Origin of the sequence: Oceanobacillus halophilus (assembly GCF_003628505.1) — a bacterium.
Classification (GTDB): domain Bacteria; phylum Bacillota; class Bacilli; order Bacillales; family Amphibacillaceae; genus Oceanobacillus; species Oceanobacillus halophilus.
In genome coordinates, this window is the sequence record NZ_RBZP01000007.1 from 1 (window position 1) to 115343 (window position 115343).

Annotated in this window: 112 protein-coding genes, 1 tRNA gene, 1 pseudogene, 2 riboswitches and 2 other annotated features (1 of these 118 running past the window's edge); of the genes and pseudogenes, 56 read left to right on the forward strand and 58 right to left on the reverse strand. The window is 36.9% G+C overall.

Annotation, left to right across the window (positions count from 1 at the left end):
• Positions 1 to 270 precede the first annotated feature (270 nt).
• Genes D8M06_RS10245 through D8M06_RS10260 form a run of 4 tightly spaced genes read right to left on the reverse strand, consistent with a single transcriptional unit; the run spans position 271 to position 5155 of the window.
• Positions 271 to 1719: an ABC transporter ATP-binding protein gene (locus D8M06_RS10245; RefSeq protein WP_121204316.1), complete on the reverse strand. Its 1449-nt coding sequence runs from the start codon at positions 1717 to 1719 to the stop codon at positions 271 to 273.
• A gap of 14 nt (positions 1720 to 1733) precedes the next feature.
• Entirely contained in the window at positions 1734 to 2549 is an 816-nt protein-coding gene (locus D8M06_RS10250) for an ABC transporter permease (protein WP_121204317.1), read from the reverse strand.
• Positions 2549 to 3538, reverse strand: coding sequence for an ABC transporter permease (locus tag D8M06_RS10255; RefSeq protein ID WP_121204318.1), 990 nt, complete (start codon positions 3536 to 3538; stop codon positions 2549 to 2551). The genes D8M06_RS10250 and D8M06_RS10255 overlap by 1 nt, the downstream gene beginning before the upstream one ends.
• A gap of 15 nt (positions 3539 to 3553) precedes the next feature.
• Positions 3554 to 5155, reverse strand: a complete 1602-nt coding sequence (locus D8M06_RS10260; protein ID WP_121204319.1) for an ABC transporter substrate-binding protein — start codon at positions 5153 to 5155, stop codon at positions 3554 to 3556.
• Between the two features lie 204 nt (positions 5156 to 5359).
• On the opposite strand from D8M06_RS10260, the gene D8M06_RS10265 reads away from it, so the two are divergent.
• Genes D8M06_RS10265 through cydC form a run of 4 tightly spaced genes read left to right on the forward strand, consistent with a single transcriptional unit; the run spans position 5360 to position 11213 of the window.
• Positions 5360 to 6763, forward strand: coding sequence for a cytochrome ubiquinol oxidase subunit I (locus tag D8M06_RS10265; protein WP_121204320.1), 1404 nt, complete (start codon positions 5360 to 5362; stop codon positions 6761 to 6763).
• Complete coding sequence (gene cydB / locus D8M06_RS10270; RefSeq protein ID WP_121204321.1) at positions 6750 to 7763, forward strand: cytochrome d ubiquinol oxidase subunit II; 1014 nt, start codon at positions 6750 to 6752, stop codon at positions 7761 to 7763. The genes D8M06_RS10265 and cydB overlap by 14 nt, the downstream gene beginning before the upstream one ends.
• Positions 7763 to 9502, forward strand: a complete 1740-nt coding sequence (gene cydD / locus D8M06_RS10275) for a thiol reductant ABC exporter subunit CydD (protein ID WP_121204322.1) — start codon at positions 7763 to 7765, stop codon at positions 9500 to 9502. Before cydB ends, cydD begins: the two co-directional genes overlap by 1 nt.
• Positions 9477 to 11213 (forward strand): thiol reductant ABC exporter subunit CydC, encoded by a 1737-nt coding sequence (gene cydC / locus D8M06_RS10280; protein ID WP_121204323.1) that lies wholly within the window; start codon positions 9477 to 9479, stop codon positions 11211 to 11213. The genes cydD and cydC overlap by 26 nt, the downstream gene beginning before the upstream one ends.
• A 198-nt stretch (positions 11214 to 11411) precedes the next feature.
• Here cydC and D8M06_RS10285 read toward each other — a convergent pair whose 3' ends face one another.
• Complete coding sequence (locus D8M06_RS10285) at positions 11412 to 12368, reverse strand: Gfo/Idh/MocA family protein (protein ID WP_121204324.1); 957 nt, start codon at positions 12366 to 12368, stop codon at positions 11412 to 11414.
• Positions 12365 to 12523, reverse strand: a complete 159-nt coding sequence (gene ytzI / locus D8M06_RS10290; protein ID WP_241558929.1) for a YtzI protein — start codon at positions 12521 to 12523, stop codon at positions 12365 to 12367. Before ytzI ends, D8M06_RS10285 begins: the two co-directional genes overlap by 4 nt.
• A 383-nt stretch (positions 12524 to 12906) precedes the next feature.
• Here ytzI and ehuB point away from each other — a divergent pair, with 383 nt between their 5' ends.
• The 4 genes and pseudogenes from ehuB to ehuA all read left to right on the forward strand — a co-directional run bounded on the left by ehuB (position 12907) and on the right by ehuA (position 16242).
• Positions 12907 to 13848, forward strand: coding sequence for an ectoine/hydroxyectoine ABC transporter substrate-binding protein EhuB (ehuB, locus tag D8M06_RS10295; RefSeq protein ID WP_121204326.1), 942 nt, complete (start codon positions 12907 to 12909; stop codon positions 13846 to 13848).
• Positions 13849 to 14083: 235 nt separating this feature from the next.
• Positions 14084 to 14746: an amino acid ABC transporter permease gene (locus D8M06_RS10300; protein WP_121204451.1), complete on the forward strand. Its 663-nt coding sequence runs from the start codon at positions 14084 to 14086 to the stop codon at positions 14744 to 14746.
• Positions 14743 to 15423 (forward strand): annotated as a pseudogene (ehuD, locus tag D8M06_RS10305) (ectoine/hydroxyectoine ABC transporter permease subunit EhuD); the annotation flags it as partial. The gene D8M06_RS10300 and the pseudogene ehuD, both read left to right, overlap by 4 nt.
• Positions 15424 to 15468: 45 nt before the next feature.
• Positions 15469 to 16242 (forward strand): ectoine/hydroxyectoine ABC transporter ATP-binding protein EhuA, encoded by a 774-nt coding sequence (gene ehuA / locus D8M06_RS10310; RefSeq protein WP_121204452.1) that lies wholly within the window; start codon positions 15469 to 15471, stop codon positions 16240 to 16242.
• A 442-nt stretch (positions 16243 to 16684) separates the two neighbouring features.
• Here the strand turns inward: ehuA and murB are convergent, their stop codons facing one another.
• The 4 genes from murB to D8M06_RS10330 all read right to left on the reverse strand — a co-directional run bounded on the left by murB (position 16685) and on the right by D8M06_RS10330 (position 19861).
• Positions 16685 to 17605 carry a UDP-N-acetylmuramate dehydrogenase gene (gene murB, locus D8M06_RS10315; RefSeq protein WP_121204327.1) on the reverse strand — a complete coding sequence of 307 codons (921 nt, stop codon included), beginning with the start codon at positions 17603 to 17605 and terminating at the stop codon, positions 16685 to 16687.
• A gap of 130 nt (positions 17606 to 17735) precedes the next feature.
• The gene (locus D8M06_RS10320) at positions 17736 to 18551 is read right to left on the reverse strand and encodes an alpha/beta fold hydrolase (RefSeq protein ID WP_241558930.1); all 816 of its coding nucleotides are present in this window, start codon (positions 18549 to 18551) and stop codon (positions 17736 to 17738) included.
• Positions 18541 to 18951, reverse strand: a complete 411-nt coding sequence (locus D8M06_RS10325; protein ID WP_121204328.1) for a YbaN family protein — start codon at positions 18949 to 18951, stop codon at positions 18541 to 18543. The genes D8M06_RS10320 and D8M06_RS10325 overlap by 11 nt, the downstream gene beginning before the upstream one ends.
• A gap of 115 nt (positions 18952 to 19066) precedes the next feature.
• A complete protein-coding gene (locus D8M06_RS10330) occupies positions 19067 to 19861 on the reverse strand; it encodes a histidinol-phosphatase HisJ family protein (RefSeq protein WP_121204329.1) in 795 nt (264 codons plus the stop codon).
• A gap of 358 nt (positions 19862 to 20219) precedes the next feature.
• Here D8M06_RS10330 and hisZ point away from each other — a divergent pair, with 358 nt between their 5' ends.
• The 8 genes from hisZ (at position 20220) to hisIE (ending at position 27291) form a co-directional block, all read left to right on the forward strand.
• Positions 20220 to 21458, forward strand: coding sequence for an ATP phosphoribosyltransferase regulatory subunit (gene hisZ, locus D8M06_RS10335; protein WP_121204330.1), 1239 nt, complete (start codon positions 20220 to 20222; stop codon positions 21456 to 21458).
• The gene (hisG, locus tag D8M06_RS10340; RefSeq protein ID WP_121204331.1) at positions 21459 to 22085 is read left to right on the forward strand and encodes an ATP phosphoribosyltransferase; all 627 of its coding nucleotides are present in this window, start codon (positions 21459 to 21461) and stop codon (positions 22083 to 22085) included.
• Between the two features lie 6 nt (positions 22086 to 22091).
• Positions 22092 to 23378 (forward strand): histidinol dehydrogenase, encoded by a 1287-nt coding sequence (gene hisD, locus D8M06_RS10345; RefSeq protein WP_121204332.1) that lies wholly within the window; start codon positions 22092 to 22094, stop codon positions 23376 to 23378.
• A complete protein-coding gene (gene hisB, locus D8M06_RS10350) occupies positions 23371 to 23955 on the forward strand; it encodes an imidazoleglycerol-phosphate dehydratase HisB (RefSeq protein ID WP_121204333.1) in 585 nt (194 codons plus the stop codon). Before hisD ends, hisB begins: the two co-directional genes overlap by 8 nt.
• A gap of 616 nt (positions 23956 to 24571) precedes the next feature.
• On the forward strand, positions 24572 to 25180 hold the full coding sequence (gene hisH, locus D8M06_RS10355; protein ID WP_121204334.1) for an imidazole glycerol phosphate synthase subunit HisH: 609 nt from the start codon (positions 24572 to 24574) through the stop codon (positions 25178 to 25180).
• On the forward strand, positions 25177 to 25899 hold the full coding sequence (gene hisA, locus D8M06_RS10360) for a 1-(5-phosphoribosyl)-5-[(5-phosphoribosylamino)methylideneamino]imidazole-4-carboxamide isomerase (protein ID WP_121204335.1): 723 nt from the start codon (positions 25177 to 25179) through the stop codon (positions 25897 to 25899). Before hisH ends, hisA begins: the two co-directional genes overlap by 4 nt.
• Positions 25889 to 26647, forward strand: a complete 759-nt coding sequence (gene hisF, locus D8M06_RS10365) for an imidazole glycerol phosphate synthase subunit HisF (protein ID WP_121204336.1) — start codon at positions 25889 to 25891, stop codon at positions 26645 to 26647. The genes hisA and hisF overlap by 11 nt, the downstream gene beginning before the upstream one ends.
• A 5-nt stretch (positions 26648 to 26652) precedes the next feature.
• Entirely contained in the window at positions 26653 to 27291 is a 639-nt protein-coding gene (gene hisIE, locus D8M06_RS10370) for a bifunctional phosphoribosyl-AMP cyclohydrolase/phosphoribosyl-ATP diphosphatase HisIE (protein WP_121204337.1), read from the forward strand.
• A 71-nt stretch (positions 27292 to 27362) separates the two neighbouring features.
• On the opposite strand, the gene D8M06_RS10375 is transcribed toward hisIE, so the two are convergent.
• The 11 genes from D8M06_RS10375 to fni form a co-directional block, all read right to left on the reverse strand.
• Entirely contained in the window at positions 27363 to 28055 is a 693-nt protein-coding gene (locus tag D8M06_RS10375; protein ID WP_121204338.1) for a SurA N-terminal domain-containing protein, read from the reverse strand.
• A gap of 352 nt (positions 28056 to 28407) precedes the next feature.
• Entirely contained in the window at positions 28408 to 29022 is a 615-nt protein-coding gene (locus D8M06_RS10380; protein WP_121204339.1) for a PH domain-containing protein, read from the reverse strand.
• A gap of 70 nt (positions 29023 to 29092) precedes the next feature.
• Complete coding sequence (locus D8M06_RS10385) at positions 29093 to 30037, reverse strand: siderophore ABC transporter substrate-binding protein (protein ID WP_121204340.1); 945 nt, start codon at positions 30035 to 30037, stop codon at positions 29093 to 29095.
• 349 nt (positions 30038 to 30386) lie between these two features.
• Entirely contained in the window at positions 30387 to 31142 is a 756-nt protein-coding gene (locus D8M06_RS10390) for an iron ABC transporter ATP-binding protein (RefSeq protein WP_121204341.1), read from the reverse strand.
• Positions 31136 to 32086 carry an iron chelate uptake ABC transporter family permease subunit gene (locus D8M06_RS10395; RefSeq protein ID WP_121204342.1) on the reverse strand — a complete coding sequence of 317 codons (951 nt, stop codon included), beginning with the start codon at positions 32084 to 32086 and terminating at the stop codon, positions 31136 to 31138. Before D8M06_RS10395 ends, D8M06_RS10390 begins: the two co-directional genes overlap by 7 nt.
• Positions 32076 to 33029, reverse strand: coding sequence for an ABC transporter permease (locus D8M06_RS10400; protein WP_121204343.1), 954 nt, complete (start codon positions 33027 to 33029; stop codon positions 32076 to 32078). The genes D8M06_RS10395 and D8M06_RS10400 overlap by 11 nt, the downstream gene beginning before the upstream one ends.
• A 369-nt stretch (positions 33030 to 33398) precedes the next feature.
• Positions 33399 to 33956 (reverse strand): TetR/AcrR family transcriptional regulator, encoded by a 558-nt coding sequence (locus tag D8M06_RS10405; RefSeq protein ID WP_121204344.1) that lies wholly within the window; start codon positions 33954 to 33956, stop codon positions 33399 to 33401.
• Between the two features lie 22 nt (positions 33957 to 33978).
• A complete protein-coding gene (locus D8M06_RS10410) occupies positions 33979 to 35394 on the reverse strand; it encodes an efflux RND transporter permease subunit (RefSeq protein ID WP_121204345.1) in 1416 nt (471 codons plus the stop codon).
• Positions 35387 to 37129: an MMPL family transporter gene (locus tag D8M06_RS10415; RefSeq protein WP_121204346.1), complete on the reverse strand. Its 1743-nt coding sequence runs from the start codon at positions 37127 to 37129 to the stop codon at positions 35387 to 35389. The genes D8M06_RS10410 and D8M06_RS10415 overlap by 8 nt, the downstream gene beginning before the upstream one ends.
• Before the next feature lie 367 nt (positions 37130 to 37496).
• The gene (locus tag D8M06_RS10420; protein ID WP_121204454.1) at positions 37497 to 38219 is read right to left on the reverse strand and encodes a DsbA family oxidoreductase; all 723 of its coding nucleotides are present in this window, start codon (positions 38217 to 38219) and stop codon (positions 37497 to 37499) included.
• A gap of 269 nt (positions 38220 to 38488) precedes the next feature.
• Complete coding sequence (gene fni / locus D8M06_RS10425) at positions 38489 to 39538, reverse strand: type 2 isopentenyl-diphosphate Delta-isomerase (RefSeq protein WP_121204347.1); 1050 nt, start codon at positions 39536 to 39538, stop codon at positions 38489 to 38491.
• A 448-nt stretch (positions 39539 to 39986) separates the two neighbouring features.
• On the opposite strand from fni, the gene D8M06_RS10430 reads away from it, so the two are divergent.
• A complete protein-coding gene (locus D8M06_RS10430) occupies positions 39987 to 40526 on the forward strand; it encodes an HD domain-containing protein (protein ID WP_121204348.1) in 540 nt (179 codons plus the stop codon).
• Between the two features lie 154 nt (positions 40527 to 40680).
• On the opposite strand, the gene rsgA is transcribed toward D8M06_RS10430, so the two are convergent.
• From rsgA to D8M06_RS10445, 3 genes are all read right to left on the reverse strand, one after another.
• Positions 40681 to 41736, reverse strand: coding sequence for a ribosome small subunit-dependent GTPase A (gene rsgA / locus D8M06_RS10435; protein WP_241558931.1), 1056 nt, complete (start codon positions 41734 to 41736; stop codon positions 40681 to 40683).
• Between the two features lie 293 nt (positions 41737 to 42029).
• A complete protein-coding gene (locus tag D8M06_RS10440; RefSeq protein WP_121204349.1) occupies positions 42030 to 42854 on the reverse strand; it encodes an aldo/keto reductase in 825 nt (274 codons plus the stop codon).
• A 304-nt stretch (positions 42855 to 43158) separates the two neighbouring features.
• Positions 43159 to 43668, reverse strand: a complete 510-nt coding sequence (locus D8M06_RS10445; protein ID WP_241558932.1) for a hypothetical protein — start codon at positions 43666 to 43668, stop codon at positions 43159 to 43161.
• A 756-nt stretch (positions 43669 to 44424) separates the two neighbouring features.
• Between D8M06_RS10445 and D8M06_RS10455 the strand changes: the two genes are divergently transcribed.
• The 5 genes from D8M06_RS10455 (at position 44425) to ccmA (ending at position 49776) form a co-directional block, all read left to right on the forward strand.
• Positions 44425 to 46167: a methyl-accepting chemotaxis protein gene (locus D8M06_RS10455; protein ID WP_121204352.1), complete on the forward strand. Its 1743-nt coding sequence runs from the start codon at positions 44425 to 44427 to the stop codon at positions 46165 to 46167.
• Positions 46168 to 46617: 450 nt separating this feature from the next.
• Positions 46618 to 47715 (forward strand): right-handed parallel beta-helix repeat-containing protein, encoded by a 1098-nt coding sequence (locus D8M06_RS10460; protein WP_158591780.1) that lies wholly within the window; start codon positions 46618 to 46620, stop codon positions 47713 to 47715.
• Entirely contained in the window at positions 47712 to 48224 is a 513-nt protein-coding gene (locus D8M06_RS10465; protein WP_121204354.1) for a nitrous oxide reductase accessory protein NosL, read from the forward strand. The genes D8M06_RS10460 and D8M06_RS10465 overlap by 4 nt, the downstream gene beginning before the upstream one ends.
• An 18-nt stretch (positions 48225 to 48242) precedes the next feature.
• Positions 48243 to 49064, forward strand: coding sequence for an ABC transporter permease (locus D8M06_RS10470; protein ID WP_121204355.1), 822 nt, complete (start codon positions 48243 to 48245; stop codon positions 49062 to 49064).
• Positions 49057 to 49776: a heme ABC exporter ATP-binding protein CcmA gene (gene ccmA, locus D8M06_RS10475; RefSeq protein WP_121204356.1), complete on the forward strand. Its 720-nt coding sequence runs from the start codon at positions 49057 to 49059 to the stop codon at positions 49774 to 49776. Before D8M06_RS10470 ends, ccmA begins: the two co-directional genes overlap by 8 nt.
• 29 nt (positions 49777 to 49805) lie before the next feature.
• Here the strand turns inward: ccmA and D8M06_RS10480 are convergent, their stop codons facing one another.
• The 4 genes from D8M06_RS10480 to D8M06_RS10495 all read right to left on the reverse strand — a co-directional run bounded on the left by D8M06_RS10480 (position 49806) and on the right by D8M06_RS10495 (position 52775).
• Positions 49806 to 50465 (reverse strand): response regulator, encoded by a 660-nt coding sequence (locus D8M06_RS10480; protein WP_121204357.1) that lies wholly within the window; start codon positions 50463 to 50465, stop codon positions 49806 to 49808.
• Positions 50466 to 50508: 43 nt separating this feature from the next.
• Positions 50509 to 51333 carry a sensor histidine kinase gene (locus tag D8M06_RS10485; RefSeq protein WP_121204358.1) on the reverse strand — a complete coding sequence of 275 codons (825 nt, stop codon included), beginning with the start codon at positions 51331 to 51333 and terminating at the stop codon, positions 50509 to 50511.
• A 99-nt stretch (positions 51334 to 51432) separates the two neighbouring features.
• Entirely contained in the window at positions 51433 to 52275 is an 843-nt protein-coding gene (locus tag D8M06_RS10490) for a sulfurtransferase (RefSeq protein ID WP_121204359.1), read from the reverse strand.
• 2 nt (positions 52276 to 52277) lie between these two features.
• Positions 52278 to 52775, reverse strand: coding sequence for a GNAT family N-acetyltransferase (locus D8M06_RS10495; RefSeq protein WP_338322971.1), 498 nt, complete (start codon positions 52773 to 52775; stop codon positions 52278 to 52280).
• A gap of 134 nt (positions 52776 to 52909) precedes the next feature.
• Here D8M06_RS10495 and pepT point away from each other — a divergent pair, with 134 nt between their 5' ends.
• Positions 52910 to 54142: a peptidase T gene (gene pepT / locus D8M06_RS10500; protein ID WP_121204361.1), complete on the forward strand. Its 1233-nt coding sequence runs from the start codon at positions 52910 to 52912 to the stop codon at positions 54140 to 54142.
• A gap of 914 nt (positions 54143 to 55056) precedes the next feature.
• On the opposite strand, the gene D8M06_RS10505 is transcribed toward pepT, so the two are convergent.
• Both D8M06_RS10505 and D8M06_RS10510 read right to left on the reverse strand, forming a co-directional pair.
• Entirely contained in the window at positions 55057 to 56262 is a 1206-nt protein-coding gene (locus D8M06_RS10505) for an MFS transporter (protein ID WP_121204362.1), read from the reverse strand.
• A gap of 57 nt (positions 56263 to 56319) precedes the next feature.
• Positions 56320 to 57348, reverse strand: coding sequence for a serine hydrolase domain-containing protein (locus D8M06_RS10510; protein ID WP_121204363.1), 1029 nt, complete (start codon positions 57346 to 57348; stop codon positions 56320 to 56322).
• 195 nt (positions 57349 to 57543) lie between these two features.
• Here D8M06_RS10510 and D8M06_RS10515 point away from each other — a divergent pair, with 195 nt between their 5' ends.
• Positions 57544 to 58602, forward strand: coding sequence for a D-alanyl-D-alanine carboxypeptidase family protein (locus D8M06_RS10515; protein ID WP_121204364.1), 1059 nt, complete (start codon positions 57544 to 57546; stop codon positions 58600 to 58602).
• Positions 58603 to 58638: 36 nt separating this feature from the next.
• Here the strand turns inward: D8M06_RS10515 and D8M06_RS10520 are convergent, their stop codons facing one another.
• On the reverse strand, positions 58639 to 59097 hold the full coding sequence (locus D8M06_RS10520; protein WP_121204365.1) for a DUF2269 domain-containing protein: 459 nt from the start codon (positions 59095 to 59097) through the stop codon (positions 58639 to 58641).
• Positions 59098 to 59290: 193 nt separating this feature from the next.
• Between D8M06_RS10520 and D8M06_RS10525 the strand changes: the two genes are divergently transcribed.
• Complete coding sequence (locus tag D8M06_RS10525) at positions 59291 to 59842, forward strand: nitroreductase family protein (protein ID WP_121204366.1); 552 nt, start codon at positions 59291 to 59293, stop codon at positions 59840 to 59842.
• 443 nt (positions 59843 to 60285) lie between these two features.
• On the opposite strand, the gene D8M06_RS10530 is transcribed toward D8M06_RS10525, so the two are convergent.
• Both D8M06_RS10530 and D8M06_RS10535 read right to left on the reverse strand, forming a co-directional pair.
• Positions 60286 to 61080: a formate/nitrite transporter family protein gene (locus tag D8M06_RS10530; RefSeq protein ID WP_121204456.1), complete on the reverse strand. Its 795-nt coding sequence runs from the start codon at positions 61078 to 61080 to the stop codon at positions 60286 to 60288.
• Between the two features lie 173 nt (positions 61081 to 61253).
• Entirely contained in the window at positions 61254 to 62117 is an 864-nt protein-coding gene (locus tag D8M06_RS10535; protein WP_121204367.1) for an AraC family transcriptional regulator, read from the reverse strand.
• A 215-nt stretch (positions 62118 to 62332) separates the two neighbouring features.
• Positions 62333 to 62581, forward strand: a binding site (T-box leader).
• 37 nt (positions 62582 to 62618) lie between these two features.
• Positions 62619 to 62876 (forward strand) — a binding site (T-box leader).
• A gap of 56 nt (positions 62877 to 62932) precedes the next feature.
• Between D8M06_RS10535 and trpE the strand changes: the two genes are divergently transcribed.
• Genes trpE through trpA form a run of 7 tightly spaced genes read left to right on the forward strand, consistent with a single transcriptional unit; the run spans position 62933 to position 69315 of the window.
• Positions 62933 to 64324, forward strand: a complete 1392-nt coding sequence (gene trpE, locus D8M06_RS10540; protein WP_121204368.1) for an anthranilate synthase component I — start codon at positions 62933 to 62935, stop codon at positions 64322 to 64324.
• The gene (locus D8M06_RS10545) at positions 64308 to 64889 is read left to right on the forward strand and encodes an anthranilate synthase component II (protein WP_121204369.1); all 582 of its coding nucleotides are present in this window, start codon (positions 64308 to 64310) and stop codon (positions 64887 to 64889) included. The genes trpE and D8M06_RS10545 overlap by 17 nt, the downstream gene beginning before the upstream one ends.
• Positions 64886 to 65911, forward strand: coding sequence for an anthranilate phosphoribosyltransferase (gene trpD / locus D8M06_RS10550; RefSeq protein WP_121204370.1), 1026 nt, complete (start codon positions 64886 to 64888; stop codon positions 65909 to 65911). The genes D8M06_RS10545 and trpD overlap by 4 nt, the downstream gene beginning before the upstream one ends.
• Positions 65912 to 66697, forward strand: a complete 786-nt coding sequence (trpC, locus tag D8M06_RS10555; RefSeq protein ID WP_121204371.1) for an indole-3-glycerol phosphate synthase TrpC — start codon at positions 65912 to 65914, stop codon at positions 66695 to 66697. It begins immediately after the preceding gene.
• Between the two features lie 3 nt (positions 66698 to 66700).
• On the forward strand, positions 66701 to 67339 hold the full coding sequence (locus tag D8M06_RS10560; RefSeq protein ID WP_121204372.1) for a phosphoribosylanthranilate isomerase: 639 nt from the start codon (positions 66701 to 66703) through the stop codon (positions 67337 to 67339).
• A complete protein-coding gene (gene trpB, locus D8M06_RS10565; protein WP_121204373.1) occupies positions 67317 to 68513 on the forward strand; it encodes a tryptophan synthase subunit beta in 1197 nt (398 codons plus the stop codon). Before D8M06_RS10560 ends, trpB begins: the two co-directional genes overlap by 23 nt.
• 1 nt (position 68514) lies before the next feature.
• Positions 68515 to 69315 carry a tryptophan synthase subunit alpha gene (trpA, locus tag D8M06_RS10570; RefSeq protein ID WP_121204374.1) on the forward strand — a complete coding sequence of 267 codons (801 nt, stop codon included), beginning with the start codon at positions 68515 to 68517 and terminating at the stop codon, positions 69313 to 69315.
• Between the two features lie 300 nt (positions 69316 to 69615).
• On the opposite strand, the gene D8M06_RS10575 is transcribed toward trpA, so the two are convergent.
• Positions 69616 to 70308 (reverse strand): hypothetical protein, encoded by a 693-nt coding sequence (locus D8M06_RS10575; RefSeq protein WP_121204375.1) that lies wholly within the window; start codon positions 70306 to 70308, stop codon positions 69616 to 69618.
• Positions 70309 to 70791: 483 nt separating this feature from the next.
• Here D8M06_RS10575 and D8M06_RS10580 point away from each other — a divergent pair, with 483 nt between their 5' ends.
• Positions 70792 to 71130, forward strand: coding sequence for a thioredoxin family protein (locus D8M06_RS10580; RefSeq protein WP_121204376.1), 339 nt, complete (start codon positions 70792 to 70794; stop codon positions 71128 to 71130).
• 17 nt (positions 71131 to 71147) lie between these two features.
• Here D8M06_RS10580 and D8M06_RS10585 read toward each other — a convergent pair whose 3' ends face one another.
• Genes D8M06_RS10585 through D8M06_RS10610 form a run of 6 tightly spaced genes read right to left on the reverse strand, consistent with a single transcriptional unit; the run spans position 71148 to position 76287 of the window.
• A complete protein-coding gene (locus tag D8M06_RS10585) occupies positions 71148 to 72476 on the reverse strand; it encodes an ABC transporter permease (protein ID WP_121204377.1) in 1329 nt (442 codons plus the stop codon).
• A complete protein-coding gene (locus tag D8M06_RS10590) occupies positions 72473 to 73165 on the reverse strand; it encodes an ABC transporter ATP-binding protein (protein ID WP_121204457.1) in 693 nt (230 codons plus the stop codon). Before D8M06_RS10590 ends, D8M06_RS10585 begins: the two co-directional genes overlap by 4 nt.
• A gap of 7 nt (positions 73166 to 73172) precedes the next feature.
• Positions 73173 to 74363: a hypothetical protein gene (locus tag D8M06_RS10595; protein ID WP_121204378.1), complete on the reverse strand. Its 1191-nt coding sequence runs from the start codon at positions 74361 to 74363 to the stop codon at positions 73173 to 73175.
• Between the two features lie 13 nt (positions 74364 to 74376).
• Positions 74377 to 75216: a hypothetical protein gene (locus D8M06_RS10600; RefSeq protein ID WP_121204379.1), complete on the reverse strand. Its 840-nt coding sequence runs from the start codon at positions 75214 to 75216 to the stop codon at positions 74377 to 74379.
• Positions 75213 to 75902 carry an ABC transporter ATP-binding protein gene (locus D8M06_RS10605; RefSeq protein WP_121204380.1) on the reverse strand — a complete coding sequence of 230 codons (690 nt, stop codon included), beginning with the start codon at positions 75900 to 75902 and terminating at the stop codon, positions 75213 to 75215. Before D8M06_RS10605 ends, D8M06_RS10600 begins: the two co-directional genes overlap by 4 nt.
• Positions 75895 to 76287, reverse strand: coding sequence for a GntR family transcriptional regulator (locus D8M06_RS10610; protein WP_121204381.1), 393 nt, complete (start codon positions 76285 to 76287; stop codon positions 75895 to 75897). The genes D8M06_RS10605 and D8M06_RS10610 overlap by 8 nt, the downstream gene beginning before the upstream one ends.
• 398 nt (positions 76288 to 76685) lie before the next feature.
• Between D8M06_RS10610 and D8M06_RS10615 the strand changes: the two genes are divergently transcribed.
• Positions 76686 to 77456: an exodeoxyribonuclease III gene (locus tag D8M06_RS10615; RefSeq protein ID WP_121204382.1), complete on the forward strand. Its 771-nt coding sequence runs from the start codon at positions 76686 to 76688 to the stop codon at positions 77454 to 77456.
• A gap of 43 nt (positions 77457 to 77499) precedes the next feature.
• Positions 77500 to 77898, forward strand: a complete 399-nt coding sequence (locus D8M06_RS10620; RefSeq protein ID WP_121204383.1) for a VOC family protein — start codon at positions 77500 to 77502, stop codon at positions 77896 to 77898.
• Positions 77899 to 78016: 118 nt separating this feature from the next.
• Here D8M06_RS10620 and D8M06_RS10625 read toward each other — a convergent pair whose 3' ends face one another.
• From D8M06_RS10625 to D8M06_RS10635, 3 genes are all read right to left on the reverse strand, one after another.
• A complete protein-coding gene (locus D8M06_RS10625; RefSeq protein WP_121204458.1) occupies positions 78017 to 78964 on the reverse strand; it encodes an MBL fold metallo-hydrolase in 948 nt (315 codons plus the stop codon).
• A gap of 301 nt (positions 78965 to 79265) precedes the next feature.
• The gene (locus D8M06_RS10630) at positions 79266 to 80621 is read right to left on the reverse strand and encodes a tripartite tricarboxylate transporter permease (protein WP_121204384.1); all 1356 of its coding nucleotides are present in this window, start codon (positions 80619 to 80621) and stop codon (positions 79266 to 79268) included.
• Positions 80622 to 80627: 6 nt separating this feature from the next.
• On the reverse strand, positions 80628 to 80879 hold the full coding sequence (locus D8M06_RS10635; RefSeq protein ID WP_121204385.1) for a hypothetical protein: 252 nt from the start codon (positions 80877 to 80879) through the stop codon (positions 80628 to 80630).
• Positions 80880 to 81037: 158 nt separating this feature from the next.
• Here D8M06_RS10635 and D8M06_RS10640 point away from each other — a divergent pair, with 158 nt between their 5' ends.
• The 8 genes from D8M06_RS10640 (at position 81038) to D8M06_RS10675 (ending at position 88312) form a co-directional block, all read left to right on the forward strand.
• Positions 81038 to 81661, forward strand: coding sequence for a spore coat protein (locus tag D8M06_RS10640; protein ID WP_121204386.1), 624 nt, complete (start codon positions 81038 to 81040; stop codon positions 81659 to 81661).
• Positions 81662 to 81863: 202 nt separating this feature from the next.
• Positions 81864 to 82667, forward strand: coding sequence for a TIGR00266 family protein (locus D8M06_RS10645; RefSeq protein ID WP_121204387.1), 804 nt, complete (start codon positions 81864 to 81866; stop codon positions 82665 to 82667).
• A gap of 101 nt (positions 82668 to 82768) precedes the next feature.
• A complete protein-coding gene (locus D8M06_RS10650; protein ID WP_121204388.1) occupies positions 82769 to 82951 on the forward strand; it encodes a YfhD family protein in 183 nt (60 codons plus the stop codon).
• Between the two features lie 126 nt (positions 82952 to 83077).
• Positions 83078 to 83530 (forward strand): YueI family protein, encoded by a 453-nt coding sequence (locus tag D8M06_RS10655; RefSeq protein WP_121204389.1) that lies wholly within the window; start codon positions 83078 to 83080, stop codon positions 83528 to 83530.
• Positions 83531 to 83677: 147 nt separating this feature from the next.
• Positions 83678 to 83929, forward strand: a complete 252-nt coding sequence (locus D8M06_RS10660; RefSeq protein ID WP_121204390.1) for a DNA alkylation repair protein — start codon at positions 83678 to 83680, stop codon at positions 83927 to 83929.
• Positions 83930 to 84048: 119 nt separating this feature from the next.
• Positions 84049 to 84573: a type 1 glutamine amidotransferase domain-containing protein gene (locus tag D8M06_RS10665; RefSeq protein ID WP_121204391.1), complete on the forward strand. Its 525-nt coding sequence runs from the start codon at positions 84049 to 84051 to the stop codon at positions 84571 to 84573.
• 23 nt (positions 84574 to 84596) lie between these two features.
• Positions 84597 to 85736 (forward strand): conserved virulence factor C family protein, encoded by a 1140-nt coding sequence (locus D8M06_RS10670; protein ID WP_121204392.1) that lies wholly within the window; start codon positions 84597 to 84599, stop codon positions 85734 to 85736.
• A 593-nt stretch (positions 85737 to 86329) separates the two neighbouring features.
• Positions 86330 to 88312: an acetoacetate--CoA ligase gene (locus tag D8M06_RS10675; protein WP_121204393.1), complete on the forward strand. Its 1983-nt coding sequence runs from the start codon at positions 86330 to 86332 to the stop codon at positions 88310 to 88312.
• A 580-nt stretch (positions 88313 to 88892) separates the two neighbouring features.
• Here D8M06_RS10675 and panF read toward each other — a convergent pair.
• From panF to D8M06_RS10695, 4 genes are all read right to left on the reverse strand, one after another.
• The gene (gene panF, locus D8M06_RS10680) at positions 88893 to 90338 is read right to left on the reverse strand and encodes a sodium/pantothenate symporter (protein ID WP_121204394.1); all 1446 of its coding nucleotides are present in this window, start codon (positions 90336 to 90338) and stop codon (positions 88893 to 88895) included.
• The gene (locus D8M06_RS10685) at positions 90335 to 90622 is read right to left on the reverse strand and encodes a YhdT family protein (protein WP_121204395.1); all 288 of its coding nucleotides are present in this window, start codon (positions 90620 to 90622) and stop codon (positions 90335 to 90337) included. Before D8M06_RS10685 ends, panF begins: the two co-directional genes overlap by 4 nt.
• A 339-nt stretch (positions 90623 to 90961) precedes the next feature.
• Complete coding sequence (locus D8M06_RS10690; RefSeq protein WP_121204396.1) at positions 90962 to 91372, reverse strand: hypothetical protein; 411 nt, start codon at positions 91370 to 91372, stop codon at positions 90962 to 90964.
• Between the two features lie 101 nt (positions 91373 to 91473).
• Complete coding sequence (locus D8M06_RS10695) at positions 91474 to 91875, reverse strand: DUF4181 domain-containing protein (RefSeq protein WP_121204397.1); 402 nt, start codon at positions 91873 to 91875, stop codon at positions 91474 to 91476.
• Between the two features lie 261 nt (positions 91876 to 92136).
• Between D8M06_RS10695 and D8M06_RS10700 the strand changes: the two genes are divergently transcribed.
• Entirely contained in the window at positions 92137 to 92388 is a 252-nt protein-coding gene (locus D8M06_RS10700) for an AbrB/MazE/SpoVT family DNA-binding domain-containing protein (RefSeq protein WP_121204398.1), read from the forward strand.
• The gene (locus tag D8M06_RS10705) at positions 92388 to 92786 is read left to right on the forward strand and encodes a type II toxin-antitoxin system death-on-curing family toxin (protein WP_170150270.1); all 399 of its coding nucleotides are present in this window, start codon (positions 92388 to 92390) and stop codon (positions 92784 to 92786) included. Before D8M06_RS10700 ends, D8M06_RS10705 begins: the two co-directional genes overlap by 1 nt.
• Before the next feature lie 83 nt (positions 92787 to 92869).
• Here D8M06_RS10705 and D8M06_RS20280 read toward each other — a convergent pair whose 3' ends face one another.
• Positions 92870 to 93001 carry a hypothetical protein gene (locus D8M06_RS20280; protein ID WP_277749478.1) on the reverse strand — a complete coding sequence of 44 codons (132 nt, stop codon included), beginning with the start codon at positions 92999 to 93001 and terminating at the stop codon, positions 92870 to 92872.
• Positions 93002 to 93185: 184 nt separating this feature from the next.
• On the opposite strand from D8M06_RS20280, the gene D8M06_RS10710 reads away from it, so the two are divergent.
• Positions 93186 to 93611, forward strand: a complete 426-nt coding sequence (locus tag D8M06_RS10710; RefSeq protein WP_121204400.1) for a hypothetical protein — start codon at positions 93186 to 93188, stop codon at positions 93609 to 93611.
• Positions 93612 to 93682: 71 nt separating this feature from the next.
• Here the strand turns inward: D8M06_RS10710 and D8M06_RS10715 are convergent, their stop codons facing one another.
• Complete coding sequence (locus tag D8M06_RS10715; RefSeq protein ID WP_121204401.1) at positions 93683 to 94138, reverse strand: VanZ family protein; 456 nt, start codon at positions 94136 to 94138, stop codon at positions 93683 to 93685.
• A gap of 353 nt (positions 94139 to 94491) precedes the next feature.
• The gene (locus tag D8M06_RS10720; RefSeq protein WP_121204402.1) at positions 94492 to 98193 is read right to left on the reverse strand and encodes a 5'-nucleotidase C-terminal domain-containing protein; all 3702 of its coding nucleotides are present in this window, start codon (positions 98191 to 98193) and stop codon (positions 94492 to 94494) included.
• 235 nt (positions 98194 to 98428) lie between these two features.
• On the opposite strand from D8M06_RS10720, the gene D8M06_RS10725 reads away from it, so the two are divergent.
• Positions 98429 to 98501, forward strand: a tRNA-Ala gene (locus tag D8M06_RS10725).
• A gap of 38 nt (positions 98502 to 98539) precedes the next feature.
• On the opposite strand, the gene D8M06_RS10730 is transcribed toward D8M06_RS10725, so the two are convergent.
• Together D8M06_RS10730 and D8M06_RS10735 are read right to left on the reverse strand one after the other, a co-directional pair.
• Positions 98540 to 99454, reverse strand: coding sequence for an aminoglycoside phosphotransferase family protein (locus D8M06_RS10730; protein ID WP_121204403.1), 915 nt, complete (start codon positions 99452 to 99454; stop codon positions 98540 to 98542).
• Between the two features lie 142 nt (positions 99455 to 99596).
• Positions 99597 to 100046, reverse strand: a complete 450-nt coding sequence (locus D8M06_RS10735; protein ID WP_121204404.1) for a GNAT family N-acetyltransferase — start codon at positions 100044 to 100046, stop codon at positions 99597 to 99599.
• A gap of 131 nt (positions 100047 to 100177) precedes the next feature.
• A riboswitch (TPP riboswitch) is annotated at positions 100178 to 100282 on the forward strand.
• Positions 100283 to 100721: 439 nt separating this feature from the next.
• Between D8M06_RS10735 and D8M06_RS10740 the strand changes: the two genes are divergently transcribed.
• From D8M06_RS10740 to D8M06_RS10775, 8 genes are all read left to right on the forward strand, one after another.
• Positions 100722 to 102095: an IS200/IS605 family accessory protein TnpB-related protein gene (locus D8M06_RS10740; RefSeq protein WP_241558933.1), complete on the forward strand. Its 1374-nt coding sequence runs from the start codon at positions 100722 to 100724 to the stop codon at positions 102093 to 102095.
• Positions 102096 to 102335: 240 nt separating this feature from the next.
• Positions 102336 to 102839, forward strand: a complete 504-nt coding sequence (gene thiW / locus D8M06_RS10745) for an energy coupling factor transporter S component ThiW (protein ID WP_121204405.1) — start codon at positions 102336 to 102338, stop codon at positions 102837 to 102839.
• A gap of 10 nt (positions 102840 to 102849) precedes the next feature.
• A riboswitch (TPP riboswitch) is annotated at positions 102850 to 102952 on the forward strand.
• 59 nt (positions 102953 to 103011) lie between these two features.
• Positions 103012 to 103698, forward strand: a complete 687-nt coding sequence (gene tenA, locus D8M06_RS10750; protein WP_121204406.1) for a thiaminase II — start codon at positions 103012 to 103014, stop codon at positions 103696 to 103698.
• Entirely contained in the window at positions 103698 to 104504 is an 807-nt protein-coding gene (gene thiD, locus D8M06_RS10755) for a bifunctional hydroxymethylpyrimidine kinase/phosphomethylpyrimidine kinase (protein ID WP_121204407.1), read from the forward strand. The genes tenA and thiD overlap by 1 nt, the downstream gene beginning before the upstream one ends.
• Entirely contained in the window at positions 104501 to 105277 is a 777-nt protein-coding gene (thiM, locus tag D8M06_RS10760) for a hydroxyethylthiazole kinase (protein ID WP_121204408.1), read from the forward strand. Before thiD ends, thiM begins: the two co-directional genes overlap by 4 nt.
• A complete protein-coding gene (thiE, locus tag D8M06_RS10765) occupies positions 105274 to 105897 on the forward strand; it encodes a thiamine phosphate synthase (protein WP_121204409.1) in 624 nt (207 codons plus the stop codon). Before thiM ends, thiE begins: the two co-directional genes overlap by 4 nt.
• Before the next feature lie 241 nt (positions 105898 to 106138).
• Complete coding sequence (locus D8M06_RS10770; RefSeq protein WP_121204410.1) at positions 106139 to 106678, forward strand: hypothetical protein; 540 nt, start codon at positions 106139 to 106141, stop codon at positions 106676 to 106678.
• 69 nt (positions 106679 to 106747) lie between these two features.
• The gene (locus D8M06_RS10775) at positions 106748 to 106942 is read left to right on the forward strand and encodes a hypothetical protein (protein ID WP_121204411.1); all 195 of its coding nucleotides are present in this window, start codon (positions 106748 to 106750) and stop codon (positions 106940 to 106942) included.
• 312 nt (positions 106943 to 107254) lie between these two features.
• Here the strand turns inward: D8M06_RS10775 and D8M06_RS10780 are convergent, their stop codons facing one another.
• Together D8M06_RS10780 and D8M06_RS10785 are read right to left on the reverse strand one after the other, a co-directional pair.
• Positions 107255 to 108805, reverse strand: a complete 1551-nt coding sequence (locus D8M06_RS10780; protein ID WP_121204412.1) for a BCCT family transporter — start codon at positions 108803 to 108805, stop codon at positions 107255 to 107257.
• Positions 108806 to 109209: 404 nt separating this feature from the next.
• Positions 109210 to 110028 carry a squalene/phytoene synthase family protein gene (locus D8M06_RS10785; protein ID WP_121204413.1) on the reverse strand — a complete coding sequence of 273 codons (819 nt, stop codon included), beginning with the start codon at positions 110026 to 110028 and terminating at the stop codon, positions 109210 to 109212.
• A 192-nt stretch (positions 110029 to 110220) separates the two neighbouring features.
• Here D8M06_RS10785 and D8M06_RS10790 point away from each other — a divergent pair, with 192 nt between their 5' ends.
• A complete protein-coding gene (locus D8M06_RS10790; protein WP_121204414.1) occupies positions 110221 to 111381 on the forward strand; it encodes an MFS transporter in 1161 nt (386 codons plus the stop codon).
• Positions 111382 to 111502: 121 nt separating this feature from the next.
• Here the strand turns inward: D8M06_RS10790 and D8M06_RS10795 are convergent, their stop codons facing one another.
• The 4 genes in view from D8M06_RS10795 to D8M06_RS10810 are tightly spaced (at most 15 nt apart) and all read right to left on the reverse strand, a layout consistent with a single transcriptional unit that may run on beyond the window.
• Positions 111503 to 112429 (reverse strand): type II secretion system F family protein, encoded by a 927-nt coding sequence (locus D8M06_RS10795; RefSeq protein ID WP_121204415.1) that lies wholly within the window; start codon positions 112427 to 112429, stop codon positions 111503 to 111505.
• A gap of 4 nt (positions 112430 to 112433) precedes the next feature.
• Complete coding sequence (locus D8M06_RS10800; protein WP_121204416.1) at positions 112434 to 113417, reverse strand: type II secretion system F family protein; 984 nt, start codon at positions 113415 to 113417, stop codon at positions 112434 to 112436.
• A gap of 1 nt (position 113418) precedes the next feature.
• Positions 113419 to 114849, reverse strand: coding sequence for a TadA family conjugal transfer-associated ATPase (locus tag D8M06_RS10805; protein ID WP_121204417.1), 1431 nt, complete (start codon positions 114847 to 114849; stop codon positions 113419 to 113421).
• A 15-nt stretch (positions 114850 to 114864) separates the two neighbouring features.
• Positions 114865 to 115343, reverse strand: partial view of a CpaE/TadZ family protein gene (locus tag D8M06_RS10810; RefSeq protein ID WP_121204418.1) — the 3' portion only. It continues 319 nt past the right edge of the window; 479 of the gene's 798 nt are visible here — the last part of the coding sequence; the start codon falls outside the window, past its right edge — the gene reads right to left on this strand; it ends in the stop codon at positions 114865 to 114867.

Genomic DNA, 115343 nt, shown 5'->3' on the forward strand with positions numbered 1-115343 from the left:
ACAACCTTTTTATAGGCGTTCACAGCTTTTTATAGGCGCTCACAACTTTTTATGGGCGTTCACATCTTTTTATAGGCGTTCACAACTTTTTATAGGCGTTCACAGCTTTTTATAGGCGCTCCCATCTTTTTATAGGCGTTCACAACCTTTTTATAGGCGTTCACAACCTTTTTATAGGCGTTCACATCTTTTTATAGGCGCTCACATCTTTTTATAGGCGTTCACATCTATTTACAGGTGCTTCCCACAGTTTAATAAAAGCTACACCATCTACACATGACTAATCTCTTGGAAATTAATGATTCTATCACTAATTCTCCTTAGTAGACTATGATCATGACTTATTGCAAGGACTCCTATGTTTCTTTCCTTTGCGAGTTTTAAGACTAGTTGCCATAATCTCGCCTGTGTTACTGCGTCAAGCATGGTAGTCATTTCGTCTGCGATTAAATAACGTGTATTTTCATGGAGCGCACGTGCTATACAAAACCGTTGCAACTCCCCACCGGAAAGTTCACTCGGCCAGCGCGTGAGCCATTCTTGTTTGATGCCGAACTCGTCAAGCAACGCACTTTCTGTCATATTACTTTCCTTTAGCACTTTTCTCATTTGCCAGCGAGGATTAATCGCTTTTTCTGGATGTTGCCAGACTAGTTGAACAGGATGGGGGCCATTTCGCTCTGGTTTCCTTCCAGCTATTTGAATACTCCCTGTCTCTGGTTTCAAATATCCCGCAATCACCTGAGCCATCGTTGTTTTTCCAGAACCACTATATCCATGGATGCCTACGATTTCATTAGGACGTATCATTAAGTCCAGGTTTTTAAATACATATGGTCCTCTTTCATATTTATAACTAATGGACTTTATTTCCAGGCTCTCACTAGGAAATGATTCCCCCTCTAGATTTTTTACATATCCTGGATGAAATTCATTTTGTGGCAATGCGTTCCATAATGCTTTGGTAAAAGGATGCTTTAAATTATCTCCAGTGCCTGAAAAATCGTTTGCATCTGCTGTTTCAATCGTTTCTCCAGCTTGAAAAACAACGACTTTATCTGCAATTTTCAGAGCAGTTTCTAAATCATGACTGATAAACATGATTCCCTTTCCATTTAGAGCCAATTCTTTTATTTGCCTCACTGTCTCTTCCAAAGATTTTGGATCTAATCCAGGTGTTGGTTCATCTGCAACAATTAACTCAGCTGAACTAACCATCGCAGTTGCAGCTAGTACTTTTCTTGCCATCCCTCCGGATAATTCAAAGGGATATTTGTTTACAGCATTTGTTGGAAGTCCTACTTGTTTAAAAATATCATGTTGTATTTCTGCTTTATCTCCAGCTTGTATTGCCTCCTGTACTTGTTTCCCTACTTTCATCAGTGGATTCAGGGAATTAACAGATTGAGGAATCATGGATATTTTCTTCCCACGAAGTTCTTCCTGAAGATGCTTTGTTAAAACTTTTCCTTTAAATTTGAGCTGGCCTTTACAAATCGCATGATCTGGAAGAATTCCAAGTATCGCATTGACTAACAAACTTTTCCCCGAACCACTCGCACCAATTACTGCAACAATTTCACCTTGGTGAATGGTCATACTCAACCTTTTTACTACTTCTACGGTCGTTTCTTTTAATCCTTTTTTATATGCTCGAAAAGATAAGGAAAAATCCTCCACCTCAAGTAACGGAGGATATTTATGCGTTTTTTCATTCATGTCTGGTCCCCCTCCTAAGATTTTTGTCCATGAAATGGGTCCACGAGTAAGCGGAGATTTTTTCCTAACATATCAAATAACCCAACAACCATTAACAAACAAAGACCTGGGAAGAATGCAAGCCACCACATACCAATAGATAAATATCTCATGGATTCAGAAAGAATAATTCCTATCGCAGGCTGTTCCGCTGGTAATCCGAATCCTAAGAAGGTAATGGCCGCTTCGTGTAATATTGCGTGGGGAAATAGTAGCAAAAATCCTATGAAAAGCTGCGGTAATAAATGCGGTGCATAGTGATGCCTGGCAATCCACAACCTTGACTTACCAAGCCTTTGTGATACACCTACATATTCCATGGAACGAACTTGCAGCATCTCTGCTCGAAGCACTCTAGTTAAATGGGGCCAATGTGTTAAAGCGAGACCCATTATAACTCCTCGTAGGCCACCACCTAATGAAAAGGAAATTAAGATTAAAATAACGATGTGCGGCACACTTAGAAATAGGTCGATAAGCCAGGTAACTATCCGGTCACACAAGTTATTCCAGGAAGCTAACAGGCTAAGAAATAAAGCTATTAACGTACTGGAAAAAGCAGCTAAGAGGCCAACTCCAATACTTAAAGTTAGTCCCTTTATCGTCCGAACCAACATATCGCGTCCGAGCCAATCCGTTCCAAATAAATGGTCATATGAAGGGGCCTGATTTTTTCTCTCCATATTAATAGCAAAACTGTCTTCTCCAAGCAGCAGTCCAACTACTATAACAATCAACAGTAGCATAAACGATATTAATATCGAAAAAACGGTTCGTATTCTCAAGTTCATTAGCCTCTCCCCCTTCTAATCTGAGGATTGACCACGTTATATAAAAGATCCGCAAAAAGGTTTCCAACAAACACAAATATGGTACTACATAATACAATCCCTAATAATAATGGGACATCCCCACCTAGACCAGCATCGACAACTGCTTGCCCAAGACCTGGATAGGAAAACACTTGCTCAGCTAGCACAGCCCCGCCAAAGATTTCGCCAAACGAAGCAAAATGCAGAGAGATAGCAGGCAACGAAATATTACGAAGGCCATGGTGGTAAATAAGTTTCCAACCGTTGGTTCCTTTGGATTTTGCATAGCGAATATAATCACTATTTAAAACATCAATCAGTTTTTGTCTCGTATGTAGTGCTATGCTGGATATCCCAACCACACTTAAAGTCAACGCCGGGAGAAGCAAATGCCGTAATTTTTCCATAAAAGAAACATCTTCTGCTACTACACCAGCTGGAGTTCCTAATCCTACTGGAAACCAACCTAACCAAACAGAAAAAACCATTAATAGTAATAAACCTAACCAAAATGTTGGTGTAGAGGCTAGTGTATAACAATATCCTTTAATCATACGATCGAGCCATGTCCCTTCTTTCATGCCTGACACGATACCAAGTAAAAAGCCTATCACGCCTGAAAGGACCCATGCTACCCCCATTAATGCCAATGATGCGAGAAATCGTTCTGCTATCACATCTTTTACTGGAGAACGATATATCAAGGAAGTACCTAAGTCTCCTTGAAGTATCGCTTTTACCCAATTACTGAACTGTATATAGCTCGGTTCATTGAGTCCCCAGTACTCTGCAATTTCCTGTCTTTGCTCCGGGCTTACTCTGTTCATATCTGCCCCAACATAAGATCTAACAGGATCTATTGGCGAAGAGTCCACCAGGATAAACGATAGAATGCTAACTGCAACGAGTAAAGTTGCAAGTCTTATTGATTTACCTAAAAAATAATGCACAAAGCGTTTTACATACAATTTGCTTCCTCTTTTCTACTCTTTCCACTGCCACTTTTCTATAAAGTCTGTTATTGGCCAACCATGCCCATGAGGCTGAATCTTTTGTTCACCAATTTCAAGGTTATCATTGATAAAATAAACATGCTCCAGATTTACCAGCCAAGCCCACGGTGCGTCCCCTTTTGCAGAGAATCCTTCTTCTCCATCCCATTGGGCTTTCTTCCAATAATTGATGGCCTCTTCTTCGGATGAAGCGTGAAGTGCTTTGTTCATATACTCATCAACAGTTGGATTAGAATAGTAGTTTGAATTATAGTATCCGATTCCTCTTGTCTTACTGCTATATAAATTATACAATTCTAATGGATCATGACTTCCCCACCCCATCATAACAGGTTGTGAATACATCAACTGTTCAATTTCATTCCAGCTTTTCCCTTCAGTAATAATCTTTATTCCCAAAGGTTTCATCATTTCTGCTAAGCTCATGGACAACGATTGACGAATTTGGTCATCTGCTGGATAGAGTAAGGAAAAAGCCGCTTCTTTTCCATCCTTTTCTCGCAATCCATCTCCATTCATCTTCCAGCCTGCTTCTTCCAATATTTCTTCCGCTAACTCAACATTACTGTCTTCCATTACTGTATCTGGATTCCACCATGGCAATTGATCCGCCACGGAATATGCTGGGGTACCGAATCCATCTACCACACCATCCACTAATGCTTGTCTGTCCACAGCAACATTAATTGCTTTTCGAATGGCAATATCTGATGTTACATCATTCCCAATCGGAAAACCTTCTTCCGTATATTCTCCAGTTGGTACGTATGGAAACATAACGCCACGATTATCAACAGACGGTAATTCCATTCGCTTCATTCCAGAAATCTCCTGATTAGCAAAGGTAGATGGAACAGAAACAACATCTAGCTCTCCTGCTTTAGCAGCAGCAAACGCTGCATCTTCTGATAAGAATAGAAAAGTTAGTTTATCAAAAACTGGTGTTTCCCCATCATAATAAGGATTTTTTTCAACAATAATTTGCTGTCCTTTATCCCATTGAACAAGCTGATATGGACCAGAGCCAATTGGGTGCTCATTGTAATTCTCGTCATATGCATGTTCTGGAACAATGCCTGTTGAAACCAATATAGATAGGAAAGTAGAATCTGGCTCCCTCAAGATAAACTTCACCGTATTCGCATCTATCGCCTCCACTTTCTTCATATTACTTAAGTCAACAACAGACCCACTCTGTTTGGTTTTCTGAAAAGTAAAGACGACATCCTCCACGGTCAAAGCTTCCCCATCAGAAAATTGCACATCATCACGAATAGTTACCTTCCAAATCAATCCATCAGAACTCACTTCATAACTTTCAGCCAAATCATATTCTACATGAAAATCTTTATCATACCTCATCAAGGTACTTTGAAATAATGGGGAACCATATCTTCCCCATCCTGTTGTTGGGTCAAATCCCTCTTCTGGTTCCCCACCAATTGCAAGTACTAATTCTTTCTGATTATCAGTACTGTCATTCTTCGTTTCTTCTATTTCACTTGGATTATCTGTACATGCCACCAAACTAAATAAACTGCTAATTACCAAGACTACAATTATTTTCTTCATTATATATACTCCTTTGTATCGATAACAACATTGTTTCTTATTGAAGTTCATCTATACCATTTTAATTTCTGTTCCTTCATACCGCAATAATAGTTATCGACATATTATTGTAACAATAGTTTGCTTAATCGTTCACACAATTATCTTATTCAGGAAAAATATGGTGATATATTTAAATTAGAAGAACATGGGAGGGATAAAAAAATGACAGAACTTATTCTAGCGAGAATGCAGTTTGCATCGACCACCATATTTCATTTTCTTTTTGTTCCATTATCCATCGGTCTAGCATTTATCGTAGCTATTATGCAAACAATGTACTATTTTACGAAAAAAGACATGTATCTGAAAATGACTGAATTTTGGGGGAAATTTTTTCTTATTAACTTTGCAGTCGGTGTCGTTACTGGTATTATTCAAGAATTCCAGTTTGGCATGAACTGGTCCGAGTATTCTCGATTTATGGGAGATATATTCGGTGTTCCATTAGCTATTGAAGCATTACTTGCATTCTTTATCGAATCTACGTTTATTGGTGTTTGGATATTTGGTAAAGGACGACTTCCTAAAGGGTTACACTTAGCAAGCATTTGGCTAGTTGCAATTGGAACTGTTTTATCCGCATTTTGGATTCTATCAGCCAACTCTTTTATGCAAAATCCGCTTGGTTATGAACTCGAAGGTGGCCGAGCCATTATGAATGACGTGTTTGCCGTTCTAACGAATCCAAAATTACTTGTAGCATTTCCGCATACTATCTTTGCCGCACTTGCAACAGGGGGATTCTTTATAGCAGGTGTTAGTGCATGGAAACTATTAAAGAAAAAAGATATTACTTTCTTTAAATCTTCCATGACGATTGCATTAATTGTTGCAGCAATATCATCCCTAGGTATCGCTTTTTCCGGACATTCACAAGCTGGATATCTTGTAGAAGCACAACCAATGAAAATGGCTGCTGCAGAAGGTATTTATGAAAACACAGGTGACCCAGCTCCATGGACAGTTGTAGCTAGTATAGATACAGATAATAAAGAAACAAATTTCAGTCTTCAAATACCTTACTTGCTCAGCTTCTTGTCCTATGGCGAACTATCTGGTGAAGTAGAAGGGATGAACACTATTCAGGAACAATACACAGCACAATACGGAGAAGGAGATTATATTCCTCCAGTTAAAACAACTTTTTGGAGTTTCCGTATTATGGTTGGTTTTGGCGGACTTATGATTCTTCTGAGTCTACTTGGATTAGCCTATCGTAAATGGGGTGTACCTGAGAATCATTCCTTCTATTTAAAATTTATGGTATTTATGATTTTCTCGCCTTATATTGCGAATACAGCAGGTTGGATTATGGCTGAAATGGGACGCCAGCCTTGGATTGTACAAGGTTTGTTGCAAACAGAAGCAGCTGTAAGTCCTAATGTTACTTCTGGACAAATCATCTTTTCTCTCAGTGCATTTTTAATTATCTTTACACTATTATTAGCAGCAATGGTCTACCTATTTATAAGAGTCATTAAACAGGGGCCATATGCGAAGCAAGAAGAAGACGTGTCGACTTCAGATCCATTTGGAAAGGGAGGAATGGAACATGCAATTAAGTGAGATATGGTTTCTGCTAATCGGTGTATTATTCGTCGGGTTTATCTTTTTGGAAGGCTTTGACTTTGGTGTTGGTATGAGCACCAAATTTCTAGCTCAAGGTGAGTCAGAAAGACGTGTGCTTATTAATACGATTGGGCCGTTTTGGGACGCAAACGAAGTCTGGCTTATTACTGCCGGCGGGGCTATGTTTGCAGCTTTCCCTCATTGGTACGCAACCTTATTCAGTGGATATTACGTCCCGTTTGTCGTACTGCTGCTAGCACTCATTGCTCGAGGAGTTGCATTTGAATTTAGAAGTAAAGCACATATGAGAAAATGGAGGCAAACTTGGGACTGGTCCATATTCTTAGGAAGTCTGCTCCCTCCATTCTTAGTTGGTGTGCTATTCACAAGCTTAATTAAAGGGTTACCAGTTGCCAGTGACATGAATATGGTTCTTGGTTTTACAGATGTCGTAAACCTTTATACAGTTGTAGGTGGTGTTGCATTTGTCCTACTTTCCTACTTACATGGCTTAATGTTTATTTCTCTAAAAACGGAAGGATCCCTTCGTGAGCGAGCACGTAATCAGGCTAAAAAGCTCTATCTAGCATGTGGCATTGTCGTCGTTCTCTTTGTAGTACTTACGGGAATATATACATCTGCCTTCACAGAAAAAGGTGCAATAATCATTCCGTTATATGCCACAGCTGTCGTCTTGTATCTCCTTCTTTATCCGTTACTAAGGAGTAAAAAGGAAGGTCTCAGCTTTGCAGCCACGGGGCTAATCATGATTATTGTAACAGCTTCATTCTTTGTTACCTTGTTCCCAAACGTCATGATAAGCTCGATTGATCCAGCAAATAATATTAGCCTATACGCTGCAGCATCAGGAGATTACTCATTACAAGTAATGACCTACGTTGCATTAACTATGGTACCAATTGTTCTCGCATACACGATATGGAGTTATTACGTATTTCGTAAGCGGGTGACAACTAAGGAGCATCTGGAATACTGATGGACAAACTACTGTTAACTTATAAAGGTATCAAAAAAATATTATTAATGATTGGGGTACTTACCTTCTTACAAGGCGTAATTATTGTGCTCCAAGCAATCTATCTATCAAAGTCTATTACAGCCTTGTTTCATGGGACAGCTTGGACAGCTGTCCTTCCTTATCTTTTTTATTTTGCAGCACTTTTCCTATTACGACATTTTTTACAGTGGATAAAGGAACGAGTTAGTTATAACTTTGCCGAAAAAACAGCGATGGAAAAGCAATCACAGCTTCTACAAAAACTATTCGAAATTGGCCCACATGCTGTATCAAAGCACGGTACAGGTAATATGATTACTCTTTGTATGGAAGGTATTCCAAATTTCCGTAAATATTTGGAATTGTTCATCCCACGATTTATATCCATGCTCGTGATTCCAGCAATTATTTTACTATATGTATTCTCTTCTGACACATTATCAGGTGTGGTCCTACTAGTTACCATGCCCATTATGTTTGTATTTCTAGCTTTGTTAGGTATGGCCGCAAAGAAAAAAGTAGACGATCAGATGGGGACGTATCGTATCCTCTCCCACCATTTTGTTGATTCGTTACGAGGGATTGTCACTTTAAAATACTTAGGAAGAAGCAAATCTCATTCCAAGGCGATTGAGCATGTTAGTAATCAGTACCGAATTGCTACCAATCAGACATTAAGAGTCGCATTTTTATCTTCATTTTCTCTCAATTTCTTTTCCAGTTTATCGATTGCCCTCTTGGCAGTGGAATTAGGCGTTCGATTAATTGACGGAACTACTGGATTGGAAATTGCACTAGCCATGCTTATCTTAGCTCCAGAGTATTTTTCACCGGTTAGAGAATTTGGTAATGATTTTCATGCAACCATGGATGGAAAGGATGCGGGTACCCAAATCCATCAACTGCTTACACAAGAAACCATTCCTCTTGTTGAGAAAAAGGTTGATATGACACCATGGAATGAAAAAAGCTCCTTACATGTAGAAAATTTAAGCAAAATGGCGGATGATGAAGACCGTTATATTATGAAGGATGTTCATTTCCAGGTGAAAGGTTTTAAAAAAATTGGTGTAATTGGAGCGTCTGGTGCTGGAAAATCTACACTTATTGACTTATTAGCTGGATTCACGGCTCCAAATAGTGGATCAATTAAGGTAAATGATCAAACCATCCCCCATTTCGCCATACCAGAATGGCAGGAGCAATTAACCTATATTCCACAGCATCCCTATATCTTTTCTGGCACAATAGCTGAAAATGTTTGCTGGTATACGCCAGATGCACCGAAAGATGCGATTAACGAGGCACTTAGAATAACTGGTTTAACGGAATTAATAACGAAATTGCCAAAAGGAATGGATGAGAAAATTGGTCAGGGTGGCAGGAGTTTAAGTGGTGGAGAAGAACAGCGCATTGCCTTAGCACGCGCTATTTTAAAAGAACAGCCCATCATGGTATTTGATGAACCGACTGCACATCTAGATATTGAAACGGAACATGATATCAAACAAATGATGTTACCAATTATGGAAAATAAATTAATCTTTTTCGCTACCCACCGTCTCCATTGGATACAGAACATGGATTTAATTCTTGTTATGGATAATGGAAGATTAGTAGAGATAGGAACACCTAAAGAATTATACGATGAACGAGGTTTTTACTACCAGCTTATTGGAGGTGAAATGGCAGATGAAGCTTTATCAGAAGTTTATTAATCCTTATATGAAGAAGTATTACAAATCTTTAACTATCGCGATTTTTTTCGCTGTACTTACAATGGCATCTAGCGCCATGCTTACTTTTACCTCTGGGTATCTTATTTCAAAAGCTTCCTTGCGTCCAGAAACTATTTTGCTCTTATATATACCAATTGTTGGGGTAAGAACTTTCGGTATTTCTCGAGCAGTTTTTCAATACTTTGAACGGTTAACCGGGCATAATGCTGTTTTAAAGATTTTAAGTAAAATGCGGGTTCAACTTTATCAAATGATTGAACCGCAAGCCTTATTTATCCATCATCGCTTCAAGACTGGAGATCTTTTAGGGACTTTGGCTGATGATATTGAACATTTGCAAGATGTATACATTCGGACGATTTTTCCAAGTATCAGCGCTTTAGTAATCTTCTTTGTATCTATTAGTACACTTTCTGTTTTTGATTGGAAGTTTGCAATATTCATGAGTTTTTGTGTGGGTATTATCGTGTTTATTTATCCACTATGGTCCCTATTTCTATTAAAAAGACGACAATTGGAGCAAAAGAAATGGCGCACATTGCTTTACGAAAACCTTACAGACGCTTTTTTTGGTCTACGCGACTGGATGATTAGCAGAAAAAAACAAACCTTTATTGATAAATTCCTGAACGATAGTCAGCAAAATAATAACATTGACAGAAAAATTAGCTATTGGAATCAATCACGAACACTGCAATTACAGGTACTTTCAGGTGTGATACTGGTTATTATGGCCATTTGGTCGAGCAATATGGCACAATCAGGCGAGCTCGCTCCTGCCTATATAGCTGCATTTACGTTAGTAACGCTTCCAGTGCTGGAAGGATTAATACCCATCTCACATGCCGTAGAAAGGATTCCAACCTACGAGGAATCATTAAAGCGACTAGATAATATTGACAAGCAAACGAGTGATTCCTTCTCTTCACAAAGGAATAAGACAATTATTTCAAATACTGCTCACATTAACTTGCACCGTGTTTTTTTCAGCTATGAAGGACAGGACGACAATGCCATTAAAGATTTCAACTTAACCATTCCACAAGGTCAAAAATTAGCTGTCTTAGGTAAGAGTGGTGCTGGAAAAACCACTTTTATGCAATTATTACAAGGAGCGCTTTCCCCTGTATCCGGAAACATTACCATTAACGGTTATTCACCAAAGGAGTATGGAGAAGACATTTATGAAATGTTAAGTGTGTTAAATCAAAAACCATATTTATTTGCCAGTACTGTTGAAAATAATATTCGGTTAGGAAATGAAAGTGCTACCCGAGAAGAAATTGAGGCAGTTATGAAAAAAGTAAAACTGGATGAATATATTCACTCCCTGCCTGCAGGACTGGATACTCAAATGGAAGAAACCGGACAGCGTTTTTCGGGTGGAGAACGGCAACGTATTGCTTTAGCTCGTATTCTATTAAAAGATACTCCCATTGTTATACTTGATGAACCGACAATTGGCCTTGACCCTATAACTGAATCCAGCCTTTTAGCTACTATATTTGAATCACTTCATGATAAAACAATTATTTGGATTACCCACCATTTAATTGACATTGAAAAAATGGATGAAATTCTGTTTATGGATAATGGAGAAATCACAATGAGCGGATCACACTATAGTCTAATGATACGAAGTGAACGATATCGTGATCTATATAGATTGGATCGGGGGATAATGGAGTAGTTGGTTTTGAAGATATAGGACTCTTGTTCGTTGATATATGCCATATTTACGTGGATATGTCTCGTTTTCTTGTTGATATACGGACGCCTTTCGTTGATATCACACTTTTTCATGTTTAACACATAAAAAACACTCAGTATCAGGCCGTACCACTATTAGCTAGTGCCAACTCGCTTCATATCTGAGTGTTTATTATGTTTAATTATTATTAATATATTCCAGACACTTCACTACTTGTCTGCTTCTTTCCATTGCCTTCTTATAGCTGTCTTTATCATTTTCCGAAATCATTCGGATAAATTCATCCGTTTCATATACCATATCCAGTTCGAGCTGTTCTTTTGCCAATTCATGTTTCTCATTATTTTCCCTGTCAAAATGGGTTATCTTACTGATTGGTGCGATATGGTCAATTGTTACGGTTCCTTCTTCCCCATGAAACTCAGATGGAATAAAACCTTGGGCAATTTTTGAGCAAAGGATGGTAATAACATAATTTTCATATGATAATACCAACGTTCCACTACCATCTATCCCGTTACTTAATTTCACGGGAAAATAATCCAACTTCACCGGTTCTCCAAATAGGTCGATGGCCATACTTAAAGGATAAACACCTAAATCCATCAGGGCTCCACCTGCAAATCCCTTGGAAAAAACATTTGGATTCTTACCTTCCATGAATGCATCATACCGGGAAGAGTATTGAACATACTGCAAAATACCACTTCGTATCTTGCCGATATCATTTAATGCTCCTTTTAATCGTTCATAATTAGGAGAGTAAAGATGCCTGTATCCTTCAAAAACAAACACACCTTCTCTTTCCGCTAATTCATCGATATCCTTCCACTCTTGTTCCGTTATAAACATTGGTTTCTCACAAAAAACATGTTTCTTTTTCTTTATTGCTTTTACCATATGTTCATAATGAAAAGTGTTTGGAGATGCGATGTAGATAAAATCCGTATCTTCCTTTAACATCTCCTCTAAATCTGTATACCAATTTGTAGATCCATTCTTTCTTGCAAATTTTTTCGCTGTATTTTCAGACCTAGAGTATACAGAGGATAATTCTGCTTTCCCTGTTTGATGAGCAGCTTTTATAAACGACTCGGTAATCCAACTCGTGCCAATTGTAGAAAATGTTTTCACTTCGTTTCATCCTTTTCTTTGTTTCTATCATCGTCTTGTGGCAACGGATCCACTGTGTGCTTATATTCATATCCCTTTTTCGTCACTACTAAGGTGAATATTAATATAAATATAACCACTATTATAGCGAAAACGACCCATCCAAAAATACTCACTCTCATCTCCCCCAGTGCATAACTAGTTTCGTAACCTAAGCGTATACTACTCTTATCTGTTTTTCAAATGTAACTTTCATTGGTAATTTTTGAGTATTTCAGAGAATATTTGACTATTTCCAAGCATATCTTTGTATAAACCGGAAGATTACCATCTCATAACAAGAAACCAAGTTATTTCCTAAATTATCAGAAAATACAAGATTTGATTGAAAGATGTAACACCACTATCATTAGAATAGTAAATACTATTTAGTTCTTTCCCCAATCTATATTTCTATCTTTTCCACATCAAAGAGGGAGTTATTACCTAGTAGATTTATGATTACTATTAGAAACAAATAGGTACAAGTTCTTAAATTAAAAAGGGAGGTCTTTTAGACTTGAAAAAATTCTTATTTACATTAGTAACAGTATTCGGGCTCATATTTTTAGCTGCTTGTGGGTCAGATGACTCATCTAGTGAGGGTAGCGAATCATCAGATTCTGGAGATTCAGAGGGCACACAAGAAAATGCTGAATCAGATGATAGCGCTAGCGGTAAATTAGCTGAATTACAAGAAGCAGGAACAGTAACCATTGGCTTTGCTAATGAAGCACCATATGCATATGAAGAAGATGGGGAATTAAAAGGTGCCGCAGTTGATATTGCTGCTGCAGTTTTTTCAGAACTTGGAGTTGAAAATGTGGAATCTAAGCTTGCTGATTTCAGTCAGCTTATCCCAGGTTTACAAGCACAACAATTTGATGTTGTAACTGCAGGAATGGCAATCAACCCTGATAGATGTGAAAATGCTCTATTTGGTGAACCTGAAATGCAATATGGGGAAGGTTTAATTGTTGAAGCAGGAAATCCACTTGATTTACAAAGTTATAAAGATATTGCTGATAATCCTGACGTAACAGTAGTAGTTATGGAAGGTGCTACAGAAATTGAATTCTTGAAATCTGAAGGTGTAAGTGAAGATCAAATTGAAACAGCACCAGATATCCCTGCAACATTCTCTGCTGTACAATCTGGGCGCGCTGATGCAACAACCGGTACAGAAATGACGGTTAAAATGGCGTTAGAATCTGCTGGTACAGATGCATTAGAGTTTGTTGAGACTTTTGAACAACCAGATATTGAAGGCGTTCCAAGTTATGGTGCTGCTGCATTCAACTTAGAGGATCAGGAATTAGTAGATGCTTATAATGAAGCACTAGCTAGCTTAAAAGAAGATGGTACTGTCGCTGAATTACTAGAAGCAAATGGATTTAGTGAAGAAAGCAACATGGTACCAGCTGAAGTAACAACAGAGGCAGTCTGCAACGGGGAATTTTAATTCACGGAAATTTTTAAGAGAGCTAATTTAAGTGAAATCTAAAATGATGACTCCATAGGGTCCGGTTCCCTCACCTAGGGGCCTGGCCCTATATTTTTTACATCAAGGAAGGGTTAAATTTTCTAAATCTCATAAGATATCCTCGACTTTTTATGAATCATTGTAATATCGACTTTCTTACTTCTTTCCTCTGAAATAAATAATAGAATAATAAATTCATAAAGGAGTGATTACGATTAGCGCAATTATAGATATTTTTCCACAGTTATTGAGGGGACTCGGTATCACTGTTACCGTACTAATAGGCTCTGCCATCGTCGCATACTTAATGGCATTTATCGCTGGTCTCTGTCGACTTTCTCAAAACGTTTTAATCCGCAAATTTACAGGTCTCTATGTTGAAATCTTTCGCGGTACTTCATTAATTGTTCAGCTGTTCTGGTTATATTATGCTATTCCGATGCTTTTTGGTATTCAATTAGGGTCCAATTGGTGGACGGGTGTCATTGCCATCGGTTTAAACTATGGTGCTTATTTATCAGAAGTTGTTCGTGGTTCCATTCTTTCGGTTGCGAAAGGACAAACAGAGGCTGCTGTCGCGTTAAATATGTCACGTTTTCAACGGATGAGAATCGTTATATTCCCACAGGCAGTACGAATGATGCTTCCTGAATTTGGAAATTACACGATTCAAATGTTAAAAGGGACATCCCTCGTATCCTTAATCGGTATGACTGATGTTCTATATTATGGTGACATTATGCGAAGTACCAATCTTGCACAAGCACCATTAATCTATCTATTGGTACTTGTTCTATACTTTATCCTTGCATTGCCACTAATTTGGTTAACTAGAAAAGGTGAGAGTATATCCAAGAAAGGAGTGGCTAGCGGATGAGTAGTACTTATTGGAGTTGGGAAACATTCTTTGAAGCCCTCCCTATTGTTTTGCAAGGCTTAGGATGGACAGTTGGGCTAACTATTACATGTTATCTCTTTGCACTAATTTTTGGTTTTGTTTGGACATTTTTGCGTAGAGTTCCGAATAGAACGTTTCACTGGGTTGTTACTTGGGTTATGGAATTTATCCGTTCTACCCCGCCACTCGTACAATTATTCTTTATATACTATGCATGGCCTATGATTCCAGGTATTGGTGTAACTTTAAGTCCGTTCGCAAGTGGTGTACTAGGATTAGGTATTCACTTTAGTACGTACATTGGCGAAATTTATCGGTCTGGAATTGAAGGCGTTGATAAAGGTCAGTGGGAAGCGTCTAGAGCTTTAAACTACTCTACATTGGATAAATGGAGAAAAATTATCTTACCGCAAGCTCTACCTCCTACGATTCCAATGTTAGGAAACTATTTTATTATAATGTTTAAGGAAGTTCCATTAACATCCACAATTGGGGTTTCAGGAATCTTGCTTATGGCAAATACGTATGGTGCACAGAACTGGGCATACTTAGAGCCATTAACGATTGTAGGTATGATTTTCTTAGTATTAAGTTATCCTTCAGCTATCCTGATTAAAAAACTGGAAGTAAAAATGAATACACGTTTTGATAAAAAAGTTAAAAGCGACGGTAGAAAAAGGGAAAAAAGGAGCAGTGATGTAATGTCAGAACCAATTGTAAAATATAGAGATGTACACAAGTCTTTCGGCGATACTAAGGTTCTAAAAGGAATTAACCTGGACATACACCCAGCTGAGAAGATTGCTGTCATCGGTCCAAGTGGATCTGGTAAAACAACCATTATTCGGATGTTAATGACATTAGAAGAACCAACATCTGGAGATATTATTGTTGATGGCACAAACCTTTGGAAGATGGAAAAGAACGATAAAATGGTGAAGGCAAACGAGAAACACTTAAGAGAGGTACGTGGTGATATTGGGATGGTTTTCCAACACTTTAACCTCTTCCCACATATGACCATTTTAGAAAACTGTATGTCCGCACCTATCCACGTAAAAAAAGAGAACAAGAATGAAGTTCGTGAGCGTGCTATCCAAATGCTTGAACGAGTTGGACTTGGAGATAAGCTAGAAAATTATCCTAGCCAACTATCAGGAGGACAGAAACAGCGTGTGGCGATGGCCCGTGCGCTAGTTATGCGTCCGAAGATTATGTTATTTGATGAAGTAACCTCCGCACTAGACCCGGAATTAGTAGGTGAAGTATTAGAGGTTATTCGTGACATAGCTAAAAATGATGACATGGCCATGGTCCTTGTAACACACGAGATGGACTTTGCCTTAGATATAGCGGATAAAGTGTTATTTCTGGATGAAGGTGTCATTGCCGAACAGGGGACAGCAAGCGAGGTAATCGAACACTCCTCCAACGAGCGTTTACAATCCTTCTTACACAGGTTCAGAAAAGTTTAATCTATGATAAAAGAGTGCTCCTATGATGATTGGAGCACTCTTTTTATATGAGGTGTTTAATATTTATAAAGTATGGTCTAATACGTATTTGATAGAAACTCTTGATAATCTGAATTCAGAGTAATGTGCTTTACTTTCGCTGCGGAAATACACTACGCTGTGTGCCTACTCTTCTTGTATATATAAACAATATAGTGGTCTTAAACGTGATTTTATTAGCTATAATCTCATTAACATCTTGTGCATCTATCTTAGCGTAGGCAGAATACGGAGACTCCTTCGGGAATAGCACGTGTCCGAAGACCCCGCAGCAGTGGTTTTCTGCGAGGAGGCTGAGGCCGTGCCCGCGAACCGCAAGTATTCTGCCGGAGCGAATGACTGCACAAACTAATCATCCGTGTGAGCGAGAACAATACTACTCTGAATTAAAGATATCAACAGTCTATACCTTATCCTCGCCAATTATCCGGACTTCTCGCTCCAATGATACGCCAAATTTCTCTTTTACTGTCTTCTGTACAAAACGAATCAAATCAATATATTCGGTTGCGGATGCATGGTCGATATTTACGATAAACCCTGCATGCTTCAGTGATACTTGTGCACCGCCGATTTGTTTTCCTTGGAGATTGCTGTCTTGGATTAACTTCCCTGCAAAATAACCAGGTGGGCGTTTAAATACACTTCCACATGATGGGTATTCTAAAGGCTGTTTGGATTCACGTCGATAGGTTAGGTCATCCATTATTGCTTTAATTTCTTCGTAATTTCCATTTTTCAAGGAGAATTCAGCTTCCAGGACAATATATCCTTTCTCAGGAATATTACTCTTTCGATAAGCTAAGTCTAGCTCATCTGCAGCAAGTGTAATCAATTCCCCTTCTCGTGTTACAACAACAGCACTCGTTAAAACATCCTTCACTTCTCCGCCATATGCACCAGCATTCATATATAAAGCACCACCTACTGACCCAGGAATTCCACATGCAAATTCCAGTCCAGTCAGCCGCTCTTTTAAAGCTTCTCTAGAGACATCAATAATTCGTGCCCCACTTTGTGCAACAATGACGTTTTCATCCGTTTTAATTTCATTTAATTTTTGCAGATTTAAGACGATGCCACGAATTCCACCGTCTTTGACAATTAAGTTGGAGCCGTTTCCCAATAACGTAAAAGGAACACCCTCACTGTTCGCTAATTTCACAATACTTTGTACTTCTTCATAACTTTCAGGAGTTACATAGTAATCTGCTTTTCCACCTAGTTTTGTGTAGGTGTGATTTTTGATTTCTTCATTGACTAACACATTTTCTTTAGAAGTAGTTTCAGATAATTTATCGTATAATTCATGATTACGTTTCAATTTAATATCATTCCTTTTGGATGTTTATCACAGGTGTAGGTCCCTGTTATAGATATATAACATTATAGAACATTATGTTCATGCAATTAAAAAACCACCAATAAAACTGGTGATTTTGTTAAATTCTTTATTATTGTACCACGTCTTTCACTAAAAAAGAATGAATCAATCTGTCCACTTTTAGACTCTCGTGCAATTCACTATGCCCTAATTGATCATCCTGAATAATTACTTCCTGTAACTGATCTTGCGGGACCATTTTTCGTATAGCTTTTACACTTTCTGGAAAAGAAACCATATCTCCAGTACTACCGATATTTAAAACCTGAATATCCTCGGGTATCTTCCCTCTTTGCAGCATTTCAAATGCTGTTGAATTAGGTTTCAAATCGGTCGCTGCTGGATCTTGATTAATATTAAAATATTCCTGGCTGTATATTCCATCAAATGGACTCCCAATAGCTACAAATTTTTGAACAGAAGGGTAATTTTCCATTTGATATTCCATTATATATTTGAGCGAAATAATACCACCCATTGAATGTCCCACTAAGTTAACGGTGGTAATATCATAATTCGCTTTTAAGTGCCGCAATACCGATGCTAACCATTCCGTACTATCGGAGAAATTTGCACGGTTATTCTTCAAAATAACTTGAACAAACGTTTGATTTAATGGTTCTTTACGCGTTCCGAAAGTAGTAATTCTTCCTCTAGAAGAGACGTAATAAACCAACTGCTTCGATCCCCAACCATTTCTTTCAAAACGTTCAATCATGGTCCCAAATGAATTAGCTGTCCCTTTATATCCATGTATAAAAACGGTTGGTACATCAAACTCATTTTCTGATTTAGCCTTGTTAGGGTAATAAAAATAAACAATAGTTCCAATGAACATCGAAAAGAAAAGAGCAACACTCAGAACATATTTATGCTTATTCTTCAAATACCTTCCCTCTCCACTCCATAGCGTCCTCTTGCAATGTTTTTTGTTTTAAAATGAATCTAGTAAAGTATGCTGCAACTGCAAGCAGTAGAATCTTAACAAGAATCAGTGGAACGACGAAAATCACCGTAAATAACATCGAAAACCATAATAAAGACACACTTATTACTTTTACCTTTAAAGGAATCCCATTGCCTTCTCGGTAATTTAATATATATGGTCCAAAACGCTTGTTGGTAATCAACCAATGATATAGTTTATCTGAACTACGTATATAACAGGCAGCAGCTAATAATAGCAATGGTGTTGTTGGTAATAAAGGAAGAAAAATACCTAGAACGCCCAACCCTAAAGAAAGCGAACCAACTGCTATCAGAAAAGCTCTTTTTACCGCTCTCATGAATGAACACCCTTCTATTAAAAAATAGTTTGTTTTTTATTATAACACTAGAGCGGCAATAAAATTCCTACAGGATAGGACATTTTTATGAATTTTCCCCCATGTTCTTTATCCATTAGAATTTTTCTATGGAATGGAATATGGGCTTACCATTATTATAAGTAGCAATATATTTAAAACCTATTGACTTCAACAACTCGATGGAATCCTTAAACTGATATGCAACTGTTGTTTCTACATGGGAATCTGATCCTATTGTAATGATTTCACCGCCACATTCTTTGTATAAGGACAAGATATCCGCACTTGGCATTCCTCCTTCTAAACCATATCGATATCCAGAGGTATTTAGTTCAATTCCTTTTCCAGCAGGTATAATTTCACGAAATATTTCTGATATTATTTCATGAAAATTCGAAGTACTCCTCTCTTTCGTATAACGCTTAACAAGATCAATGTGGCCGAGAATACTAAATTCCTTGTAACGTTTCACACAGTCTAACAATTCCTCATAATAAATTTGATATGCTTTATCTACCGTTTTTCCTTTAAAAAAATTCCCCGAGTGTAAGTCTTTTTTTTCTGTCGAATGCATCGAGCAAATAACAAAATCAAACAGTTCTTCCTTCATTAATTCCTCATAACGGTCTAACAAATAAGGCTGCACTCCAATTTCTATGCCTTTTTTTATTCTTATCTTATCTTGATAAGCCTTTTGCATTTCTTTGATTTTCTTATCATACGCAGCTAAATCAAATTCAAATATCCAATCTTTATCCGGATAGTCATAATCAATATGCTCGGTAAAACAAATTTCTTCTAATCCCAAATCAATTGCCTTTTGTATTGTTGTTTCCATAGCTGTATCACAATCAGCTGAAAAATTACTATGAATATGATAATCAAACATTTTCTACTCTCCCCCGTGTTGACTTTTAAGTACCTAAACTTTATAATACTATATAACTTTAATTAGATAAAGTGGTAAAGTAATAAAGCTATTTAAATATTTCTTTTTTTAGTTTTAGTTACTGTGTTTGGATAGAAAGTCGAAGTAATCAAAAAAACTCAACATTATGAACGTAGCGGTATATTACTTCCGATTATCTTAACAAGTTACATCAAACCTAATAGATGAAATATAATTGCCAGATTCTATCTTTTATCTAAATTATACCAAAAATCGACAATATTCTTATACTTTCGAACATAAAAATTGTATAATCTAACTAACAAATGATAAATGCGCGGTTAAAAGGAGAATTTTCATGCAGAGATATGTGATTGATAACAATAAAAATACGAATGTGGAAGACTTTCAAATGAGAGATATGCTTCTTTCCAAGCTAAAAAAACGTTTCACTACCTATGGCTATAAGCAGGTTCGAACTTCTACCTTTGAATCATATGACATGTATTCCAATATTATCGGCACGGTGAACAAAGATGAGATGATTAAAGTAATCGATACTTCGGGGAAGGTATTGGTTCTTAGACCTGACGTTACCATCCCATTAAATAGAATGACTACTTTAAATGGACTAACACCAGATAACCAGCGTCTATTCTATATACTGGATGTCTTTCGTCAATCTCATGCAGAAGCAGATGAAAAAGAAAGTACACAAGCAGGTATAGAATGTTTTGGGGATAACTCAGCCGAAGTTGACTCTGAAGTCATCATGATGGCTATTCACACTTTTCAAGACCTCGGTTTTAGTAATTTTAAATTGGAAATTGGGCACGCAGGTTTCTTTAAGGAGTTAATTCAACAGGCTAATTTAAATGAACATGAACTGGAATCCCTGCAAGCACTTATACAATCCAAAAACTTAGTTGATATTGAACCTTTTCTATCACAGCTGAATATTGATGAAGATGTACGGGTAGCTATTCAGTCGATACCAATGCTATATGGAAACCCTGAAAACGTCATTGACCAAGCTAAATCCATTATCCGTAATGATTCGATGAAGGAAATCCTTCAAAATTTAATAGATGTATACGAGATTCTCCAAGCATACGGTGCAGAGAATTCCGTGGTCTTTAATCTAGGACTTATTAATAATATGAACTATTATTCAGGCATTATCTTTCAAGGTTTCGTTGATAATATTGGAAAACCCGTATTAATGGGTGGACGTTATGACAATTTGGGCAAACAATTTAATCAACCTAGCCCCGCAGTCGGTTTTGCCTTTGAAGTGGATTTATTAATACATGCTATTCAGCAACAAGAATTAGCACAACCGCAATCTCCTGTAGTAGATGTTATTATTCACTATAATGAGAGCAAACAGCAAGAAGCGCTTCGTTCAGCGTATGTACTTCGTGACAATGGGTTACAGGTTCTCACCTATCTAAATAATAAATCAGCAACTCAAATTCGTTCGAGTTATATTGCTGAATTTAATGAATCACAAAATAAATTAATTAGTAGAAAGATAGAGAAGAACTTTTCTAATCCGGAAGAACTGTTGGCATTGTTACAGAAGGAGGAGAACTAAGTGGAACAAATTACAATAGCTTTAGCCAAAGGCAGACCAGCAAAAAGTACGATCGACTTATTAGAAAAGACAGGTGAACATTTTGTTGACTTACATGAAGATAGCCGAAAGCTTGTATTTTACAATACGGATCAATCTATTAAAGTCATATTCGTAAAAGCGCTTGATGTCCCTACATATGTTGAAAAAGGAGCTGCTGATATTGGCATTGTCGGAAAAGATAATATTATGGAATCACAAGCAGACGTCTACGAGCTTTTAGATTTAAAGATTGGGAAATGTAAGTTTTCCGTAGCTGGAAGGCCGGAGCATCCAACGAAAGGAAATCAGAAACTTACCATCGCAACGAAATATCCGAATGTTGCTAAAAAGCATTTTCAGAAAAAAGGACAAACGATAGAAACAGTGAAGTTAAATGGGTCCGTTGAACTGGCACCCATTATTGGTTTATCTGATTATATAGTCGATATTGTTGAAACAGGCAGTACACTTAAAGAAAATGGTTTGGTAGTTTTAGAGGATATAGAGAATATAAGTACTAGACTCATAGTAAACAAAGCAAGTTTCGCAACAAAAGCGAATGAAGTACAAACATTTATTAATCAATTAAAATCAGCCATGGAGTGATCAAAAATGAAAATAATTACTTCCGAACAATTTTACACCGAGAAGAACGATTCCAGCGATATTCAAACAAGCGAGGAACAGCTAGACAGTTCGGTACTGGAAATCATTAAACAAGTAAGAGCCGACAAAGATGCTGCATTGTTTCGATACACAGAAAAATTTGACCAAGTGGAACTAGACCAGCTTCTTGTTTCGGAGCAAGAATTTATAGAGGCACGTAATCTAGTAGATTCTGAGTTTATTGAAGCAATTAATGATGCAAAAGAAAACATTCGTGAATTCCATCAGGCACAAAAAGAACAAACTTGGCTTATAGAAAATGAAAAAGGGATTTTATTGGGCCAGAAAGTAACTCCTCTTGAAAAAGTAGGTGTTTATATACCTGGAGGAAAGGCTGCATATCCATCCTCCATATTAATGAACGTTATTCCTGCACAAATTGCTGGAGTAAAAGAAATTGTAATTACTACTCCACCACAAAAAGATGGAAAGATAAATCCCTATGTTTTAGTGACAGCAGATGAAATCGGGATAAAAACTATCTACAAAATCGGTGGTGCTCAAGCGGTTGCTGCTTTAGCCTATGGTACAGAAACAGTAGATAAAGTGGATAAAATCGTTGGGCCAGGAAATGCCTTTGTTGCTCGAGCAAAGAAATGGGTTTATGGAGATGTAGCAATCGATATGATTGCAGGACCAAGTGAGATTTGCGTAGTTGCAGATGAAACTGCTCCACCTAGCTATGTAGCTGCAGATTTATTATCTCAAGCAGAACATGATGAATCTGCGAGTGCCATCTGTGTCACAACAAGTAAAGAAGTAGCCGATAAAGTAAAAGCTGAGGTGCAGAAACAAACAGAGCAGTTGGAGCGCAAAGCCATTATTCAGAGCTCTATCGAACAAAATGGGAGAATCGTTATTGCAAAGAATAAAGAAGATGCCTTTGATGTAGTTAATAAGATTGCACCAGAGCATTTACAGCTAATGATCCAAAACCCTACAGAAAGCATGCAGCTAATAAAGCATGCAGGAGCCATCTTCTTAGGAAATTATTCACCAGAACCACTTGGTGATTACTTTGCTGGACCAAATCACACACTACCAACAAGTGGAACAGCAAGATTCGCTTCTCCACTTGGTGTGTACGATTTTGTAAAAAAATCAAGTATTATTCAGTATTCTGAAGATGCTTTACTCAGTGCTTCTGATAAAATCACCAAATTAGCAAACACAGAAGGATTAACGGCTCATGCGAATTCTATTTCTATCAGAAAGGATAATCTCCATGCGTAAATCAAAAATTTCTCGAAAGACAAGTGAAACTGCAATCGAATTAGATTTTAATATAGATGGTACAGGTCATTCTACTATCAACACCGGAGTCGGTTTCTTTGATCATATGCTCACCCTTATGACCAAGCATGGCTTATTTGATTTAGAAGTAACATGTGATGGGGATTTAGAAGTAGATCAACACCATTCCGTAGAAGACATAGGTATCAGTTTAGGACAAGCATTTTTAAACTCTCTTGGAAACAAAGAAGGCATTACACGCTATGCTACTGTTACTACACCAATGGATGAGGCTTTGTCTACAGTATCCATCGATATAAGTGGACGTCCTTATTTTGTTTATCATGTCGAAGGGTTAAAAGATAAAGTAGGCAATTTTGATACCGAACTTGTGGAAGAATTTTTCCAAGCATTCGTCAGCAATGCCAAAGTGACCTTGCATATTAATCTAGCCTATGGCAGCAATTCTCATCACATCATCGAATCCATTTTCAAAGGCTTTGGCCGCTGCCTGGACCAAGCAACGATAAAAAATCCTAGAATCCAAGGAGTACCTTCTACTAAAGGAGCACTTTAATAAATCATTCCCAAAAGTTTGTTTCCTTGCAACATTACTTTATTTCTTATTTTTTATAGAGTGCGAGTATATTTAATTCAGAATAGTATTACTCTCGCTCACACTGATGTTATTTTGTGCAGTCATTCGCTCCGGCAGAAAACCACTGCTGCGAGGTCTTCGGACACGTGTTTTTCCCGCAGGACATGGAAGGTTTCGTCAGCATTACATCGCACGAAGAAAGTTGCCTTTTAATTTCGAGGAGTCTCCGTATTCTGCCTCAGCTAAGATAGATGCTCAAGATTTTCTTAGAGATTATAGCTCATGTAATCACGTTTAAAACTATTCTTAAAACAACATATCTTTTGTTTATACAAGTAGAGCAGACAACTTAGCGGAGGAAATGCACGGAGACTCCTGCGGGAAGAAGAGCATCGGTGAGACTGCGTAGTGCGCCAGCACGAAGCAGGCTCACCAGCTCCCCGCGGAAAGCGTAGTGTATTTCCGCAGCGAGGGCAAGCACACTATTCTGAATTCAAGTTATTAAGAGTTTCTATCAACTCTCACAAAGCTAATTAGTAACAAACTTACGAAAAGATCATAATTAAAGGATCTATTACAGAAAGGAGCATTCGTGATGATTGCAATTGTTGATTACGATGCTGGGAATATTAAAAGTCTGCAATTTGCTTTAGATAAACTGAACGTAAAATCTGTGTTAACTAAAGATCCTGAATCTATTAAGAAGGCAGAGTCTATTATTCTACCAGGTGTTGGTGCATTTAAGGATGCTATGGTTTCCTTGAATGAACTTGGAATGACCAAGGTTTTGCGGGAGGAAGCTGCAAATGGAAAACCAATCCTAGGTATTTGCTTAGGAATGCAATTATTCTATGAAATCAGCCATGAAGATGGTGAGTGGGAAGGTTTAGGATTATTGAAGGGAAGTGTAAACCGTATAACAGATGCTGTAAAAGTTCCTCACATGGGATGGAATACTTTACAAAAAGATAAGGAGAGTCCCCTATTTAATGCTATTCCTGACAATCCTTATGTTTATTTCGTCCACTCCTATGCAGTTGGAGGAGACTTTGAAAGAGATACACTTGTGGCTAGCTCTGAATATGGTGGAACCGTACCTGCACTTGTTCAAAAAGATAATGTGACAGGCATGCAATTCCATCCCGAAAAAAGTGGAGAAGTTGGTCTGAAACTATTAAAAAACTATGGGGAGATGATTTCATGATTCTATTTCCTGCAATAGATATTCGCGGAGGAAAGTGCGTCCGTCTAACTCAAGGCGATTACAATAAAGAAAAAGTCTATGGTGATTCACCAGTTGAAATGGCAAAAGAGTGGCAAGCCACAGGGGCAGAATATATACATATTGTTGATCTCGATGGTGCAAAATCTGGAGAATCAATTAATAAATCAGAAATCCAAGCTATCGCTGAACAAACAGAAATCCCCGTACAAGTTGGTGGAGGAATTCGCTCGATATCCTTAATTAATGACTATATTTCTTCAGGTATTAGTCGAGTGATTATTGGAACAGCCGCTATTAATAATAAGGAATTTCTAAAGGAAGCAGTTGAAAAATATGGGTCCAAGATTGCCGTATCTATTGACGCTAGAAAGGGCTATGTTGCAACAGATGGGTGGACCAAAGATAGTACAGTAAAAGCTACTGACCTCGTAAAAGAACTAGAGCAAATGGGCGTTCAAACAATTGTTTACACTGATATTTTAAAGGACGGAATGTTAAAAGGTCCTAACTTTGAAGAACTTCACACCATAAATACATCTACTAAAATGAATGTTATTGCGTCGGGTGGAGTTTCATCTAAACAAGATATTACTGAATTGAAGTCACTCAACATGTATGGTGCGATTATCGGAAAAGCATTATACGATGGTACGATTAAATTCGAAGAGCTATTGGAGGCAGATGACGATGCTAGCTAAACGAATCATCCCTTGCTTAGATGTTGATAAAGGACGAGTGGTTAAAGGGAAAAAGTTTAAAAATATCCAAGATGTCGCAGATCCTGTAGAACTTGCCAAACGTTATAATGAGGATGGGGCCGATGAATTGGTTTTCTACGATATTACAGCTTCCAATGAAGAGCGTGATATTTTTTTAGACGTTGTTGAGAAAGTAGCTCGAGAAATCTCTATTCCTTTTTCTGTTGGAGGGGGAATCCGTACAATCCAAGATATTAACAATGTATTACGTGCTGGCGCTGAAAAAGTCTCGATTAATAGTGCTGCAGTAAATAATCCAACACTCATTAAAGAAGCTGCTTCAAAGTTCGGCAGTCAATGTATCGTATTATCTATCGATGCCCAAGAAACTTCTCCTGGTAAATGGGAAGTCTTTATCAAAGGAGGCCGTAAAAACACAGGAATGGATGCCATTGAATGGGCAATACGCGGTGAACAACTCGGTGCAGGTGAGATCGTTATTAATGCTATCGATACAGACGGTGAAAAGAGTGGCTACAATGTAGAATTAACGAAGGCAATTGCCGATGCAGTAAATATCCCTATTGTTGCAAGTGGTGGTGCTGGAACAAAAGAACACTTTTCTACTGTACTAAATAAAGCAAATGCTGACGCCGCTTTAGCAGCATCTGTCTTTCACTATGGTGAGATTCCAATTCCCGAATTGAAAGCATATTTAGAAGAACAGAAAATCACGGTTAGGAGGTAACAAGAATGGAAATTAACATCGATAAAATTAAATTTGATGAGAATGGACTTGTTCCCGCCATTGTACAGAATGCAGAAACAGGAAAAGTCTTAACATTAGCATATATGAACGCAGATTCACTGCAGAAAACCTTACAAACAAACGAAACCTGGTTTTTCTCGCGCAGCAGACAGGAACTATGGAATAAAGGGGAAACATCTGGAAACAAACAACAGATTAACAAAATCAGCTATGACTGTGATGCAGATTCCCTATTGGTTCAGGTAATACCGCTAGGTCCAGCATGTCATACCGGACAAGAAACCTGCTTCCATCATGATTTGTATACAAAGGATGAGCCATCACTGGAGATCATTCCGCAAGTCGTAGCCAAAATCACCGAGAGACGCGAAAATCCAATTGAAGGTTCCTATACAAATTATCTTTTCAATGAAGGCATAGACAAGATTTTGAAAAAAATCGGTGAAGAAACTAGTGAAGTCATTATCGGTGCAAAAAATAACGACAAAAAAGAAGTAACAAGTGAAATTGCCGATTTAACCTACCATACCCTTGTACTTATGGAATTACTAGATGTGTCCATTAATGACATTAAAGGTGAATTAAAGAAAAGGCACGTTCAGAAGGATAAGAAAAATAAATAATTTCGACATTTTCATTCATTAAAACAAGCATCTCCTCGCCACTCACATTGGTCTGCGAGATGCTTTTTATATTAAATGGATGTTTCCACTTCTGCTTTTTCTTTTAATTTTGTTACTTTTACTTGATATTCTTTGTTCTTCTTTTCACCTTCTAGAACAGATTTAATTTGATCTTTTATTTCTGTAAAATCACCAATTTCTTTGTCACGTTCTTTCAATTCATCATACCTGGCTTTCATTTCTTCTTCCGTAACTTCCACTTTAATTTCCTGTTCTATATATTTAGAGGTAATTAAATCATCTTTAAGAAGTACTCGATAATCTTCCTCTTTCAAATCAAACTGTTGTAACAATTCCTTAAACTGATCACCTTGTTTTTCTTTTATCCTTTGTAACTCTTCACCCGCTTCCTCTTCTGTAACATGAACCCCTACTTTTCCAGCGTCTTGCATAATTAACTCTTGATTTACAAGAATCGCAATCGTTTGTTCTTTAATATTTTCTGCATCACTTACATCTTGTCCATATTGATACATCATGGATTTTATTTGCGTATAGATAGAATTATATTTCCTTCCCTTTATCTCTTGTCCATTTACTGTAGCAACTGTAGTTTCTTCTTCTACTCTTTCTTCATCCGAAAACTCTAATGGCTCTTGTTCAGAAAGTGTTTGCTCGGTGTTTTCTTCCAGAGTTTCATTATTACAAGCTGCAAAAATCATACCGATAGTAACTATCACTGTATATATAATTAGCTTTCTCATCCGGCTACCTCACTTCATATTTTTAATTGTACTTTTATTCAATCATACTAAAAAAGAGTGTTTTAGTCTTTAAAAATGGGTGTTTTCTAATAGATTGGGACTGCTGTTACTCGGCCCTAGCGAAAAGGTTGATAGTTTTTACTGATTTAAGATTATAGGACCCTACACAGCATAGTATTCTGCCGGAACGAATGCAAGCACATTAAATCATTAGAGCAAGCGATATCTACTAACAATGAATAATTTTGACTAAGTCGGAGTTTCTATCAATTCAGATATAGTCAAAAAGCAACAAAACAATAAAAAAGGGAGCTAATTCGCTCCCTTCTTACTCCAAACTCTAACCTGAAAGTTAGTTATTAATATATTTTTCAAATACATCTCCAAAGTCTTTTTCGTGGTACTTCTCTCGTGATGTTTCCAACCAAGAAAAACCGAATTCAGTCAAGTCTTTAAATTGTTCAGCAATATTCGTTTGATCTGTTCTGGAGTTTTGTAAAACGGATACTGCTTTTTCAAGACTTTGACTTGCCATATTCATCAGTACTTCATTTTCATGTGTTTTTTCGGAAATGTATACAAGTGCTTTGTAAAGATCTTTCAACTGTTCGATTTCTTCTTTTTTAACATCGATACTATAATTATTATTTCCTAGTGAAAATTTAATTTCAATATCAAGATCCACTCTTCCAGCTGTTTCGAGAAGTACATTGGAAAACTTAAATTGTGAATACGGATAACGTCTTAAAGTTCGTTTGGAAGAAGTAGCATTCTCCCCATCGACATGGATGAAAGCAATATTTGTAAAGCAATATTCATCTGCTTTTGTTTTAATTAAAAAATAAATCTTCTCATTATCTTCATGTCTCACATAATCATCTGCATCAGTTTTATCATAATCTTCAGGTCCAATGATCTTACCGATATCAGAAAGTCCTAAGGCATCTGCTGCCATTTTCTTTAACATATATATTCTCCTTTCAGAATTCTTTTAATGTAATAGTAACACAAAAAGGCAGCCATTTGACTGCCTTTTCCTATTGAATCGTTTCTTCAATTTGTTGAACCATTTCGGATACAGATACTAGTCCCCCACCTGATAAGTACCAATAATCAGGATCAAGGTAATACACCTTATCATTTTGAAAAGCTTTTGTCTTCTTCGTCAATTCATTTTCCACAATCTCTTTTGCTGCTGAATCTCCACCTACCACTGCCGCTCTATCAATGACATATAGTAAATCTGGATCTTGTTCCATCACATATTCAAAAGATACGTTCATTCCGTGTGTAGAGGCTTCAATCGAGTCATCTGCTGGAGTTACACCAAATACATCATGAATAATACCAAATCTTGAACTTGGGCCATATGCACTGATTTTATCATCGTTTGCTAATATAATAAGAGCTTTCTCATCGGTTTCACTTGCTTTATCACTCAATGCTGCTATTGATTCATCTATGGCAGCTAATTTAGCTTCAATTTCTTCTTCTTTTTCAAAAATCTGACCTACTTTTTCCATATTTTCCTTGAAGGAATCCATGTATCTTGTAGTATCTACTCCAAGATGGATAGTAGGAGCAATTTCGCTTAGTTGATCATATAATTCTGCTTGTCGTGCTGAAATAATAATGACATCTGGATTAATTTCAGCAATTTTCTCGAAATCTGGTTCTTTTAGGCTACCAATATTTTCATAATCTTCACTAGCATATTTATCCAAATAGGATGGAATCGTACCAGATTGAGCAACGCCTGCAACCTCAATTCCCAACTTATCCAATGTATCTAAAATACCAAAGTCAAATACGACCACATTTTGTGGATTTTTTGGTACTTCTGTTTCGTCAAGTTCATGACTCACTGTAACAGTTTCTCTATCTTCAGCATTTGCTCCATCATTGCCTTCTTCAGTAGAATTACATGCAGTAACAAACGCAATAAGTAATATGAGCAGTAATGTGAGTGTGAATCTCTTCATTATAAATACCCCTTTATAAAATTTATATATAACAAATACTGCATGATTATACATATAGGCAAATTAAAAATATTCTTTTCTAAAAAAGAAAAAGCAATTTATTTCTCTCTACAGCAAATAAGCTGTTTATTATATGAACGTATGTACCTGAGCGCTCAAGTACGTTTATTTTGTATAAGCACATATGTTTACCATAAAAGATTTTTACGGTACAATAATTATAGGGTTGTTCCTCATAAGATGTTTTGGTTTTTCAACCACTCATCATATGAGGGGCTTTTTTTTACTCTCTTTTTTGAAAAAAATTTTTTTAATTTTCCCTTACATACAGCGCATGCAGTATTTATCATTAAAAATAAACACAAATACGTCTGTTATCGACTTCTTTGATATCAATATCCATGTCATATAGATCTTTTAAGACACATTTATCGATAACATCACATGCTTTTCCTTGCTTCATTACTCGGCCATCTTTCAATGCGACAATATTGTCAGAGTAACAAGAAGCAAAGTTAATGTCATGAATAACAATTAATATGGTCTTACCCATTTCATCAACAAGCCTTCGTAATGTTTTCATGATTTGAGAAGAATGTCTCATATCTAAATTATTTAACGGCTCATCTAAAAGGATATATTCTGTGTCCTGTGCGATTACCATTGCAATGTGAGCTCGTTGTCTTTGACCACCACTTAGTTCTTCCAGGAATTTATCCTGCATATCTTGAAGCTCCATGTAATCAATAGCTTCGTCTACCTTCGCCCAATCTTCTTCATCTAACCTTCCTTGAGAATAAGGAAAGCGACCAAATGAAACCAGTTCACGAACTGTTAACTTTAAATTCACAGAATTAGTCTGTTTTAGTATGGATATTTTTTTAGCTAGATCATTGTTTTTCGTCTTTAGTATATCTTTCCCATCAATCGTAATTTCTCCATTATCTTTTGCAATCAAACGGCTAACCATAGAGATTAATGTACTTTTCCCTGCACCATTCGGGCCAATGAATGATGTGATCGTTCCTTTTTCAATTTGCAAAGAAACATCTTCAATCACTGGCTTTTTGTTATACGCTTTAAAAACATTTTTTAAATCTACCATGATTTATTCTCCTTTAACAAAAGATATATAAAGTACACGCCACCGATGAAATTAATAATAACACTTAATGTTGTATTGAAAGTGAATATCTTTTCTACAACGAATTGGCCACCAAGTAAAGCGATAATACTGATGAATACACTACCCAAAATAATGTACAAATGACGATAGGTTTTCATCATTTCATATGCGACGTTCACAACAAGTAATCCAAGGAAAGTGATTGGCCCTATAAGAGCTGTTGAAATGGAAGTAAGTATTGCCACAATAATTAACAACCGCTGTACAACATGATCGTAAGGAACACCTAAATTAACAGCTTGATCCTTCCCTAAAGATAATACGTCCAAATACTTGTAGAAACGTAGAAAGTAAAGCATTACCAATATAACGAGCACTACGGAAATCCAAACTAAGTCCGTATTTACATTGTTTATACTTGCGAACATGGCATCTTGAGCAACCATAAACTCATTAGGATCAATAAGTACTTGCATAAAGTCTGTGAAGCTATTGAAAAATGTACCCAAAATCATTCCTATTAACAAGAGGAAGTAGATATTATTTTTTTCTCCTTTAAAGAGAAAGTGATAGAGCAGTAGTGAAAATATAATCATAAAAAAGATGGAAATAAAGTAATTTATACTGCTTTGCATCATGACAATGGAATTGGAACCAAATATAAAAATGATAAAAGTTTGTAGTAATAAATACAATGAGTCTAGTCCTAAAATACTAGGTGTCAAAATTCGGTTGTTTGTTATAGTCATAAAGATTGTTGTAGCAAAGGCAATTGCCCCGCCTGTAATTATGATAGCAACAACTTTTATAATTCTTCTCGGTAAAATATATCCAATGTTTCCACTTAAATCATAGAAAATATATAACAATGCTAGTATTAGTGCGATTATGGCGAGTATGGTTGCTTTTTTCTTATAACCCATATTTCTTTCTCCTTAGCAGCATATAGATGAATATTCCACTACCTATAACTCCAATGGTTAAACTAATTGGGATTTCATATGGGTAAATGATTACTCTGCCAATGATATCGCAAAACAATACAAATACAGCACCTAGCAATGCAGTATGTATCAGTGTGTTTTTCAAGTGATCACCTTGGTAAATGGTTACAATATTCGGGATGATTAACCCAAGGAATGGAATCACACCGACAGACAGAACAACAGAAGCTGTAACCAATGCGCTAATGATAAGGCCAAGATTAACCACACTTCGATAATTCAATCCTAAGTTCTTAGAGAAATCTTCTCCCATTCCTGCAATCGTAAATTTATTAGCGTAAATATACGCAATCACTAAAACAGGAATACTTACATACATAATCTCGTAATTCCCACTCATAATCATGGAAAAGTCACCTTGCATCCAAGACGACATATTCTGAATGAGGTCGTTTCTATAAGCAAAGAAAGTTGATATAGAACTTACAATATTACCAAACATTAGCCCTATTAAAGGAATAAATATTGCATCTTTAAATTTAATCTTTTCTAAGATTTTCATAAATATCAGTGTACCTAACAATGCAAAAACGAAAGATACAATCATTTTTTGCAAGGGAGCTGCTGAAGTAAACAACATCATGGAAACGAGCACACCTAATCTTGCTGAATCCATTGTCCCTGCAGTTGTAGGTGAAACAAATTTATTTCTGCTTAACTGTTGCATAATAAGACCAACTATACTCATACTCATTCCAGCAATAAGTATACTAATTAAGCGCGGAACTCTGCTTACAAATAATACTTGTCTTTGGTCTTCCGTTAATTGAAAAATATCTAATGGTGAAATATCAGAAACACCTATGAAAATAGATGCTACTGAAAAAACAATGAGCGCTATTACTAAGTATCTTATTTTCATAAAATGCCCTTCTCTGTCTAGGTTCCCCGCAATACACATTTGGCAGGTATCTTTTTAACTTCCCCTAAGCTTTATAATTACTATAAAAACAATGCAAATAATAATTATTATTACCTTTTAATAACTCTAATTAAGAATGAGATTCATTATCAATTAGTTCTCATTAACAAGTATAACAGAATTACAGTTTCAGTCAATAAGAACAAGCTATTAAACATGAAATTGTCAAAAAACATGAAACGCTTAATCGCGCATGTAGCGAAGTATAGACTACAGCTGCCATTACAGGTGTGTCACTATTGATGCATATAAAAAAACCTATCTTTATTTCAAAAGATAGATTTTAAATTTCTAAATGACAAATTCTCCCTATATAGTCGAAAGTATTGATTTTGCATGTTTTCTTGCTATATCTTTTCGATCTTGTTTAGTTAGCTTATTAAATGGGTAATCATTTGGCAATATAAGATAACTTAAAAATACGCCTCCCAACTGTCTTGCGCAGAAGTCGATATCAACTTTATAATCTTTACGTGTAAAATGACTATCTAATCCTTTTTTTAAACTTGAAAAAATGATTTCCGGTAAATTAATTTTATCTGTTAGATTTCCTCTTAAACTCTCTGATAAAAGCATCCTTACTAAATCATCATTTTTTGACAAAACCTCTAGTCTATCTTCAATAATGTTAGTTAAAAATAACTCAGTATCATCTTCTTTTGCAATTTCTAAAACATGGGAACCGAACTTTCTCTCTAATACATGTTTGATAACTGTAATAAATAAGTTTTCTTTCGTAGAATATCTCCGATACAATGTTACTTCAGCAACGCCTGCTTCTTTAGCTACTTCCTGGGTTGTTGCTTGCATTCCTTTTTTTACAAATACCGAAATAGCTCCTTTAAAGATTTGTTCCGTTTTATCCATCAACAATCATCACCTTCTCTCCTTATGATAAGCCAGTATGTGAAGAAATCAAGTTGCTTTGTTTTATTTTTACAAATCGGTCTAAGATAATTAATATTGGCGGCATTACTATCAGTGTAGAAAATAAAGCAAGAGAAATGTTAATAAGTGTCATTAATCCAAAATTGTTTAAAATCACAAAATCGGATGCTAGTAAGGCACTAAATCCGCCAATTGTTGTAATAGCCGATACAAAAACGGCTTTTCCAATGTTTTTATTGGCCATTTTGATGGCTTCCCTGCTTTGATACCCTTTCTCTCTTTCTTCATAATATCGTTCCATGATTAATACCGTAAACTCTGTACCTATCCCTATAATTAATGCTCCCAATGTTGCAGTTAGGGGTGTGTAACTCATATCCAAAAAGTACATGATTAAACCAGACCAGCCTACAATAAATATGATTGGCAATAAAGGAATAAACGCTTTAACAAGATTCCTGTAAATAACTAATAAACTTAAGAATACAAGTCCCATTCCAATCAAAGTCATCTGATATCTGCCAGTTGTCAGACCTTGAATCATTTCTACATCTAATACGGATTTTCCTGTGATTGTCGTGTCAACCGTAACCAAGTCGTTATTTTCCAAATATACGCCTAAGTCATCAATGAATAATTCTAAATCATATGCTTCTAAGTGTTCAATTCCTATAGAAATAACACCTTTTGTTTCTGATTCATTTAAGAAGAGTTTTAATTGGTCTTCTGGTATATTAGCAACTTCCTCCTTAAATTCCTCGGCTTCAGGCAACTCTTCATCGTTCATTTGCTTCACAACGCTGGTGAGCGAATTTGTTTTTACAACAACATCAGGAAATTCCGTTTCAAGGGATTCTGTCAAATCATCAACCCATGTATTCACTTGATCTGAAAAAATATCATCGCTTTCATATACAATGGATATTTGATCGGTTGTGCCGATAACATCCCGTAATTTATGAATGTCATTTAGTTCCTGTGTATCCTGAGGCATGAAAGTTTCCACATCTGTTTCCGCATCTGCATCCAGATCCATCCAAATACCAAAAGCTGCAGTGACAGCTACAATTATGATGATTCCCCAACGAAAGGTGATTGTTTTCCCAGTGATCCAATCAAGCACTTTATCTATGTTCGAAGGTATTTTTTTTCGGAGTTGTCTTTGTTTTCCTTTATCTTCACTAAAAAAATAGTCTCGGATAAATAGTATTGGAATTAAAAGAAATATCCCTAGAATAAAACTTACCACTAAACCAATTGTTAACATTTTACCAAAGTCTTGAATCATTGGTACAGGTGATGTATATAGTGAAATAAACCCAAGTGTTGTAGCAATCATTGCAGTTAAGACTGCTGGTACCATCTTCGTAATGGTTTTGTTTAAACTAGCCTTCGCTTTCTTTTTATCGTTATTCATTCGAATCCTCCTTCGCCATTTCTTCTGCATAACGGTTTTGGAACTGAATGGCATAATCGATACCAAGACCAATTAAAATTGGAAAAACAGCCATTGATACCATCGTAATTGGTATTTGTAACCATCCCATTAAACCTACCGTTCCAATCACTGCAATGAGAACAGTTACTAATGGCAATAAGCGCCAACGGACTTTAAAGACTATAGATAACACAATCACCATGATTATTAGTGCGAGCACCATCATGGTTTGAATACTTTCCTGCATGGAAGAGCGAGTCGCATGATCAAGTACAGGTTTTCCTGATACCATGGTTTCTGCTGTTTTAATTTCTTCCGTCGTAAAATAGTTGTTTATCGAATCAATTACTTCCGTTTTTTCTGCATCCTCTGCATCTCCATTAAGTTTTATCAACATAGTCATGTATTGATCATCTATAACTACTTCTTCAAACATTGGGCGAAGTTCGTCGTCATTATTATAAATCATGTTATCCAGTGTTTCTTGACTCTCAGGTATACCAGGCGTCATAATATCTGAGTATTCATAAATGGTCTCCATACTCTCACTTATGTTTTGTACATTCTCACCCATTTCGGCTAAACCGTCTGCAAGTTGGCTTAGCATTTCTTCCTGTTCCGTCTGTTTTCCTTCTATTTCCTTCTTGAGCACTTGCATCTCCTTTTCTTTTTCAACCCATTGTTCATTCATTTGTGCTTGTATTTGTTCTTTTTGAGCTTCCTGCTGTTCTTTCAATTCCTGCTTGAATTGTTCCTGTTGCTCTTGTTTCCCTTCTTGTATTTGTTCAAGCTGCGTGTTCTGCTGATTTATCTGTTCGTCCAGTTTCTTTTGTATATTATTTAGGCCTTTTATTGTTTGATTGGTGATACCAGGAAGTTGTGCCGAATCTTCAGATACCTGTGTCATTTGTTGTGACAGTTGAATTAATGCCTGAACAGCTTCCTGTAGCTGTTGCTTCTGAGCGGGATCTTCCATTCGTTCTGCCAGTTCACTTAAATTTTCCCCTAATTCATTCGTTTGACGACCAAACTCAGCATATCCATCTAGCAGATTCGTTGTTCCTTCTTCCAGATTTTCCTGGGCTCCAATTATGTTGGAAAATCCTTCATTTAACTCAACCATTTGTTCTTCCATATCTGGAAGTTGAATCTCAACAACCTCTTGAAGCTGATTCTCTGCTCCTCCAAGTTCAGCTACCGATGACTCAGCTAACTCAGGGAGTTGTGGTTCCTCCAGCTCAGGAAGTGAAAATTCTTGATCACTCTCACCATTTCCCTTCAACTTAACACTAATGTCAGTTAATCGACTCCCCATTTCATTTAAGCCATCAATTGTTTCAGAAATACCATCTTTAAACGTAACCGATTGGTTATTTGCGATTTCTTCCACAAGTGTGACTGGACTTAAGATACTATATATTGAATCATTACTTTGCAGCACTTCATCTAACCCTTTCATATGCTTTAAATGATCCGTTGTCAGTAAATTTTTGGATTCATACAGTACAATAATCGATTCTCCACCAAATTCATCCTCTAACATTAAATTAGCTTGGTATACGTCTGAATTAGATTCTACTAGCGTATCGTTCCCTGTAGCCATAAATACATCTTTTACGCCAACTGCTAACAGAATCACCATAATCGCCATGATAAAAATGGACTTCATTGGATAATTACTTAATTTATTTGCAAGTCTTTTTAACATATTCATGTACTTCCTCCTCGCAATTTTAAATGTAAAGGAATCTTAGCTGTGACTTCCTTCAGTCGAAAACCTCCCTATAAATACGATTACTTCATAATGCAAGTTAGTACTTACATTCATATTATCGATAAATATCTAAGTTGTAAAGGAATTTTTTATCCTAGCACCAAACATCATTAGCAAAATATTAGTCACTATTACCATCTTTTTGGCATTCAAAGAGAGAATTACACCCGCCATAGTATGACATTAATAAAGGAATATTAAAGATTTGTAAAGTTTTTGAATCCATTCTTGCCTATTTTATAATTTCCTGATAGACAGCAAAAAAAAAATGCTGCAGAAATATTATCTGCAACATTTTTTCTATCGTTTAGTCCTCATTTATTTCACAGGTCTCATCCGTACAATAAGACGTCTTAGATTGTGTAGGATTTAATGAAGTAAGTGTTGGTTTTTGTTTTTCTTCTTCCCATACTTTCTCTAGTACTTCTTGGAATACTTCTGCAGGCTGAGCACCAGAAACTGCATATTTCTCATTAAAAACAAAGAACGGAACACCTTGTACCCCAATTTGACGAGCAACATTAATATCTTCTCGAACATCTCTTGTATATCGATTCGTCTCAAGCACTTCTCTAACCTCTTCTTCATCCAATCCAGTTTCTCCTGCAAGTTGAATCAATGTGGAATGGTCACTCATTAGTTTTGATTCCGTAAAATATGCATAAAGAAAACGCTCTGTTATCTCTTTCCCTTTACCTTTTTGTTCTGCATATTTAGCTACGCGGTGCGCATCAAATGTGTTTGCATACTTCATCGTGTCAAAATGATAAGTAAGCCCAACTGTCTCAGCTTGTTGTCCCACTTGATGGTTCATTGCTTTCACCTGATCCAGCGGAATTCCTTTTAACTCAGAGAACGTCTGATAAAAATCTTTTCCTGGAATATGTTTTGCATTAGGGTCTAATTGATAACTTTTATATTCAATATTAACTCTATCTTTTTGTGAGAAATTATTTATCGCATGTTCTAATTTTCTTTTTCCAATGTAACAAAAAGGGCATACAAAATCTGACCATACCTCTATTTTCATTACATATTCACCACCTTTACTTGAAAACATTTTAGCACAGCACGCCTCTTTATAAGAAACTATGTGCTTATAAGCTTACCCATTCTTAGTATGTGCGAATATGCCCTATTAAACAGAAGAATTGCTTTAACGATATTTATTTACACTTTTAATTCACACAAATTTTCTAGCTTCAAAAAGGTTGTGGAATTAAGAGTAGAGGTTAGGACAATAGAGTATTAGTCAAAATAAAATCCGAACTATTTGTAAAACAGTTCGGATATAATTCTTTATTCATCTAATAGTGATTGTCCCATGATGCTGACGCGTTTAGTATTTTTCAGCTCCGTCAGATTTTTCACTCCGATACCGAACATGGTCATCTTCAATTCCAGTTCAATTTGTTCCATTGTTGTTATTACTGCTTCTGTAGATTCTGTTGCGGCTTGTAGTAATTGACGCGCAAATCCTATAAGGTCAGCACCAATGGTTATCGCCTTTGCTGCATCTACCCCTGTTTTCATCCCACCACTAGAGACGAGGGGTACTTCAGGTAGTTTACTGCGCACAGATACGATACAATCTTTTGTTGGGATTCCCCAGTTATTAAACGCTTCTGCTGCAGCTCTTTTCAACGGATCTTTGGAGCGAAGTTTTTCTACCTGACTCCAAGATGTTCCACCTGCACCAGCAACATCAATATAGGAAATTCCAGCATTATATAGTTGCTCCGCTACCGTTCCATCGATTCCGAATCCCACTTCCTTTGCTCCTACAGGTACGTTAACTGCCTTACAAACTTCCTCAATTTTTGGAAGTAAATCCTTAAAGTTAAGATCTCCTCCATCCTGAACTGCTTCCTGCAAAGTATTAAAGTGAAGGACAATAGAATCCGCGTTGGTTAAATCAACTATACGCTGAGCCTCTTCTGCTCCATATCCATAGTTTAATTGCACAACACCTAAATTTACGATTAATGGGACAGTTGGTGCATACTCTCTTATTAAAAATGATTCCTTGTGTGCATCACTTTCCAGCATGGCACGTGTTGAACCCAATGCCATAACCCAACCCTTTTCTTCGGCAGCTCTTGCTAAATTCTGATTGATAGTTGTCGCTAACTCCGAACCGCCAGTCATAGAACTAACCAAAAAAGGTGCTTTTAAATTACTTCCCAAGAATTCCGTATTTATTTTAATTTCGTTAAAATCTATTTCCGGTAAAGCATTATGTATGAAATGAATGCCTTCTAGTCCTGTAGATTTATTTACACCTTCTACATTTCCCGTAAGACACAAACGTATATGTTCGGTTTTTCTTTGGTTGATGCCCTTATCCATACTGTGTTACCTCCACTCGATAAAAATACTTACTGCCACTAGTTTACCCATTTCCACACAAAAATGAAAGAAAAGCATCCACACAGGTGCCTGGCACTCCCCGGATTTTGTCGAACGCCAAAATTCAAGCGGGAACTCCTTTTAGAAGTTAGTCTAACTCTCGGGGTGCCTGGCACTCCTCGAATATTGTCGAATCAAGGTGATTAGAAGGGGATATTGAAATTTTTCCATCCTAGATCAAACGTTTGTTTTATTTTTTATCTCAATTCCAAAACTTAATCAAACGTTTGTTTAAAATGTACGCTTCGGTATTTTTTCCTAAAACCTTTGTCATTCCCTTGAATTCTTGAACGAACAGCGGTCCATTAGTTCCCCTCTTACTTTTTATACATGTTATATTTAGTGTATCTTTCTGATAACGAATGATTATTGATAAGGAGGAAAATCCGTGAAAAATAAAGCTTTAATGTTTGCAACGAAAGCACATGAAGGACAAACTCGGAAGAATTCAGATACTCCCTACATCACTCATCCTATACGAGTGGCTAAAAGATTAGAGATGGAGAGCTATAGTGATGAGTTAATAAGCGCTGGTTATTTACATGACGTTGTAGAAGATACTCCTTATAATATTGCTGATATTGAAAAGGAATTTGGCACAAGAGTAGCCAACATCGTTGCAGCCCATACAGAAGATAAATCGAAGTCCTGGAAGGAAAGAAAACAACATACCATCGATACATTGAAAAGTGCTGAAAAGGAGGTACGATACCTGATTATTGCCGATAAACTCGATAACCTGCTTGGATTGGAACAGGATTTAAACGAACAGGGCGATGCCATTTGGGAGAATTTCAATGCTGGATTTGAAAAGCAAAAGTGGTATCACCAAGCTATTGTAAAGAATATGTATTTGGGTTTAGAAGAAGATGAGATACCATGTTATTTTCAAGAATTTGAAAAGGCAGTGAACCGTGTATTTGGTTGATTTCTCCTAGATTTTGATGATATCTTAGTCCCTCGTTGATTTATGCTCTTCGTTCGTCGATATATCCTAATCGGTTGTTGCTATCCCACCACTCCTCTATTACTGATAAACTATAAAGAAACGCCTGACCAATTGTCAGGCGCTTGTTTCATCGTCAATTCTTATACTTTTTCTTTAATCCTTTACTAATTTTCTTCCATTTATTTTTTTCTTCTAACTGCGCTCTTTGATCTTGTTTTCTTTTTTCATAAGCAAGTTCCCTTTGAAGCTTCAAGTAGCTTAAAAATCTCTCTTGTGTTAATTCACCAATTTCAATCGCTTCTTTCACACGACAGCCTGGTTCCGTATCATGCGAACAATCATTAAACCGGCATAACGCTGCAAATTGCTCCACATCCTGAAAAGTGGTATCTATCGCTGACTCACCTTCCCAGAGCTGAAGTTCTCGCATTCCTGGTGTATCAATGATTAATCCACCATTTGGTAAAACGAACATTTCCCGATGTGTCGTTGTGTGTCGGCCTTTACTATCAGCTTCTCGTACATCCTTCGTAACTTGCACTTTTTGTTCCATGAGTGTATTTACTAAGGTAGACTTCCCAACACCCGAGGATCCTAATAAAGCGGCAGTCCGTCCAATCGGAAGATATTCCAGCAAATCCGTAATACCCTCACCAGTTAAACTGCTCATTGCAATGACAGGCACTCCAATAGCAACCTCTTCAACCTGTAAAACAGCTTTACTTACTTCATCTTCCGAGCACTCATCCCTTTTAGTCAAAACAACAACAGGAGATGCTCCACTTTCATATGCAGCCAATATATATCGCTCGATACGGCGCATATTTAAGTCATGATTTAATGAATTAACAATAAACACAGTATCAATATTAGCAGCTACTATTTGCGCTTCCGTTTTTTGCCCCGCAACTTTCCTGACAAATTGACTCTTTCTTGGTAACACTTCTTGAATAACAGCCTTTTTTTCATCCAGTAATTTTTGTACTTGGACCCAATCACCTACAGTAGGAAAATTTACAGAAGAAGCGGCTTCATTTAAAAACTTACCACTTAGATGAGCTATCCATTCCATATTTCCATCTGATAAGCGAAAGCTATTTTTCTGAACAGTGATGACACGTGCAAGACTTTCTTCCTTTATATTAGTCTGTTCATATTCTTTCCATCCGATTTTTTCAAGTTGATTCAAATTGTTTTCCTCCTATTAATTCGGAGGAAAAGTCACTTGTAATTAGGCCTATACTCCCTATACCGACTGTTCCTCCATTTTGATGTTTGTCCTTTTAAGTTGGTTCATTAAAGTTAGTGAATTTACCATCATAAAACATCACTCCTTTCAAAATGGTTGAACTTCATTGGAATTATTTTACTATTTCTTTCTGTAAAATGCTACCTGTTCTACATATATTTGCAATAACACGTAAGAAGAAAAACATAGACAAAAAAATCAGACGCTAAATAAAAACGTCTGATTGTGAATCATCATCTATTATTCATTTCACTCGGCTTGCTGCCTACTCTAACATTGCGGTCCAGTTCAGCGATTTTATTCATATCAGCCTCACTTAATTCAAAATCAAATACATTTAAGTTTTCTTCGATTCTTGATGGAGTGACCGATTTCGGGATAACAACAACACCTGTTTGTAAGTGCCAGCGAAGAATTACTTGTGCCGGTGTTTTGCCGTATCGATCTGCAAGTTCCTTAATGACCTCATCCTGTAAAATATCTCTTCCATTCATTAATGGACTGTATGCTTCAAGTTGAATGTTATGTTCTTCGCAAAATGTTTTCAGTTCTTTTTGCTGTAAGTACGGATGATACTCAACCTGATTAATAACCGGAACTATTTCACATTCGTTCAACAAGCGTTGTAAATGTTCAATATCAAAATCACAAACGCCTATCGCCTTTACTCTTCCATCATGATAAAGTTTCTCTAACGCTTTATATGTATCTACATATTGATCATATTTCGGAGTTGGCCAGTGAATCAAATATAAATCGACGTAATCTAGTCCTAGTTTTTCTAGACTTTCTTCAAATGCTTTTAACGTACTTTCATATCCATGATCACTATTCCAAACTTTTGTCGTGATAAACAATTCCTCTCGAGGGACGTTACTATTCGCAATTGCTTTACCGACACCGATTTCATTTCCATAAATCATTGCTGTGTCTATGGAGCGATAGCCTGCTTCTATTGCTTTTGAAACTGCTGGCGTTGCCTCATCATCTGGTACTTTCCATACACCGAATCCTAATTGAGGCATTTCTAAACTATTATTCAAAGTAACATATTTCATCTGCACTCTTCCTTTCTTGTAGGATACTTTTAGTTTACCAAAATTTTCAGTAACGCTTAAATTATTGTTTCTCATTCCTTCAAAATCTTACTACAAGCTCTACAAATTATCGCTCTTTTCTCAAATGGTGCTTTTAAAATGACTTTACTTTACTTTTTTATATAGACTGTAAATCAACCATGCACTTTATTAGACATTTCCTCTTAATTCAATAAATTAACAATCTCTATCAACTGCAAAAACTCAACAAACTATCCGAAAGAGCAAAAAAATAAGACCATTTCTTCTTCAGAAACAGTCTATTTCACGTATCATTCCATATAATTTCTCCGCATTTTTCTTTATGATCAATTTCTACATGAAAATAATGTTTTTCGTAAAAGTATTCTAACCGATCAAAGTGATCTGCATCACGTTTGGCAATATCTCCAGTAATGTACTGCACATTTTCTTCTCTTGCCATGTCTTTTAGATGTTGCAATAATACAGAACCATATCCTTGGTTTTCTTCACCTTTAATATCTGCTATATGAAGCGTGTGCTTATCTTTATATTCAGCCTGAATAGCAGAATTCCATTTACCGCGATAAGGCTTTCTGCAATCATGCAGCATCAATTGAAACATATCTTTTTCCCGATGTGCATAAATTACAACCCAGTTATCATCACCTGCTTGATCGATACTAATAATTTCAGAGTCCTTCGCAATTTCTTTTATATTATTTTTCATACGAAATAGTTGAATTTCCAAGGTGTCCAATTCTTCCTTTAATTCACTTTTGGTTTTTTCCTTTTCCAAGAATGCAGAGTACACCTTATCTTCTCCTTTCATATCAAAAAAAACCGATTCTAAACTTTTATATATCTTATGAAATAAAAACACAGTTTGCTATTTTACTAGATGTAGGGGGAGTATTTCAAGGGGTCTAAGCAATTTCTAGTTTAGTCGGTTTTTATTAATGGATCTTCTGTAAATTTAGTCTTAATCTATTAGAAATTAGCTTTACTAATGAAGCTCTTTTCGTATAGTTTGTTGCTTTTTGAAGTTTTCAGTTGATAGAAACTCCTAATTTATTTAATTAAGAATAGTGCTTTATATCCGCTACGGAAATACAATATGCTTTCCGCGGGCGGCTGGTGAATCTCCTCGTGCTGTCGCACTTCGGGGTCTCACCGATGCCTCTCATCCCGCAGGACAAGCACGTGTCCGAAGACCCCGCAGCGAGGGAACTACTTGAATAAGCTCCTTTGGCCCTTTCGCCGAGGAAGCTTACTTCGGAGCGATACTAGTAGGCGCAGGTATGTTTTTCCTCGAGGAGGCTGAGGCCGTGCCCGCGGAAAGCGAAGTATTGTGCCGGAGCGAATGACTGCACAATATAGTAGTCAGTGTGAGCGAGAACAATATTATTCTGAATTAAATATATACATAGTCTACAAAATGCAAAATAAAATCTTGTTAAAGCAACAATCTTTTAGAAAAGAGCCAATAATTATTCAAAAAGCCTTAAAAATCAAATTAGTTTTGCCGATATAGAAACAGTACGCTTTTATATAACATTGGGGGATCCATATGAAAAAGAATAACCAAATAAGTAAACAAAGAAAAAGCAACAAATTAAAATGGAAAAATTTAAATATTAGCGTTAAGTATCTGTCCGCTTTTGCTGTTACTGCTTTGCTATTTTTAATAGCTAGTTTTGTCGTTTATTCTCAGTTAACCAAGACAGAAGATAATGTAGCATCCATAGAGGAACAAAATGTATGGGTTAATGAAATGACTGAATTAATATCATTAATACAACTAAAGGACGTTCAGATTGCAGATTATTTACTAACGGAATCTTCCATTTACATTGATCAGTACCATACATATACAGAAGAACTTAATAGCTTAATGGAACAATTAAAACCAACACTAACTACACAAGCACAAAAAGAATCGATAGAAATAATTCAAAAAAATGATGAAAACATCAATCAAACCTTTTTCGATAAAATGGTTCCTGCAATGGAAGAAGGACGAATTGCTTACGCGACTTCCTTAAGAAACACTTCTACCACCCTGCGTAATGAAAATAGTGACCATGTAAATCAATTAATAGAGAGCATTAAAAAAGAACAACAGGATATCGTTCATTCCGTTACACAAAACATGAATAATAGTACACTTATTCTGGTTATTGCAAATTTATCTGTTGTTATAATCGGAACTATTCTAATGGCAGTTGTAAGCCGAAGAATCCGTTTGAGTCTAAATAATCTCGTTCAGGTTACAAATGAAGTAGCTAATGGAAATTTAAAAGTCAAAGCAATTAACTATCAAGGAAAAGATGAAATCGGTAGACTATCTGCTGCAGTAGACCTAATGAAGGAAAATATGAATAGTATTTTAAACAAAGTTTCAGTAGCAGCTAAAAATGTGTCCGACAGCAGTGAAGGATTAACATTATCCTCTAAAGAGGTAAAAGAAGGAAATATGCAGATTGCACAAACAATGGAGGAAATCTCTAAAGGTGCAGAAACTCAGGCAAACGGAGCTGGTAATCTGGCAGATAATATGAATCAGTTCGTACAGAGGGTTAATCTGTCTGAGCAGAGTGGAAAAGAAATTGCGATTAACTCAGAGAATGTTCTAGCTTTAACCAATGAAGGAACCATTCTTATGAAGAATTCCGTGAATCAAATGAAACGGATTGATTCGATTGTCTCTGAATCTGTAGATAAAGTGAAAAAGCTAGATAAACAATCTGGAGAAATCTCTAATCTAGTTCTTGTCATCAAAGGTATCGCGGATCAAACGAATCTATTGTCACTAAACGCAGCAATCGAAGCTGCAAGAGCAGGTGAACATGGCAAAGGTTTTGCGGTAGTTGCTGATGAAGTTAGAAAACTTTCTGATCAAGTTTCAGCTTCTGTTGAAGAAATCAAAAGTATCGTGACGAATATCCAATTTGAAACTGCTCAAGTTGTTGGTACTTTAAGTACCGGCTATACAGAAGTGAATGAAGGAACCGAACAAATGGAGAGCACAGGGAAAAACTTTGAAAGTATTAATATCGCAGTAACAGATATGGCTACAAAAATTGCAGCTATATCGACTAACTTAAAAGATATTGCAGCAAACAGCAATAATATGAATAGTGTTATTGAAGAAATCGCTTCTGTTTCTGAAGAGTCTGCTGCAGGTGTGGAACAAGCAGCTGCTTCCGCGCAACAGACTGCTAGTTCAATGGAAGAAGTAGCGGGAAATGCAGATGTCTTAGCAGAACTTGCGGAGCAGCTCACGAAAGAATTAGAGATATTTAAACTATAAATAATTTCTGGACTAGTATTATAGTCGAAGTAAAATCCAAACTTTCGTAGAATGACAGGTTTGGATTTTTTCGCATCTAATAATTACCTTCTAACTTTCCTCACAGTCCCCACCGCATATACACATTTATTTCATAATTTATTAATAAATACGTCAAATTTATAGCTCTTAAGGGTCATGCTCCTCCTTTTTCCTCATGCTACGATGAATTTACCTTTTAATAATTCTAATAGTTGGAGGTGATTTTATATTAAATATCTACTCTCCATTTTTATCGCATTAACCCTATTATTAAGTTATCAATATGTACTAGCAGAGGAAACTGTTATACCGCTTCAGGCCCTAATTGATCAAACAGAATCAGGGGAAACATTAATTTTACCACCAGGAGAGTACATAGGTGGTGCTGTTATAACAAAACCAATAAATATTATCGGAGAAGATGAGGTCTTGATTACTTCTGATGGAAAAAGTTCGATCATTACCATTTCTTCAAATAACGTATCCATTACCAATCTTTCTATTAGGGACGAAAAAAAACAATCGGATGCAACAGTTTCCATAGTGGGAGATAACAATTACCTCGGAGATATTTCCATTGAAACGCAAGGCATAGGTATTAAATTACTGGAAGCTCATGATAACACACTCGAAAATATAACCATTACTGGAGATAAAAACTTATCTCTTGGGCAACGAGGCAACGGTATCGATTTATGGGGATCTCATGGGAATAATATCCAGTCAACAACAATCTCCCATGTAAAAGATGGTATTTATATCGAGAGCAGCAAAGACAATGTAGTAGCGTCCAATGAAATAACTCATTCACGATATGGTTATCATCTCATGTTTACAGAACAGACAAACTTACAGGGAAATATTTCGACCGATAATGCAAGCGGGATGATGATTATGGGTACGAAGAAAACGACTGCAGATGGAAATATTTTGAAAAACAACCAAAAAAGCGCACGAGCACAAGGGATCTTACTTTTTGATGTTACGGAAGCACTCATTATTAATAACGAAATGACTGAAAACAAAATTGGTATTTATATGGAACAATCCAGTGAAAACGAAATAAAGAAGAATGAGATGATAAGAAACTATATTGGTATACAAGTAAAGGAAGCGAGCAATAACCAAATATATCATAATTCTATCATGGCAAACGTTGTACAGGGACAGGCTGACCAAAGCGCAAATAATGATACACATTCCAACTATTGGGGAAACCATGTTGGACTAGATACAAACGGAGATGGGAAAAGCAATACAAGGTATATCGTTGATCCATATTTTCTAAGTCTGACAGAAGATTTTCCGGTTTTTCAACTATTTTTCCAAACACCAGGCATGGAATTTCTAAAGCTATTGTTACAAACACCTTCAGAAAACTGGTTCATCGATGAATCGCCATTAATGGATAACCCAGTAGTTTCCGATCACGTTCAAACGGAAAAATCAAATTTCGTATGGATGGTTAGCTTATCATTAGTAATCATTAGTACAGGAATATTCTATACGGGGGTAAGAAAACGATGAAAAAATCTGTTAAAAATATGGGAATCATTATTATATTAACATTACTTCTAGCCGCATGCGGGGAAGACAATTATGAAGCGAGCGAGGTAAATGAAGACGTAGATACGTGTGAAGTGTGTAATATGATGGTACCAAATAATCAGCACGCCACACAAATTGTACTTGAGGATGGTCGATCATTAATGTTTGATGACTTGGGCTGTCTTTATAAATGGAAATTAGATAATCAAGACGGAAGTGTCGGAGCAGAGTTTGTCCGTGATTTTCACACAGAAGAATGGATTGAAATCCAAAATTCCTTTTTCGTTTACGATAAAGATATAATGACACCGATGGCTTATAACATTATTTCCTTTAAGGAAGAATCCGATGCAAAAACCTTTATTGAAACGGAAGGAAAAGGAGTATTGATTGCAGCAGATAATCTCGATACCCACCATTGGGAAAGAAACAAAGAAATGATGGAGAAAAACAAGGAAATGATGAACCATGACCATAATGAAGAATAATAGTAAGGATGAAAACATATGCGTATTTTTACGATAGCATTCAGAGAAATAAAATTAGGTATGCGTAATTCCTGGACATATTCGTTTTTAATCTTGCTAACTATCTTCATATTAGCGGTATTATTACTGCAGTCAGGTGTACCAAGTACGGGAGAATACACCGATATTACTGGAGCTATGATGAATATAACACTCTACCTATTGCCATTAATTACTTTGTTACTCGGTGGGATTTCTACCGTTAATGAGAAGGAGGATGGTCATTGGAATCTTCTTACTACGTATAATTTATCACCTTATCACTTTCTAGTGGGGAAGTGGCTTGGTTTAGCTGTTATTCTTCTAGCGATACTTTCCTTTAGCTTTGGGTTTGCTGGGTTACTCACGACATTATTTGGAAATAGTTTATCCATTCATACACTGGTCTTTTTTTGGGGGTTTTCCACTATCCTTGCAATGATCTATTTAGGAATATCCATTAGTATTGGTGCATTTTCAAAAAATCGCTGGCAGTCCTTGATGGTTGGTATTGGTGTTTGGTTCTTTACGATTATTCTTTGGCCCTTATTGCTTATTAGCATCCTTAGCTTTTTACCCTATCCCTGGATAAAACCAATATTAGAAATAAGTACTTTCCTTAATCCTGCAGAATTTGTTCGGATTTTTTCCATGATGCACATGGGAGCTGGATCGGTTTTCGGGCCGGAATACAATCATTGGGTGACCTGGGTAGAGAGTTCTTTCGGATTAAGTATCTTCGCAATTCTAATATTCATTTGGATTGGGGTCACCATTACCATTGGGGCTGTTGTCTGGGAAAGGATGAGCAGAAATGGATAAGATGATGCTTGAGCTAATACAAGTAGAAAAAACGATTCATAGAAAAAAGCTTATTAGACCTACAAGCTTCCAATTAAAATACGGGCATATTCTTGCGCTTAGCGGGGGTAATGGTGCTGGGAAAAGTACTCTAATCAGGTTAATTGCCGGCATTAATAAACCAACAAAGGGAAAAATCATAGTAGATGGAATGGAGTTAAATAAAAATCATCGTCTATTCTTTAACCAGATTGGATATATGCCTGACGACTTCCAATTTCAAAAAAACTTAACCGCTGGGGAAACACTAACCTTTTACGCCAAATTAAAAAAAGTGAAGAAAGAACGAGTGGAGGAAGTATTAGAAAAGGTTGGACTAATAGACAGCATGCACAAAACAATGGGAACATTTTCAAAAGGAATGAAACAAAGAATGTTGTTAGCTCAGGCCATGTTGGCTAAGCCTCCCTTGCTAATCTTAGATGAACCGACAAATGGTTTGGATCCCTATTGGGTACATTCATTTAGTCAGATGATGAAAGAGGCACGAACAAACGGACAAACCGTTATCCTTTCAACACATGACTTAAATGTTGCAGAGGAAATTGCCGATGAAGTTATATTCTTATATGAAGGAACAGTGGTTAATAAAGGACTTATCTCTGATTTCAATAAACTAGGACTTTACAAAACCTATCAGCAAATTTTTCTGGACATGCAAAAAACATCCTGATTCTTTTTCGTTGATCAGGATGTTTTTTGCTAATCCATTTTATCCTTTAGGTAACCTTTTTCATAAGCATACTTTGCTAATTGTACTCGATTATTCATATGAAGCTTTTGAAATAAGTTTTTCAAATGATTTTTTACGGTGTACTCTGAAATTTCTAAACGAATCGAAATTTCCCGATTCGTATACCCTTTAGCTACCCATGTCAAGATTTCTCTTTCTCTATAGGATAATGCATCACTTTCTGAATCATTTATTTCTTGATGGCCAGAAAACTCCTGTAACATTTGTTTCGCTAATTCTTTAGAGATTGGCGCATGGTCACTAACCACACTCTTCAAGTAAGATATCCATGAATCATGATTAACGTTTTTCAGCAAATAACCTTGTGCCCCATTTTTGATAGCTTCGAATAAATCGATGATATCATCTGATACTGTAACCATTACAATTTTCACATAGGGATACCGTTCTTTTATTTTTCTTGTCGCTTCCAAACCAGTGATATCGGGTAGACGTATGTCCATTAATAGGAGGTCAGGCATGAACTCGGCAGTCTTTTCAATAGCCTCTTCACCAGTTACCGCTTCTGCAACCACCTCAAAAGATGGTTCAGAACTTAGTATATCCTTCATACCTTCACGAGCCATCGGATGATCATCAACAATTACTATTCTAATTTTTTCTCCCACTTTTCATCCCTCCGATACATAACAATCGGTACTAGTGTTATTATCATCTTCGGGATAAAGTGACAATTGTTTCACCGTTCTCCCGCTTAAAGTCCATGTTCCAATTTATTCGTTGGCATCGTTGTACCATCATTTTCAACCCGAAACTACCAGACTTATTTAAATCAGCTTCTGTAAAGCCCCTCCCATTGTCTTTAATCATCAAGTATTTTTTATCGGGACTTATTTTTATCTGAATGTTTACAACAGATGCTTCTGCGTGCTTTTGTATGTTGACAAAAGACTCATGGAGACATGCTAAAAGTTCACTTTGCTCTTTTGTCTTAAGTAAACTTTCTTCAACCTCTATTACACGTTCAATTTCCATCCCTGAATCAGTTTCAAATTCATGGATCAATTGCTGCAATCTATCCTTCCATGAAACATCCGGATCTTCAATCGGGGTTTTCAAATTGTTTATTCCTAGTCTTACATAATCATGAATATCATGAATGTTCTCTCTTAATCTCCCAAATAATTCTTCATTTTCCTCTGACACTTCTATCTTATCAAGCTGACGAACTTTAATAGATAATAAAAACAATGATTGAGCTAAACCATCATGCAGTTCCTCAGCAATCTTCTCTCTCTCCTCTAAAACAGCCTTTTTGGCACGCTCGATTCTTAGCTCTTCTTGCATTTGTTCTAATTTAGAAAAAAAGCGAGTTAATAGAGTAAATGTAACAAACAACACAATTACTGGGGTTAACCAATTTCCTAAATCCATAGAAATATACGGTAATAAGTATTCATGACGAATGTATTCCCAGGCTCCCACAGTAATTGTAGGAATGAGCAAAATAAACCACTTCAGCTGATTATAGGACATGTTGTTATCTCCTTTTCCCCACACCAAAAAGTATCAGGCAGTATATCTACCCTCTACTTATATATTACTCTGATTCCGTGTGAGCTACAAAAAGCACGCCTAGTATTCATCCAATTCTATATCATTTTCATCGTACGAAATCCAGTCACTAAAACTTCCTGGATATAGTTTAATATTTTTATAACCTAGAGATTTAAGAGCCAAAATATTTGGACATGCGGAAACGCCAGAACCACAGGAGACGATTATTTCTTCATCTTTTTCCAATGAAGAAAAATGCTCTTGCAGCTGATTTATTGTTTTCCAAGTACCGTCTTCATTAAATACATCCTGCCAAAAGAAGTTTTTCGCACCTGGTATATGTCCAGCTTTACTATACAATGGTTCTTTGATTCCTAAATACCTATCTCTAGCACGCGAATCTATTAGAATAGCCGCACTATCGTCCATTTTCTGCTTAACTTGTTCCATCGTTACGGTCTGTTCCTCTCGAATTTTTGGCTTGAACTCCTTCTTCACAAGAGGAGGTATCTTGTCTGTTACTTCAAATCCTTTTTCTACCCATTTGTTATAACCTCCTTCCAGAACAAATACATTGTCGTGTCCCATATAATGAAGCAACCACCAAAGCCTGGAAGCAAACATATCATTTTCTTGGTCGTAAATAACTACCGTTGTCTCATGGTCAATCCCAATATTTCCAGTTTTTGCAGCAAACATAGCTATGTCCGGCAATGGATGGCTGCCACCATGCTTCGCTACTTTTCCGGATAGATCTCTGTTTAAATCAAGATAAACAGCACTAGGCAGATGATTCTTTAAATACATTTTTCTTCCTGCATCCGGATCTGTTAGCACAAATCTCACGTCAACTATCACAGTATTTTGAGAATCCTTATCTAATTTTTCTCTAAGTTCATTCACAGACATAATATATGACATGTTTATCCCTCCAATAGTTTACTCATGTAATATTCATCTACATATTTGCCATCCATATAAATGGAATGCTTTTTCGTACCTTCCTTCTTAAATCCAGCTTTCTGATATAAGTTTATTCCAGCACTGTTTTCCGTTATAACTGTTAGTTCTAACCTGTGCAATTTTCCCTTCGCCCACCGGTCTAATTCGTTAAACAACGCTGTACCAATTCCCTTCCCTTGGAATTCCTGTAAAATCCCAACAACGATATAAGCACTGTGTTTTGTTTTATTACTGCTTCCTCCTATTGCCAATAGGTAGCCAACCAAACCATGATCGACCTCTGCTACAAAAATAGTGGAGTTCTCTACACTTGTTAAATCTTCTATCATCCGCTTTTGTTTGTCTGCAGAAATTTGTCTTTCGTTCGCTTCATACATCATAAAAGGACTTTCTCGTTCTACTTGTTGAGTTAACCTCATTAATTGTTCTGCATCAGATATTACTGCGTTTCTAATCATCAATCTCTCTCCTATCTTCCTAATAATTCGACAAAAACATTTCCATATCCTCTAATCATTTCGATAACCATTCTATGATATGGTAAAATACGGTTAAATCAATAAATCATGCGTTCAATCAGGAGGAAAGAATTATGAAGGATGAACTAATCAAACGGTTTACTACCTATGTAAAAGTTGATACACAATCTGATGAAAATACAGATCAAACTCCATCCACACCAGGTCAATTAGAACTTGCTAAACTACTTGCAGAAGAATTGAAAGAAATCGGCATGAAAGAGGTAGAAATTGATGCGAATGGCTATTTAATGGCTACCCTCCCTGCTAATACAGAGAAAGATATGCCTACAATAGGGTTTCTAGCACATGTAGATACAGCAACAGACTTTACTGGAAAAAATGTAAATCCACAAATCATCGAAAGCTTTGACGGAAATGATATAACATTAAATGAATCATTAAATGTTGTCTTATCCGCAAAGGAATTCCCAGAACTTGCAAGCTATAAAGGCCATACGTTAATTACAACAGACGGAACAACCCTTTTAGGCGCAGATAATAAGGCCGGGGTTGCAGAAATCATGACGGCAATGAATTACTTGATTCAGCACCCAGAAATCAAACATGGGCGCATTCGTGTGGCATTTACACCAGATGAGGAAATTGGACGTGGGCCACATAAATTTGATGTAGACCGCTTTGATGCAAAATTTGCCTATACCGTTGATGGTGGACCTTTAGGAGAATTACAATATGAAAGTTTTAATGCTGCCGCAGCAAAGGTAACATTTAACGGAAATAACGTTCACCCAGGAACAGCAAAGAATAAAATGGTAAACTCAGGAAAACTTGCAGTTGAATTCATCAGTAAGTTTCCAGAAAAAGAGGCACCTGAATACACAGAAGGATATGAAGGATTTTATCACTTAATTTCTGTTGAAGGAGATGTAGAAAAAACACAGGTTTACTACATCATACGTGACCATGACAAGGGGAAATTTGCTAAACGGAAAGCTAAAGTAGAACAATTTGCAAAGGAAATTCAAGAGAAATACAGCAAGGATAGTGTGGAACTTGAATTAAAAGATCAATATTACAATATGCGTGATCGTATTGAACCCGTAAAAGAAATTGTCGAGTTAGCAAAAAATGCAATGGAAAAACTGGATATCAATCCAATTATCGAACCAGTCCGCGGGGGTACAGACGGTTCGCAGCTTTCCTATATGGGACTGCCAACACCCAACATCTTCACTGGCGGAGAAAACTTTCACGGCAAATTCGAATATGTTTCTGTAGATAACATGGAAAAAGCATCACAAGTAATTGTAGAAATCTGCAAGTTGTTTGAAGAACAGCATTAATTTCTTTCTAATAAATTGTTCTAATACAATGGAGAAATATAAAAGCAAATAACAAAACAATAGCATCTAAAACGCATGGATAGAACCATCTATCCATGCGTTTTATTTGTTTTAGTCTCTTTTCATATACTTTGTTACTTTTTAGACGTCATAGTTGATATTGGCCAGCGTAACCTAAATGAATAGAGCGTTATCGTCCTCTAACATAGTGCATAGTGGATAGAAACTCCTGATTTATTCAATTTAGAACAGTTTGCTCTCGCTTACACTTATGAAAGTTTTGTGCTAGGATTCGCTCCGGCAGAATACTTCGCTTTCCGCGGGCACGGCCTCAGCCTCCTCGCGGAAAAACGTAACTGCGCCTGCGTCTACTAGTATCGCTCCGAAGCAGGCTTCCTCGGCGCAAGGGCCAAAGAAGCTTAATCAAGTAGTTCCCTCGCTGCGGGGTCTTCGGACACGTGCTTTTCCCGCAGGAGTCTCCGTATTCTGCCTCCGCTAAGTTACAAGCTTTTGATTTTTTAAAACTATAGTCCATAATGTCACGTTTGGGGGAGTCTTCCCATAAAAAGAGAAATTTCCATGTTAAAATCAAGTAGAGCAAGAACTTAGCGAAGGAAATACACGGAGACTCCTTGAAAAAAGAAGACCACTTTTTTCTGCGTGCGATGTTTCGCTGCCGAAGCGTTCCTTGTCCTGCGGGAAGAAGAGCATCGGTGAGACTACGTAGTGAGGGAACTACTTGAATAAACATCACTGTTCCCTTGCGCCGAGAAAGCCCACTTCGAAGCGATACTAGTAGACGCAGGCGCACACTGCTTTTCAGCACGGAGGAGGCTCACCAGCTCCCCGCGGAAAGCGGAGTGTATTTCCGTAGCGGGTGTTAAGCAGTACTCTGAATTAAAGTAATCAACAGTCTATACATTATTAGCACTACTTTTATCTTTTATTTTTATAAAAAAGGAGCCTGTTAATCCAATTGCTAATAATAAGGCCAACACTTCCATTGTTAACATAAAATTACCCCACTTCATGATATTTAGAGAAATAATCGGACCTAATGTTGCTCCTATAAAGAGAATGAAGGTATAGAAAGAGGATGCAATGGCACGATATTTTCCACCAAGGTTTCCAACTAGCATCATAATAGACGGGAAAGTAATCGAAATTCCTGCAACATAAATGATGCTCATGGTAATGAGCAAAGCAAGATTAGTTGTAAAACCCAGAACAATCAAACCTATCACACTTACAGACAACCCAATTTTTAGTATTCGCAGCACACCATAACGTCTAATCCATATCCCAGTAATAGGGGAAAATACCATTCCTATAATTCCCATCGCCCTTATACCAAGAATTTGCTTTTCTGATAGATGAAATGGTGCATTTCCTAGGAATCCACCAAGAACTGTGTACATTCCAATAAATGTTAATAACAGCATGACAGTTATTAGGTAGCACAGCATCAGATTTTTATTAGTAACTATGAATTTTACCTTTAAAAGATATTCCCTCACATTGGTTTTTTCTTGCAATTTCTTCTTAGGCAATATCCACCAAACTGCCAGCATACTCATCCCATAAAGACATCCAAAAAAAAGGAAAACAACATTCCAATCAAACGTTTGATTGATAGCATCACCAGCTACTTGCCCAAAAATTCCAGATGTGACAAATCCAAAACTGATAAACCCGATAGTAGTGGCAACTTTATTTTTAGGAAAGACTTCAAAAACATAGGAAAGTGCAGATGGAGCAAATGTTGCAGCAAAAAATCCCTGTAATCCTCGTAAAATTAGCAGGATATAAAAATGATTGGTAAAGCCGATAAGTACGGTTATTACTGATAAAATAATTAATCCAAAGACAATCATTTCTTTCCGGCCATACATATCTGATAAAGGACCGAAAAGCAAAAATCCAATTCCATAGCATATCGAAAAAATACTTGATGTCCACGCCGCCATATTCGGGGTAACTTGAAAGGCAGTGGAAAATGTCTCCATTAAAGGAGTAGCAACATAAACACTAGACACAACAAACAAAGCACAGCAAAAAAGCAAAAACGTGATCAACGAGTAGTTATTTTGTCGACCACGTACATTTATTGGATTCTCCATTTTCATATCCCCCTTCTTACTAAAGATATGAAATGATTTTGTCCAGTGTTCAATTGTTCATGCTTGTAATCCTTTAAAGAGATGCTCTTCTATTTTTTCCAATATGGAATAAGCACCTTCGCTTTTATTGGAAGGAATAACTAGCTTTAACCCATTATTTGGATAGAATGCTGAATGAAAACTTACTCCAGGATCATAGCCCATTACATGATATTTAAAGATTTCTCCATCCTGTTTATCTATCCAAATTCCGTAACCGTAATAAGTATCCTCATCTTCGCGTATATGAGGAGTTAGCAGCGATTTTGTGGTATCCTCTGATAATATTTTATTGGTAAACAACGCTTCCCAAAAAGTTATCATATCTCGTGTCGTTATATATGCTCCTCCATCAGGGCCACCCTTAATAGGCAATGAATAAATATTGGTTTTCCATCCGTCTTCTGTTTCTATATAACCCAGTGCCGTATTTTTAGGCAATTGGTCCATTGAAAAATACCCCGATTCTGTCATTTCTAAATATGGAAACAGCTCTTTCTCTATGTACTCGGTAAATACAGTACCTGTCATTTTTTCAATAACTAACCCAAGCAAGATATAACCTGCATTATTGTAATGAAACCTATCTCCTGGGGAAAACATCATTTCCCTATTTATAAACATTGGCAAGAAATCTTCTAACTTTGTCATTGTATACATCGGTCTTTCCTGCCAAAGCTCTTCAAAATCATCCATTACATCCTCATCAAAGTAATCGGGGATACCCGAACTATGTGTTAATAAATGATGAATTGTAATACCTTCATCAAAATTTGGAAATGGTGTATCCAAGCAGTCTATTAATTTATCTTCAAATGATAACTTTCCTTCATCTACTAACTTAGCAATTCCTACTGCGGTGAATATTTTACAACCCGAAGCTATACCAAACCTAGTATCCATCGTATTTTTTATTTCTTCTGCCCGATTTGAAAACCCTCGCGACGTTTCGAGTAATACCTCATCCCCCATCTTTACATGGGCCACTCCTGAAAAATCAATATCTTTCATTTTGCTGTGGATTGATTGAGTTAATAAATCTGTCATTTTCCTCCCCCTTTGTATACTAATGTTACCATGTTTTATATTTATAGTTTGTGAATATTTAGTCTGCAGTTAAGACGTTTGCCTTATGAAACTTTTGAAAATAGTCGAAATTTAGAACAAGCCCATTCTCCTATTGCTCCTTAATAGTTCCATGTGAGAAAATAAATAGGATATGAAATTTAAGGGGATATAATAATGTTCAATAAGAAAGTAATGCAAGTAATGTTTTTCATAGCCATCCTATTTCTGATTTCAGCATGCTCATTTGATGACTTGGGTAATAATGGCAAAAACAAAGAAACTGATCAGAAAAATGAAGCCATTGATGAAGAGATTGGAAACTCCCATGAAACAGATGTAGACAAAGAAAAAGGAGACTCAATCACTGCACCAAGGACTCTACTTCAAAAGAAGGACCAAGGAAAATCTGTAACACAGTTACAAGAAGCATTAAATCAAATTGGTTATGATATAGATACGAACGGAATTTTTAGTGAGTTGACAACTTGGGCGATTACCGATTTCCAATTGCAGCATGAAGACTTAATGGATATCGGCATATACAATAAAGAAACAGAAAAGGTTATCAATCAATATATAGAAAAAAACGAAACGATCGAAGCAGGTAAAGGTCTTCCTTTCCTAGAAGAAACGGTGTCTACTGATTCAGGAGCACAGATTATAGCTAATCCTTATGATCAACTATCTATTGTTAATAAGGAATACGCACTTCCCAATGATTATATACCTGAGGATTTAGTTATTCCTAACGTTCGTTTTCCATTTACGGAAGAATTACCTAAAAAGCAAATGCGTGAAATTGCAGCTGATGCTTTAGAAGAAATGTTTGCAGCAGCAGATGAAGAAGGCTTAGAACTTTACGCTCAATCTGGCTATCGTTCTTATGAGAGACAGGAAGTTATCTTTGCTGCTAATGTGGATGTACATGGAGAAAAGGAAGCAAATAACTTTAGTGCTCGTCCAGGAGAAAGCGAACACCAAACTGGTTTAACTATGGATATTTCAAGTCCGGATGTAGGATTCAAATTAATTGAAGAATTTGGTGATACCGAAGAAGGTAAATGGGTTCAAGAACATGCAGCAGATTACGGATTTATTATCCGCTATCCTAAAGGAAAAGAAGAAATTACCCAATACCAGTATGAACCATGGCATCTTCGTTATGTCGGCAAAAAAGCTGCTAAGGAAATGATGGAGCAAGAAATGACACTTGAGGAATATTTGATTGACTAATAAAAATCCTGTTCACACGAACAGGATTTTTTCTATTTAGAATGGTTTAAGAATCATGAGAGCAATAATTACAACAAATATTAAATTTTCCACATGTTCCACATTGAATAGTCGTTTAGACAATTGATAATACTCCTTAGGTATTTCTTCTCCTTCATATTCTTTAAGTAGTTTCTTAATTGGCACAGACTTTGGCTTTAACAAAAATGGACCAAATGCTAATGCAATCAAGAATAATATGAGGCTAGTAATATACCATCCTTGTGTGAACCAATAGGGATTTAGATAGCCCATCCATATTCCCGTAATAAGTAGCAGCGTTCCTCCGACCATGGTTAAAATATGTAAAGAGTTTCGTATCTTAAATGCATGTCTTAATTCTGTCATATTACTTGGTTTGGACTGAGTAACCACAAAAGTCATTATAAGTCCAGGTCCCATACCAATAATGGCAGAAAATACATGAATGAATACAAGAAATCCATAAAATGTCATCAAGTGTGCCCCCTATCTACTATCATTTTACACCACTACACCCTATAAAAGGTTGTGATTATAATCACTGAATAATGTAGATTTTTCAACAATACTTTGTCTAGTTGGGGATAACACTATAAACTTGCAATAAATACAGTAATTGATTAGAATTAATTGAAAATAGCGATCATTCATCTTAGGGGGAAAGAAAATGGGGCAGACAAATTATTTAGCCGATATGATTCGTTCGCGGCGCGCAGTTAAAAAAGGTTATACGAATCAGGAAGTAAAAGAAGAAACGGTACGTGATTTATTAGATAGCGCAATATGGGCACCAACTCACGGACTGCGCCAACCATGGAGATTCATTTTTGTGGGGGCTGATAAGCTACCTGACTTTGCCAAGAAAGTAGCAGCGACCTATCCTGAAGAAAGGCAGCAAAATCGCGAGAATTATCTTAATGAACCAAACGCGATTTTGGTTGTGGTTATGGATGAACCGGATATTCCTAAACAATGGGATGAAAACTTCGGCGCAACTGCTGCAATGATTCAAAACTTCTGGCTATTAGCATGGGAAAAAGGACTTGGTGTTGTCTGGAAAACAAATCCACACATTTATGACCAAAAAGTTAAGGATATATTAAATGTCGGGGAAAATGAAAAGATTGTTGGATTCATCCATCTTGGTTACTTTAGTGAAGAACCACTGAAAAAAGACCGTATCTCAGTGGATGAAAAATTCAGCACGTATAAAGGATAAATTAACAATAGCCTGGGCTCCCCTAGGCTATTTTTCTTTAGTTATAGGCTCTATTCGTAAAGTTTGTTGCTTTTAATAATTTTGTTGGAAATTGTTGATTTATTTATTAAGAATAAATATGAAATAAGGTGCATTGTTGATTTCCGCTCCGGGCAGTCGCTTTCCGTAGCGGGTATATAGCAGTATTCTTAATTAAAGTAATCCACAGTCTATACAAAATATAAGCTAAAGTCATCTTAATTCAACAATCTATTAGAAAAAATCCTAGTTATAGCTTTTTCGTTTACATAAATCAAACGTTTGTTATAAAGTTATCCACACCATCCACAGGTTTATCAACAGTTATTCACATATTTTTGTTAATAAAAGTTAGTTGGTATTTTCATGATTAAAACGGTTACTCACACTATCCACAAGTTTGTGGATAAATACTGAGGATAAGTTCATTCCATGATCTCCTTCTCATCAAAGAACGGTTTGTTTACATAGTAATACATCCAAGCCATAAACACCCCACCCCCAATTAAATTTCCAATTGTAACAGGAATCAGATTGTGAAGAATACCAGCTAATGTAAAGCTCTCCGGATGGTCCAGCACTAGAGCAATGGCGAATGTACACATATTGGCAATACTGTGTTCATAACCAGAAATAAAAAAACAAAACACAAACAACATCATAATAAATATCTTGGCGCCATCTCCCTTTAGCGTCATCGGAATAAAAAACGCAAGGCACACAAGCCAGTTACAAAGAATTCCTCTAAAGAAAAGCTGAGTTGTTGATATTTCAACCTTATTAACTGCCACATCTAACAAAAAGCGATTTACGGAAGCATCAACAAATAATTGCGTCGTTAAAATTAGAAAAGCAAAAGCCACAGCTCCTAAAATATTTCCAAAGTAGCTAAGTGTTAATAATTTTGCTACATCTATCCATTTCATCTTTTTACGTAAAGCAGCAAAGGTATAATAAAACGTATTTCCTGTAAATAAGTCTCCCCCACCAAACGCAATTAAAATGATAGCAGCACCAAAAGTAATCGCGGCCATAGGGTAAGAAAAAGGAGAGCCTAAGTTATAAAAATAACCACCCGTTTTAAATGCGACAATGACTCCAAAACCAATAAACATACTTGCTAAAGCAGCTCTTAATATGTAATGCAATACATTCGTTTGATAGAATTTTTGTTTTTTTAATGCTAATTTTTCTACTTCTAATAACGGATTTACTTCCATACTTCTTCCCTTTCTAAACATCATATTAACTGTAGTTTCGCCTTAGATATTCCCCTTATGCATCCACTTTTAAACCCTATTATTTGTGTGAAACCATCTTAAACAAACGTTTGATCATCTAATTAAACGAAAAGGGTACCTCGAGTTTACTCAAAGTACCCTTTTTGTAATATTTATTTTTTCCTAACCGGAATCCAAATTTCACTATAATAATCTTCATTTGCAGGATTCTCATCACTTAAATAAACTTCTAATTCCGGGCCACCTGCATGCTCATAATTAGTAGATGGAAACCATTCAGAGAAGATTCGTTCCCAAACCTTTGGCATGGCATCTGGCATAGATCCTTGCACCGGAAAAACGGCCCAGGTTGAAGCAGGAATCCGTTTTTCCTCCCATTCTTTAGGAAGGTCCTTTATCTGCTTTTCTGCTCCTATAAAATAAGTTAAATGTTCCTGTTTTTTATCAAAGTCCATACAAACTCCAATTAATCCCAGAGATCCACAAACTTTTGCTAAACGATCTGAAAATCCATTGCTATTCGACTCCTCCCAGAATGAGGCAATATTTTTGTAATTTTCTCCGTCAATTGTTGTGGTACGTATTCCTTTGCCAATCACCTCGAATGCTTCCTTCTCCGTAATACGATAATCCATTTCTACATCTCCCTTTATCTGAATTTGAAAAGAGAGTTTTGGAAAAGCTTTTAGAGATTGACTTTCTTTCCGAGCACTTGACGGACTAATACCATGAATTTTTCGAAAAGCCTTAGCAAATGCCTCAGGACTCTCATAGCCATAGTTTAGCGCTATTTCAATGACCTTGGAATCGGAATGAACTAGGTCATTGGCAGCCAGTGTTAATCGGCGATTGCGAATATATTCACTCACGGTAAAACCTGTTAGCATATGGAACATTCGTTGATAATGAAACTTAGACATATGTGCTATAGATGCTATCTCGTTAATAGTTAAAGTTTTATTCAAATGACTTTCTATATACTGAATACTGTCAACCATTCGTTGAAGCCCTTCCATCTAACCCCTCCCTTCTTCTTAAATTTAGCATGGCTTAATATATAAATCCTGTTCATTTATGCTAGATATGGACAGTATAATATATTATGTAGGGATTATTCCGATTTCTTTGATTTAAACGTAAGTGATTTCTTAGTTTTAATTTTAAGAAAAATATCAAAACACCCTTGACAATCTATTCTAACTATTCTAATATAAATATCAATAATTAAATTTCATAAGCGTTGACGAAGAAAAGTAGTCTATGAAGACACTAAAGAGAGCTGGTGGTTGGTGTGAACCAGTGTGACCCTAATAGATGAATGGGCTTCTGAGCTTCCAAACCGAACCAAACATCTTGCAGTAGGCTTTGGCGATTTCGTCTCATCGTTACCCGAGACAAATGTTAAGCACTTGCTTGACATTGCTAAAGCTGAGCTGTTTTATAGCTAATAAAGGTGGTACCGCGGTCCCTCGTCCTTTACGGATGTGGGATCTTTTTGTATGTAAAAATTGTATAATCCTAAATCGTTGAGTAAGAGTAGTAAGCAAGTACTAAGCGTCTTTAGAGAGCTGGTGATGGTGGAATTCCAGCACGCTAACTTTGCCGAATGGACTTATGAGAGGTCTCCTGAAAAGAGTAGGGAAACACGTTTTTCCGACGTTACACGGATAGGATATCGGATAGTTTTTATAATGACTTTCCCGTATCTGAATGAGATGAAAAGAGTTATTTCTCTTTTCAAGTGAGGTGGCACCGCGCATACAATCGTCCTCAAGTAGACACAATATTGTGTTTACTTGAGGACTTTTTTAATTAGAAAGGATTGGTTTATATGTCAGCACTCCCTTATAAGTTATTAAAACAAAATGCAAACACCTTAACACCAATAGATATTTACAGAAATTTACCTGGAGGCAAGAAATTTTTATTAGAAAGCACCTTCCAGCATGAGAAAAAGGGAAAGTATTCTTTTATTGGATCGGATCCATATGAAGAGGTTATTGGTCATTCCAATGAGACTACCAAAATAAATTCCGAAACCGAAGAAAAAGAGTACTTTCATAAAAATGCTTTAACCTATATCCAGGAGAATTTTTCTAAACTTGATTTGAATATACCCCTTCCCTTTTATGGCGGCGCCGTTGGGTATGTCGGTTATGATGCGATTCGAGAACATGAAAACATTGGGGAAAAACTGCCCGATGAAGTAAACATGCCTGATATCCATTTTATGATGTACAACAATATCATCGTTTTTGATCACAGTCATCAAGTTATCTATCTTATTGCCATCAACACGAAACAACAATCAGAAAAGGAATTAGACGAACGTCTCCATCATTTAAGCAATGCCCTCTGCAAGCGAGAAGAAACAATAGGAAATCAGAATACAATCAGCTTTGAGTCCCAAATAACCAAAGAGGCTTTTATGGAAAAAGTTCGTACTGCTAAAGAATATATTCAGCAAGGGGATATATTCCAGGTCGTTTTATCCCAAAGAATGGCAGCAGATATGGAAGGAGACCCATTTCATTTTTACCAAAAGTTGAGGGAAGCAAATCCTTCACCTTATATGTTTTATATAAACTTTGAGGATTATTTATTGTTAGGGGCCTCACCAGAGAGCCTTGTACAAACACAAGGAGACGTGGTCATAACCAATCCAATTGCTGGTACAAGAGCACGTGGTAAGACACCGGAAGAAGATGAAATGCTAATGAACGAACTATTGCAAGACGAAAAGGAAATTGCAGAACATCGCATGTTAATAGATTTGAGTCGAAATGACCTTGGGCGCGTCTGTGAAATTGGTTCTGTCACAATTCCAACCTATATGGAAGTTGAAAAATATCAGCATGTCATGCATATCGTCTCTGAAGTAAAAGGGACGTTAAAGAAAAAACATACCAGTATGGATGCATTGGTATCCTGCTTGCCTGCTGGTACAGTATCCGGAGCTCCCAAAATACGTGCTATGCAAATTATTAATGAACTGGAAGAAAAAAAACGCGGAGCTTATGCCGGTGGAATTGGTTTTATTAATTATAACCATGACATCAACATCGCCCTTGCCATTCGGTCTCTTGTTATTAAAAACAAGAAAGCATATTTGCAGGCTGGTGCGGGAATCGTTTTTGACTCCGACCCAGAACTAGAGTACCAAGAGACGCTTAACAAAGCTAAGTCCTTAATGGAGGTGAGTAAGTATGATCTTGTTAATTGATAACTATGACTCTTTCACGTATAACCTTTATCAATACTTTTCAGAGGAAGGTATCGATGTCAAGGTTGTGAGAAATGATGTCATCACAATTAAGGCAATAGAATTATTAAATCCTGATGCCATTGTTATTTCCCCTGGACCAGGCTTACCGGAACACGCCGGAATATGTATCGAAGTTATTCAGCATTTTTACAAAAAGATTCCTATCTTTGGAATTTGCTTAGGACACCAGGCAATTGCTGAAGCGCTCGGCGGGACACTTAGGCATGCTAAAGAAATCAAACATGGCAAAACATCACTTATAACCCATAACGGCCAGGGTGTCTTTCAATATCTACCAAACCCATTAGAAGTCATGCGCTATCACTCCATTGTTGTAGAGGATGTCCCAGAACAATTAGAGGTTACAGCCAACTCCATCAAGGATGATGAAATCATGGCTATTAAACATAAACAATACCCTGTTTATGGAGTACAATTTCATCCTGAATCAATTGGAACCGTAACAGGTAAGCAAATAATTCATAACTTTTCTACCCAAATGAAGGAGGAGATTGAAAATTGAAACATTATCTTGAAAAAATCATTGATCGCGAGGATTTAACGATAGAAGAAATGATGGCTGCAACTGAATATTGCCTTTCAGAAAACGCTACAGATTCAGAGATAGCTGCATTATTAACGGCACTCCAAGGAAAAGGAGAAACAGCTGATGAAATCGCAGGAATAGTGGAAGTAATTCGCTCAAGGTCAACTTTTAGTACAACACCTATTCAAGATGCCATCGATAACTGTGGTACAGGTGGAGATAAATCCTACAGTTTTAATATAAGTACCACTTCTGCCTTTGTACTCGCTGGTGCTGGTATTACCGTTGCTAAACATGGAAACCGCAGTATCACAAGCAAATCTGGTAGTGCTGATGTCCTAGAGAATCTAGGAATTTCCTTATCTTTCACCAAAGATCATGTTGAGGAATTACTTCATGAAAATAAAATTGCCTTTTTATTCGCCCCAAATGTTCACGCGGCATTAAAGCCTTTTACAAAAGTTAGAAAGCATTTGGGTATCCGGACGGTATTTAATCTTATTGGTCCATTGACTAATCCTATTGAGTTAGATACACAATTGCTCGGTGTTTACAGTCGTGAAGTCATGCCAATGTTAGCAGAGTCTCTAAAAAAACTAGGCAGAAGGCGAGCAATTGTAATTAACGGTGCCGGTAACGTAGATGAAGCCACTTTAGCTGGTGAAAATCATCTAATTATCTTAGATGACGGTAAATTAACCAATCTCACACTAACGCCTGAGAGTGTTGGTTTACCAGTCTATACCAAAGAGGAAATACTTGGTGGCACTGCAAAAGACAATGCAGAAATTTTATTAGGTGTATTGAATGGAAAAAAAGGAGCTTACTATGATACCGTTCTTTTAAATGCAGGTCTTGGTATTTTTACCAATGGAAAAGCAGAAACGATACAAGAAGGTATTGAACTCGCCCGTGAAAGCATTGAGTCTGGTGCAGCATTAGAGAGACTGCAGCAACTCATTTCCTATAGTCAGAGAATTCCAAGTGAGGTGTACTAAATGACCATATTAGAAAAGATATTAGCAGAAAAAGAAATTGAAATACAAAAATATTTCAATCAAACGTTTGATTCAATGAAGACAGAATCAGTTCCTTCCTTTAAAGAAATTGTTTCGTCAACAGATTCTCTTTCTATCATTTCTGAAATTAAACGCTCCTCTCCTTCTAAGGGAGAGATTGATATAAACGTAAATCCTATCGAGCAAGCAAGACAATATGAAACATTTGGAGCCAGTGCTATTTCTGTATTAACCGATCCAGCTTTTTTTAACGGAACTATGGATGATTTAAGAGAAGTGCGAAAAGCAGTGAATCTGCCAATCTTATGCAAGGACTTTATCATTGACCCAATACAAATAGACCGAGCCAAAGCTGCAGGTGCCAACATTATCTTACTGATTGTTGCGGCACTAAATGATACGGATTTAGAGAATCTATATCACTATGCTAGAGATTTAGATTTAGAAGTGCTTATTGAAGTTCATAACGAAGAAGAAATGAAACGCGCATTAAAGCTTCGCCCAGAAATTATTGGTATTAATAATCGTAACTTAAAAACATTTGAAGTAGATATAGCGACAACGGAAAAACTAGCGTCCATGGTTACAAATCCAGATACGATCTTAATTAGTGAAAGCGGAATGAAAACGCAGGAAGATGTCATTCGTGCTAGAAATGCTGGTGCAAAAGCAATTTTAGTTGGCGAGACACTGATGCGTTCAGCAAATTTAGAAGAAACGTTTCATGATTTAAAAGTGCCCCTTCCTACAAAAGGAGCGAAATAATCTATGCTAGTGAAAATTTGTGGGATACAAACAAAAGAAGCTGCAGAAGTTGCGATCTCCAGTGGGGCTGATTTTATTGGATTTGTATTTGCAGACAGCAAGCGTAAAATGGAACCTACTCAAGCAGCTAGGATTGTGAAAAACATTCCCAATTCTGTTCAAAAGGTTGGCGTTTTCGTCAATGAGTCGGTTGAAAAAATGATAGATATCGCTGAACAGGTTGGTCTGGATGTTATTCAGCTGCATGGAGATGAATCCCCGGCCATTGCTGAAAAGCTTCCTTATAAAGTAATCAAAGCATTTGCTGTAGACGCTAATTGCCTTTCAGAAATTCAAACCTACCCATGTGATTATTATTTATTAGATAGTCCTAAAGGGAAATACCGAGGCGGAAACGGAAAAACTTTTGATTGGGATCTGCTGAATCACCTCCCACTCGATTCAAGCAAAGTTATACTTGCTGGCGGACTGTCAGCAGAAAACGTTCAAACAGCAATCCGACAAGCTAAACCCGCTGGAGTAGATGTCTCCAGTGGCGTCGAAACGAATAGGAAGAAAGATCTTAATAAAATAACTCAATTTATTAAACAAGCAAAAGCAACAGGAAAGGATGAGTTCAATGGCAACATACACCATGCCTGATCAAACAGGACGATACGGAAAATTTGGAGGACAGTTTGTACCAGAATTATTAATGCCAGCCTTAATCAATTTAGAAGATGCTTACACAGAAGCTATGAATGACCCAGCTTTTGTAGAGGAGCTTGATTATTATTTGAAACAATATGTAGGAAGAGAAACTCCTCTGTATTATGCAGAGCAATTAACGAAACAGCTTGGAGGAGCAAAAGTCTACCTAAAACGGGAAGATTTAAATCATACTGGTGCACACAAAATTAATAACACCATAGGTCAAGCACTATTAACGGTTAGAATGGGAAAGAAAAAAGTTGTTGCTGAAACAGGCGCAGGCCAGCATGGGGTGGCGACAGCTACAGTGTGCGCTCTGCTTGGCCTCGACTGTATTGTGTTTATGGGTAAAGAAGACATTCGTCGGCAAAAACTCAACGTCTTCCGTATGGAGCTATTAGGTGCAGAAGTTCGCGGAGTCTCGCAAGGAAGCGGAACATTAAAGGACGCAACCAACGAAGCACTTCGCTACTGGGTTAGCCATGTTAACGATACGCATTATATCCTAGGGTCTGCTGTAGGACCTCATCCATTCCCCAAAATCGTTCGTGATCTTCAATCTGTTATCGGAATGGAAACCAAAAAGCAAATTTTAGATCAAACGGGGCTATTACCAGATGCAGTGGTTGCCTGCGTTGGTGGCGGAAGTAATTCCATTGGTATGTTTTATCCATTTATTGATGATCAGGATGTAAAATTATATGGGGTAGAAGCAGCCGGTGCAGGAATTGATACAGACCAACATGCGGCAACACTGACTAAGGGGAATCTAGGAATCTTACACGGAACATTATCTCGTCTTCTGCAAGATGAGCATGGACAGATTGAAGAGGCCTTTTCCATATCAGCCGGTCTGGACTATCCTGGGGTTGGACCTGAACATAGTCATTTACATGATACGAAGCGTGTTACTTATACCTCTATCACGGATAAGGAAGCACTGGAGGCCTTCCAATTCCTTTCTAAAACAGAAGGGATTATCCCTGCATTAGAAAGTGCACATGCTGTTGCTTATGCCATGAAACTAGTAAAAGACATGCGCAGTGATGAGAGCCTTGTTATATGTTTATCTGGACGTGGTGACAAAGACGTCGAACAAGTAAAAGCAAGATTGGAGGCAGAATAAGATGGGGAAAGCCAAATTAGAGCATACTTTGCAACAGAAACTAACAGATAATCAGAATTTATTTGTCCCCTATATCATGGCTGGGGATGGTGGACTTGGTATATTAGAAGAACGAATTTCCTTTTTAGCAGAAAGCGGAGCATCTGCCATTGAATTAGGAATCCCTTTCACTGATCCTGTAGCGGATGGACCAACCATTCAGGATGCCGGGAAGCGTGCGTTAGAAAATGGAACATCATTAAAAGCAGTGCTTGAAATCCTATATTCATTTAAGGAAAAACGCTCTGTTCCCATTATTCTCATGACCTATATGAACCCCATTTACAGTTATGGTGTAGAGCAATTCGCTATAGATTGTGACAAATCTGGTGTAGATGGTGTCATTATTCCTGATCTACCAATGGAGGAAGAAGGAATGGTAGCTGATAAGTTAACCGAAAGCGACATTGCATTTATTCGTCTCGCAGCAATGACGAGTCCAGAACATCGGTTAGCAGAGATTGCCAATCGATCGGAAGGTTTTCTTTATGCTGTTTCCGTTTTAGGAACAACCGGTGCACGAAAAGCTCACAGTAATGATGTTCATACTTATCTGGAAACATTAAAGAAGCATAGCTCTGTTCCAGTATTAGCAGGATTTGGGGTTTCCGCTGTAGAGCAAGCACGCGAATTAAGTTCCTATTGCGATGGGGTTATTGTTGGAAGTAAAATCGTGGATCTTTTTAATGATGGAAAGACCAGTGATGTAAGGGCATTAATTGAAGGAAGTATCCATCCAGAAAGCAAAGCTCGAGCAAGATAAATCTGCACGTCTTTACTTAAACTTTTAGGATTGCTAATATAATTCTGTAATATATTAGCATTAGGGGAGCCCAACCGGGTGAGAATGACATATTTGTCTAAATCCTCTGCATCCGATATAGGAAATACTAGCATGAGTACGTACTTTGCTGTCATTAGTTTTTATGTGATGCACAAAGGCGACTGCATTCCATAGTGAGTGCAGTTTTTTTGTGCTAGGGTGTTTTCGTCTAGGTCAAAATCAGAATTTTTAGTACAATCGCTTTTTAACCTCTATTAGTAGCTTGAACCTTTTGATCAATTAAGTCGAGCTCTCTATCAACCGACTCGCAACTTCTATCAACCGACCCGCAACTTCTATCAACCGACCCGCAACTTCTATCAACCGACCTGCACCTGCTATCAACCGACCTGCACCTGCTATCAACCGACCTGCACCTGCTATCAACCGACCTGCACCTGCTATCAACCGACCTGCACCTGCTATCAACCGACCTGCACCTGCTATCAACCGACCTGCACCTGCTATCAACCGACCTGCACCTGCTATCAACCGACCTGCACCTGCTATCAACCGACTCGCAACTTCTATCAACCGACCCACACCTGCTATCAACCGACCCGCAACTGCTATCAACCGACCCGCAACTTCTATCAACCGACTCGCAACTTCTATCAACCGACCCGCAACTGCTATCAACCGACTCGCAACTTCTATCAACCGACTCGCAACTTCTATCAACCGACTCGCAACTTCTATCAACCGACCCGCGACTTCTATCAACCGACTCGCAACTTCTATCAACCGACTCGCAACTTCTATCAACCGACCCGCGACTTCTATCAACCGACCCGCGACTTCTATCAACCGACCCGCGACTTCTATCAACCGACCCGCGACTTCTATCAACCGACCCGCGACTTCTATCAACCGACCCGCGACTTCTATCAACCGACCCGCGACTTCTATCAACCGACCCGCGACTTCTATCAACCGACTCGAATCCACTCACAATCTTTTTGATTCCACTCTTTCGCATTTGCCTTAATGCACGCGCAGCATCTTCGCGAATTTAGCCCGCAAAGAAGATGATTCAGCCATCTTCCCATCAATCACAGAAAAATCCCTGTATCTCTTTCCAATTACAGCAGCCACTTGGGGATATCGATACTTTGTGCATTCAATAACTCGCGATTTTTCCATAAAATCTAAAATCAGTAAACCCTTTAACAATAAAAAAACGGAAAGCCCAAACACACGGCTTTCCCAATGAGAACGAATCATGGATCGAAGGAAAAAACTTTATCTAAACATTTCATGCTTAGATATATATTATATTTATTCAGAAACTTAATACTTGTATAGTTAGCATTTCCCAAGATATATGTACAGTTATTAACAGCGGTTCCAATCCATGATAGAAATTAAGTAGACTGGTATACTATAAATAAAGAAAATTAAATCTGAGGTGCGAACATGAGAAATTTCGAGGAATTAAACAGCATAGAAACAGTCAATCAGTTCATCCAAGACAATGAATTAGCCTTTTTGTATATCTCCAGACCAAACTGCAGTGTTTGTCATGGACTCCTTCCACAAGTTCAGGACCTGATGGACAAATACCCAAAAATCAAGCTTGGTCATATTAATACAGAAGCCGTGGAAGAAGTAGCTGGACGCTTTGATATTTTCACCGTTCCTGTCTTACTTTTCTTCGTTGACGGTAGAGAGTATGTGCGTGAAGCACGAATTGTTCATATGGATTTGTTTGAAGAAAAAATGGACAAAATATATGAAAATATAGCTAGCGATTAATCGCCAGCCATATTTTTTTATATTTCTCTTCGCATTGCCTTTAACACATCTATTTCTGTTGCTTTTTTTGCCGGACGCAAGCCAGATAGGATGGTTACAAGTAAACAAATTCCAACCGATATAAGAATGAGACTAACTGGGATCGATGAAAATTGCAGCCCTTCTGGTAATGATTCGTCAAAAGCTGTTTCCAATATGAGCGGAAGACCTATATTCACAAGAGCACTTGTTGCATAGGCAACTGCTACTCCAATCAGTGCCCCAATAATCCCTATATAACTGCTTTCCAATAAGAAAATTTGTTTAATGGTTTTAGGATTGGCTCCTATAGCTTTCATGATCCCAATATCCGGTGCCCTTTCTGTCACTGCCATGGTCATTGTATTATAAATTCCAATGGAAGCAATGATAATAGCGATAGTTCCTACTAAAATTAATCCGGCTTTACCAATTGCGAAAAACATATTGATTTGTTTCATCTCATTTACAACCGAATATGTCATATAATTTTCTTCATCGAGCTTGTCTGCTATCCCTTGTACAGCTTCCAAATTGTCTGCGTAAACTTTTACTTCATCAAATGTCTCTATGGAGGTCGAATCCAGTTCTTTAGGGTCTACCCCTAGTTCTCCTCCTGGTGTACCAGTAAACTTCTCCACCTCAGAAAACACCTTATCAGATATATACACATTCTTATCCTGCATCCATTCTCTAGTTGGAGCTTCTAGAACACCAACTATCTTTAGGGGAATTGAGTCCTTTTCATCATCATTATTTATAACTGTCATCTCTAAGACCTCATCTACTAAATTTCCTTGGTAGATATATCCTTCTTTGATTTCTCCAGTTTCCTCATCATAGATATTTTCATCGGTAACTTCGGCGAGGTTTTTAATAAAATGACTACCAACCACTACTTCTCCCCTGTTTTCTGGTAGCCTGCCTTCTCTTAATGTCAATCCAGAGGCAACCTCAGATGGAAAGTGAGCAGCTACTGCCGCGGTCTCTGCTTCATAATCATCCATCGCAAATAAAGGCATTTGTCGAAGCTGATTTCTTCTTGTTACTGCTTTTACCTGTTCAATGGATTCCAGATATTCAATGTTCTCCAAAGTTAAACTTTGAAAATTACCTTTTTCATCCTCTTGACCATAAATATCTATTTGCGTAATGATTTGCTGTTCCAATGTATCCTCTACAATTGATTCCTGCAGACCGTAAGCAATAGAAGCAAGTACAATCAGAAACGCGCATCCCATTGCTGTTGCCAATATCGTCATAAATGTTCGAATCTTGTTCTTTTTAATATTTTGTCTAATAAACCTTAGCTGGTCCCTAAATTTCATTGGCTTACACCACTTTCTACAAGCCTACCATCACGTATGGCAATGGTACGATGTCCAGTTCTTGCTACTACTTCATCATGAGTAATAATCAAGAAAGTAATTCCTAAATCCTCGTTTAGTTGTTGGATAAATTCCAGTAAACTCGCTTCCGTTTCACTATCCAAACTTCCTGTTGGTTCATCAGCTAAAATTAGAGGTGGCTCAAGTATTAATGCCCTTGCAATACTAATCCTTTGCTGCTGTCCACCAGACAATTCACTAGGATAATAATCCCCAAACTCTTTCAGTCCTACCTTTTCTAACATATCTAAGGTCATTTGCTTTCTCTTATTTTCATTTTCTCCTTTCAAAATCAGTGGTAGCTCAATATTTTGAAAGGCAGTCATCGAAGGAATCAACTGGAAGTTTTGAAAGATAAACCCCATATGTTTTAAACGAAAATTAGCAAACTGTTTTTCTGTAAAGGTACTTACTTCCGACCCGTTGATCCAAATTTCACCCCTCGTTGGATGTATAAAACCACTAATCAAATTAAGCAATGTAGACTTCCCTGATCCACTCTTCCCAACAAGTGTAACTACTTCTCCTTTCTTTACCTGAAAGGAAATATCTTTTAAAACACTTATGCGCGTTTGTTGCTTCTTCTTTCCCAAAATAAATTCATGATGAAGCTGTTTAATATCCAACATTATTTCTTTATTCATTTTCAATCACCATATCATATAGGTTTAGATAATAATCCCCTTGCTCATCTTTCGGATTTGCAAATTCTATTTTCCCTTCATAAACTAATTCTTCCATTTCAAGATTCAAGGCATAAATATTCGTTTGTTTATCGTTGAAGTTAGCCATGTAGAGCATATCATTTTTAATTTCTACCAGATTTGCTGGATGTACTTCTTCTGTTGTTTGTAATTCTATTAAGATCCATTCATCATTTCTGATATTGTAGGCTTTGATTTGCAGATTATTTGCTTCGGTATCAAAAAAATAAATAGAATCTTTATATACTTTACTGAATGTTGGATCAGCACCCACTTCTTCGGATAGGTCTAACTCAATTGTTTCGTTCGTCTCATAATGATATGCAACATATTCTGTCCTATCACGAACGGAGGAACCGTATTGCTCCCCTTTCATATATCCTAGTTGGAAAACAAAGTAATTCTCCTGTCCAATATGACTGTGACTATTTATCTCACTTATATGAATCCATTCTGCAGGGGATCCACTGTCACTAGTTAGTATTACCTCATCACTATTTATTTTTTGATTCGTTAAATCTATTTGATATACATGAATTTCTTCTGAGTCTGATTCACTGGGACTTCCTCGTTTAATATTACGACTAATTACAATTAATTTATCATGAGAAACTTGAACATCTTGAATATTTATAAAGCTATATTCTTTTGCATTCGGCAAAGTAACTTGAAAAGCAGTTCTCTCCTTTGTTCTTTTATCTAATAATTCAACATCAAATGAATCATCTGGTTCATCCAAACTATAGGGACCTACAAAAGCTAATAGTTCATTATTTTCAAAAAGGGTTGTACTGCTTTCTCCTTTACCGCGCATAAAGCTGCGATAGTCACTTTGCAGCCTTTCAATTAACGTACTCCTATAAAAAAGCTGATCCAAATAGGACCGTTCCTCTCGATAGACAGTTCCTTCTGAGGTGAGATTAAAATGTTCTGAAAGCCCTTCCTCATTCACACCGTACTCTCCAGTAACCATTAAAGACTCTATTTCTGCTTCATCCCCATTTATTGTTTTGAAAACAAATTCAGGATACTCGCTTTTTGCTAATGCATTTTGTACATAATACGTTCCAAAACTAAACACAATAATGGCTGTAATAACGATTAATTTCCAATATCTTAACATTTTTCTTCCCTCCTTAAACAGTAACTTTCCGGTTTAATAGGTAGTTACTAATCCATAGCGATAATCCAATTACCAATAGCCCTAAGATAATTTCTAAAATAAAGATTTCTATCGGGTATAAATATCCTGTTTCAAAAAATACTTCAATCATTATAGGAAACAAAAACAAAACCTGTGCTGCTATATAGTAAATGACACCATATACAATCCCTCTTAATCGAAAACTTCTCTCAAATAAGATTGCTGTAAATAAGATGAAAACATGCATAAATCCAATCCCATAATTGATGAGAAACTGAATAAAACTATTAGGGATAATTAATCCCAGATACCCGTATCCAAATTGTCCTACAAGCTCTGATACTGACATATCTATTCGTAAGTCTAATGGGACAATCCATTGCAATATGGTGGATTCAATTGGAAGAAGGATTAACTGAATGCCTACTAATCCAAGAACCATTAAGAAAATTGCACTTGCTTTAGCCAAGAGCACATTTAATCTTGCAGTTGGCAGCATTAACAATCGATAAACGAAGGTATTTTTCCCGAACCAGTCTCGGTACCAAATGAAGAAACAATAAAAGATTAATGCTGCCACACTTAACCCAATTGGAATCATAAAGTATCCAGTTTCCAAAACACGATGTAAACCGAATTTTCCATTTTGTCCTACAAACTCCATTAAGGGCACCGAATACTCATACATCGCTTCAGTTGCTTTATCCAAGTACTGTCTCGACTCAAGAATTACCCCAACTATTTGCAAGACAATAGTCATTCCAATTAAAACGAAATAGATTTTAATAAATCGTTTTAATTCAAAATCAACTAATTTCACATAGTTCTTCATTGCTTGTAAACCTCCCTCATTACATCCACAACAGACTTCCCTTCATTTTCTCGGACTTCTTCTGTATGGAATTCTTTCCGTACTACTCCTTCATCGAGCAGGACAACTTTATCGATTAAATGTTCAATATCATTGATCTCATGCGTTGTAATAATCACACCACGGTCTTCTACTAAGTGACTTGTAAACACCTCAGCTATTTGCTCCCTGCTAAAAATATCAATTCCAGTAAAGGGTTCATCCATTAATAGATAATCCACATCTAATGCAAGGCCAAGTAATAAATTTACTTTTGCTGTATTTCCCTTGGAAAGACTGGATATCTTTTCTTCTTCTTTTAATCTAAAAAATGTTAATAATTCATTTGCTCGTTCTGAATTCCAGCTTTCATAAAAATCCTTCATAAATTGTAATGCTTCTCCAATAGTCATTTGCGGCAACATGGTAATAGCATCAGGAATAAAAGTTATCTTTTCAAAAGTTTTTTTACTCAATTTCTCTCCATCAATTAAAATTTCACCACTTTTAATTGGGGTAAGATTCATGATTGCATTCATTATGGTTGTTTTCCCAACTCCATTAATACCAATTAAGCAGGTAATTTCCCCTTTATTGGCCGTAAAGGAAACTCCTTTAAGTACTTTCTTGCGCCCAAAATTCTTAGAAATATCTTTTACTTCAATCATTTTTATCCCTCCGTTCAAAGACGTCATCGTTATATTTTTCCTTAAGTATCCCCACTACTTCTTCAATAGGCACTTTAATTGGTCGAATTGCTGAAACAAAATCTTCTACAGCTTCTAAAATTAACTCTTCTCGTACAGAACTAATTATGTTTTCATCTCTCGTTATTTTGCTCGGACTATTTCCCTGGGTAAAAATCAAGCCGGCTTCCTCCATTTCCTTATACGCACGTTGCGCTGTATTTGGATTAATTTTTAATTGATTAGCTAATTCTCTCCGTGAAGGTATCTCCTGTCCAGGTTCTAGGTTCCCGGTAGCAATTTGTTCTTTAAAGTGTCGAACGACCTGTACATAAACAGGATCCCTCTTATTAAATGTCACTTTCATAGCAACAGCTCCTATATCTTTCTAGTGGCGTTTCCAGTGTATTAATCAGTTAATACACATTCAACATAAAAAATGTACGAATGGTATACCTAAGCTGTATCAACTGGATAATACACCTTGTGCATAAAAAAATGCGTATGAATCACTTAGTACACTCTGTGATGTATTATATGTTTAATACACCGGTATTGTCAAGATTATATTTTCAATAAGCAATCGACAAAATGACAAAATATATTTCCTCGGAAATATATTTTGACAATAAAGGACATAAATCACTATTATTCACGCAAGGTTTCTACACTAATTACCATCTAATGGATAAACCTGTGAAATATATGTCATTCGATTAATATGATAGAATAATACTATTATCAATAAAGGGAGAAATACTATCTATGAAACTCGTATCGTGGAATGTAAACGGACTTCGTGCATGTGTCCGTAAAGGATTTTTAGACTATTTTAATGATGTTAATGCAGATATTTTCTGTGTACAAGAAACCAAACTGCAAGAAGGTCAAATAAATTTGGACTTAGAAGGATATCATCAATATTGGAACTATGCCGAAAGAAAAGGTTATTCAGGTACTGCCGTATTTACGAAGAAAAAGCCATTATCTGTTTCCTATGGCGTTGGAGATGATGAGTCACAGGATGAAGGACGAATCATTACTTTAGAATATGAAACGTTTTATTTAGTTAACGTCTATACACCAAATTCGAAACGAGATTTAACCAGATTGGATTATCGTTTGGAATGGGAAGATAAACTGTATGAATATCTAAAAGAACTGGACAAGAAAAAGCCTGTTATATACTGCGGGGATTTAAATGTCGCACATCAGGAAATTGATTTAAAAAACGACAAAACCAATCACGGTAATTCTGGGTTTACTACAGAAGAACGCGGAAAAATGACGCGTCTATTAGATTCTGGATTTATTGACAGCCTCCGTTTCTTTTATCCTGAAAAAGACGATATTTATACATGGTGGAGTTATATGAAAACAATTCGTGAACGAAATGTTGGTTGGCGGATAGATTATTTCATTGTATCTGAAAGAATAAAAGAATCATTGGCTGACTCTCAAGTTCATTCTGAAATTATGGGCAGTGACCATTGCCCAATAATGCTGGAACTCCACCTGCCTAATAGAGAGGTTTAATATTGCTGAAAACATTCATACTGGATTCTAGGAGGTTATTACTTTGAGAAAACTAGTACCACATATTCGAATCGAAAATTGTAAAGAGGCCATCAAATACTACCAGAGTATCTTCGGTGGCGAGATTAAAAATACCCAATTAGCAGATGGAATAGAGATGTTCAAAGGCCAGGAAGGAAAATATATTCATGCAGAATTGCATATAAATGAACAGTGTATTATCTACTTCGCTGATACATTAGATCAGCAGTTCACCATTGGCAATAACATTCTATTTGGTCCTGATCTCGATAGCGAGGAAGAAATTAAAAGGGTGTATCATTCTCTTTCTGAAAACGGAGAAATTCAAATGGAACTTCAAGATACGTTCTGGGGAGCCAAGCATGCTATTGTGAAAGATAAGAATGGAATTGCTTGGGAATTGAATTATACGAAGGAATAATAGTTCAGTATGAGAATATATTTATAATAAAGTCATCATATCTATAGTCATCATAAAAATAAGCTAAAATACTAGGAAGCACTCATAGTTCATCCAACCATGAGTGCTTCTCTTCTTATCACTGTTTTAATTTCTGAAAATAATCCACTATCCCCAACGAACAAACTTGCATGTCTAAGTTTATGATAATAAATACTTCATGTTCATCAGGTATTCCTTGTTTTCTCAAGGTTCTTTTTACTCTATCCAATAATCTACCAGCAAGTACATCATAGCCTTTCCGCTCAGCCATGACTTGTTCTCCCTCTTCCACAAATATATCAAGCCAATTTAATACTTGATCTAATGCATCATCCACTCCCTCAGTCACACCAAAATGACCGTAATAAATACGATCCAGATTCATTTCTTTGATCCTTTTTATCGATTTTTCCATAGCATTTGGATCAAAATGATTTGGAGAAGTTGTTGGCAAAAAGAAATTGACACCCTCATTAATTAATTGCTGATACCTTACACCAACTGTATCTCCAGTAAACAACCCATTACTTAATGGATCATAGATACTGAAATGATGTTTTGCATGTCCAGGTGTGTCAAAGAATTCAAGCGTACATTCTGGACCAATTCTAAGTGTATCCCCTTCTGTTTTCACAAGTAAGCGATCTTCAGGAACCGGAACAATCGGATCAAATAAATCAGAAAAACTATCCCCATAAATAGACCGAGCACCTGCTGCTAACTTTCTTGGATTTGCTAAATGCCTTTCTCCTCTAGGATGAACGACAACTTGAGCATTTGGACATTCTTTCATTAATAGCCCTGCCCCACCAGAATGATCAAGATGTACATGTGTCACAATAATATATTTCACTTGATCCAGAGAAAAACCTAATGTTTCCAGCCCTTTTTTCACATATTTGATTGATGGACTAGGACCTGTTTCAATCAATGTTAACGCTTCCTCATTAATCACATATGTACCCGTTCTGTTTGGAACATCCATGTCGAATCCATCAATTAAGTAAATTCGCTCATCTAATTGGATTGGATCTTTTTCTTTCATTTTCATCTTCTCTCCCCTCCACACTAGCTACTTTCTCTCATAGTAGCATAAATTCCAGCCTCACAGTTAGCGAAATATGGTCTCTGTGTTCCATTTTGTTGATTTTTTCTGCTGTTGTAGATATCTTCTGCCATCGTTGATATCCGGCTGTTGGTCGTCGATATACCCTCTCACTAAGTTGATATATGTTTTATCTCCGTAGATATATGCGCCATCTGCGTTGATTTCATCTCTCCTACAAAAAAACTACAAAGAAGCACTGCGCAATCTAATACGCAATGCTTTTATTCAAACCAACCATCTAAAACACCAAATGTCCTACCATCCATGGAGCAGCATACAGTATCATAAATTGGACTCCGTAGTTCACACCCCAACGATGGAGGATTCCGGCAACCAAACCAATTAATAATACACCAAAAATGTTAATGACTCCTGCATCCATATAAGCCAGCATTAAAACTAGACCAAAGAAAACACCTAGTAATGCTTCATGCGGGATATATTTAAAAACAAAAGAACATATTTGCTGTGCGTATTTCATTGTAATAAAATAAGTCAAACAAATGGCAATGACTGCTCCAATCACTGTAGCAATAACAAATTCATTCATCGATAAAAGGTGGTGTAAATTATGATCTTCATTGAAAACTGGCGGTGCATTAAATAATGCCATCCCAGGCCCTAAAGCTGTAGGTGACAAAGGAGTTCCAATCGCAATTAATGGAATAAGAATACCGGCAATGTAAGCTGCATTCGTTACTCCATCCATACTGGATATCGCTCTCGATGCTCTTTTAATAGGATCTTTAATTCTACTTGTAAATGTTTCTCCAAGAAAGATTGTCATACCAACCGGACTCATAAAGAAGGTAATGATACCTAAAACAGAAGACCCTGAGGAAGATAACACTTCCTTCTTGTCTAGTATTTTAAAGGGGTTTGGAAATCCTTTGATTGGTTCTTGGCGCTTTAAAATAATTAAATTCTTTTCACGTCTCGGTATTTTACTTCGCAGTTCTCTATTCAATAATTCAAACAAGCGTAATATAATCGGTCCAATAGTTATTCCTAAAAAAAATGAAGTAAAAACAGTAACGTCCTCGGGTACCGCTCCTACTCCCCAATATAAATGTCTTAGACCTTGTATGAGCAATGCAAACGGAACAATAGAAACTAAAGCAAGCCACCTATTTTTAGACATTAATGCCAGAAAAATAGCCCCACCAAAAAATATTTGACTGGAATAAGCGGAAAGCAAGTCTCCTAATGGTATAAGTAAATTAGCCAATATTAAACTTAGCGGAACAGAAATAATCGTACCAATAACGGAACCAGAAGCCATTTTTCGTATACTGACATCCGCCAGCCCATGTTTTTTTAAAACCATGGCGTGTTCAACCATCGGGGCAGACATCACTCCACCTGGAATACCAGCAATTGCAACAGGAATAGAATCTGATAATTTTTTGGCAATAATTGCTGACATAAAAAAAGATAATAATACGATTGGTTCCATACCAGCTAAAACCAATATTAACGTAACAGGTGCTAATACTGCTGTTTCATCCGTTCCTGGAGCTATACCAATTATTGTATACAAAACAGCCCCAAATATGGCTGCAAGAACCATTTCAAAAATTAGTGATATTTCCATGAATTACTACTCCTCATCTTCATAACGTAATACTCTCTTTGGTTTAACAATAATACTGCAAATAAGAAAACCAATTACAACTCCCGCTAGACCAAATAATAGCGGTTGCTGCGAATCGTTAGGGGCAATGAGATATCCACCTAAGGCTGTAACACTACAGATTAGCATACTAAAAACTAAATCCTTGATGTTTACAACATCTTCCCATACTTCAATATTTTCAGCAGCTTGTTCTTTGGATTGATTTTGTTGCGTCATCATAAACCTCCGTTTCCATTTTTTTAGTTAAAAAAATTATACTTGAATCCACCCATAATATACAAACCAAAAATTGCATGCTTTAACAATTTAAATAAAGTATAACAACAGGGCTCTAGCTAAAAATAATCGTGACTAAATTCAAGGAGGTCATTTTTTTGCATACTCAACAGCCAAATCCAAATTTCCAAGGATCATCTCAAATTCCCGATCAATTTAGTCATGGTGGACATGAAATATTCGACGCTGAGGAAGCAATTGGCGGTCTAGTAGGTGGTATGGAACAATACCTGCTCTATGAACAGCATGTCCAAGATCCCGAATTAAAAACAATGCTGAATAAGCACAAGACTTATTTAACTCAAGTTTATAACTCCCTTGTTCAGACATTCAAAACTGGACAAGAGCCAACGGTAAAAACACAGACGTATAACTTTTCTCAGGATACGAATAACACCATTTATGGTATGCAGCAGCCACCACAACCAAAAACACCTGCACAAAGTGTCAATGAGATTAATGATGAATGTATAACAGGGTTCATGATGGGTTGCTTAAAGGCTAATGCATCTGCCTTTACTATGGCAGCACTTGAAGCTACCAATCCAGTTGTACGAAGAGCATTTGCAGATAGTATCCCGAATATTATCGAGATGGCTTACGAAGTATTCCTATACCAAAACCGAAATCAATATTATCAAGTGCCACAATTAAAACAAGAGGACATGCAAGCGTATATGAACAGCTATGCACCTGTCCAAGGCCAAATGCCAACTCATTAAAATCTTTTCATCTAACGTACGCTCGTGGTCGAGCGTACGTTTTTTATCAATCAATTTATTCCTTCACTATTCCAAGCATCCTTAAAATGTGCTTTTTTACATTTTTTAATCTTAACGTTTCCTATCTGGTACAAAATGATCGAATCTTTTCGTGCGCTAAAACGTACTATTGGATATAATAATCTAAAAGGGGCTGATAAGAATGAATAATCATGAGATTGATTACAAGCTTTATGGAGATGATATGCAATTTGTTGAGGTAGAACTTGACCCTCAGGAAACAGTTATTGCTGAAGCAGGAAGTCTAATGATGATGGACGACCAAATTAAAATGGAAACAATATTTGGTGATGGTTCATCTAATCAAGGCAGTGGTTTAATGGGAAAGCTATTGGGTGCAGGTAAACGAGTCCTAACTGGCGAGAGTTTATTTATGACTACTTTTACAAATGAAGGAACTGGAAAGAAACATGTTTCCTTCGCTTCCCCCTATCCAGGAAAAATCATTCCCATGGATTTAAGCGAAATTAACGGGAAATTAATTTGTCAAAAGGATGCATTCCTTGCAGCTGCCAAAGGCGTGTCTGTTGGAGTAGAACTTCAGAGAAAGATTGGTACAGGATTCTTTGGTGGGGAAGGGTTTATTATGCAAAAACTCGAAGGAGATGGCATGGCATTTGTACATGCAGGTGGAACTATCCATAAACGGGAATTAAATGCCGGAGAAACGCTTCGGGTCGATACCGGTTGCCTTGTCGCGATGACTGGTGATGTAGATTATAACATCGAATTTGTTGGCGGGGTAAAAACAGCATTATTTGGTGGGGAAGGTTTATTTTTTGCTACGTTACGCGGCCCAGGAACAGTATGGGTTCAATCTTTACCATTCAGTCGATTAGCAAGTAGAGTATTCGCTTCAGCTCCACAACGGGCTGGATCAGAATCTAAAGGAGAAGGCAGTATTGCAGGTGGATTGTTTAACTTATTGGGTGGGGACAGAAGATAACAACTGTCATTTTTTCCATATAATGATTGCAATGTTGCGTTGTAGAATTAGCATAGTTACACATACTATCCATGTAAATTCCTATTGAAGGGGTGTTACACATGGGTGGCAGAGATGATCATAAAAAGAAAAGAAACAATGTATTAGCACAAACTCCTAAGAATCAATTGTCTGATGGAATAGACATTGAATTTTCTGAGGAATTAGCCGATGCAGAAGATAAAGAAGCACAAGCTAGAAGCAAAGCTGCTGATAAGAGAGCCAAATCGAAAAAAAACTTATAAAATCATTACTAAGAGGTGGTTCATGCATGAACCACCTCTTTTCCACATATATTATCTTTGACATACCTACTAAGCATGCAGTAGATTTAAGACATAGACAGCATATGATAAAGGACTGAATAAACAATGAGTGACAAAGACGTAAATGATTACTTAACTGAGGGAATGTATGGTACTCGACTTCCTAAAGAAGAAGAACGCAAGAAGTTCCTTGGCACACTACGAGAACGTATCGTACTTGCACTAACGATTGGTCAAGTGATGACAGATAAAGGGATAGAGAAATTAGAGGATGCCATGAAACAAAATAAAAAAGCAAAATTACTAATTAATGGTCACGTAGATACTCGATTTATGACGGAAGAGAAAAAACTCGCTAATAAATATAATATTCCTTATACAATCATAAGAAATGAAGAAAATAATACAGACATCGGGGCTGTGTTAACCTATGACTACGCAATAGATAAAGAAGATATTTTTTTAGAAGAAAGTGTAGAAGAAGTTACCGATAAGAAAGAAGATACAGAAAAAAAGCAAGGATCCTTACTCTCCAAAATGAAAAAGTGGTTCAGCTAAAAGAAACCTAGTGCAGCAATATTCATGCTAGGTTTCTTTTCTTTTATTATATTTTTTACCATACAAAAATTCTTATGACAAGTCTCCTGTTACCTATTACATATTTCAAAACAAGTAAGGAATAATAACATCAGGAGGTGTTTTGTAATGAATCAAGCTTATCGTTGTCCCAATTGCAAAACAAACAGTTCAAGATTTAATATAATTGAACAAGTGGCTAAACCCGTAAAATTAGACGCCAACACGGGAGAAGTTCTAAATGACTATTCCAATGATACAGTAGAAGTATTTCACCATCTGTACAAAGGCCCAAAGTACCGCATCCAGTGTGCCTCTTGTGGCTTAATAGAAGATGAAAGCAGCTTTGCAAAGTTCGCTGAGTATAACAGAAAATCTTAGAAAACAAAGCATTGCTCCTAGTGAGTAATGTTTTTTACTATAATCAAGTTGCATATGCTTCGAAATTAACCCAGACCTTTGTTAAACTTTAAATTACAACAAAAAATGGAGGGACATTCATGCGATTAAAAGATAAAAAGATCATTGCACTTGTGGAGCATGATTTTGAGGATTTAGAACTCTGGTATCCTATTTTACGTCTAAGGGAAGAAGGAGCAGAAGTTCATCTAATAGGAAATGAAGCAAAGAAGAAATATATAGGCAAATACGGTGTTCCAGCAGAATCCGATTATGCCTTTGACGAAATAAAAGCCGAGGACTACGATGCAATTCTTGTTCCAGGTGGATGGGCACCAGATAAACTAAGACGTTACCCTGAAGTATTAAAAATGGTGCGCCATATGAATGAAAAGAAAAAGCCTATCGGACAAATTTGCCATGCTGGATGGGTTCTAATTTCAGCAAACATACTTCAAGGAGTGAAAGTAACCAGTACGCCAGGAATTAAAGATGACATGACAAACGCTGGTGCAGAATGGTTCGATGAGGCAGCAATAGCTGATGGCCATATCATCTCCAGCCGTCGTCCACCTGATTTACCAGAATACATGAAGCTTTTTGCCGATAAGCTAGCAAATAACTAATCATTCCTTGGGGAGGGGAAAAAATGAGAATTACTTCCATTGAGCCAACACCTAGTCCGCATTCCATGAAAATTAATGTAAATGAGGAATTGCCTGCAGGTGTTAATTTCAATTATGCTAAGAAAGATGATCTTACCGATGCACCGGACTACGTTAGACAATTATTTGAAATTGAAGGCGTGAAAAATATTTATCGTGTCGTTGATTTCATTGCACTAGCCAGAAACCCAAAAATAACTTGGGAGTCTATTCTCCCTAAGGTCCGAAACGTACTTGGAACAGAGGAAAAGACAGATCTACCCGAAAAAGAACCTTCAGAAAATGTGGACGCATTTGGTGAAGTACATGTCTTTATTCAACTGTTCCGAAACATTCCCATGCAAGTAAAATTAGATGATGGAAATGAAGAAAAACGATTTGGACTTCCAAAATTGTTTATGGATGCTGTAATGGAAGCATCCTCTTCTTCTCCAAACTTTATAATGGAAAGGAAATGGGTGGAACAGCAACCTAGGTATGGATCCTTAGAAGAGATAGGTAATGAGGTGGTAGAGGAATTAAGTGCCAGTTATGATAAAAACCGATTAGATAAACTAGTGGAGGCCGCCCTACAGGACAGTCCATCACCTGCTTCAGAGAAAAAACCAAAAGCAAAGATTACGATTGAAACACTAAAACACCCTGATTGGAAAGTGCGTTATGCTGCATTAGATCGTTTGGATCCAACTATGGAAGACTTACCTCTGCTGGAAAAGGCACTATCCGACGAAAAATCATCGATTAGAAGATTAGCCACTGCCTACCTGGGTATGATTGAAGAGCCTGATGTTCTTCCCTACCTATATAAAGCCTTAGAAGATAAAGCAGTAAATGTCAGAAGAACTGCAGGAGATTGTATTTCTGATTTAGGATTTAAGGAAGCATTACCAAAAATGATAGAAACTCTGACAGATTCCAGTAGACTAGTACGATGGCGAGCAGCTATGTTTTTATATGAACTTGGCGATGAAACATGTATTCCATCTCTAGAAGCAGCAGCTGATGATCCGGAATTTGAAGTTCGAATGCAAATTAAAATGGCATTAGAACGAATCAAGGATGGCGAAGAAGCAAAAGGATCTGTCTGGCATCAAATGACTCAAAGCATAAAAACAGAACAATAAAATCATGAAATAAGCATATACCTGCATAACCCGAAACTCTTTTTCAATAGCACTTTTCTAAAAGCTTTTTTTAATGTGGGTTTACTTATATTTTTTATAGACTGTTGATTACTTTAATTCAGAATAGTATTGCTCGCTCACACTGATGATTATTTTGTGCAATCATTCGCTCCGGCAGAATAATTCGCTAAGATAGATGCTCAAGTTTTTTAATTTATAGCTCGTGAAATAACGTTTAAAAACAATATATTTTCTTGTTTATACAAGTAGAGCAGAGAACATAGCGGAAATACACGGAGACTCCCGCGGGAAGAAAAGCCTAGGTGAGACTACGGAGAGCGATAGCTCGGAGTAGGCTCAGCAGCGCCCGCGGAAAGCGGAGTGTATTTCCGTAGCGGTTGAGAAGCACTATTCTAAATTAAATAAATCAACAGTTTCTATCAACTATACAAGTTCATAAACCAACAAAATAAAGGAAAAGAGCTTGTGCAATAAAAGAAGCGTGGCATTTTTGTTCCTTCTTATGTTTCTTTACATAATAAATCTGATTTAATATAATTATATTAATAATCTAAAAACTAAGGAGGATTACAGTGGGGACTATTAAAGAAGGCACGTTACTCTGGGAACCAAGGGATAATCAAAAACAAAATTCCAATCTTTATAAATATATGAATTGGTTAGAATCGGAAATGAACCTTACATTCAACGATTATCAATCCCTTTGGAAATGGTCAACAGATTACATAGAGGATTTTTGGGAATCTATTTGGAATTACTTTGAGATTCAGGCTAATCAACCTTATAAGAATGTATTAACCTCCTATCAGATGCCTGGTACTAAATGGTTTCCAGAAGCCACAATTAATTATACGGAACATATTTTTAGAAATCGTCAAGAGGGTCAAACAGCAATTATCCACACATCCGAACTACGACCAACCTCTGAAATCACATGGAAGCAGCTATATCGGGAAACGGCAGCGATGCAGAAAACTTTAGTAAATTTAGGTGTAACAAAAGGCGATCGAGTAGTAGCCTACACCGCAAACATATATGAAACAGTCGTGGCTTTTCTTGCAACTGCAAGCCTCGGAGCAATTTGGTCTAGCGCCTCTCCTGACTTTGGTACTCAAAGCGTAATCGATCGTTTTAAACAAATTGAACCCAAAGTCATGATTACAGTAGACGGCTATCAATATGGCGGGAAAAAATTTGACCGGACAGATGTTGTCGCAGCCATCCAATCGGAACTTCCAACTTTAGAAGCAACTATCACCATTCCTTATTTACAATCCAACGCAAACTTTAATCAATTAAAAAATCCTATCTCATGGGATCGTGCGATAGAAATAAAAGAAAAACAACCTGAAATCAGATATGAACATGTCTCATTTAATGACCCACTGTGGATACTATTTTCCTCCGGCACTACAGGAAAGCCTAAACCAATTGTACAAAGTCAAGGTGGAATCCTAATTGAGCATCTAAAGTCATTAACCCTACATGTTGATTTAGGGAAAAATGATCGATTTTTTTGGTTTACGACAACAGGATGGATGATGTGGAACTTTCTTATCGGTGGTCTTCTAACAGGAAGCGCGATTATCCTTTACGACGGAAATCCAGCATATCCAAATCACCATAGACTCTGGGAACTGGCAGAAGAAACGAAGATGACGGTTTTTGGAACAAGCGCAAGTTATATTATATCCTGCATGAAAAACGATATAAAGCCAGCTGAAAAGTTTGATTTATCTAATCTAAGCAGTATTAGTTCGACAGGTTCTCCACTCCCTCCAGAAGGATTCCAATGGTGTTATGATTATGTAAAAGAAAATCTTTGGATTGCTTCTGCTAGCGGCGGGACTGACGTGTGTACTGCATTCATTTTAGGAGCTCCAACCTTACCGGTACATGCCGGTGAATTACAATGCAGAGGGCTAGGTGCAAAAATTGAGAGTTTTGATGATAACAGTCAAGCAATAATTGATGAAGTTGGCGAACTTGTGTTAACAGAACCATTCCCTTCTATGCCAATTTATTTTTGGAATGATAAAGATGGATCACGTTTATACGAAAGTTATTTTGATGTATTCCCTGGAATTTGGCGTCATGGGGATTATCTAAAAGTAACCAGTCGAGGTACCTGCGTTATTTATGGGAGATCTGATGCGACGATTAATCGCGGGGGAATTCGAATTGGCACAAGTGAAATTTACCGTGCTGTCGATCAGGTGAAAGAAGTAGATGATAGTCTTATAGTTGATGTTCCTTTAGCTAATGGAGATTCCTCCACCCCACTTTTCGTTGTGATGAAAGAGGGTTCTAGGTTATCAGACGATGTAAAGCATGCGATAAAAAAGCAAATCCGTTCCCAGTGTTCCCCACGACACGTTCCAACGGGTATTTTTGAGGTAGAAGATTTACCAAAAACACTAAACGGAAAAAAACTTGAAGTACCTATCAAGAAAATACTAATGGGAAAACCTGCTGATCAGGTTGTGAATAAAGGTTCCATGGTTAATGCAGAAGCTCTAGATTATTTTGTACAGTTTTCAAGACAGCTTGTGTAATCATTTCGTCTTGAATGTTTTACTTGGAATAGAAATTTCCAGAATAGGTTAACCATTTTGGGGTGCGAAATCACTGAGGGTTTCATACCCTTTTTTGTGCGTTGACCTATCTTTTAACCGTTTAAGTAGCATAATAATAAAAACTGAACGCTTTGAAAAAAGCTCTTTTCGTAAATTTTATTACTGTTTAACTATGTCGGGGTTGATAGAAACTCCTGATATATTTAATTAAGAATAAATATCTAATGGAGTGCGTTGTTGAATTCCGCTCCGGGCAGTCGCTTTCCGCGGGCGGCTGATGAGCCTCCTCGTGCTATCGCACTGCGGGGTCTCATCTAGGCCTCTTTTCCCGCAGGACAAGGAAGGCTTCTTCAGCATTACATCGCACGAAGGAAGCTCACCAGCTCCCCGCAGAAAGCAGAGTGTATTTCCGTAGCGGGGTTTAAGCATTATTCTGAATTAAAGATTTTCACAGTCTATAACTAAATACGACACAAACTTTAGACAAGATACCTTTTCGATGAGCCGAGTAACTATAGATTCAATTTATATAAAAAGAACCTTGTTAAGTAAGATTATTTTATTGAAGCTTAGATCCTATACTAACCTTCTTCTCCATTCCTTTACTAAAACCCACATAAGCTATCAACGATAATAAAATAGATGTGACTACCGCATGCATGCCAAATGGTTCTGGATAGAATAATTGGAATAAACTATAAGAGACAATGCCAACCAACATCGAAGAGATCGCTCCATACTTATTACCTTTTTCCCAATAAAGTCCCATTATAATGGGCCAAATAAATGCTGCTTCCAAGCCACCGATAGCAAATAGATTTAACCAGATAATTAAGTCAGGAGGATTTACTGCCATTAAAAAGACGATAACCCCTAAAATTGCAGTAACTCCCATGCTTATTTGCTGAACCTTCTTACGAGTGGCATCGGGTTTTATATAATTGATATAAACATCCTTTACGATTGTAGAACTAACAAGCAATAATAAAGAATCCACTGTAGACATAATCGCAGCCAACGGTGCTGCTAGTACAATACCTGCTAACCAAGGTGGCAAAACCTCTAAGGCGATAAGCGGCATTACTCTGTCCCCAACTTCAATACCTGGCAGGATAGGTCTAGCAAAAACACCAATAAGATGCATGTTAAGTATAATAACCCCAACTACAATCGTTCCAATGATTAAGGCACGGTGAAAAGCTCGAGTATTTTTATAGGACATCGCACGAACAGCAATTTGTGGCAAAGCAACCACACCCACACCTACTAATACCCAATAAGAGGAAACATAAGCAGGAGTTAACGTCCCATCTGCTCCAAACGGGGTAATTAAATTCGGGTTTTCCGCTTGAAGATCGGCGATAATAGATGGAATTCCACCACCAGCAACAATAACCGCAATTAATAATACAAATGTACCGATGAACATGATACTGCCTTGAATGGCATCCGTTAAGGTTACTGCACGAAAGCCACCGAAAGTAACATAAACTAAAACCGTCATAACAAAGATAAACAATGCTGATGTATAGGATAATCCTGTGAGCGACTCAATAAGACGACCTCCGCCAATCCATTGAGCAGCCATCGCTGAAAATAAAAAGATAACGATACTAATGGATGACAATAATACGACCCATTTGGACTGATACCGCTCCTTCAAGAAATCCACTAATGTTACAGCATTATATTTACGTGTGACAATAGCAAACTTTTTCCCTAATATCATCAATGTGAAATAACCTGTTGCCACCTGAGTCACAGATAACAGTACCCATCCTAGCCCTTCATTATAGGCAACACCAGGTCCCCCAATAAAGCTTGATGCACTTCCATAGGTAGCTGTCATCGTCATAGCTAACACAAAGCCACCAAGACTTCGGCCACCTAAGTAATAATCTTGCACGAAGGACTTACTTTCTTTTTGACTTCTACTTGCTAATAATCCAATTAAAAAAATAATTACTACTGATCCAAATAACGACAATGCTGCTTGCCAATTCATTTATCCTTTAACTCCTCATTTTCAAATGGAACATCTACAAAGAATTTTTTGACGACAATGTATACTAATATGGACATGACTACTACACCTAATACACAGCTATAGAAAAACCAAGCAGGGAGTCCAAAAATATAGGAGTATTCTGTTGGATTCTTACTTCCAAGTCCATAGGCAAAAGTAAACCACCAAATGAAATTAAAAAGTACTAGACACACACCAATTAATGCTTCCCTATTGGCTATTTTAAAGCGGTAATCGCTGTTATTAAGGTTATTCTTTTCCAAGGTATTTCCTCCTAAAACAAATATGAAAGAAAGTGTTCAGTACTTTTCTATTTTAACGGGTCTTTTTTATAAATGCGAGTTAATTATTATATAAGCAGAAAAAAAGACCCAGTCTAAAAAATAAGTAGTTCCGATACGTGGAGAAAAACGAAATTATCAGGTCAAATAACACAATAAAACGCACTAAGTTTAGCGCTATAAATAACAGAAAAAATAGCAACCAAAAACGCTTGAGCATATCAATGCCCAAGCGTTTGTTTTATATATGGCTTTGTTCAACTAAAGTTGGTTTAATTTAATAAGCAATCGCATTTATACTAGGTATAAAATTGTAATCTTTCACAGAAAGATCTCAGTTATGATAGGTTCAAATTCGGATATTATGTCAATATGATGTTCAAAACAAGCTAATGAATAGTGTTTTACATTCTTATCCTGCAACCTAAATTCTTCTTGGACATAATCAAGATAATTAGATTTTTCATAGATACGAAATGATTCACCTTCATATATTTGTTCATTGTTCCAAACAGTATAATCCTCATATACCACCGAATAAGTAATATAATTTGGAAAATCAATTTGAAGGGTTTTTACCTTACTATCAGCATGAGGAAAAATGAGTAAATCAGATACATCCTTACTTCTATTTACGATAACTCTTAACGCCACATCATTTGTTCTAGGTTCCGAAATAGCTTCAAAAGAAATTTTATGTCTTAAATCTTTAACCAATTCTTCAAATTTCATTACTTCTTCTTTCTCCTTTCTCCTATTATTTTTTAACTAAGCTTCAGCAAAGGCGCAATTGCCTCATTCCACAATCGCACCCTTTAGCACAATTAAGTGAATTACGTAACCAGTAAGTCAAATTGAATGATTGTAAATAAAGTTAATACCACGATAAACATTTCACTCGCTGTTATAATAGAATGTTTTGGGTTTTCGGTATATCTCCACTCAAAGAATGCTCTTATTGCATATGCTGTTCCAGAGGTGATAATCAATGCAATCAAGGAGATGTTTATTGAAAAACTCTGATAGGTTATTAAATAAAGACAAATGATTAATACAATCGCAGTAATAATCCTTATCGCCCAATCTATCTTTTTATGTAAACCGTTTATATGATTATACGAAAACGTTTCCTTTTTCATTTTCTCTATATTAAATGCTTTTCTCAAAATAATCCTAACTGCTGCAATTAGAACAAATGTAATCAAAACAATCATAATAAAATTTATCCAAATCATAAAATCCCCCAAAAAATAAATTATCCTTATTCTAAAAGTCTACCCGTTAGCACAACACCTTCTCTTTTTCAATACTAACATAATATTCCAATAATTAAATCCAATTCTTAATATCATAAAAAAGGCGAACCTTTTAGAATCCCCTTGTTAAACTCTTGTTCCCGTCACTTTAAGTGTAACTGTTCACAACTTTACTTGATTTTTCCAAATCATTTTTATGTGTTATAATCGTTATAACAATTATAACAAGGATGTGATCTTTTGGAGCAATTCGAAAGGAAAGTTACGAAGATTGGAAATAGTTTCGGAATCACTCTTCCTAATGAGTTACTCAAACATGTTGGCTTAGCACATGGTGACGATGTTCAAGTTGAAGTTCAAGATGGAAAGATTGTTTTGAGAAAAAAAGAGCAGGTAACACTTCCCAAAGGCGTTGATGCAGAATTCATGGATATTTTAAATGACGTCATTAATGAGCATGACAAAGCGTTTAAAGGCTTAGTGAACAGATAATGGATGACGTCATCTATCTCACAACGAACCAAGTGATTGCTATTAATACAGTACAAATCCGTCTATACTCCCCTGACGAACCATTGGGGGTAAAAGAATCCAACTTACTTGACTCAGCTATTAATCGCCCAAAACAATCTGTATTTGGTAGTGACGCTTATCCCTCCATTCATGAAAAAGCAGCTGCACTTTTTGAATCCATTGCAAAAAATCATGCTTTTCATAATGCTAATAAACGAACGGCTTTAGCTTCATTAATTGTTTTCTTAAAAATAAACTATTATCAATGGACGATGGGAATTGAAGAAGAACAAGACTTCACAGTTGATGTAGTTAATCATAAATACACATTTGAAGAAATAGTTTCAACAATTAGGAACCATACAGAAAAAATATAAATCCATTCTCAATTTAATTTGAGAATGGATATTTTTAACTTTAAACAGAACCTAAATTTTAGAAACGCACCCGATAGTTGAAATTATTTATATACTTCGTCCTCTAATTCTTCAAATCTTTCCCTCAACTTTTTATTCTCTTTTTTCACTTCATAGGAGTTATAAAATGCTCCAGCAGCAAGGGAAAACGCAAACCACGCCCATAACCAATCCATACAATATTCCCTCTGTTCTCTTGAAAATTTTATTATCTTATGCCACTAACGCACCAGTTAGCACAATACTTCAATATAATTGTAACATTATCTCTCACTAATATTTTCGCTTATCCCAACCACTTCTAAGAAACCTTTTTCGGACATATTAATTTATTAAAGGTTATAGAGAAGGAGGACATTTATGAAAGAAGTAGGGATTATTGCTATCCTGCTAGTAACTTCTATATTCCTTGGTGTTTTTGCTATTATGAATAATGATGATGGTACTAAGGCAAGTGATGTTGTAAACAAAGAAAAAGAAGAAGTTTATAACGGGGGAAAGACTGCTGAACAGGATCAAGCAACAAATGAGCTAGCTGCAAAAGTTGGACTTGCCATAGGAAAAAAAGGATACTCTTCCTCTTTTGGTGGCATAGAACCAGAGATTCTTCCTAACAATATTATTGAATTGAATTTTTTGGTAGGTGAAGACCTTATGAATAATGAAAATAGTAAACAAGAAGTGCAAGAAATAGCTAAGAAAGTTATAGAGAGAAATAATTATGATGTTGATTCCTATCAAATCAACTTTATAAAGATGGACATAGATAATGATGGAGTAAAGTAAAATATTATTTTAAGCAAACAAGTGCGATTCTTATTTAGGAATCGCACCCGTTTGTTGAAGAAGTAAAGAGCCTATTTAAGTAATTTCTGAATAAATTTTGTTTTCCAGATACCAAAGCCTACTAAAGCACCAACCATATTAAGAATGAAGTCATCTATATCAAAACTTCCTCTTCTTGTAACTAATTGTATTACTTCAATTACAAATAACAATATAATCATCGAAATTGTAAATCCACTTACTTTGTTTATCCTTTTTAGAAAGTAAGGTAGGTAAATCCCCATAGGCAAAAACATAATTAAGTTACCAAATAGGTTTTTTATAGGTATATCCATATTCATACTTCCATCAAACATTGCAGTAATATATGTACTAATAGTTTTAAATGGAACAAAATTAGAAGAGTTCTTTATATACTCTATCAAAGATAAATCAGACCATAAAAAGCCTCTTGAACCTAAGAACAATAGCACTATCAATGCTAATAAATAAATTACAAAACTTATATTTATAAGAATTTTTTTCATTTTATCCCCCATTACATTCTATCTTTTTTATTAAAGCCCTTCTTCAACAATACTGCTCCGTTAGCTTAAGTACGTTCTTTCACAAACTCTATATTCATTTTATCATAAAATAACAATTATCCTCTTGTTTTTAGGAAAAATCACATTGACAACAGCTATTGACATTATGATATTTAGGGTGCGATTTTGCATGCTAATTCAAGCGTTCATACCAAATAATCGTTTATCGTTTATATACTAGGAAAGAAGAAGAGACCAAATCATATGCGATTTGGTCTGTTAAAAGGTATGCTCTTTCGTATGTTTCTCCACCGAAACGGACTACTTAGTCTAAAAAACTGAGTCCTCATTTCTTAGTCTTCCAAACTAACCTTTAATACCTTATCTTTCACATCAACCATTTCAAATGTTTCTGTTACACTTCCGTTTGTCACCACTAAGGTTACTTCTTTATCTTTCAAGATATCCACTTGCTTTTTATTAAGCAGTAATTTTCTAACCTTTTTCTCGTTGTAAATATTAATTATGGCTTGAACCCCGTCTTCCAGTACTTTCAGATCCTTCGTGTGAACAGTAGCTGTTCCGTTATTTTTCTTCGGTTCTATTTCTACCACTGGTTGTTCATCATCTGGATCACCTGGTACTTCATCTGTTGTAGAAATTCTTCCTTCCGAACCATAAACAATTGGATTTCCCTCCGTACTTTCTAAACTTCTAACAAAATCCACAAAAGCATCAATATCGACTGGCCCCATTTCAGGATTCTTTCCTAAGTTCGGAATAGATCCGTCCTGTGTCCCAATATAATTATTTACGGTCAACGTATAAACCGCATCTTCATCAATTGGTGTACCATTTGGTAAGGTTATATCCACTACTTGCTGCAGCTCCGGATTATACGTATAGTGGAATCCTGCAATGCTATAATCAGAGCCATAAGCAGAAATTTGATTGTGTAAGATTGGATATAAATCAGCACCGGTTATTTCATATTTCATGAGCGTATTACCAAATGGTAGTATATTATATAACTCCCCCCAGGTAATTGGTCCAGCTAGAAGAATATCCCGAATTCCTCCACCATTTGTCATGGCAAAGTCACTATCCATTGCCCAATTCATTCCATCAGCTATTAGATTACCAAGCCCATGGTCATTGCCATTTGTGTAGCTGCCTGTTAAATCTTGTCCGTTATATCCAACTACTTCGTTTATAATTGGGGCAATTTCTTCTGCATAATGATTTAAAATTCCTGCAACCGTTTCGTCAGGAGCATAGTCACTTTGATTTACAAATACTATTTCAGCTTCTTTTTCTACAATATCTCCGGATTCACGATCAATGGCAATATCGACATCTGCAAAAGCTTTCCCATATTCTGAGGCTTGAACAATAAGCTTATTATCTACTACAGCATTATTAACTGCGTGATTGTGCGCTGAGAAAATGATATCCACTGCATCATTCACTTCAGTAGCTAACTCAGCCGCAGCTCCAGTTACAGCCTCTCCATTTTGATATCCAGGCATGTGTGCTAATACGACAATTGCTTCCACACCCTGATCTGTCAATTCCTCAACAGCTACATTTACCGCTTCCGTTTCATCTGTAAAAGCAATACCTTCTAAAGAAGATGGCATAACGATATCGACTGTTTCCGTTGTATTAACACCAACAAAACCGATTTTCACTCCATCAACTTCTTCAATTGTATAAGGCTCTAGGAACGTTTCACCACTGTCCTCATCTACACAATTGGCACATAATACAGAGAAATCCATTCCTTCATAGCCTTCTGTTCCTTTTCCTTCAGGATGTTCTCCACCATTTACCATGCGAAGCAACTCATCTAAGCCTTCATCAAATTCATGGTTACCTACCGTTCCTACATCAAAACCAATTTCTTCCATAATCTCTACTGTTGGCTCATCCTGTAATAAACCGGAAACAGGTGAGCTTCCACCAATCATGTCACCTGCATGAACAATTAAAGTGTTTTCATTTTCCTGTTCACGTTCCTTTATCGCTTGCGCCGTATAATCCATACGACCGTGCATATCAAAGTTACCATCGCCATCAGGGTCCAGACTATATTCCTGATCAATTTTCCCGTGAAGATCATTCATACTTAATAGTTGAATATCAAGAAGATCTTCATCGGAACCACCTTCTTCCTCAGCAGGAGTATAGCCATAAGATTCCGCTTCTCTTTCACTTACGAAAAAGATACGTTTCTCGACTGGCACTTCTTCATACGCTTCCGGTTGCACGTATTTCTTTGTATCTGAATGACCGACATATCTCAATAATCCTTTCTCATCATCCATTGCACGAAAAACAAATGGCAGTTCCATTAACGGGTTTTCTGGATTCCAAATGCCAAGTCCTGCATCCTTTGCTTCTTTAACTGCTGCTTGATATTGTGGGTATGCTTCCTCATCTATCGGCGCAAGGAAGTAAGTAGATGCATAGCCTTGCTCGACCATTTCTAAATTAATATTTAAGTCATCTTCTTTACGAATCACTTCCGCCAAAATTCTTCCATAATCATCCGTTGGTTCCTCACCAATTTTTAAATAAATTTCATCGCCTGGATCTAATAACTCATTCATGTAATCTGTAGCCAAATCACCATAATATTTCTGATTCTCGTTAATCTCTGCTCGAGATGGGTCATCATTGTGCGCTTGATATGTTTCTGCCGTGTCCATATTCAAAAAACGAACTCTCGTTTCTCCAAAAACTGGAGTTCCAACACGAATCGTATCACCGTCTGTAATTCTCTCTACAGTTGTTTCATAGAGTCCTTCTGCTGACGGCGGTTCTGACTGTTCTGCAGACACTTGAAGATCATCCAATTCAGTTGGTATTAACTGATAATCATTGTATTGACTTACAATAGCTGTCACATCATACCATAGGTCGGATTCTACTTGTGAAATATCCATGGAGTTCTCCATGATACGTAATGTTGTACCATTAAATTCCTGATCAATAAAAGAAACATTATATCCACCACCGGCAGGGTTTCCAGGAACACTGTTGATATATCCATTGACCTGTACTAATTGCCCTTCATACTGCTCTGCTGAATCCTCTGACTGAAGTTCCTCTATAGTGACCTGCTGAACTTCTGGTAAAGCTTGTCCAGATTCTACTACTTCTATCTCTAAGGGGATAATTTCCTTTAATCCATTATAGGAATCAAGTTCACCTGTCACTATTACCCTATCCCCTTTTACTAGATTTGGTAGGTTACCCTGTTCATAAGCAAATAAATTAATTCCAGCCGTATCATCTTGAATATAGGTGGTAAATTGTGACCCATTACTAATTGCAGCATTATCTGCTGTGACTATCCCTTCAACAGATACTTCTGTACCATCACTTAATTCACGTGCATCAGCAATTGTATATTCCCCAGCACCCGGATCATCAGGATTATCTGGAGGATCTGTCGGTTCTACTCCATCCATCGTATGTCTTCCTAGATAGGCGAATGTATCTTTTGAATAGTTGTCCCACTGTAACTCATTGTATTCTTCCGTTGGCGCTGTTACACTTGATTGTTTAACCAATGTCACATCTTTTGCAAAATTACTATCTGTTCCAACTTCACCAACTGCATCTAAAACAATTTCATTCTTTTTTAAGACTAAAGCGTCATTCCCATTAAAATTTATGACACTACCATTTGTTTCATCTGTCTCAGCTAATATTAATTCATCCGCATTTGGGTGTGCCAGAACATAAACATCTCCATGTTCCAATTCCCCTGTTAAAGATAAAGATTGACTTGCCTCCGTTGAACCATTACTAAATAATGCTAACTCATAATCCGATAAATTCACCGTAGTTCCTGTCCCATTATAAATCTCTATCGCTTTATTGTAGGAACTCCCTTCCATATACTCAGAGATAAATAGATCTTCTGCTAAGACTCCTTCCTCATTATCCGGCGTTTCTGCAAACGCCAAGAGTGGAGAGAAATTCATAAAAACCAAGGTAAAAGCAAGATAAAGCATAAACGTCTTTTGCCAAGAAACTTTCTTCATATGCAACCTCCCATAAAATGTTTGATTTCATTCCATTTACTAATCTCCAAGAATTGGATACAACTTAATCATACATAATACTTACATAATTAGTATTAAAAGTTTTTAAATTTATTGTAAATTCATTCTATTTAACTATATAATTGGAGAAAAGGGTTATTTAGACCCTGCATATAAAATACGAAAATAGTTCTATTGAAATGAGCAAAAAGAATGTATATAATAGAAATGTATCGGGGCATTAGCTCAGCTGGGAGAGTGCTTGCATGGCATGCAAGAGGTCAGGGGTTCGAGCCCCCTATGCTCCATTCCATTGATAAAGGGTAACAGACAATCATCTTGTCCGTTACCCTTTTACTTTATCTAAAATACTAAGCAAATATTGATCCAGACGTTCTTTCATCATTCCAGTCGTTAATCCCGTAAAACCAAATGCTTCCCAACCTGGATACACTTCAGGCGGCCCCTCCAAGATATCATTTAAAGAAGCAATATCCCAATATGGATTATACTCAAATAATTCTCCGGCATTATTTTGATAGGCTGTTAGAAATGCATCTGCAGCAGAAGCACCATATAACATAGCTAAATTCACTCTACAATGAGCTACGTCTATGCCAGCAGGACCCAAACAGGCATTCACCCAATCTACTACCCCGCTAACTTTCCCATCTTTCCATAATACATTGGTAGGATGGTAGTCACGATGGATGAAGCATTCTCTATAGTTTGGCCGAGAACCATTTAATATACATACAGCCATTTGCCAAGCTGCGGGTTCACGAGACCATGTAGGAACTTCAGCCATGGTACTTTCTTTGTATGGATAATAATCCCAAGGAAAATCACATTTGTTCAGCTTGTGGATTTCAGCAAGTGTACCTGCAAGACCATTAATCCATTCTTGATTATAGGAATCGTCTAGTACAACATTTCCTTCCACTTTTGACATTAAAACTAGAGGACCCCCACATACTTCTCCCTTTTCATCATAAGCAAGGATAGACGGTGTTGGCACGTTCACTCTTGTTGCTTTACTTAAACTTTGAGCTTCGTGAAGAGCAAGATCAGGTTCCTCTTTTAGCCATTCCTGATTATCAAATTGCCTAAGAACCACTTCCCTTTGTTCTCCCTCGAGCTTTAATTTGATTAAGTGCAGTGTTGATGAAGTGCTTCCTTTTAAGTGTTTAGTTAATGTAATGGATGCTTTTGGATCTATTTGATTGATTATCCAATTTTGTAATTGATTTGTTAAAACCATTTGACCTTCCTCCCATTATCTACAAAATTCCAACATTTCCCGGGTAATATCAACAATTTATAAACAGCGCTCTCAACAAACAATGACAAGTAAAGAGTTTAATCAAACGTTTGTTTGAATTCCCGATTATTCATCTGGTTATCTATTTTTCTAAAAATATCAGATATATCCCCTCAGCTACTTCTGCTTCATCATATTGTTTAAAACCCGCATTCTGATAAAGCTTGATAGCTGGATAATTTTTCGCCCCTGTACTCACTGTTATTCTCTTATCCTCACTTACATTTTGCAAAAGATATTTAAGAAGTTCTTTTGCTATCCCCTGGCGAAAATAGAATGGATGAACAACTAATCGGCATATTTCCACTTCAGAACGGTTATGTATATAGGAGATAAACCCTATTATCTTTTCTTTTACTTTATATCCTATAAACGTCTCTTCACTCTCTATAATGGATTCTACCTTATCGGATAATTGCGGAATTCCGTAAAAACCAATAAGTTTTGCCTCCACATTATAAGCTGGTATTTGAATCTGATGGATTTGTTCTGCTATTTGCCTGTCGTAATGGGCTAATTTACTGATTATCATAATGCACCTCATGTTATTTGTTAATATAGTTATAACATTGATTGATGAAAGGTAAAAAACTTTTTAATCCTTGTTGTAATTTTTTTGATAGTTTGTTACTCTTAACATGTTTACAAAAACTAAATACCTAAAGTAACTACTAGGGGTGCCCAATATACGGGCTGAGAGGAAATGTTTCCGACCCTTATGGACCTGATCTGGTTAATACCAGCGGAGGGAAGTAGTATGACGAAACTGTCAGTCTATTAAACTCATATTCAAAGTCAGGTCCATCTACGGATCTGGCTTTTTTGGTCTGGTCGGTCCCCCTTATTAGAAAGGAGGTTATAAGCAGTTAACTTTTAACTATAAAAAAAATATATAAGTATTTATTAAACGAATAATATTTCAAAAATTTTGTTTTCTATAGAAATTGGCACCAAAATCCCATATACTATAATCAGTACAAATGTTCGTGGTGGGTGGAAAACAATGAAAACAACCAAACAAATACCAATTTTATTAGAATTAGATAACAAGAGTTCATTTGAGGATTTGGATAGACTTATGGCTGTTTTTTGTTAAACGATAAGATACTCCTTCAATCGTTTACTAGAGGGGGAAAACAAGGGAGATTTAATTAAAGAGGTAAATTTTCAATTCCATTTAAATAAACGCTATGCTGAAGATGCCGTCATGTTGGCACAAAGCACCATTTCTAGTCAAAAAGAGTTATTGCCTTCGCGAATAAAAGACGTTCAAAGAAAAATAGAAATAACGGAACAGAAAATGGAAGATTATCAAACAGGAAAGAAAACTCCTAAAAAAGTCTCTCTAGAAATTTGCCTGAAAGGATTAAACGCTCGTTTGGTAAAATTACAAAAGAAGAAATCAGAAATAGTAACTATTCAAGAAGAAGGTAGCATTCCAACAGTGATTTTCGGAGGGAAAAAGAACTTTTATAACCGAATGAAGAATAAGATTACAAAGAAGGAATGGAAAGACCTTCGTACCAATAAGCTCTATTCTCGTGGGGATCAATCGAAAAAAGGAAATTTAAACATGAGAATAGTATGTGACGAAAAGGATAATGAATTCTATTTGGAAGTAGCAAATCCTTTATTAAAAGAACCTAACAAAGCACATAGTCCGAGAATGCGTTTCAAATTACGTATACCTGACAAATACTTTCATGAAGTTATAGATATTGTGATGCCTAACATTACTGGTAAAACATCAAAAAAGAAGGATATCGAGGGATATCATGCTTACTCTATAGAACTCAAAAGAAAGAACGGACAATATCGTGTTCACCTGACGTATGACGTGGAAACATTTGGTAGGGAGTTAAAATTTGGAGGGAAAATTACCTCTAATATTGCTGCTGGAATAGATGTAAACATTGACAAAGTTGCTGTTTCCGTTGTTAGCAAACAAGGAAACCTTCTGGCTCACCAAACATTCTATTGCCATGAAATGGAATACGTTTCATCAAACAAAAGAAATAACATTTCTGGAGAGGTGGCTAAAGAAATCATCGATTATATTCTATCTTGGAATGCTGGATCTATCGTTCTAGAAGATATTACCCTAAGACAAGATCATGATACAAATAAAAAGTTCAACCGTTTAACACATTCTTTTGCTAAAAATAAACTTCAAAAGACAATAAAGTCACGTGGCCTAAGAAATGGGTTTCAAATCAAAGAAGTGAACCCTGCCTATACTTCCGTTATTGGAAGGTTTAAATACAGCAAGAGGTATGGAATGTCTGTACATGAAGCTGCTTCGTTTGTTATCGCACGAAGAGGTTTAGGATTGGACGAAAAAATTCCAAAAGAATTATTGCAACAAATTCGTAAACTGGTAAAACCACATTTGATTAAAATTCTTGGGTCCATGGAAGAATCTGAGAAGGCATCTAAATATGGTAAACAGCGAAGAAAACGACTAGGTTTCTATTTAATAAGTATAGACGAATTTAAACAGAACCACCACTGGAAACTGTGGAATGTGGTTCATAAAACATTGAAATACAAGAACTGGGAGTTACAACTGAAGGAGGTGTAATCCTGGTACTAAAACCTTCGCAGTAACTGACCAATAGAAGGAATGGTTGCTGTGAAAATGCTGGCTTTAACAGAGCGCCGTGGGTTGTCTTGGGCATTAGGCACATGACAGGGGGTCACCCCTCTCCTGATGGAACGACGTGGAAATCGTCGCAGAAGTCCCCTTACCTGGTTCGGGGGCGAAAGGATACTATGGGAACTACTGTGATAGTTTTTTATAGGTTTTAGTAACCAGGTTACCATGAATCGAACCCATTTATTAACAACGATGGCTGTATTTATCGCACTTGGGACAGTTACCGCGCAATTACTTTGGTTTCCAGCTGGTGTCGCTAGAGCTTATCCTGTGCAGCATGCAATTAATGTCTTAGCTGGTGTACTGCTTGGCCCAGGTCCTGCTGTCATTATCGCCTTTATGATTAGCCTTTTGCGCAACATGTTAGGGCTAGGAACACTACTCGCTTTCCCAGGTGGAATGGTTGGTGCCTTTTTGGCAGGATACCTGTATAAAAAGTCAGGTAAAACAGGATGGGCCATCGTTGGGGAAGGTTTAGGAAGCGGAGTTATTGGTGCTTTATTATCTGTACCTTTTGCTTATATCTTTATGGGCACTTCTGCTGGCGCATTTGCATTCATGCCAGCATTTCTAGTCAGCAGTATACCTGGAGCAATCATCGGATGGTTCATTGTATCAAAAGTCATGAGAAACAAAAGCATTTTATTAAGTACGGAACAAAAAAATTAATATTTTCAATTGGAACTACTAGGGGCGCAATATGCTGAGATAAGGACACCATCCTTAGTCCCTTAGAACCTGCTCTGGATAATACCAGCGAAGGGAAGTAGTCGGGACTCCCGTGTATCTCCACACATACTCTTTCCCCTAGTAGCTTCCTAATATTTTAAGGAGGCTCATTATGTCATTTACAGAACAACTTCGCAAAGAAAACGATGATATTTTTCAGCTTATTTTTGAACACCCTTTTGTTGAGGGAATCGGGAAAGGATCCGTTCCTAATGAAGCGATGGAACATTATATTAAAGCAGATTTTGAATATTTAAATGCATTTATGAAGATTTATGGAATCGCCATCTCCAAATCTTCTAACAGAGACGATATTCATTACTTTTTTAATAAAATGAAGTTTATTTTAGATGATGAAATACATCCACATCACAATTTTTGTGCGTATATTGGCGTTCCTTATGAGGCGCTGCAAGGACATCCATTGCCACCAACAGCCGATCATTACGTCAAACATATGATGTATCACGCTCAAACAGGCACACTTGCTGAAACATTAGGCGCCTTATTACCTTGCCCTTGGACCTATCAGGAAATCGGGAAAGAGCTTATGAAAAAATATGAACCTACAGAAAGCCATCCTTTTTATCAATGGATAACATTCTATGGTGATACAGGAGCTAGGAATGTAACCGCTGAAATGCGTGAACGTTTAGATACCCTTGCAGAAAGTAGCTCACCTATAGAAAAGCAACATATAAGTGAGGCCTTTCGCAAAAGCTGTGAACTCGAATTAGCCTTTTGGGAGATGGCCTACACTTGTGAAGAATGGCCTTCAAAAAGGAAGGTGATGAAATAATGGAAAAGGTAGCGTGCGCTCTTACCATAGCTGGAACCGACCCTAGTGGTGGGGCTGGTATCCACGCAGACTTAAAAACATTTCAGGAATTAAAATCCTACGGCATGTCTGTTATTACATCTGTAGTTGCTCAAAACACAACAGGGGTTCAGGCCCTTCATCATGTCCCACTTGAAATGATTGAACAACAGCTATATTCAGTCATTTCAGATATGCCGGTTCATGCCTTTAAAACCGGTATGATAGCCAATATAGATATGATGAAAGTTATCGCAAAGAAAATTCCTAGCATCGCTGCTCCCTATGTTATGGATCCTGTCATGGTTGCCACTAGTGGAGATCCGCTTATTGAGGAACAAGCACGTGATTTCTTAAGAAAAGAGCTTTTGCCATTAACTGCACTAGTAACACCTAATATACCAGAGGCTGAATTTCTAATCGGTAGAAAAGTAGAAACTACCGATGATATGAAAAAAGCTGCAAGATCTATCGTCCATGATTTAGGTGCTGGGGCTGCCCTTGTGAAAGGCGGTCACCTAGATGGGGAGGCTGTTGACTTTCTATATGATGGGACAACGATTTACAGCTTTTCCGCTAAAAGAATAAACACAAAAAACACACACGGAACAGGATGCACTTATTCTGCTGCCATTACGGCATATTTAAGTCAACGTTTATCACTCTATGAGGCAGTAGACAAAGCAAAACATTTCGTGACTAAAGCTATTAAAGGGGCTTTCCCAATCGGTGCTGGTAATGGCCCGACCAATCATTGGGCAATAAGAGAGAAAGGAGTTTTCCAATGAACAAGCAAATAATAGAAAAAGTACGAGAAAACACACCATTAATACATCATCTAACCAATCAAGTCGTCATGAATTTCACAGCAAATGGTTTATTATCCTTTGGTGCAGCACCCGTTATGGCAAAGGCGGAAGAAGAAGCAGCGGATATGGCATCAACTGCAGATGGAGTGCTCCTTAATATTGGTACCTTAACACCGAATGAACTAAAAGCCATGATTTCAGCTGGAAAAGCTGCCAATCAAAAGGACATCCCTGTTGTGCTTGATCCTGTTGGAGTTGCTGCAACCTCTTTTCGGGCCGATGCAGTAAAACAACTTCTAAACAAAGTTCGGCCTACCGTAATTAAAGGAAATGCTGGGGAACTAGCTCATCTTATTGATATTCCTTGGAAAACCAAAGGGGTGGACTCAGTCGGGGACGGCAACATCGAGGAAATTACAAGGCAGGTTGCTAGAACCTATCAAACAACAGCAATTCTTACTGGAAAAACTGATGTTATTTGTACATCTGAAACTACCATCGTTAATAAAACTGGCCACCCAATATTAGCAAAAGTAACCGGTGCTGGCTGTTTACTAGGGTCTTTACTTGCTGCCTGCTTAACCACGGATGATTCAATTGAGGAACAAGCTCTTACTGCTGTCCAATTTTACGGATTAGCTGCAGAATATGCTGCAAGTTATGAGGATGTTCAAGCATCAGGAACTTTTATTCCACATTTTATCGACGCCCTTTCCTTGGATGCTGAGTTCTTAAAAGGAGCAATTGTATGAATACATCCGTAAATCAGTTGCTGCGCAAATATTTTATAATGGGGAGCCAAAATTGCAACTGTGACCCAGCTAAAATACTGGAGGAAGCAGCCTTAATTGGAATTACGGCATTTCAATTCCGTGAAAAAGGAGAACATTCATTAAGTGGGAATGAAAAGATAAAACTTGGTTTGAAATTACGAGATATATGTAGGAAACATCATATCCCATTTTTTATAAATGATGATGTCGAATTGGCAGAAACATTAGATGTTGATGGTATACACGTTGGGCAAGAGGATCAACCGGTAGAACAGCTAAGACGGGATTTTCCAGATAAAATAATTGGGCTGTCTGTTTCTAATACAAATGAAGTTGAAGAAAGCCCGATTCATTTAGTAGATTATGTTGGTGCAGGTCCAATCTTTCCAACCAGCACAAAAGAGGATGCCAAAGAAGCTGTTGGTTTGGAATGGATTCAAACCTTAAGATCTCGATACCCTAAACTCCCTATTGTTGGAATTGGCGGTATTAATACAGAGAATGCTGCATCAGTTCTTGAAGCAGGCGCCGATGGTGTTTCAGTAATATCCGCTATTACTAGAGCACAGAATATATCGGATTCTATAATAAAACTATAAAATTTCTTAAAGCAAAGTGGGGAATAAACATCCCACTTTGCTTTTTTGTAATTAAATTCGTCTGTTCACCATTTAGGAAACGGATCAACTTCTGAATTATTGTTTAAAACTCGTTTTCATTTTAGTTTGAAGCATGAACAATAATGGATGGTCAAAGGCCCAATCTTCTCCAAATCAATCTCAATCTAGACATTTTCCCCATATATTAAAGAGACATTTATTTTAAGGGGGAAATATTTTAATGAATGATTACTATCCACATCACTATCAACCATATCACCAAGAAGAAGAACGACAATTTAATCTTCCGTGGTATTTATTAAATCAATTCTTTGGTCCAGGAGGAGGTCCTGGAAGTGGCTTCCCAGGAGGCGGACCAGGTCAGGGGTTTCCAGGTGGAGGTCCTGGGGGCGGTTTTCCTGGCGGAGGACCAGGTCAAGGGTTCCCGGGAGGAGGTCCTGGGGGCGGTTTTCCTGGTGGAGGGCCAGGTCAAGGATTCCCAGGCGGCGGATCTAGTGGTGGACAGCAATCCGGACCACCAACTTCACCCCCACCGAACTTCACACCACAGCAATCCCAATTCCAGACATTTGCAGTAGATCCAGGTGGTATTCGTGGCTGTCTATTCCGTTTTACGTATGTCTGGCTAAGAAGAGATTCATTCTGGTATTACCCAACCTTTGTCGGCAGAAACTCCATAGCTGGGTACCGTTGGAATGGATGGAGATGGGTTTATTTTGGTATTGACCTAGACAGAATTGAATCTTTCCAATGCTATTGATCTAAAATAGTTACGTGTACAAACATATCCCCTCTTACCACATAGAATGTAAGGGAAGGAGGGGATACTATGTATCAATTAGCATTGCTGTATTTAGCAGCTGTATTAGCAGGCTTCTCATTAATCGTCGTAACTTTACTTGCAACATTCCTTGGAACAGTAGCACCTACTCTCGTTGCCATTGGTGCAGTTGCAGTAATTGTCTTCTCATTAGCAATATTGTATCTGGCACTCCGAGCGCTATTTAATAAACATTTGAAATAGCGCGTAGAGTGATAAAGGTTATGACCTTTATTGTTCAATCAAACGTTTGATCTAAATAATAAGGCCTTCATCTATTTCTATGAAAGAAAGGATGAAGGCCTTGTTCTTGTTAATATAGCTCTTTTCGGAAAAGCCTAGGTGAGACTACGGAGAGCGATAGCTCGGAGTAGGCTCAACAGCGCCCGCGGAAAGCGTAGTGTATTTCCATAGCGGATATATAGCAGTATTCTTAATTAAAGTAATCAACAGTCTATATAAAATGTCAAATAAAGTCATGGTAAAAAACAACAAACTTTTTTTTAAAAAAGCCTATTAATATTTATCTACTTTTTTCCGCATTTCTCTTTGCCAAATTAATCCTTGTTCTAGAGCCATTTTTCGTGCAATTCTTGGGGCATTCCATAATGGAGGTAGCAACAAGAAGGAAACTGGCACAGCCGTGATAACAATGGAGTTCTGAATAGCTGATATACTATTTTCTCCAATAGTAAGAATCATCACTGTAGTTAGACCAAATATGATTGCCCAGAAAACCCGCAGCCATCTAGTCGGATGATCATTACCAGTTAATGTGGCAGCCACAGTATAGGACATCGTGTCTGTCGTTGTTGCAACGAAGATAATGGATACTAAAAGAAAAGCTAATCCAAATACGGTCCCCATAGGAAGTTGATCCGTAATCGCCATTACTGCTGCAGGCATTCCGCCTTCATTAAGTGCGTTAGAAATAGATCCAGGATTCTCTGTTTCAAAGAACACTCCCGTTCCACCAACGATAGAAAACCAAAAATTATTTACTATTGGTGCAACAATAGAAACAGCGATAATCAATTCTCTAATGGTTCGACCACGTGAAATACGACTAATGAAGACAATCAGCATTGGCGCATAACCGATAAACCAGCCCCAGAAGAAGATGGTCCACCAAGCTAGCCAACTGTTATCCTCACGATATAAACTCATTTCAAAGAAGTTTTGAATGTGGACCCCTGTTCCACCAACAAATGCATCAATAATGAACATGGTTGGTCCAATAATCAAAATAACTAAAGCTAAAAGGATAGTAAACTTAACGTTATAATTACTTAAATGGTAAATACCTCGGTCCACACCAGTCGCTGCCGAAATAGCTGCTATAGCAACCAATGCAAGTACTACGATAATACTTAAAGATAACGTGTTTGGCACATCAAACAGATGATTCAATCCATAAGAGATTTGCAATCCAAGAAAGCCAAGTGGCCCAAGTGTTCCTGCAACCGTCGCAATGATAGAAAATATATCTGCTGTTGACCCAATTAAACTTTTATGATAAATCTTCTCTCCAAATATCGGGTATAATAATCCCCTTGGACGAAGTGGGAGCCCCTTCGTATAATGAACGTACATCATAACGATTGTAGCTAGTGTTCCCAGAATTGCCCATGCTGTAAAACCCCAATGTAAAAAAGATTGGGCAAAAGCAGCTGGAATATTGTTGAACTCTCCACCACCAAATAAAGGAGGCGTACTCATGTAATGGTTCATTGGTTCTGATGCTGCCCAAAACACTCCACCACTTGCTAATAATGTTACTAATATCATAGAAACCCAACCAAAGAAGCTATACTTTGGTTTGTCCATTTTTCCTAGTTTTACTTTTCCATATCTAGAAAACGCCAGACCTAAACCGATAAGAAAATTTAACAACAACAATATCTGCCAATAAGCACCAAATAAATTTGCTGATAAGTCAAATAGAGAAGAAATTGTACTCCCTACCATATCACTGTTAATAAACGATAAGATAATGAATAGGATTAAAAATCCTCCACTAATTATAAATACCGGCCAGTCTAATTTAACCTTTTTCTTTTGATTCACGTTTTTCCTCCTAATTTTTATAGGAGCAAGCGTCTAAAATATCTTGCATACCGTCTATTAAAGACCGCTGGATGGATATCGAAATTCCTTTCAATGACAAATCCACCAACTTGCTCTGTTTTAAGACACAGTCACATATTATAGATAAATAATGGTAAAGCGTCAACTATTCTTTATTTTTTATCTGTTTTAATAAATTATTCACTCCTATAAGAAATGGACTTGTATATTTTATATACCCTAGTATTATTCTTAAATGAAATAGACTGATGGGTTTAGTTTTCTAATAGCTAAACAATTACTTAGTCAAGTACTTCTACAACATTGGAACGAACGAGTGCTCAAAAAGAAAAGGTGTGATAGGGCCGAAAAAAACGACTAGGATCCTAGTCGTTTTTTCTAATCTATTCATTTATTATCTCATCAACAGTGGATTCAACTTCCATCCGGGACATTTTTTCTTCTCCATTTTTTAGTGCCCTTAATGTTCTTTTTGCTAATGCTAATGGGATTTTGCAAAAACGTAAAATGGACTTGGTGTGAATGGATTCAATATACTGATCTGCTTGTTTTAAGTTTCTTTCAGCATAGGCAAATAAATCCGCCCGGTTCCAATCATTTGGCAGAAAGCGCACACCACGTTCTGCGTCTTCATCCTGGTTTCTGAGCATATTTACTGCCTGTAAGCCTCTTCCATATCCAATGGCCAGATTACGATCTGTTTTTGTCCCGTCGTACCATTCCCAAATATCAGATAACATAACCCCAACTAGGCCTGCAACATAATAAGTATAATCATCTAAATCATCTTTTGAATTAATTACCCAATCCTTTTCTACCCATTTGGCCATACCGTCGGCCATTATACTTGTAGATTCTTTCACTTTTCCAAGAATTTCTTCTGGACAAACAGCCAGCCAATCACTCAATCTTAAAGTCACTTCTGGTAATTTTTCTTCATATGGCTTAATTAATTCAAGATATGTATTTTCATTAAAAGTTCCCTTTAGCATACTACTGATAGACCTTAATAATTCCTGCTTCACATTCGCTTCCAATTGTTCATGATCCTCAATTTCATCGATGGCTCGCATACATAAATATGCAGATCCCACTGTCATTTTAAGCGTCGGTTTAAGTAAGCTAATCGGAATGAAGAATGTTCTACTTGTTTCTTTTAATACTCTTACTGCATCTTTTTGAAATTGCTTTTCGTTACCCATTGGTCTTTCTCCTTCCATAAGGTAATTTTAGTATAACAAACATTACAATTAATTTCTTCTTTATACTTCCTTTGTATCTCATCAATTATTTAACTCCTGATGCCATATTTTTCTATAACATATTGTGCTTGAGTTTTCCTAAAAACAAGCATACTATAAGTAAGTATTCTCTTCTTAGAAAGGCGATAAAAGATGGATAAACGAGTATATTTATTAACTATTGTTTCATTTGTTGTAGGTATGGTGGAACTAATTATAGGTGGAATTTTAGATTTAGTTGCGTACGATTTGGGAGTTTCTCTTGGACAGGCCGGTTTATTAATTACTATTTTTTCATTAACATTCGCTCTTTCTGGACCGGTACTAGCGGTTATAACAGCGAAATTAGAAAGAAAACGGCTTACTATCATTACTCTTTTTGTTTTTTTAATAGGGAATGTTATTGCAGTCTTTAGTCCAACCTATTCGATATTATTTGCGGCTAGAATTCTGGCAGCTGCCAGCAGCTCTCTACTAATTGTACTATGTGTCGTCATGGCAGCAAATATTGTAGCGCCAAAGTATCGCGCAAGAGCAATCGGCATTGTAAATACGGGAGTTAGTGGCTCCCTCGTTCTGGGCGTACCAATTGGACTTATGTTTGGTAATGCTTTTGGATGGAGAGCACCTTTTGTTTTTATAACCATATTAACATTGCTATCAATAACTGGCATTATTTTCTTTATGGAGCGTGTTGCTCCTCCTGCTGAACAAATTTCTTTAAAAAGACAATTTGCCTCACTTAAAGATCAGAAAATCCTTTTTGCTCATCTTACAACATTCATTTTATTAACTGGGCATTCCACGCTTTATAGCTACCTAACTCCTTTTGTTAAATTTACGATGGACTTAGATGGAACCTGGGTTAGTATTATTTACTTAGTGTTTGGAATAGCTGCAGTAAGCGGAGGAGCAGTCGGGGGGACTTTAGGTGATATACTAGGATCGAAACGAACAATATTAGGGGTTATAGTGATATTCGCGTTTGCTATTTTTGCCATTCCGTTTTCAACCTTTTCTATCCCATTATTTCTAGTCGTTATGATTATATGGGGAGCAATGAGCTGGGCCATCACCCCACCTTTGCAAAATTATTTAATGGTATCTGCACCAGAAACATCAAACGTTCAAATCAGTTTAAACAACTCATCTTTACACTTAGGTATAGCAGTAGGATCTTCTATCGGGGCCATAGTCATCGACGTATCATCCGTTGAAAACAATGCCGCTGTAGGAGGAATACTAGCCGTCCTCTCCCTAGGAGCAGCCCTAATCTCCATGAGAAACCGAAAACACCAAAACGCCCACGCATAAAGGTGCCTGGCACTTCCCGAATTTTGTCGAACGTTAAATAGGCTATGGTTATTGGTACCATAGCCTATTTCATATTGAGGCGGTGCCTGGCACTTCCCGGTTTTTGTCGGTTTTTGTCGTGTTATTGAAATGTGTCAATAAGTCCAATTATGGCTGGGCCTAATAAGACGACAAATAGACTCGGGAATATAAACAAGACTAAAGGGAATAACATTTTAATCGGAGCCTTCATTGCTTGTTCCTCTGCACGTTGTTTTCTTTTTTCACGAATTTCACTAGATTGTACATTCAATACTTGTACCATTCCTATCCCCAATTGCTCTGCTTGAATAATACTCCCTATTAAGGATTTGACGTCATCAATAAAGATACGTTCTCTAACCCCAGACAGAGCTTCTTTTCTTGTTTTCCCAAGTCTCATTTCTTCCAAACTACGCTGAAATTCCCTGGATAATACGCCATCTTTTTTAGATACCACTTTACTTAATGCAGAGTCAAACCCTAGCCCCGCTTCTATGCTTACCGTCAGCAAATCAATAAAATCAGGAAGCTCTTGTAATGCCTTTTTGTTCCGAGCCTTTGCTTTTTGTTTTAAGTAATAAGAAGGGACATATGACGCTACCGCAAATCCTCCTAAAATAAATAGGAGGATAACCCCTGTGGAAGGCTGTAGCAAAAAACTATACAAACCAAAGATAATCGGTAATATAATGTACAAGGAAGCTTGAACAATTCGAAATTCCACTGCACTCATTCCGAAAGGATTCCCCGCTTGCAACAAATTCATCTCAATTTTTTCTTTCTTCTCATTGGATAAATTCGATTTATAAGATCTAACTATTTTCTTCCAAATAGGAGCAATAATCCGTTTGGAAAAGCTTAGTTTTTTCATTTCATCTGTTGGTTCAAGGAATCTTTCTGTTTCTACTTCATTCATTTGAAATACAGCAGTAATACGATTTTGAATTGCTCGCCTTTTCTCTTGACGCCATTTTAATAATCCATAAATTAATAATATAATTGTTATAAAATAAGATACATATAGCATGAGGCTACACCTCGATAGTCGTTATTTTTTGGATAAGGAAAAATCCGATAGAACAAGAAATTACTGCAACAACCACCAATATAATTCCAACAGGATGACTAAATAATGCACCAATATACTCTGGCTGAATGAGATATAAAACCATACCTAAGATAACAGGCAGTAAACCTATTACAATCCCAGACATCCTTCCTTGAGCAGTTAATGTTTTGATTTGTCCCTGTATTTTAATTCTTTCTCTAATAGTTTGTACAATTTTTTCCAAAACAGTTGCTAAATTACCACCTACTTGCCTTTGTATAATAATAGCTTGAATCATTATATCCAAGTCCTCGCTTGGCATTCTTTCATGAAGGTGATGTAAAGCTTCTTCCGTTGTACTACCATACTGCATTTCCCTTAGTGCGGTTGCTAATTCTTCTTTCATCGGCGATCTCGCTTCTTCCATAAAAGATTTCAAAGCCTGTGGAAAGCTAAATCCTGCTTTCAGTCCTCCGATTACTGCCGAAATCATTTCTGGCAAGTCATTATTAAAAGCCTTTAGCCGATCTTGCTGCTTCTTTTTAATAATAAATTTTGGAATATAAAATCCTATTAACGCACCAATCGGGAGCATAATAATACTATCTATGATTAAATATAGAATTCCCGCACCTAAAGCAATTGCTATCCATTGAAACATAATAAATTCTTCTGGTTTTAACGGGACACCTGCACGGTATAAGGCTATTTCTAATTTTCTGTTCTTATCTTTAGATAAGAACCTTTCTCGCACATTTTTCTTTGTTTTGTCTAGGTTTATTTGAAAACGTACTTTCTTAGCTTCCTGATTACTTTTCGATTCAACTTTTTCTTTCTTTTCATTATATAGATAACGATTAATCCGATCTTTTACCAATTCTTTTTTAGGCGGAAATAGTCGCTGCAAAATAATATAAAAGAGAAATAACGAAGTAAGAAAAAATGATAGTAGGAGAAACAACATCATCCTACCACTCCTCCTTTGCAACAAATACATCTGCCTCAATGGTTATACCGGAATTTTCTAGTCTTTCGTAGAATTTCGGACGTACTCCTGTTGGTACTAGTGATCCAATTACTTTGCCATTCTCATCTAGACCTTTTTGTTCAAAGGAGAAGATATCCTGCAAAACAATAATATCCCCTTCTAATCCTTGTACTTCAGTTATTTTCGTTATCTTCCTTGTTCCATCCTTTAGTCTGGACTGCTGAATAATGACATCAATCGCTCCCGCAATTTGTTCTCTGATAGCTTTAATCGGCAGGTCCACTCCAGCCATAAGCACCATTGTTTCCAAACGTGATATCATATCACGCGGGCTATTGGAGTGACCGGTTGCCAAAGATCCATCATGTCCAGTGTTCATGGCTTGCAGCATATCTAACGCCTCCGCACCACGAACCTCTCCAATAACTACTCGGTCCGGACGCATACGTAAGGAATTACGGACTAAATCACGAATCGTTATGGCACCTTTACCCTCAATATTTGGCGGCCTTGATTCCAAGGAGACCACGTGATCCTGACCTAACTGAAGCTCTGCCGCATCTTCTATTGTTACAATTCGCTCATCACTTGGAATGAAATTCGATAATACGTTTAATGTTGTTGTTTTACCAGAACCAGTCCCTCCACTAACAAACATATTTAATCTTGCTTTTACACATGCATCTAAAAAGATAGCCATTTCCTTTGTCAATGTGCCAAACTGAATTAAATCGTCTATAACAAATGGGTCTTCAGAAAATTTACGGATGGTAATGGTTGGCCCATTTAATGCCAAAGGAGGAATAATCGCATTTACACGAGATCCATCTGGCAAACGGGCATCTACCATTGGGCTGCTTTCATCAATTCGACGTCCAAGTGGTGCTACTATTTTTTCAATTACATGCATCACATGATCACTATCTCGAAATTTGACATCCGTCAAAACAAGCTTCCCATTTCTTTCGCAATAGACTTGAGTCGGGCCATTTACCATTACTTCAGATACTTCCTCATCTAAAAGTAATGGATTAATCGGGCCGAACCCGGTTAAGTCATTAATTAGTTCTTCCACTATTTTTTTGCGATCGGTTCCACGAAAGGATTCTTCTTCTTTTATAATTTCAATTGCCATCTCATCAATTTTGGGAATGATAGAATCGATATCATCTAATTCTTTCATTTCCTGTAAAATTTGTTTATGCAGCTGGGCTTTTAATTGTCTATGCTTATCAGTTTCAGACTTTCGTACTTGCTTTTTTGTCTCCGTTTTCTTTGAAGGAATAACTTTCTTTTCAGACTCTCTAGACATTGGGGACTGTTGATCTGAACTTCTGTTTATAATCACTTCTTTAGTTGTTTTCATTGTTTCTTCTTTATTTACTTCCTGTAGGCGACTTAGAAGACTCATCTCATCAGCCCCTCCTTATCTTTTTTTGAATCTTGTTCGTATGGTACGCTTTTTCTTAACATCGACTGAAACAGGTTTATTCGTTAAAACACTTTCAGCTATCATAAAGAATGCTTTCGATAAATTAGACCTTGAACGACTAATGACAAACGGAATTCCTATATTCATGGACTGGGACGCTACTTGGAAATTATTTGGGATGTAATAGATATTTTCATATCCAAGCATTTCCGGCACATCCTCTGCTGCAATTAAACTCTCCATATCATAACGGTTAACCACTAATCTAATTTTTTCACGAAGCCCTAATTTCTCTAGTGTTTCTAGCATTAGCTTGGTGCTTTTTAAAGATGTCATTTCTAGAGTTGTAACCACTAGAATCTGATCTGCTTGTTCAATTAAATCTACCGTTCGTTCTTGTATTCCCCCACCAGTATCTACCACTAAAAAATCTGATTCGTTTCTAAGCATCTCAACAACTTCTAATAATGCAT

Coding starts and splice junctions, on each gene's coding strand:
- D8M06_RS10720 (WP_121204402.1), bottom strand. CDS start 98,193: ATGAAGAAAGTTTCTTGGCAAAAGACGTTTATGCTTTATCTTGCTTTT.
- D8M06_RS10390 (WP_121204341.1), bottom strand. CDS start 31,142: ATGGTAGATTTAAAAAATGTTTTTAAAGCGTATAACAAAAAGCCAGTG.
- D8M06_RS10670 (WP_121204392.1), top strand. CDS start 84,597: ATGAGAATTACTTCCATTGAGCCAACACCTAGTCCGCATTCCATGAAA.
- D8M06_RS10545 (WP_121204369.1), top strand. CDS start 64,308: ATGATCTTGTTAATTGATAACTATGACTCTTTCACGTATAACCTTTAT.
- D8M06_RS10465 (WP_121204354.1), top strand. CDS start 47,712: ATGAAAAAATCTGTTAAAAATATGGGAATCATTATTATATTAACATTA.
- D8M06_RS10515 (WP_121204364.1), top strand. CDS start 57,544: ATGTTCAATAAGAAAGTAATGCAAGTAATGTTTTTCATAGCCATCCTA.
- D8M06_RS10410 (WP_121204345.1), bottom strand. CDS start 35,394: ATGAATAACGATAAAAAGAAAGCGAAGGCTAGTTTAAACAAAACCATT.
- pepT (WP_121204361.1), top strand. CDS start 52,910: ATGAAGGATGAACTAATCAAACGGTTTACTACCTATGTAAAAGTTGAT.
- hisZ (WP_121204330.1), top strand. CDS start 20,220: ATGCAGAGATATGTGATTGATAACAATAAAAATACGAATGTGGAAGAC.
- cydB (WP_121204321.1), top strand. CDS start 6,750: ATGCAATTAAGTGAGATATGGTTTCTGCTAATCGGTGTATTATTCGTC.
- D8M06_RS10405 (WP_121204344.1), bottom strand. CDS start 33,956: ATGGATAAAACGGAACAAATCTTTAAAGGAGCTATTTCGGTATTTGTA.
- D8M06_RS10595 (WP_121204378.1), bottom strand. CDS start 74,363: ATGTTAAGATATTGGAAATTAATCGTTATTACAGCCATTATTGTGTTT.
- D8M06_RS10415 (WP_121204346.1), bottom strand. CDS start 37,129: ATGAATATGTTAAAAAGACTTGCAAATAAATTAAGTAATTATCCAATG.
- D8M06_RS10380 (WP_121204339.1), bottom strand. CDS start 29,022: ATGTTAAAGAAAATGGCAGCAGATGCCTTAGGACTTTCTGATATCGGT.
- D8M06_RS10630 (WP_121204384.1), bottom strand. CDS start 80,621: ATGGAAATATCACTAATTTTTGAAATGGTTCTTGCAGCCATATTTGGG.
- D8M06_RS10250 (WP_121204317.1), bottom strand. CDS start 2,549: ATGAACTTGAGAATACGAACCGTTTTTTCGATATTAATATCGTTTATG.
- D8M06_RS10615 (WP_121204382.1), top strand. CDS start 76,686: ATGAAACTCGTATCGTGGAATGTAAACGGACTTCGTGCATGTGTCCGT.
- D8M06_RS10325 (WP_121204328.1), bottom strand. CDS start 18,951: ATGAGAGCGGTAAAAAGAGCTTTTCTGATAGCAGTTGGTTCGCTTTCT.
- hisF (WP_121204336.1), top strand. CDS start 25,889: ATGCTAGCTAAACGAATCATCCCTTGCTTAGATGTTGATAAAGGACGA.
- ccmA (WP_121204356.1), top strand. CDS start 49,057: ATGGATAAGATGATGCTTGAGCTAATACAAGTAGAAAAAACGATTCAT.
- D8M06_RS10705 (WP_170150270.1), top strand. CDS start 92,388: ATGGATGACGTCATCTATCTCACAACGAACCAAGTGATTGCTATTAAT.
- D8M06_RS10420 (WP_121204454.1), bottom strand. CDS start 38,219: ATGAAAATAGAGGTATGGTCAGATTTTGTATGCCCTTTTTGTTACATT.
- D8M06_RS10505 (WP_121204362.1), bottom strand. CDS start 56,262: ATGGAGAATCCAATAAATGTACGTGGTCGACAAAATAACTACTCGTTG.
- D8M06_RS10605 (WP_121204380.1), bottom strand. CDS start 75,902: ATGATTGAAGTAAAAGATATTTCTAAGAATTTTGGGCGCAAGAAAGTA.
- D8M06_RS10625 (WP_121204458.1), bottom strand. CDS start 78,964: ATGAAAGAAAAAGATCCAATCCAATTAGATGAGCGAATTTACTTAATT.
- D8M06_RS10375 (WP_121204338.1), bottom strand. CDS start 28,055: ATGAGAAAGCTAATTATATATACAGTGATAGTTACTATCGGTATGATT.
- trpB (WP_121204373.1), top strand. CDS start 67,317: ATGGCAACATACACCATGCCTGATCAAACAGGACGATACGGAAAATTT.
- D8M06_RS10265 (WP_121204320.1), top strand. CDS start 5,360: ATGACAGAACTTATTCTAGCGAGAATGCAGTTTGCATCGACCACCATA.
- D8M06_RS10385 (WP_121204340.1), bottom strand. CDS start 30,037: ATGAAGAGATTCACACTCACATTACTGCTCATATTACTTATTGCGTTT.
- trpE (WP_121204368.1), top strand. CDS start 62,933: ATGTCAGCACTCCCTTATAAGTTATTAAAACAAAATGCAAACACCTTA.
- D8M06_RS10260 (WP_121204319.1), bottom strand. CDS start 5,155: ATGAAGAAAATAATTGTAGTCTTGGTAATTAGCAGTTTATTTAGTTTG.
- D8M06_RS10650 (WP_121204388.1), top strand. CDS start 82,769: ATGGGTGGCAGAGATGATCATAAAAAGAAAAGAAACAATGTATTAGCA.
- D8M06_RS10610 (WP_121204381.1), bottom strand. CDS start 76,287: ATGAAAGTGACATTTAATAAGAGGGATCCTGTTTATGTACAGGTCGTT.
- D8M06_RS10645 (WP_121204387.1), top strand. CDS start 81,864: ATGAATAATCATGAGATTGATTACAAGCTTTATGGAGATGATATGCAA.
- D8M06_RS10560 (WP_121204372.1), top strand. CDS start 66,701: ATGCTAGTGAAAATTTGTGGGATACAAACAAAAGAAGCTGCAGAAGTT.
- D8M06_RS10805 (WP_121204417.1), bottom strand. CDS start 114,849: ATGAGTCTTCTAAGTCGCCTACAGGAAGTAAATAAAGAAGAAACAATG.
- D8M06_RS10795 (WP_121204415.1), bottom strand. CDS start 112,429: ATGCTATATGTATCTTATTTTATAACAATTATATTATTAATTTATGGA.
- D8M06_RS10590 (WP_121204457.1), bottom strand. CDS start 73,165: ATGTTGGATATTAAACAGCTTCATCATGAATTTATTTTGGGAAAGAAG.
- D8M06_RS10695 (WP_121204397.1), bottom strand. CDS start 91,875: ATGATTTGGATAAATTTTATTATGATTGTTTTGATTACATTTGTTCTA.
- hisIE (WP_121204337.1), top strand. CDS start 26,653: ATGGAAATTAACATCGATAAAATTAAATTTGATGAGAATGGACTTGTT.
- trpC (WP_121204371.1), top strand. CDS start 65,912: ATGACCATATTAGAAAAGATATTAGCAGAAAAAGAAATTGAAATACAA.
- D8M06_RS10490 (WP_121204359.1), bottom strand. CDS start 52,275: ATGTCATATATTATGTCTGTGAATGAACTTAGAGAAAAATTAGATAAG.
- D8M06_RS10735 (WP_121204404.1), bottom strand. CDS start 100,046: ATGATAATCAGTAAATTAGCCCATTACGACAGGCAAATAGCAGAACAA.
- D8M06_RS10400 (WP_121204343.1), bottom strand. CDS start 33,029: ATGAAAATAAGATACTTAGTAATAGCGCTCATTGTTTTTTCAGTAGCA.
- D8M06_RS10580 (WP_121204376.1), top strand. CDS start 70,792: ATGAGAAATTTCGAGGAATTAAACAGCATAGAAACAGTCAATCAGTTC.
- thiW (WP_121204405.1), top strand. CDS start 102,336: ATGAATCGAACCCATTTATTAACAACGATGGCTGTATTTATCGCACTT.
- D8M06_RS10710 (WP_121204400.1), top strand. CDS start 93,186: ATGAAAGAAGTAGGGATTATTGCTATCCTGCTAGTAACTTCTATATTC.
- D8M06_RS10800 (WP_121204416.1), bottom strand. CDS start 113,417: ATGATGTTGTTTCTCCTACTATCATTTTTTCTTACTTCGTTATTTCTC.
- D8M06_RS10530 (WP_121204456.1), bottom strand. CDS start 61,080: ATGGAAGTAAATCCGTTATTAGAAGTAGAAAAATTAGCATTAAAAAAA.
- D8M06_RS10600 (WP_121204379.1), bottom strand. CDS start 75,216: ATGAAGAACTATGTGAAATTAGTTGATTTTGAATTAAAACGATTTATT.
- D8M06_RS10585 (WP_121204377.1), bottom strand. CDS start 72,476: ATGAAATTTAGGGACCAGCTAAGGTTTATTAGACAAAATATTAAAAAG.
- D8M06_RS10455 (WP_121204352.1), top strand. CDS start 44,425: ATGAAAAAGAATAACCAAATAAGTAAACAAAGAAAAAGCAACAAATTA.
- D8M06_RS10510 (WP_121204363.1), bottom strand. CDS start 57,348: ATGACAGATTTATTAACTCAATCAATCCACAGCAAAATGAAAGATATT.
- thiM (WP_121204408.1), top strand. CDS start 104,501: ATGAACAAGCAAATAATAGAAAAAGTACGAGAAAACACACCATTAATA.
- D8M06_RS20280 (WP_277749478.1), bottom strand. CDS start 93,001: ATGGATTGGTTATGGGCGTGGTTTGCGTTTTCCCTTGCTGCTGGAGCA.
- D8M06_RS10790 (WP_121204414.1), top strand. CDS start 110,221: ATGGATAAACGAGTATATTTATTAACTATTGTTTCATTTGTTGTAGGT.
- ehuA (WP_121204452.1), top strand. CDS start 15,469: ATGTCAGAACCAATTGTAAAATATAGAGATGTACACAAGTCTTTCGGC.
- D8M06_RS10520 (WP_121204365.1), bottom strand. CDS start 59,097: ATGACATTTTATGGATTTCTTGTATTCATTCATGTATTTTCTGCCATT.
- D8M06_RS10470 (WP_121204355.1), top strand. CDS start 48,243: ATGCGTATTTTTACGATAGCATTCAGAGAAATAAAATTAGGTATGCGT.
- D8M06_RS10690 (WP_121204396.1), bottom strand. CDS start 91,372: ATGAAATTTGAAGAATTGGTTAAAGATTTAAGACATAAAATTTCTTTT.
- D8M06_RS10485 (WP_121204358.1), bottom strand. CDS start 51,333: ATGTCCTATAATCAGCTGAAGTGGTTTATTTTGCTCATTCCTACAATT.
- D8M06_RS10730 (WP_121204403.1), bottom strand. CDS start 99,454: ATGGTTTTAACAAATCAATTACAAAATTGGATAATCAATCAAATAGAT.
- D8M06_RS10245 (WP_121204316.1), bottom strand. CDS start 1,719: ATGAATGAAAAAACGCATAAATATCCTCCGTTACTTGAGGTGGAGGAT.
- tenA (WP_121204406.1), top strand. CDS start 103,012: ATGTCATTTACAGAACAACTTCGCAAAGAAAACGATGATATTTTTCAG.
- D8M06_RS10660 (WP_121204390.1), top strand. CDS start 83,678: ATGAATCAAGCTTATCGTTGTCCCAATTGCAAAACAAACAGTTCAAGA.
- D8M06_RS10395 (WP_121204342.1), bottom strand. CDS start 32,086: ATGGGTTATAAGAAAAAAGCAACCATACTCGCCATAATCGCACTAATA.
- D8M06_RS10635 (WP_121204385.1), bottom strand. CDS start 80,879: ATGACGCAACAAAATCAATCCAAAGAACAAGCTGCTGAAAATATTGAA.
- thiE (WP_121204409.1), top strand. CDS start 105,274: ATGAATACATCCGTAAATCAGTTGCTGCGCAAATATTTTATAATGGGG.
- D8M06_RS10655 (WP_121204389.1), top strand. CDS start 83,078: ATGAGTGACAAAGACGTAAATGATTACTTAACTGAGGGAATGTATGGT.
- D8M06_RS10715 (WP_121204401.1), bottom strand. CDS start 94,138: ATGAAAAAAATTCTTATAAATATAAGTTTTGTAATTTATTTATTAGCA.
- D8M06_RS10525 (WP_121204366.1), top strand. CDS start 59,291: ATGGGGCAGACAAATTATTTAGCCGATATGATTCGTTCGCGGCGCGCA.
- D8M06_RS10665 (WP_121204391.1), top strand. CDS start 84,049: ATGCGATTAAAAGATAAAAAGATCATTGCACTTGTGGAGCATGATTTT.
- fni (WP_121204347.1), bottom strand. CDS start 39,538: ATGGATAAGGGCATCAACCAAAGAAAAACCGAACATATACGTTTGTGT.
- hisB (WP_121204333.1), top strand. CDS start 23,371: ATGCGTAAATCAAAAATTTCTCGAAAGACAAGTGAAACTGCAATCGAA.
- D8M06_RS10440 (WP_121204349.1), bottom strand. CDS start 42,854: ATGAAATATGTTACTTTGAATAATAGTTTAGAAATGCCTCAATTAGGA.
- D8M06_RS10785 (WP_121204413.1), bottom strand. CDS start 110,028: ATGGGTAACGAAAAGCAATTTCAAAAAGATGCAGTAAGAGTATTAAAA.
- D8M06_RS10495 (WP_338322971.1), bottom strand. CDS start 52,775: ATGATTAGAAACGCAGTAATATCTGATGCAGAACAATTAATGAGGTTA.
- D8M06_RS10330 (WP_121204329.1), bottom strand. CDS start 19,861: ATGTTTGATTATCATATTCATAGTAATTTTTCAGCTGATTGTGATACA.
- D8M06_RS10770 (WP_121204410.1), top strand. CDS start 106,139: ATGAATGATTACTATCCACATCACTATCAACCATATCACCAAGAAGAA.
- D8M06_RS10775 (WP_121204411.1), top strand. CDS start 106,748: ATGTATCAATTAGCATTGCTGTATTTAGCAGCTGTATTAGCAGGCTTC.
- hisH (WP_121204334.1), top strand. CDS start 24,572: ATGATTGCAATTGTTGATTACGATGCTGGGAATATTAAAAGTCTGCAA.
- thiD (WP_121204407.1), top strand. CDS start 103,698: ATGGAAAAGGTAGCGTGCGCTCTTACCATAGCTGGAACCGACCCTAGT.
- D8M06_RS10535 (WP_121204367.1), bottom strand. CDS start 62,117: ATGGAAGGGCTTCAACGAATGGTTGACAGTATTCAGTATATAGAAAGT.
- trpA (WP_121204374.1), top strand. CDS start 68,515: ATGGGGAAAGCCAAATTAGAGCATACTTTGCAACAGAAACTAACAGAT.
- panF (WP_121204394.1), bottom strand. CDS start 90,338: ATGAATTGGCAAGCAGCATTGTCGTTATTTGGATCAGTAGTAATTATT.
- hisD (WP_121204332.1), top strand. CDS start 22,092: ATGAAAATAATTACTTCCGAACAATTTTACACCGAGAAGAACGATTCC.
- cydC (WP_121204323.1), top strand. CDS start 9,477: ATGAAGCTTTATCAGAAGTTTATTAATCCTTATATGAAGAAGTATTAC.
- cydD (WP_121204322.1), top strand. CDS start 7,763: ATGGACAAACTACTGTTAACTTATAAAGGTATCAAAAAAATATTATTA.
- D8M06_RS10740 (WP_241558933.1), top strand. CDS start 100,722: ATGTTGGCACAAAGCACCATTTCTAGTCAAAAAGAGTTATTGCCTTCG.
- hisA (WP_121204335.1), top strand. CDS start 25,177: ATGATTCTATTTCCTGCAATAGATATTCGCGGAGGAAAGTGCGTCCGT.